We start from the raw sequence: 115,103 nt of genomic DNA, 5'->3' as shown, positions 1-115,103 counted from the left end.
GGGCAACGGTGAGATCCGTTTCGCATTCGACGGCGCATCGACCTACGTGCTCGACCTCGTGCCGCTGGCCGAGGGACTGTTCGCGCCGCCGGGTACGGCAGATGCGCAGCTGTGCGGCATCAACGGACGGCTCGCGCTCGTGTCGTTCCGTGGCGACGGCGATCGCCCCGACGGCGTCCACACGCGCCTGCGTTATCTGCGCCGCGAGGACTGAGCGGCGCGGGCACGCGTTTTTCGACGTCATTCACGTGCCCGGCTGGTTCCGGTCGCGTGCCAGTTGCTTCGCCATACTGACTTTTATGAAAGCTGCCGGGCAACAGCCCTGACCGGCTGTACCCGGCACGCCCGCGAGCGTGCGGCGCAGCCGCGTCTTTCGATACTTCAACGCCATTCAGGAACGATCATGCGAATCTTCGTCGCCGCGCTTGCGCACGAAACCAATACGTTTTCTCCGATCCCGACCAGCCTGCATTCGTTCGAGGAACGCGCGCTGTACCGGCCGGCGAACGGCAAACCCGACGGGAAGGCGGACGATCTCGTCGGCTACGGCACCTTCGTGCGCGAAGCCCGGGCGCGCGGCCACGAAGTGCGCGCGTCGATTTTCGCGTTCGCCGAGCCCGGCGCGCCGTGCGCGCAGCGCGACTACGAGACGTTGCGCGACGAGATTCTCGGCGACCTGCGGGCCGCGCAGCCGGTCGACATGGTGCTCTATCTGCTGCATGGCGCGCAGATGGCGCAGGGCTATGACGACTGCGAGGGCGACCTGCTCGCGAAGACGCGCGCGCTCGTCGGGCCCGAGGTCGTGATCGGCGCCGAGCTCGACCTGCATGCGAACGTTACGACGGCGATGCTCGACAACTGCGACATCCTGCTCGCCTGCAAGCACTATCCGCACATCGATTTCGACGAGCGTGCGGTCGACCTGATCGATCTTGCCGAACGTACCGTGCGCGGCGAAATCAGGCCGACGATGTACTTCGAACGCGTGCCGATGCTCGGCATGTTCTTCACGACCGAGCCGCGCATGGCGCGCCTCAACCAGGATGCGATGGACCGCGAAGGACGCAACGGCATCCTGTCGGTGTCGCTGATCCACGGTTTTCCGTGGTCCGATTTTCCTGATACCGGCGCGGGCGTGCTGGTGGTGAGCGACGGCGATCACGGCGCCGCGCGTGCGAATGCGCGCGAGCTTGCGCGCGGTTTCGTGGCCGTGCGCGACGAGACGATCGCGCTGCGCCGGCCGATCGAGCGCATCCTCGACGAGATCGCGGTAGCGCCGGTCGAGGCGGCCGGGCGTCCGTTCGTGATTGCGGACACGGCTGACAACCCCGGCGGCGGGGCCGGCTCCGATTCGACGTTCATCCTCGACGCGATCCTGAAGCGCGGGCTGTGCGGCGTGGCGCTCGGCATGATCTGGGACCCCGTCGCTGCGACGTTCGCGCGCGACGCGGGGGTGGGCGCAACGATCCGCGTGCGTCTGGGCGGCAAGACGGGCACGCGGGCCGGCCGCCCGCTCGATGTGGTCGCGACGGTGCTGGCCGTCGACGCCGGGCTTGCGCAGCACGACGATGCGTTCAAGTTTCCGGGCCCCGGCCTCGGGCTCACCGCGCTGCTGGAGATCGACGGCGTGCGTGTGGTGGTCAACTCGGCCCGCCAGCAGACCTACAGCCCGAGCTGCTTCACCGACCTCGGCATCGACCTGCCGCGTTGCAACATCGTTGTCGTGAAGTCGACGCAGCATTTTCAGGCGCTGTTCGGCCCGCTTGCGCGCGCGATCTATTACTGCGACACGCCCGGGTCGCTGAGCCTCGATTTCAACGCGGCCGACTACGCGCACCTGACGCGCCCGATGTGGCCGTTCGACGAAATCGCAGTCTGACTTGCGCACGCCGGCGTGCGGATGCATGGACGATCCCGAAACTTTCCCGGCCGTCCGCGAAAGTCTTGCCGGCGCCGGGCGGCTACCCTCGACAGGCTGGCTGCACGGGCCGGCCACGGAGGTTTTCAATGAAGGAGACGCAGCGTGGGTAGCGGAATAACCGGTCGGTCCCCGTCGTTGTCGCGCGCGTGGTTCGCGCTCGTCGTGCTCGCGCTGGCCGCGATACTCGGCATCACCGACCGTCAGATGCTGACGCTCGCGATCGAGCCGCTCAAGCGCGACCTCCACCTCGACGATACGGGCCTCGGCGTGATCGTCGGCTTTGGCCCGATCCTGTTCAGCGCGCTGGCGTCGCCGCTGCTCGGCTGGCTCGCGGATCGGGTCGACCGGCGCTGGCTGCTCGTCGTCTGCGTGCTGGTGTGGAGCGGGGGAACGGCGCTGTGCGGCCTCGTCACGCACGGCTGGATGCTGTTTCTCTGTACGTTGACGCTCGCGGTGGGCGAGGCGGGCCTCGGGCCGGTCGTCTACAGTTTGCTGCCCGACCTGTTTCCGCCCAGGCTGCGCACGGCCGCGAACACGTTGTTCTTCGCGGTCGCGCTGTTCGGCGCGGGGCTCGGAATCGCGGGCGCCGGCGCGATCTTCCATCTCGCCGCGCCGCTCGCGCAGTCGCTGGCGGTCGCGCCGTGGCGGCTGGCGTTCGTGCTCGTCGCGCTGCCGGGCCTGGCCGTCGCGGGCCTGCTCGCGTGCGTCGGCCATCCGTCGCGCGGCGGCACGCAGGGCGGGCACGCGCACGAAGCGTCGCGCGAAACGCTCGCGCACTACTGGCGGCGCTCGGGCGCGATGCTCACGTGCCTGATCCTCGGCTATGCGATGGCTGCGTTCTACGTGGGCGCGATCCTGGGCTGGGCACCGGTTGCGCTGATTCGCGACTTTCATGTCGATCTCGCGAAATCGGGGCTCTACAGCGGCATCGCGGTGGGCGGCGGCTCGGCGCTCGGCTTGCTGGCGAGCATGCTCATGGTGCGATGCTTGCGCGTGCGCAGCGGGGCGGGATTGCCCGTCGCGGTCGGCAGCGCGATGGCGTTCGTCGCGGCGATCCTGTTGCTCGGGCTGTCGTTTGCGACCAGCGCGACGATGCTGCTCGTTTGCATGACCGGCATCATCGCCGCCTATATCGCGGGCGCGTCGCTGACGCCGACGCTGTTGCAGGACATCGCGCCGCCGCATCTGCGCGGGCGCGTGATCGGCACGTCGTCACTCGTCACTTATATGTTTCAGGCGGTGTCGGTGCCGGCCGTCGGCGCGATATCCGACGCGTTGCACGGCACGCCCGGCGCGCTGCTCAAGGGGATTGCGTGGCTCGGCATGCCGGCGGCGATGTTGAGCATGATCCTGCTTGGTGTCGTGCTGCGCATGTTTCGCGGGCGGTTCGAGCCGCACGGCAACGTGAGCGCACAGGTGCTCTGATTTTCCGATATGTGCGTAGCCTGACCGGCCGCCGCTTTTATCGCACTTCGCGATTCGTGGGCGTTGTGAATCGTGCTTCGAATCGTGTTGCGACTTGAGCACGCAGGTACTCGACTCGTCGATGCGCGCGTAGCCCGGCTGGCTGCAGCGCATTTATCGCGCGTAGCGAGTGCTTTGAATCGCGTTGCGACCTGAACGTGCAGATGCCCCGACTCATCGCTACGCACGCAGCCTGACCGGCTGCCGCGCCTGCCTGGCGCATCGCGCCAGCCCGCCGTTTCTTCCGCGTTCCCGCCATTTCCCGTCCTCGCCGCCGCATGTCGCGACGCGCGTCGGCGCGCGTGCTGAACCGCGTTACGTGGCCCGCCGGTCGCGCACCGGCACGCAGGACGGCAGCCAATGTTTTTCGGCGTTTCGCAAAAGCGCCGGCCAATTTGGATGCTTACCTTGAGCGCATTCGGACGGACGGTTCGCATGCGGGACCGCTTCAGAAGACGAACACGTCGATCGACGTTCAGACAGGGGGAGTCAAAGATGGGAAGCAACAAGGACGGATTCGCAGCAGTGCCGACGCTGTTCAGACGCACGCTGGTTGCCGTATCCGTCATGCGGATGTTCGTCGCGGCGGCCGGCGCTCACGCGCAGGACTTGCCCGCGCAAACTGGCGCGCAGCTGCCTGCGGCGGTTGCCGTGCCGCAGGCAGCTGCGCCCGAAGCAGTGCGCGACAAGGCTGCCGGTGTAACAGGCGCGAAGGGCGGGGCGGCGGTGATGCTCAATTCCGTCGAGGTGACGGCGAACCGGCGCCGCGAACCCGCGCGCGAGGTGCCGATGAAGGTCGAGACGCTGTCGAGCGACGCGCTGCAGAAGTCGGGCGCCACGAAGCTGAGCGACTACCTGTCGACGCAACCGGGTGTCGGCTTCGACAGCGGCGGCGGCCCCGGCCAGGAAACGATCTCGATGCGCGGCGTGACGGCGGGCAAGGATGTCGGACCGACCGTCGGCGTGTATGTCGACGATACGCCGATCGGCTCGAACACCGTCTCGGGCGGCGGCGCGGGGCTGGCGCTGGACATGGGCCTGCTCGACCTGAATCACATCGAGATCCTGTTCGGGCCGCAGGGGACGCTGTACGGCGCGGGCGCGATGGGCGGCCTGTTGAAGTACGTGACCAACCAGCCCGACACCGAGAGCTTTTTCGGCAGCGCGGCCACGACGTTTTCGACGACCTGGCACGGCGGGCTCAACAATACGACCAACGTCGTGCTGAACCTGCCGCTGAAGCAGGACGTCGCCGCCTTGCGCATCGCCGCGTTCAACAATCGCGACGGCGGCTACATCGATGCGAAGGGTGCGGCCGCCGGCACGCGCATCAACGCGAACGACACCACCGGCGTGCGCGCATCGCTGCTCGTGACGCCTACGCGCAAGCTCACGTTCCGCTTCACCGCCACGCTGCAGAACATCAACAGCGACGGGCAGAACTACGTCGACTACGGGATGAACGGGCAGCCGGCCTACGGCGCGCTCACCAAGCTTCAGGACGCGCAGGAGCCTTATCACCAGAGCAACCAGTTCTATACCGCGAATGCGGAATACGACTTCGGCTGGGCGCGCCTCAATGCGATTTCCGCGTACCAGTCGCTGCGCACCACGACGACGCTCGACTTCACGCCGTTTTATGCGCCGATCCTCGCGGCGGGCGGGCTCGACTTCGGCACGCTCACGCCGAACTCCAATGTCGGTACCAACAAGGTGACACAGGAATTGCGGCTCACCTCGCCGGGTAACCGGACGCTGGAGTGGGTCGCCGGCCTTTACTACGATCACGAGCACAGCAATACCGTGCAGACCTATCGCGCGACCGGTGCGGGCGGTGCGTCGCTCGGCGATCTGGAAAAACTCGCTTACGGGGGCAGCTACAAGGAGTTCGCCGCGTACGGCGACATCACGTACAACCTCACGTCGCGTATCGCGCTGACGGCCGGCATGCGCATCGCGCACAACAGCCAGGACTACCGGCAGGAGACGTCGGGCCTGCTCGTGCCGGCGCCGCTTTCCGCGCCGGGCGCGTCGTCGGATACGAGCAAGACGTACATGTTCACGGTCAGCTACAAGCTCACGCCGACCAGCAACGTCTACGCGCGCGCCGCGAGCGGCTATCGTCCGGGCGGCCCCAACAGCATGGCGGTCAGCGCGGTGACCGGGCAGCTCATCTCGGGCAATCCGGTCTACAAGCCCGATACGTTGTGGAACTACGAGATCGGCTACAAGGCGGACCTGCTCGACAACCGCCTGTCGGTGGCGCTGTCCGCCTACGACATCGAATGGCACGACATCCAGCAATACGGCGCGGTCGACGGCGTGGCGCAGCTCATCAATGCGGGCAATGCGCGGATCCGCGGCTTCGAAGCGTCCGGCGTGGTGCGGCCGACGTCGGCGCTGTCGTTCAACGCGTCGCTGTCGGCGATCGACGCGTACCTGACCGAAGGCGCGCCGAGCGTCGGCTCGCATGCGGGCGACCGGCTGCCGAACACGGCGAAGTTCGCGGCGTCGCTGGGAGCCGCGTGGCGGTTCCAGCTCGGCCCGTGGCCGGCCGTCGCGAGTGCCAACGAGCGCTTCGTGGGCGAGCGGCACTCGAGTTTCGCGGGCTCGGCGGGTTCGCCCGATTTCGTCCTGCCGGCCTATGCCGTGACCGACCTGCAGTTCGGCGTGGACCTGCGCCGCGCGAACCTGTCGTTCTTCGTCAGGAACCTGTTCAATCGCGCGGGTCTGCTGTCCGCCAACACGAGCTATGTGCCGCTCGGCGGCAACGTGTGGGCGTCGGTAATCCAGCCGCGCACGATCGGCGTGCAGCTGAGCGCGCCGTTCTGACGCGCGGACGATTCGAGGAGCTTCCATGCTTGCCCGCCCATTACCGGAACACCGACCTGCCGGCCGCCCGCGCGAGTTCCGGCAGACCACCCACCGTCCCGCGCGCCGCGTGGGCGGCATCGCGGCCGTGCTCGTGCTGCATGCCGTGCTGATTTACGCGTTGCTGAACGGCCTCGCGAATCGGGTGGTGGAGATCATCCAGCATCCCGTCAGCGTGAGGATCATCGAACCCGTCAAACCGCCGCCGCCACCCGTGCCGCCGAAGCCGGTCGTGAAAGCGGCGCCACCGAAGAGCGCGCCGCCGCCGCCCGTCTTCGTGCCGCCGCCCGAGGTGCCGGTGCAGGCGCCGCCGCAAGCGACGCTGACGCATACGGCCACACCAGTCGTTTCCGCGCCCGCGGTGCCTGCGCCGTCGGCCCCGACGACGGTCAAGGCGCCGAGTCACGAAGTGGGCGTCGTATGCCCGAACTCGGACCAGGTGCGAGCGTCGTTGCGCTATCCACGCGAGGCGCTGGAAAACAACATCACCGGCAACGTGCTGGTGGAGTTCGTCGTCGACGCGGACGGCCGCGTGTCGGACGAGCACGTCGCGCGGTCGGCCGACCCGATCCTCGACCGCGCGGCGCTCGCGGCGGTGCGGCGATTCAGTTGCCTGTCGCAGGGGCAGTCGGTGCGCGTGCAGGTGCCGTTCTCGTTCAACCTGAACTGACCGGCGCGTGTCACGACATCGTGCAGCGCACGCATTGAACACATATTCAGATCGACCCATGGAGCAGACATGAAAAAGCCTTTCCTCGCCGCGTTCGCGGCCAGCATGATCGTTGCCGCCGGCACGGCGGGCCTGTTCGTCGCGCCGCGCGTTGCGCTGGCGCAGGCAAGCGCCGTACCTGCGCCGGCATCGGCATCGGCATCGACCTCGACCGTCGTCGCATCGCAGCCGGCCGCTGCCGCACATCCCGCGCCACTGCCCGCGCCGGCCACGTCGGCAACCGTCGAGAATCCTTACGGATTGGGTGCGTTGTGGCACGGCGGCGATTTCGTCGCACGGTTCGTGCTGATCCTGCTCGTCGTGATGTCGATGGGGAGCTGGTACATCATGGTCACCAAGTTCTTCGAGCAGACCCGCGCGAACCGTCGCGCGAAACGCGCCGATGTGCAGCTCTGGAGCGCGCCGTCGCTCGAGCAGGGCGCGCAGTTGCTCGACGCGTCGTCGCCGTTCCGCTTCATCGCGGAGACGGCGATCGAGGCCGGCGAGCATCACGACGACGTGCTGCTCGAAGCTGTCGACCGCAATACCTGGATCGACGTGTCGGTCGAGCGGGCCGTCACCAACGTGTCGAACCGGCTGCAGGACGGGCTCGCGTTCCTCGGCACGGTGGGCTCGACCGCGCCGTTCGTGGGCCTGTTCGGCACGGTATGGGGCATCTATCACGCGTTGACCGCGATCGGCGTGGCCGGCCAGGCGTCGATCGACAAGGTCGCGGGGCCGGTGGGCGAGGCGCTGATCATGACCGCGATCGGTCTCGCCGTGGCGGTGCCCGCCGTGCTCGGCTACAACTTCCTCGTGCGTCGCAACAAGGCCGTGATGGAACGGGTGCGCGCGTTCGCCGCGCAACTGCATGCCGTGGTGCTGGCGGGCGGCAAACGTCCGGTGCGCAACGAGACGCGCGCCGCGTCGTTCGTCGACTGAACGGAGCGAGCCATGGCCATGAGCGTCAGGCAGGACGATGACGACGAAGTCATCGCGCAGATCAACACGACACCGCTCGTCGACGTGATGCTGGTGCTGCTCATCATTTTCCTGATCACGATTCCGGTGGTGACGCATACGATTCCGCTGGATCTGCCGAAGGAAACAGTGAAGCCGTTGCAGAGCCAGCCGAAAAGCATCGAGATCGCGGTGAACCGCGAAGGCGACGTCTTCTGGAACGAGTCGCAGGTGGATGCGGCCGCGCTGCTCGTGCGGTTGAAAAGCGTGGCAGTGCAGACGCCGCAGCCGGACGTGCACGTGCGCGGCGATGAGAGCACGCGCTACGAATTCATCGGTCGCGTGATGACCGCGTGCGAGCGGGCAGGCATCGGGAAGGTGTCGTTCATTACAGAGCCGCCCGCGCGCGGCGGTTAGGAGGCAGTCATGGGGATGAATGTTTCGTCGTCGGGAAGCGAGCCGGAGGTGATGGTGGACATCAACACCACGCCGCTCATCGACGTGATGCTGGTGTTGCTGATCATGTTGATCATCACGATTCCGATCCAGATGCACGCGGTCAGGATGAACCTGCCGGTCGGCACGCCGCCGCCGCCGGCCGTGGAGCCCGAAATCGTGCAGATCGACGTCGCCGCGAACGGCGTCACGTCATGGAACGGTGTGCCGGTGCCCGATCGTGCGGTGCTCGAGGCGAAGCTTGCGCGGGTGGCCGCCGCGCCGGTGCAGGCCGAGATCCGGCTGCGGCCGGACCGGCAGGCGCCTTATCGTGATGTGGCCGCGGTGCTGGCGTCGGCGCAGCGCGTGGGCGCGACGAAGATCGGGCTGACGGGTAACGAGCAGTATGTGCAGTAGGTGAGCGAGGGGGGCTGCGCGTGGCGGCGCTCACGATAGGGTTGAAACGGAGCGGGCCGGCTCATGCAGTGAAGCGGAGGATGGGCCGGCGTCGTGATCGACACGCGGCCAGTCTGATGCGTCACGTGCTTGAAGCTCGCGACGAATGACCGGATCGCGCGGGGTGTTCACTGCGCCCATTACGTCTGCTACACCCATTACGCCCGTGCCAGCCGACGCGCCGCCAGCAGCCCGAGCGCGAGCAGTACCGCGACGTAAGCGGCGACGCCCGTCCACGCGCCGTGTTGCCAGAACGTGCCGCCGATCGACCCGAGCACGCTCGACCCGAGATAGTACGCAAGCAGGTACAGCGACGCGGCGTGCCCCTTCGCGGCCCCCGCGAGGTAGCCCACCCAGCCGCTCGCGACCGAGTGGGCAATGAAGAAGCCGATCGTCACGAGCACGATGCCGACGACGATCGCGACGAGCGAATGCGACAGCGTCAGCGCGAGGCCCGCCGCGAACACGAGCACGCCGCTGACGAGCACCGGTGCGCGGCCGAGTCGGTCGGCGAGCGCGCCTGCGCTCGATGACGACACCATCCCGAACAGGTAGGCGCCGAAGATCAGCCCGCACGCGGTCGCACTCAGGTTGAACGGGGCCGCGGTGAGCCGGAACCCCGCGTAGTTGTAGATCGTCACGAACGCGCCCATCACGAGGAAGCCGATCGCGAACACGAACGGGAGCCGCGCGTGACGCAGTTGCTCGCTCCACAGCCGGAAGTGATGGCGCAGCGTCAGGTCGGTGCGCTTCACGAAGCGTCGCGACGGCGGCAGCAGCATCACGAACGCGGCCGCCGCGACGAGATCGACGACACCGATCGTCAGCATCGCCGTGCGCCACGAGAAGTGCTCTTCCAGCATGCTCATGCCGATCCGTCCGACCATGCCGCCGAACGCGGTCCCGCCGACATAGAGCCCCATCGAGAAACCGAGCCCTTCCGACGCGATTTCCTCGGCGAGATACGCCATCGCGACTGCCGGGACGCCGCCCAGCGCGAAACCTTCCAGCGCGCGCCAGACCAGCAGCAGGTTCCAGTCGGGCGACAGCGCGGCGAGCACGTTGAACAGCGCGGCGAGCGTCATCGACGCGAACATCAGCCCGCGCCGCCCGACGCGTTCGGACAGCGCGCCGGCGCACAGAATGGAGATCGCCAGCATCCCGGTCGACAGCGACAGCGAGAGCGAACTCGAGGCCGCGCCGAGGCCGAACTCGCGTGCGAACGCGGGAAGCAGCGGCTGGACGCAGTACAGCAGCGAGAACGTGGAAAAACCGGCGAGGAAGAGCGCGAGAGCGATGCGCTTGTAGGCGGCCGAGCGCGGGGAAACGCCGGCGGGCATCGCATCGGGCGTGGCCTGTTGCGTGCCGGGCAGGGCACGGGAAAGCGAAGGGGAGGACATGACTGCGCTCGATGTGCGAAGGAATGCCTGAATTCTTGCGCACGGTCATGTATATGTCCAATATATGAAAGTAACCGCAGCGATATGTTTAACCACTGGTTGGTGAATCAACCCGGCACACCGTGAGAGCACGTACGAATGGAACTCCGGCATCTCCGTTATTTTCTGGCCGTGGCGGCCGCGTCGAATTTCACCAAGGCTGCCGAGGCGCTCGGCATCGGGCAGCCGCCGTTGAGCCAGCAGATCAAGGCGCTCGAAAGCGAGCTCGATGTGGAACTGTTCAGGCGGACCGCGCGCGGCGCCGAGCTGACGCTGGCGGGCGAGGTCTTCGCGCAGGAAGCGCGCCGCGTGCTCGATGCCGCCGAGCGTGCGGTGCGCGCGGCAAGGCGGGCCGCGCGCGGGGAAACCGGGCATCTGCGCGTGGGTTTCACCGGGACGGCGGCGTTCAATTCGAAAGTGTCGGACCTGATCCGGCGCTTTCGGGAAGCGTTTCCGGATGCCGAGCTGACGTTGCAGGAGGCCGCGTCGCGGATGCTGCTGGAGGCGCTGGAGGCCGGGCACCTCGACGTCGCGATCGTGCGGCCGGCACGCCGGGCCGCCGCGACGTTGCGGTTACTCGACTGGGACGACGAACCGATGTTCGTCGCGCTGCCCGTTGCGCACCGGCTGGCGCAGCGGCGGCGGATCGATCTGGTGGAACTGGCCGACGAGTCGTTCGTGCAGGTGCCGAGGGAGGCCGGCGGCGCGCTGTTCGACCATATCGTCGCCGCATGCAATGCCGCCGGGTTCGAGCCGCGCATGGCGCAGCCTGCGCCGCAAATGGCGTCCGCGGTGACGCTGGTCGCGGCCGGGCTCGGCGTGTCGGTCGTGCCGAAGGCGATTACGCAGGTGCAGGTTGCCGGAGTCGTTTATCGGCCGCTGGCGGGGGATGCGTTGCGGGCACGGCTCGCCATTGCGTCACGATGCGATGAGTCGTCGGCGGTGGTCCGGAATTTCCTGTTGCTGGCGGGGGAGGATGGGGCGGTGTGAGGGCGGCAGAAACAAAAACCGCGTAGCGATGTGGCGTCGTGTTTTTCGAGCATGCTGGAAGCGCGATGATGTCGTATTCGACGGGCTGTTGGTCTTCGCATTTGAATGACTTCAATATCGATGAAGACGTATTTTTGCTAATTGTTGCGCGCTGCCGTCTGCAATCTGTCGATGTTGATCGCGAGATGAAATTGACGTTGATTTCAATTTCACCAGCACGCAGGTCGATGGAGTGGCTCGAATTTCCTTGTCGTTCGCCACGATCACGGCCTGGCAGGAGCCGGTTGGATGGTGGGAAGCCGATCGATGTCATCAGGAAACACTTCAACGGTTCGTCCGAACTGCAGCGACGGCCATGCTGGCATCGATGCCAGCGACGACAACCTGATCAAGCGCCAAGCATTACGAATTTGTTTTTATTTCATGAAAATTGAAAAGAAATAGAAAGGCCGTCGTTTGGTAATTTGAATGATCCTGTCATCAAAATGAGAAACTCGGTTCTTTAATACTTCGTGTATCAATTTTTACATGGTCTTTTTGTTGTTTTCGCGAGCCGGGTACATTCTCACGACTCGTTGCTGCCGCTAGAATTGCGGCGGCATGACGGGAAGCCGTTCCCGTGAGAGTGCGGGCCGCTGCGGGCTCGCAAAGAACAAGAAGACGGATAACGAATGAACATGAACGAAGTGGCTCAGGCGATTCGTGGCGGCCTGATCCAGCAGGATCGCCTGCTCAAGACAAGCATCCCGGCGTTGCCGGAAAATGCGCTGGTGCCACGACGAGCCGTGACGTGTTCCGAACTTGGCCGTGACTACAGCGTCACGCTCGATATGGTATCCACGGCAGGCGACATCGAGCTGAAAACGCTGATTGCCCAGCCGATGACGCTCTGGATTCAGCAAGCGAACAAGTCCTATCGACCGCTCAACGGTTACATTCATACGGCTCGCAGACTGGGTGCCGACGGCAGCCTTTCGAGCTATCAATTGACATTCGCTTCGTGGATGCATTTCCTCAGGTTCCGCAGCGATATGCGGTACTGGCAGGACAAGAGCGTCGACACCATCATCACGGACGTATTCAATGCGCATCCGCAAGCCCAGGGGCAATTCGAATTTGCTTTATTGAAGCCGCTGCCTCCGCGTTCGTATTGCCGCCAGAGCGAGACTGACTGGAATTTTGTCCATCGGCTGCTGGAGGAGGAGGGGCTGTTCGGTTTCTGGCGGCAGGATCAAGACGGGAAGTCGCATCGACTCGTCGTGACCGACGATGTCTACTCGCTCGATGAGATGTCTCCCAATTCAGTCGGTTTCTCCCGATCGGGTACGGGTGGAGAAACGGATGCTTTTACGCAGTGGGCGGGTTCGCGGACATTGCAAAGCGCAGTGCACACGACACGCACGTTCGACTACAAGGCGCCTTCGTCCTTCGCCAATCCCAAAGGCACGACGTTGCCGACGATGTCGGGCCAGGGGAGTTTGCCGGAGCAGGCCGAAGTTTACGAATACACCGGCGCTTATACGTATCTGGATCGCAATCGCGGTGAGCATCTTTCGAAGATGCACCTGGAGGAATGGGAGTCCCGGGCGAAGCGATTTTTCGGTGTGGGCGGCGTGCGGGGGATCGATGCCGGCTGCCGTTTCGTTCTGACCGGGCATCCGGAGCATGACCGCGATTCGGCAGCTCAGCGTGAATTCGCCGCAATCAAGGTGCATCGGTATATCGAGAACAACCTGCCGCTGTCGAGTCATGAATCGAGCTTTCCGTACAGCCTGCAGGGCGAACTCGCCCAGGCCAAGCTCGCGCAGGAGGGTGCAGTCGTTGCACACGCTGACGGTTCAGTCGGCTTTTATCGGGTGGAGGTCGAGGCGCAGCGTGTGACGGTCCCGTATCGGAGCCCGTTCGAGCACAAGAAGCCGGCGATGGAACTGGAAACGGCAATCGTCGTCGGGCCGCAGGGCGAAGAGGTCTATACGGACGCGCTGAATCGAGTCAAGGTCATGTTCATCTGGGACCGGCAAAACTCGGGAGATGCGAGCGCTTCGTGCTGGGTGAGAGTCGCCCAGTCGGACACGGGGGGCGGTTACGGGAGCGTTCACGTTCCACGTGTCGGCGAGGAAGTGCTGGTCGGTTACGTCGGTGGAGACTGTGACCGGCCCATCGTACTGCATCGTGTATACAACGGGAACGTTCAGCCGCAGTGGCACAGCAACGGCATCCTTTCGGGTTACCGGTCGAAGGAGTATTCAGGGGCCGGCTATAACGAAATGGTTCTGGACGATGCGACGGGACAGAATCGCGCAAGACTGTTCAGCAGCAATGGCAACAGTTTGCTGCATTTGGGATACCTGATCGATCAGAGCGGCAACGCGCGCGGCTCGTATCTGGGCTCGGGATTCGACCTGAAAACCGATGCGTATGGTGCCGTGCGAGCCGCACGGGGGTTGTACGTCACGACCCATGCGAAAGAGGCGAACAGTCAGCAACTCGACGTGCGTGAAGCCCAGCAGCAACTCGTCGGCGCCGAAAGCACGATCGAAGCAATGTCGCGGGTCAGCCTGGCGCATCAGGCAGAAGGTCTCGCCGAAGCGCACGAATCGCTGAAGGCGTTTACCGATGCAACGCAAGGCAGCGCGCAGGGCGTGCAGTCGGGCGGCAGAACGGCGGGCGGGGGCGCCGGCAACGCCAACGCCAACGTTTTCCGGACCCCCGTCATGCTGCTTGCCAGTCCGTCCGGCGTTGCGTTGTCCACGCAGCAATCGGTCCATGTTACGAGCGATCAGCAGACCAATCTCGTCAGCGGGCAAGGCATGTTCATCGCCAGCGGAAAGTCGCTCGTCGCGAGCGTCGCGGAGAAGATCAGTCTGTTCGTGCAGAACGCAGGAATGAAATTGTTCGCGGCGAAAGGCAAGGTCGAGATTCAGGCGCAGGGCGACCAGATGGCGCTTGCCGCGTTGAAGGATCTTACGATCACCAGCACCGATGGAAAGGTGGTGATCTCGGCGGCAAAGGAAGTCTGGATCGGCGCGGGCGGATCATACATCCAGATCAATGGCGACGGGATCGTCAATGGTTCGCCGGGAACGATTCTGGAGCGGGCCGCGAGCTGGGATGTGCCTGGACCGGATTCGGCGCGCATGCCTTTGCCACCGATGCCCATACCCCAGAGCGCGGGCCCGTACAGCTTGCGATTCGATCTGTCGGGGGCGCTCGCAGATGGAGAAATACTCGGCAATGCACCGTACATGATCAAGGTCGGCGAGGATTCTCACTATTACGGAACGCTTGATGAGGATGGCATGACCGGCAGAATCTTCACGGAGTCGGAAGAGACGGTACAGGTCAGCGTGAGGAACGGCGATTGGACTCATCATTTGGACACGGTTCACGATGACCTGTTTTCTAGCGGAGATGGAGTGCAGGAATGACGCAGGAACACACTGAAAAAGTACGATTGAAGGGACTCTTCGAAGTCCGTTCGTATCAGGCTCGATTCAGATTTCTCTGGATGGTTTTGTTTTGTTCGGCTGCATTCGGTTGCAAGGCTCAGAGCCAGGTTTCCGTGGCGGAAAATGTCACGCCGGCAAGCTCGGAATATAAAACCGAGATCTTCAATCTCGTGGATCCGGATGGACGTCAGGCCGACACCCCGGCCGGCCGGACGCTGTCGAGCGCGTTCGACCACTTTCTGAATACGTCCGGCCTGGATGTGCAGATGCTTCGAAAACGCCTGCTGAGTGGCCCTGCGACACAAGGATCGCTCTGGCGGGTGGGCGATTCACGCGAGTGGCTCTACCATATTTGCCAGGCCAATCAGTGCAACGTTACGAACGTCACGATGCTTTATGACGAACAGTCTCATCGCACCGCGGGACGCTTGCTGTATCGCTGCGCGCCGCAATGGCTGGGAAGTCCGAGCGCGGCTGAAAAGACGTTGATCGAGACGCAATATCCGATCAGGATCGATGCGGACGACGCTCGAATTTTTTGCAAGAAGAAGTGAACCATGAGCAAGGGCGGAATCAAGGAATTCCTGAGCGCACTCTTTCAGAGCGAGGGTGGCGGGAACTATCAGGTCATCAACAAGTACGGATACGTCGGTAAATATCAGTTTGGCGAGTCCGCGTTGAGCGACCTGGGTTATTACGTGTCGGACGGTACGTCTCCCATCATCAAGTTGCCGAACCACCATACGAAGTTCCAGTATCAATGGAAAGGAACCTGGACCGGAAAGGATGGAATCCACAGTCTGGAGGATTTCAGGAACTCTCCCGATGAACAGGACGTGGCGGCCGTATCGTGGGTCCGGTTGCTTTGTTCGAGAGCTCGTCAGCAAGGTGCGGATCAATATGAGGGCAAGGTCATTGCCGGAATAACGATCACGCACTCCGGTATCGTCGGTGCGGCTCACCTCAAGGGTTTCGGAACAGCCACGCATCCCGGCGTGATGAAATTCCTTGAATCGAATGGAGCCGACGATCCTTCGGACGCGAACGGTACTACGGTTTCAGACTATATCGACAAGTTCGGCGACTACGATCTCGGCTGCTGCTCGGGGGCACTGGGCGTTCAGTTCGTCAACAAGAAAAAACAGCCTGTTTCCGGCGTGCACTACCAGGTGAAGTCCGGAGGGAAGGTGCTGCAGGAAGGCCATAGCGACGCGTCCGGAAAAATCAGTCAGCCCGTCAAGAACATTCCGTTCACACAGACGCTGGAGGTCTGGGTGAGGGAGGTGGAGACGAATCTCGAGCGGGCATGGACGGGTTCGCTTTCCGGCTCGTTTGCCACGTTGACGCTGACGAGTCCGCACAGCAAAGTCGAGGCCCGGACAAATTCGCATCCCGGGGCGCCGGGGGATCACCGGCGGAATAGCAAGCTGGGCGCGTATACGGTCAAGAGCGGCGATTCGCTATGGAAAATTGCGCACCAGCACGGGACGAGCGTTGCCGAGCTCCGGCGAGTCAATCCAGGGCTGGACGGCAATTTGATTAAGCCGGGGCAGCAAATCAAGCTGCCGTCGAATGGTGCGTCATCGGGAGCCGCGCGCTCTCCAGCGGCGGCATCTTCGACGCCGGTGTCGCCGGCGGCAGCGCCCTCTCCAACGGCGACATCGTCGGCACCCGTGCCGCCGGGGGCAACGTCCGCTCCAGCGGCGGCATCTTCAGCGCCGGCGTCGTCGGCCGAGCAGGCGGATGCGCCTTCTCCGGACACGCATCAAGCGAAAGTGACCCGCAACGACAATGGTCATCCTGTTGCCGTGGCGCACGCGTCCGACGATCCGCCGCCGGACGGCGACCCCAAGCAGAAGATGTTCGAGATTTTGCGCAGGGACGCCAAGTACGGCAAGCGAAAGGCCAATTTCAGCGGGCCTGCCGCGGTCAAGAAGGCGAAGCTGGGGCAGCCGATCTACAGTGTCGCCAAAGCGCCCGGTGTGTCGACGATGGAGTGCTGGAAGTATGTGAAAATCGCGCTCATGGCTTCCGGCATGGTCGATTCGTACCCACCGCAGGTCGAAGCCAAGGATGCCGGAATCGATCTTGAAAAGGCTGGATTCAAAAACATTCTGTCCGATCCGTCCTATCGCATCGCCAGCCCCTATGATGCCCCCGAGGGTGCCGTGATCGTCTACGGTACGACCGATGGATCGACTCATGGTCACGCCGAGGTCGTACTGCCCGGACCGCTTTTCGCGAGTGATTACATCAGTCCGAATAGCAGGGTGATGCGCAAGGGCGAGAAACCCACGTTGATCGGAAAGGGTAGAAAGGTAACGGGAGTCTGGATCAAATGAAATGGAATGCCTGGCTTTTGATTTCTGGCGCAGTGCTTTCTTGCTGGGGGGCGACAGTTCTGGCCGATCAAGGCAACGCCGATCCGTTCGTCGCGTTTCAGCAGCGCTTCGGCGGCAATCAGGAGTTCGTTTGCACGGCAAAGGGAGGGAAGAAACTTTCCGTCAATGTTGGCGTGCCTCAGGCGGATGCCGATCAGATGAAGGTGGTGCCCCGCCAGGAGTGGGGCAATACCCTGTCGGTCTACCTGTCCGCTGGCGAGGGGAAGCCGATTGATTCGTCATGGGGAACGCCGACATTCGATCAATCGATGAAATTCATGTCGATACGGTTGCGGAACGGCAAGACGCTCGTTTTCGAGCGATTTCGAAATATCCCCGATCCCGATGCGGACGAAAAGCATCTCGATCGCAAACCGTACTTCAATCTGACGATCGATAGCGGAGCAAAGCTGCCTTGCAGTCAGGTCTTCAACTTGCCCTGACGCGTGAATATCTCGTTGATCCCGTTGCGGCAGTCGACAGGTTGCCGAATGAGGGAAACTCCATGATTGATCTGATTCGACTCGGCGACACCACTGACCACGGGGGCGAGGTCATTACCGCCTCGGAGACCATGCGCTACGGCGGACGGCGTGTGGCGCGCAAGGGCGACCTCGTGAAGTGTCCCCTGCATCCTGACGTGAATCCGAACGTGATTCTGGAAGGCGATGCCAAAATAACCGATCGCGGCATATGGGTCGCCCGACAGGGGCACCACGCTACGTGCGGGTGCGCGCTGATTTCGAGCATCCGGTAAGGTTGCTGTCCCTGCGGCGCAGCCAAAAGTCGCGCGCATGATCGAACGGCCAAAAACGGCTGTTTGCGCACTGAACGTCGGGGTCGTATCGACCGGCGTGGCCTGTGCCCGTGATCCGGGCGCAAGGGAATGCCGCATTGAAGTCGACCGGACCTCGGTCATTTGCTTCTCTCAGATCGCGGAGTTTGGCCGGGCCGTCAGTAAAGCGTGACGCGCAGCATTCCCGACAGTGTCCGATCGAATGGACTTCAAGCTGGAAAGGGGAGCGTGCGGTTATCGATGTGGGCCAAGCTCCGACAGGTCTTGTCGGCCGGCAATTGGCACATGCCGCGCCAGGCGGGCGATGAGGAAGGAATCACGACGAAAACCTCGTTGCGAGGCGGCTGGATCGTCTGAACCTCGACGCAAGGCGTGGACTGCTGAACTCGAAACGCGGTTAAACCGCATCTGGTGCCGACGGCGAGACTCGAACTCGCACAGCTTTCGCCACTACCCCCTCAAGATAGCGTGTCTACCAATTTCACCACGTCGGCACTGCATTGCACTGCAAGGGGCGCAATTGTAGCGTCACATTTCGCGTTTGTGAAGAGGGTGTGACACGATGGGCGGATGCGCGAAAGCGATCCCGGTAGAATTCCGGCGATCGACCCGATGGCCGCCGCAACCGCAACCCGTTTTCTCCGCGTGACACATACCCTCGAACAACTGCAGGCCGGGCAACTGGCCGGCGCACGGCAACTCAAGCTCGCATGCGGGTTGACGGCATTCCCGCGCGAGATTTTCGATCTCGCCGACACGCTCGAAGTGCTCGACCTGACCGGCAATGCGCTCACCGCGCTGCCGGACGACCTGCCGCGCCTGCATCGCCTGCGCATCCTGTTCGCGTCCGGCAACCGCTTCACCGCGTTCCCCAGCGTGCTCGGCGCGTGCGAACGGCTCGACATGATCGGCTTCAAGGCGAACCGGATTCAAACGGTGCCGCGCGGATCGCTGCCGCGCGCATTGCGCTGGCTGATCCTCACCGACAACGCAATCGACGAGTTGCCCGCCGATATCGGCGATTGTTCGCGCTTGCAGAAGCTGATGCTCGCCGGCAACCGGCTGCGTACGCTGCCGGCCGGGCTGGCCGCCTGCCGCGCGCTCGAACTGGTGCGCCTGTCGGCGAATCGCCTGGACGAACTGCCGGACTGGCTGCTGCGGATGCCGCGGCTCGCGTGGCTTGCTGCCGCCGGCAATCCGTTCGGCGCGGCACCGGAAGCCGCGGCGTCGGCGGAGCCGGACATCGCTGACGTCGATTGGGCATCGCTCGCATGCGAGCAGAAGCTCGGTGAAGGCGCATCGGGCGTGATTTACCGCGCGCAATGGGCGGCGGAAAACCGTGCGCCGCGCGCGGTCGCCGTCAAGCTGTTCAAGGGCGCGGTGACGAGCGACGGCCTGCCCGATTGCGAAATGGCCGCATGCCTGCATGCCGGCCGCCACCCGAACATGATCCCGGTGATCGGCAAGGTGCGCGGGCATCCGGACGGCACGCACGGCCTCGTGATGGAACTCGTCGATCCCGCGCTGACGAATCTCGCGGGGCCGCCGAGCTTCGCGACCTGCACGCGTGACGTGTACGCCGACGGCACGGAATTCGAGCCTGCCGCGGCGCTGCGGATCGCACACGGCATCGCGTCGGTCGCGGGCCATCTGCACGAACGCGGCATCATGCACGGCGACCTGTATGCGCACAACATCCTGCACGACGGCGCCGGTGGCGCGTTGCTCGGCGATTTCGGCGCGGCATCGCTCTACGACGTGAACGACCGCATGCGCGGTGCGCGGTTCGAACGGCTCGAGGTGCGCGCGTTCGGTTACCTGCTCGGCGAGTTGCTCGATCGATGCGGGCAGCAGGCGTGGGCCGGCCGGCGCGCGCTCGACGCACTGGCGGCCGCCTGTTTGAACGAGGATGTCGACGCGCGGCCGTCGTTCGTGGAGATCACCGCCGCGCTGGCTGCGCAAACACGCTGACGGGACGGCGCGGCAGGTTCGGTCTCGACAATACGGGCGCTTACGCCTGCCGCGCAGTCAGCAGCTTGATCCCGAGCCCGACGAACAGCAGCCCGCTGACGCGCTTGAGCGCACGCACCGCGCGGCTCATGCCGAAGCCGCGATGGAACCGGCGCACGCCGGCCGAATAGACGCTGTGAACGACCACGACGGTGCACGCGATCGTCGCGTACATCACGACGAACTGCAGCGCGAGCGGGCGGTCGTGCACGATGAACTGCGGCATGAACGCCGACAGGAAGATCATCGTCTTCGGGTTGCTGCCCGACACGAACAGCGCTTCGCGGAACAGCTTCCCGCGGTCGGGCGCTTCGACCTCCGCCGCGCCGGTCGACGCGCCGGCCTTGCGCTCGCCGCGCAGTTGCCTGACACCCAGGACCATCAGGTACGCGGCGCCGGCCACCTTCATCGCGACGAACAGCGGCGGCATCGCGGCGAGCACCGCGCCGACGCCGAGTGCGACGAGCACCACGACCACGCCCTGCGCGACGAGATTGCCCGCGATCGTCGCGGCCGTGCCGTGCGTGCCGTAGCGCACCGTGTTGCGGATGACGAGCAGCACGTTGGGCCCCGGCGACAGCGTCGTGGCGAGATAGGCTGCGGCAAACAGCATCCAGGTCTGAAGGGACATGCGGCGCTCCGAGAGGCGGTTCCGGCGGGCGGGATGACGCGATGATGCCACGCCAATATATGGCCCGGGCTTGCCCGGAACCGTGCCGTCGCGGCGCGTCAGCGCGCGTCGCGCATGCAGTACGCGGGGATCGACGGCGGCGTATCGATCGCGGCGGGCCGCGTCATCCACGCGATCCATCCGGCCCATATCCCGCAGACGATCAGCACGGCGACGTTCAGCGGCGTCCGGTAGCGGACGATCAGGTCGGCCAGCGGCAGGCGGTGTTTCATGTGCGTCTCCTTCGATCGGGGGCGGGCGGCGTTACTGGCCGGCGTAGGTCGGCGCCTTGGCGTCGCAGGTCACGGATACCGTCGAGCCGTCCGCGAAACGCAGCCGGAACGGCACCTTCGCGCCGGGCGCGACGGCCTGGCGCGGCTGCTCCAGCATCACGTGATAGCTCTTCGGCTTGAAGGTCACCGTGCCGTGCGCGGGCACTTCGACGGCGTCGACGTGAACCATCTTCGCGGTGCTGCCGTTCGTTTGCGTTTCATGCAGCATCGCCATTCCGTATGCGGGCGTGTCGAGGCCCGTCAGCGTGACGGGCGCGTCGCCGTCGTTCTTCAGCGTGAAGTAGCCGGACGACGGCACGGTCGCCGGCATCGCACGGATCCAGCAGTTTTCTGCCTGTACGGCCGGCGCGGCGAACGTGGCGGGAGCCTGCAGCGCGAGCAGTGCGAACAGCAGGCCGGTCGGAATCGGGTGTTTCATGGTTGGTTCTCCTGATGGGTGGATGCGGCGGGTATCGGCGGCGACGCGATCGGCACGAAACGCCGATGCGCTCGCGAACGTCATTTCAGCGTGAACGCGTAGTGGCCTTGCGTGCGATGACCATCGCTGGCCACCGCGATCCACGTGACCGTGTACGTGCCGGCGGTCAGGCTGGCCAGCGCGACGTGCATGCGTTTCCGGTTGCCGGCGTCGACGGACGATTTCCCGTCGGCGACCGACTGCCCGCGGCTGTCGGTCACGGCGATCGAGCTGAAGGCGGGCTCGAGCGCCTCGCTGAAACCGATCGAGACCGCATGCGGCGCGGTTGAGAGCGTGGCGCCGGCGGCCGGTTCCTGCGTCTTCGGTAGTGCGTGCGCGTGGGCGGCCTGGATGACGACGAAGCCGAGTGCGGCGAGCGTGCCGCGAATGAAAGTGGCGGTTTTCATGGTTGAGTGTGCGAGTGGCGAATCGGATGAAGCAACACGGATTCGACGGACGGATGCACGCGCACCATCGCAGCAGCACCGATGGCGGCCGACGCGGGCGCGAACGTGCGCGGCCGGGCGCTTGCCCGCGGGCGAATGCGGGCGCGACGGTACGCACCGGCAGCAAGCGGCCGCACGCACGGTACGACGCCGCGCGCAACACGGTGAGTCATGATCGTCCTTCGAAACGTGACACGTCGCGCGTGCCGGCGGCATGCGCGAGCCACGCGATGCGCTACGGCATCACGGGCGTTGACGACGAATCAGGACGTGAACGGAGGGGCGCGCGGTTGCGCGGCCGTGAGCGGCAGCGCGCGGCGCAGGCTTTCGAAGCGGGTCGCTTCGCGATGCTGAATGATGTGCACGTTGGCCGCGAACGTCAGTTCGGGCGCGGGCAGTGCGGGCGTATGGGCGAGCAGGCTGCAGTAGCCGCATGCCTGGAGGTGGGCCTGCAGGCTCTTCCGCGACGCATCGGCGGCGCGCTCGCCGGTGGCCGGCGCGGCCGTGCAGTAGCCGGCCAGCAGCGTATCGACGCGCTGCTGCGTCGTCAGGGCCTGCGAGATCGTCGGCGCGAGCGCCGTCATCAGGATGGCGAGCATCCCGATCAGACTGCCGATCTTCCGGAGACGACGACTCAGCATGCGATGCGCGGCGGCGTAGGGGCGACGATGGAGCGGATTATGCCACGCACGTCGAGTCGCATGTCGACACGGCGGTGCGGCGTTGCGGCGCGCTACGCGTGCCTGGCCAGGTATTTCGCGATCAGCGTCATCTGCGCGGCCCAGCCCTGATCGTTCATCTCGCGCGCCTTCGCGCGGCGCGTTTCGAGCAACTGATCGAAGCCCGTTTCGGTGACCGTGAGCAGCGTGCCGCCGGCCTGCGCCGCGAGCGCGAACGTGACGAGCGTCATCGGCTCGGAGGTGTAATCGACATTCGGGTCGATCGCGAACGGATGCCAGCGAAAGGAGAACAGTTGCTTCGGCTCGACGCGATCGACGACGATTTCGAACACAGTGCCCGCATAGGGTTCTTGCGCCTTGGCGACGTCGTCGTCGACGCGGGTCGGCGTGATGCGGCCGAACAGCGGCTGGCCGGCCGCGAACGGCCCGTCGAACGAGACGCCGAACCACTGGCCGAATTCGCCGGAATTGCTGACGGCTTCCCACACGCGGTCGGGCGATGCGTTGAGCAGGGCCTGTTTTTCGATGCGATCGGTTTGCTGGGTCATGACGTTCTCCACACAGGATCAACCTTTGCCGGACGGCACGCGCGACCGCGTGCCGCGTCTAGTCGAGCATGACCGCGTCGGGCACGTCGAGGACGAGGTCCGACGTCGCGACGGCCACGCACGGCAGCGTATAGCCGTCGGCTTTTTCCTCGCGGCTCAGCCCCGGCCATTCGATCGTGTAGCGTACGCTGCCGCTGACGATCCGGCAAAGGCAGCTTCGGCATGTGCCGTTGCGGCACGAACGCGGCAGCGACACGCGCGCGAACGCGGCGGCTTCGAGCAGCGTGAGCGAATCGGGTGCATCGAAGGTCGCGCCGAGCGGCTCGATGCGCACGAGGGGAGGGTGTTCCGGATGGGTCATGGCGAAGGCGGGCGGCGATTCGGCGGCAACGCGCCAAGCATACCCGAACGGGCTGGCGGCCGGCGTCGGCCGGCCGCCGGCGTCAATGCCGGCGCAGGTGCCGGTACACGGTATTGCGGGCGAGGCCGAGCTCGCGCGCGGCCGCCGACACGTTGCCGCCATGCCGTGCCAGCACGGCATCGATCACCGCGGCCTGATGGTGTTGCAGCGTCGTGCCTTCGTGCGAGCCGGCCGATGCGGCCGGTGCCGCGGATGACGGCGCCGCCGGTGCGTCGTCGCAGTCGAGCCAGAAATCGTCGGGCAAATGGGTGAGCGTGATCTCGTCTTCGTCCTCGGCCAGCATGCCGGCCGTGCGCAGCACGTTGGTCATCTGGCGCAGGTTGCCGGGCCAGCGGTGGCGCGTGAACGCGTCGAGCACGTCGGCCGCGATGCGGCGCGGCATCGGTTCGCTGCGCGCGAGCCGCGCGAGAATCCGCTCGACGAGCGCGGGCAGGTCGGTGCGTGCGGCGAGCGCCGGCAGCGTGACCGCGAGCCCGTTGATCCGGTAGAACAGGTCTTCGCGGAACGTGCCTTCCGCGATCATCGCGCGCAGGTCGCGATGGGTCGCGCAGACCACGCGCACGTCGACCGGCACCGCGCGCGCGCCGCCGAGCGGCATCACCGCGCGCTCCTGCAGCACGCGCATCAGCCGGACCTGCTGCGCGAGCGGCATGTCGCCGATTTCGTCGAGAAACAGCGTGCCGCCATCGGCCTGCACGATCTTGCCGGGGCTGCCGCGCTTGCGCGCGCCGGTGAACGCGCCGTCTTCGTAGCCGAACAGCTCGGCCTCGATCAGCGAATCGGGCAGCGCCGCGCAGTTGACCGCAACGAACGGGCCGTCCGCGCGAGGCGATGCCTGGTGCAGTGCGCGGGCGAGCCATTCCTTGCCGGTGCCGGTCTGGCCGAGGATCAACAGCGGCAGGTCGCGCCCGCGGATCTTCGCGACGCGTTCGAGCACGGCGGCCATGCGTGCGTCGCCCGTGTCGAGCGTCGCGAACGTGATCGCATCGGGGTCCGGTGTGCGCACGCGTGCGGCGGGCGCGGGCGGCGTGACGGCGACGGCGGTCTTGTGCGCTTCCGCGAATTCGCAGCGCGCCAGCACGCGTACCCCGGTCGACAGCGTGAGGCGGAACATCGCACCGGGTGCGCGTGCCGCCTGCTGCGCGAGCTGGCTGAAGCGCATGCCGAACAGCGCGTCGCTGGCCTGATGTTGCAGTGCGTCGAACGACGCGCCGAGCTGGAATTGTGCGCTGCGGTTCGCGGCGATCAGCCCGCCGTCGGGGCCGAAGGCGACGAGCCCGGCGAACAGTGAATCGACGCATTCCTCGTGCGCATGAAAGCGCAGCCGCAGGGCTTCCGCGCACTGGTTCGCGAACAGGTGGTTCTCGATCAGTTGCGCGGACATCCGCACGAGCGCGAGCGTGTGCGGGCTCGAGCCGCGCGGATCGCCGCTGACGTCGAGCGTGCCGAGCGTGCGGCCGAACGGGTCGAAGATCGGCGCGCAGGAGCAGGTGAGGATGTGGTTGGCGCGCAGGAAGTGTTCGTCGCCGTGCACGGCGACGGCCTGGCCCGATGCGAGTGCGGTGCCGATCGCGTTGGTGCCGCGTGCGCCTTCCGCCCACGAAACGCCCGTGCACAGCGCGACGCGGTTGGCTTTTTCGATGAAGTCCGCGTCGCCGATGCTGTGCAGGATGACGCCGTCCGCGTCGGTCAGCAGCACGAGGCTTTGCGTGTCGGCGATTTGCGCGTGGAGGTTCTCCATTACCGGGCGGGCGTGCGAGAACAGCGCGTGATTCGTGTCGAGCAGTTCGCGCAGCGCGAGGCGCGACAGCGGCGAGAAATCGGGACGTTCGTGCGCGCGCAGGCCGACCGCGGTCGAACGCGCATGCGCCTGCGCGAGCAGGTCGGTGCGACCCGCGGTGGCGGGCAGCACGAAAGGTTGCGGCATGACTTGTCTCCTGTCGACCAGAGTTGGCGCTTTAGCGCTTACTCGGGTCCCATGCTTCGCGGTCGACCAGAGTTGGCGCTTTAGCGCTTGCTCGGGTCCCATGCTTCGCGGTCGGCCCGAGCTGGCGCTTTAGCGCCACCCAAGCCCCACGCTCCTCGAATCCGGCCGATCCGGCACACACGTGCTCGCCGGATTTCTCTACCGGTTCCCGCCTGCGCGTGCGGCGCACCATCGACGCGCGAACGCCGGCCATCCGGGCACACAACATCATACAAGCGCCGCGTGCGATGCGCGACCGCGTACAAAATCCACTTGCTTTTAAATGCCCGCCTGCAATGATGGAAACGGAGCACGCACGCGCCGTGTTCCGCATTGCAACATGCATGCGACGCGACATGCATCCGTTCGGGAGACGCATCATGGTTCGGACGGAACTGAGAGTCGTGCTGGCGGCCATCGCCACATTCATCATGCTGGGCGGCATTGCCGTGGCGATCCACGGGCTGCTGTTCGATCTGACCGATGCGGTGCGATACGGGGCGGCCGCGATTGCGGTCGGCGCCACGACGGCCGCAATCGCGCTCAACGTATGGCCCAACGATCCTCACTGACGCCGGTCTCCGAAACGGTGCCGGATGCCGCGCTGATCAGATGAAATGCGCGTCGGAACGACGCACGCCGTAAATTTTGTCTCCCGCGCGAAACCGTCTAAAGTGGAAAGCAACCGGCATGCATTACCCGCGCCATTACCCGCGGGCCGTGCCCCCGCCGGCGAGCCCGCGTACATTTCGTCCGGCCGGTGGCGGACGACGGACGCGGTCATTCGTTTTCTACCGGTCGAGGCGGGTCCCATGCAAATCCATTTCACGAACGAGAAGCCCGAGTATTCGGGGCGCGACCTGATGCTTGCGTTCACGGCGTTGGTGAATGGCGAGCGCGTTCAATGTCAGATCACCGCCGAGGCACTGGAAGACCACTTCGGTGCGGCTTCGCCGCGCTTCGAGGACATGGTCGGTGCATTCGACCAGCACCGCGACCGTATCGAGGCGGCTGCACGGCGCCTGCTGTCGGAGACGCGCGCGCAATGCGTGACGCTGCGCAGCGGCTACGTCCGCTTCTACGAGGCCAACTGGCGCTGACGACACGACGCCCGTCTTGCTGCGCGCGTCGCTGAACGCCGCGCACGCGAAGACGTTGCCTTTCATGCGATGCCGTTCGGCGTGCCCGGGCGGCATTTTCGTATGCGGGGCGCACCGAATTGCTGCCGCGCCCGGCCGGCTGCTGGTGTGCCGGCACGACCCGGCGTATCGATTCGTCAGGATCGCAGAGAAAATCATTCGAATCAGGCGTTGAAACTCGATCCGGCGAACCGGCTGGCGCTCGAGGCAACGGGCATCGCGGCGATCCGCGGCAACCGGCCCGATGCGGCGGTCGGGATCTTCGAGGGCATGAACCGCGCGTATCCCGACGACGCACACGTGATCGCCAACCTGGCGGTCGCCTATTGCCGCACCGGGCGGATCGATGACGCGATGCAGTTGTACCGCCGCGTCAAGACGCTGGATCCGCCGCTGGCGCAGCGGCTGTACGATGAGGAACTCAAGGGCGTCGCGACGCCGTGATGCGCACGACCCGCCCAACGAAAACGCCACCCGAAGGTGGCGTTCGTTCGTCGAGCATCGCGCCGAAGCGCGACCGTCACTCGCTGCCGAGATAGAAGAAGCGGAACAGGAACACGGCCGCGATGATCCACACGATCGGCTTGACCGAGCGGGCCTGGCCCGTCAGCAGCTTGAGGCCGCCGTAAGCGATGAAACCGAACGCGACGCCGTTCGCGATCGAGTACGTGAACGGCATCAGCAGCGCGGTGAGCGCGGCCGGCACGGCTTCCGTTGCATCGTCCCACGGCACCTCGACCATCTCGCGCAGCATCAGGCACGACACGTACAGCAGTGCCGGTGCCGTCGCATATGCCGGCACGACGCCGGCGAGCGGCGCGATGAACAGGCACGCGAGGAACAGCACCGCGACGGTGATGGCCGTCACGCCCGTGCGGCCGCCGGCCTGCACGCCCGATGCGCTTTCGATATACGCGGTGGTCGACGACGTGCCGAGCACCGAGCCCGCGACGATCGCCGTGCTGTCGGCGAGCAGCGCCTTGTTCAGGCGGTTCATCTTGCCTTCGACGAGCAGGCCCGCGCGGTTCGCGACGCCCATCAGCGTGCCGGTCGCATCGAACAGCTCGACGAGGAAGAACACGAGGATCACGTTGATGATGCCGGTCGACAGCGCGGCGCCGATGTCGAGCTTGAACAGCGTCGCATCGATCGACGGCGGCGCGGAGAACACGCCGTGGAACTGGTTGCCGCCGAAGAAGAACGACAGGATCGTCACGCCGATGATGCCGATCAGGATCGCGCCGCGCACGCGCAGGTGGTCGAGCGTGACGATCGTGAAGAAGCCGATGATCGCGAGGATCGTCGTGGGCTTGTGCAGGTCGCCGAGCGTGACGAGCGTGGCCGGGTTGCCGACGATCACGCCCGACGTCTTCAGCGAGATGATGCCGAGGAACAGGCCGATACCCGCGGTGATCGAGATCCGCAGCGATTTCGGAATGCCGTTGACGATCGCCTCGCGCACGCGGAACAGCGTGACCAGCAGGAACAGGCAGCCGGAGATGAACACCGCGCCCAGCGCGGCCTGCCACGTGAAGCCCATCCCCTTGACGACCGTGTACGCGAAATACGCGTTCAGGCCCATGCCGGGCGCGCATGCGATCGGGTAGTTCGCGTACAGCCCCATGATGATCGATGCCAGCGCCGCGACGAGGCAGGTCGCGACGAACACGGATTCCTTCGGCATGCCGGCGTCGCCGAGGATCGCGGGGTTGACGAAGATGATGTAGGCCATCGTCAGGAACGTGGTGACGCCCGCGAGTATTTCGGTGCGGAAGTCGGTGCCGGCTTCAGCGAAGCCGAAATACCGCTTGATGGATTCCATGAAGGCGTTTCTCCGGTCGGGTTGTCGTGTTGCTTGTTGTGCCGAATTGTTGTACAGGCAGCGGCCGGCCTAATGTAACCAGCCACTATTGCCCGGCTATCGGCGGATTGTAATAGCGCGGATAGCTCGGACGATATAGTTGGAGGGCACGATCGCAAGATCGGTCGGCAGCCTGCGCGCGAACGGTCTGGCAGCCCGGCCGCGCGGCGAAGGCGCGCATTTTACCGGTTCGGGTGGAACGAACCGGAAGAAATGGCGGAAACGGGAGCAAGGCAAGGAAGCAAGGCAAGGAAGCAACACCAGCGAACGGAGCCGGCCGATGCGTGCGCAACAACGCGCGCAACAACGAGAGAAGCGAGTACACGCCGGACGTGCAGGTGGACGCTCAAAAGGGCGCGCGGTGTGGTGCGCGTGGCGGGTGCGGGATGACATCCGGCTGAAACGGATCGCCCGCATGCTGCACGAACGCGGGGCAGGCAGCACGTGCGCGGCCGGCGCGGAGGCCTGCAGCGGCGTGCGGCGGCCATTCTTCAGGCCAGGCGGGAGCAGATATCGGGCTATCGTGCGCCGAAGCCGTCCCGCCCGCAACTGTCATTTCGCGATGCGGGGGCGACTGTGGTTTCTGTGTAAAAGATTGCAAGACCCCATCGCATAAACCGGCAAGTCTTTCTAGGATAGATACACCGCGCATGCACACGCCGGCCGGTAATTGCCGACGCGGGGGAGTCGCAGTCCGTGCAGGCCGGGCGGTGAAGTGCGGTCAAGGCCGTTGCGCGTTCGGGCAGGCACGGCCGATTGCGATTGCCCGATGCGGGTTCGTCCGTAATCACGGAGGTCAGCATGTTGAACTGGATCAGCCGTTGGGCGATGCGACACGCCCCCACGCCGGAAAAAACCGCTGCGTCGATGCTCGTGACGGCGCGCATGGAACTGTTCGCTGCCGAACAGCGCGTCATCGACGCGAAATTACAAGCGGATTACTGGCGCACACGTGTGTCATTCCTCGAGGAGGTGCAGAAGCAGGGCATCGATCCGTGGGTGACCTCGCAGGCAGCGCAACGCCCCGACCTCGATTCCACTCCCCGCAGCACGGGCCCGCGTCTCGCCGCCAGCACCTGATGCACCAGCTGCATCGCGGCGCGCGATCGCTCGCGGCACGCACCGGCGTGCCGCGTCATTCGATGCGCACCCGCGGCGCCTCATGCCGCGGGTGCGTCCGTTTCCGGTCGCGGCCGTTCCGCGTCTCGCGTGCCTGACGGCACGTCGCTCATCCGCTCCTTCCCGCTATCCCGAAGAGCAAACGTTGCACTTGCGCGAGCGTGCGCCTGAAGCGCTCGCCGCGACGCACGTATGCGGTCGTGAGTGTCGCTTCGGCCGGCCGGTCGTCGGCAACGGTGCCGAGCCAGATGCGTTCGCCGCGTGCGATGCGCAGCACGTCGCCGGGCTGCACCCAGCAATCGTCGACGCTCGGCGGGCGCGTGACCCACAGCGCCGCGCCATGCGTGCGGAGCTCCGCGTCCCGCGGCGCGCGCCAGGTCATCGTCGTGCGCGGCGCGACCGCGAAACGGATCACGACAGTCGGTAACGCGATCGTGCCGGCGTGGCGCCGATCGGGACGGTCAAACAGCGGGCTTGCCTGGTCCATCGTCTTCTCCAGTGATTGAGCCGGATGGATGACGCGCACCAGAACAAAAAGGCCTCATCCGTTTCCGGCGAGGCCTTGTGTGACATGCGGTACTGCCCGATTGCTAACGCACAAGCGCCTCCCGTGAACCATTCTTTCGAATGTTCATCGATCGATGAATCGAGGCGGAGACGAGCGTGTACGTAGGCATGCGAACGAGTTTGTCTTCGTGGAACGGCGTTGTCAACGACAATTTTCGAGATAGTGCAGGGGATGCGTCGGAGGCTGCGCGCAAGCGGCCGCGCTCCCGGATCGCATGCGTCGCGACACGTTCGTCATGAGCGACTTCGACATCGTTCGCGCAACAGGCTGCGCATTCGCGCGAGCGCATGCGCCAGCCATGCGCCGCGTCCCGTCGCGTACGCGGTCGTGATCGATGCTTCGGCCGGACGGGTGTCGTCGGTGCTCATCCAGATGCGATCGCCGCGCCGCACGCGCAGCACGTCGCCGGTTCGTATCCAGTAATCGTCGACGCTGCCCAGCCGCGTGACCCACAGCGTCGCGTCGTGCACGCGAATCTCGGCATCGTATTGCGCGCGCCACGCCAGCGTCTTGCGCGGCGCGACCGTGAACTGGATCACGACCCGCGGCAACGCGATCGCATCGGTGCGGCACCGATCGGGGCAGACAACCAGCCGGCTTGCTTGGTCCATCGTCATCTCCTTCCGTTGAGCCGGGCGGGATGACGCGCACCAAAACAAAAAGGCCTCATCCGCTTCCGGCGAGGCCTTGTGACATGCGCAACTGAATCTCGATGCTAACGCACAAGCGCCTCCGGTGCTCGCCACGGATGGGCGTTCACTCGGTTTTCATGCGCGATGGCGGCAGGCTTGAGCATAAGCATGCGAATGAGTGTGTCGTGGCAGCGCATCGATGTCAACGGAAATTTCGAGATACGTGACGGTTACGCGTCGCGTTGCGCGAGGCCGTTCACGAGCAGCTCGGACAGCAGGCCCGTCATCCCTTCCGGGTGCGTGGCCGCGCGCGCTTTCAGCTGTTCGACGAGTTCGGCGTTGAGCTTGCATGCGAACGGCACGAGGCCCTGTTCCTGGTCGAGCTTGCGCTGCGCGCGGCGGTCGAGCTTGGCGACTTCTTCGGCACCCTTGCCGAAACGTGCTGAGCTCGACTGCTTCATCGCGTGCGTCAGCTTGAGCGCCTTGTTCTTTTCGAGATCGGTTTTCTTCATGGCCATCGCGGCACCTCCGGGAAATTGAAGCCGCGATTGTACGCATTTCGGCGGGCGCCGCCCGTGGAGCCGGCAAGAAACCCGGTCAGGCGCCCTTCGCCGTGCCCCAGTTGCCGCCGTGCGCGGCCGCCTGTGCGGCCGGCGAGCGGGCGAGGTAAGCGAGCGCCTGTTCGGTCGAGCCTTCGTGATGCGGCGTATAGCCGGGCTTGAAATAGCGCAGTGCCGCGCCGATCACCTTCCAGAACGACGGCAGGTGGCCGCGCCGCGAGCCTTGCCACCACGCGAGCACGAAACCCGGGTAGCGGCCGGCGTCCGGGTCGCGCCGGTACATGAATTTCGCGCCCGTCGTGATGTAGTAGAGCAGCAGCAGGATCACGAACGTCATGTGCACGCAGCGCTCCGGGTAGGTGCCGCCCATGTGCCGGTAGATGTCGAACGCGACCGTGCGGTGCTCGACCTCCTCCGCGCCGTGCCAGCGCAGCAGGTCGACCATCGTCGGATCGGCTTTCCCCTCGTCGAGCCCGTGCGCGTTGAGCACCCAGTTGCCGAGATAACCGAAGAAATGCTCGAGCGACGCGATCACCGCGAGCTGCTGCCGCAGCCAGAAACGCGTGTGGCCGATCTTCAGCCCGAGCGGCTGTTCGCCGAGTACGCGCGTGAACAGCCGGTTGAGCTTTTGCGTGAACGGCTTCGTGTCGATCCCGTGCCGGTCGTAGTAATGCTTCAGCACGCCGCCGTGCGAACGCGAATGCACGGCCTCCTGCCGCAGGAAGCCTTCGGCCTCGTCGCGCAGGCGCGCGTCGGTGATCAGCGGCAAGGCCTTGTTGTACACGCGGCAGAACCACAGCTCGCCTTCCGGGAACAGCAGGTTCAGCGTGTTGATGATGTGCGTGCTGCCCGGGTCGTTCGGCACCCAGGTGACCGGCGTGTCGCTGAAGTCGAACTTCACGTGCCGGGCCTTGATCTTGTGATAGTCGGCGGTATCGGTCATCTTTGTCTCCCTGTGCGGCGGCGTGCGCCGTCAATGCGATGCCATGCTGACGCGGGCAATCATCCGGCCGAGCCACGGCATGAAGCGGCCGACGAAGCGCATCGCGTGCGCCTCGCCGCCGACGGCGACGACGGGACGGTTGCGCAGCACGCCGTCGACCATCGCCTGCGCGACGGTTTCGGGTTTCAGGCCGCGCATCTGGTACAGCTTCGTCGCGCGCTTGCGCAGCCGCGCTTCGTCCTGGGCATTGGCGCCCGCGTATTGCGTCGACGCCATGATTCCGGTCTCCGCGAAGCCGGGGCACACGGCCGTCACGCCGATGCCTTTTTCCGCGAGCTCCGCGCGCATGCATTCGCTGAGCATCAGCACGGCGGCCTTCGTCGTCGCATACGCGGGCAGGTCGCGCGACGGCCCGAACGCGGCGGCCGACGCGGTGTTGACGATGTGCCCGCCGGTGCCGCGCGCGGCCATCTGCTGCGCGAACAGCCGCGAGCCGTGGATCACGCCCCACAGGTTCACGTGCAGGATGCGCTCCCAGTGCCGCGTGCTCGTGTCGAGGATGCCGCCGGCCATGCCGATGCCGGCGTTGTTGATTACCACGTCCGCGCCGCCGAGTTCGCTGCCGACCCACGTCGCCAGCGCTTCCATTTCGTCGGCGGACCCGACGTCGACGCGTTTCGCATGGGCCTGCGCGCCGGTCAGCCCGATCAGCAGCGCGGTGCGTTCGGCGCTTGCGGGATCGATGTCGCAGGCGACGATCGTCGCGCCTTCGCGCGCGAACGCGAGCGCCGCGCAGCGGCCGATGCCGCTGCCCGCGCCGGTGACGACCGCGACCTTGCCGCTGAAGCGGCCGCTCGTTGCGCGGCGGCGCGCGTTCGCGAGTGCGGGCGGCTCGTTGCCCGATTCGACCGCGTCGATCAGTTGCCCGGCCAGATCCGCGAAGCGCGCCGGATCGGCGAGCGGCAGCCAGTGGCCGGCCGCGACCTCACGGCGGTAGTACTGCGGCACCCAGCGCGACAGGTTCTCGGACAGCGCGGGGCTCACGTACTTGTCGCCGAGCGGCACGATCGTCTGCACCGGTGCATGCGCATGGCGCTCGCGCGGCGCGAACAGGCAGCGGATGAAGTTCGCGCGATAGAGGCGCACGCCGCGCGCGCCGTCGTCGGCTTGCGTCGGACGCGGCGCGACGGGCGTTTTCTCGAGCCGGCGCAGCAGGCGCGGCCACGCGCGGCCGAGCCACAGCCGCCAGCTGAGCTCCGGGATGAACGGCAGGTGGAACAGGTACACGTACCACGAGCGCACGAGCTGGCCGCCGAGCCTGGCGAGCGACGCGGGCGTCGGGTGCAGCACGCGTTCGCGCAGCCAGAAGCCGACATGGTCGAGGCACGGCCCGGAGCACGACGTGTATGACGCGATGCGGCCGGAAAGGCGCGGATCGGTGACGAATTCCCAGCCCTGGATCGAGCCCCAGTCGTGCGCGACCAGATGCACGGCGCGACCGGGGCAGAGCGCGTCGATCACCGCGACGAAATCGTCGGTCAGCTTCGCGAGGTGGTAGTCGGCCGTGCGCTTCGGCGCGCCGGACAGGCCCGCGCCGCGCACGTCGTATGCGATCACGTAGTGCTTGCGCGCGAGCAGCGGCGCGACGTGCTGCCAGACGCTGCTGTCGTCGGGATAACCGTGCACGAGCACGACCGGCGAGCGGGCCGGGTCGCCCCAGGTCCTGACCGCGAGCGTCAGGTCGCCGGAGGCGACCGCCGTTTCGCCATGAACCGATTCGAACAGGGCCAGCGGCGCTTCGTTGGAAAGAGGCTGCATCGTGAGTCCGTCGTTCAGGGAGTCGGGGGGGAAGGCGAGGATGCGTCAGGCGGCGGCCGGCACTGTCGCGACGGCCTGCGCACGCTCGGCCTGGCGGCGCTGCCAGCGGCGCACGTGCGGCAGGTCTTCGTCGAGCCAGTACGCGTCGTCTTCGGTGATCACGAGCAGCTCTTCGAATTTCGCGCCGACGCCGGCGAAGCCGAGATGCGGTTCGACGGCCCACAGGCCCGGCACGGGCGCATGCTCGGAGCGGCGGTCGATCGACCACAGCGGCGACCAGCCTTGCCGTTTCGCCGCGCGCCCCTGGTCGAGCAGCAGGTTGCGCGTCGCGTTCAGCCCGAAGCGCGCGACGAAGCGCGGCTTCGACAGCTTGTGGATCTTCGCGATGCGATGCGCGAGCACCTTGAACGGATAGGCCTTGTGGCGCGGCTCGACGCCCTGGCGGCGGCACAGCGCGTCGACTTCCTGCGCGACCTCGGCCATCGGCCGGCGCGCCTTCACGAGCCGCACGATCAGGTCGCGATGGTCCATCAGGTCGTCCTGCAGCTGCTCGAGGATCGGGTTCTGGCCGAGGCAGTGCGCGTAGCCGACGTCGGCCACGATGCCGTCGAGCACCGGCGCGACGTCGAGGATCACCGGCATGTCGGTTTCGAGCTGGCGGTTGCTCGGGAAGAACGCGAGATTGAAGCCGCCCATGTGCTTGAGGCCCGAGAAGCCTTCGAACGCGGTGCGGTCGCCGAACCACGCGAACGGCTTGTGCAGCCAGTCGTGTACGCCGTTGTCCTGCAGCCATTCGGTCAGGAGGCGTGCGGCTTCCTTTTCGGTGATGCCGGGGTAGAGCATCGCGCCGACGGTCTCGACACAGCGGTAGGCAAGCTGCTGGACCGCGCGGAATTGCGGCAGCTCGTCGAGGTGGACTTCCGGCAGCGAGTGGTCGGCCATGATGCGTCTCCAAGGGGCGCTGATCCGGAATCCGCCCGCCGGCGTCGCCGTCGCGGGTTATTCAGTCAGCATTTAATGTGTCATTGATCAATGTAACGATCATAGACGGTTCCACGTGCCGGGACGTGAGGATTTGTCCTAATGGCAGGGGGAAATGGAGGGGAGCCTCTAGGTTTCCGGGCGATGTCGCGAGCGGGTGCGTCGCCGGCCCGGACGGCCGAGTTCGATCGCTTCGTGATGCCCGGCATGTCGCGCCGGATCAACTCGCCGTCGTGTCGCGGCGTGACGCTGTCAAATTGCCGAAATAATTTCGTCACATCATTCGTCCCCCGATTCGAGGCAGTCCCGGCTTCGCGGTGGCGATGACCCGCCAGTGCGCCGCACGGGGCAGTGACCGGAACCGATTCGACATTTCCACGGAGAGAGACCATGCAACGCCGCCAGTTCATGAACACCCTTGCCGCGGCGACCGCTGCGACGTCGCTGATGCTCAAGGCCGGCACCGCCGACGCAAAGAGCGCAACCGCGCCGGACGCGCTGGACCCGGGCCGCTGGTCGCCGTTCAACGCCGCGCGCCTGCAGGCGGTGCTCGACCAGCATGGCGTCGCGAGCGCGCGCTACGACGAAAAGCGCCGCCCGTACGCGGTGTTCGACTGGGACAACACGTGCATCATGAACGACTGCGAAGAGGCGTTGCTGATGTACCAGATCAACCATCTGCAATACAAGCTGACACCGGACGAATTCGTCGGCGTGATGTGGAAGGACGTGCCGAAGGGCGCGTTCATGAAGGACTACACGACCGTCGACGGCAAGCCGGTGACGATGGAGGATCTCGCCGCCGACGTCGAATCCGACTACCGCTGGCTCTACGCGAACTACAAGGGTTTCGGCGGCAGCAAGAGCCTCGACGAGATTCACGAGACCGACCAGTTCAAGGATTTCCGCGCGAAGCTGTACTTCATGTACGACGCGATCTGCGACACGCACCCGCTCGAAGTCGGCTACAAGTGGATCATCTATTTCTACAAGAACATGACGACCGCCGAGCTGCAGGCGATGGCGGAAGCGTCGGACAACTACGGGATCGGCGACGCGCTGCGCAAGGTTCGCTACGAAAGCCCGAAGACGCTGCCGGGCAAGGCCGGCGTCGTGGCCGATACGCATTTCCACGGCATTCGCATCCATGAGGAAATCCGCGCGGTGATGCACACGCTGCGCGCGAACGGCATCGACGTGTACGTGAGCACCGCGTCGCTCGACGATGTGGTGCGCGTGTTCGCCGGCAATCCGAACTACGGCTACGGCGTGCCGCCTGAAAACGTGATCGGTCTGCGCCTCGACATGCAGGACGGCAAGTACACGAGCACCTATCCGGCCGGCTGGCATTTCAACTGGGGGCCCGGCAAGACGGTGGGTATCCGCAACGTGCTCGAATCGAAGAAGGGCTACGGCCCGCTGCTGGTGTTCGGCGACAGCGACGGCGACGCGTGGATGCTGCGCGACTTCAAGGACACCGCTGCCGGCGTGATCGTCAACCGGATGAAGAAGGGCGAGATCGGCGCGGACAGCAAGCTCGCGGCCGGGCAGATCGGCCAGCCGGATGCGCGTTTCCTGCTGCAGGGCCGCGACGAGCACACGGGCCTGATGATTCCCGACGAGAAGTCGATCAAGTACGGCAAGACCGAGCGCAAGCTGCTGGCCTGACGGGTGCTTGATGCCGGGCCGTGGCGGCCCGGCGTCCGGCATCCGGCGGGATCGACGGCGGCGCGTCGCGCGAGCCGGAACTCGCTCGTCTCGGCCCTCGCGCGGCGTACCCGGCCGATCCAGCAACGCCCCCAGCAGATCGATCGGCAGCGGAAACACGAAAATGAAGGAGAAGCGCAGGACCGGGCGCCGGACGATCGATCGGGTGCGGGAGTGGTACCGAATCCGGGGAGGGAAGCGGATCGAGCTCGCAACGGAGGAGGCGGGCAATAAAAAAGGACGCTTGCGCGTCCTTTTGCCGTCTGAAGTGTTGCGCATCGTCGAGAGGCGTCCCCAGCGTTTTCATCGGCAATCCTAGCGAAGTATCGAACGAATGTCAAAATGCATCGTGTCGAAAACGGATGCATGACGGGCATCCTGCCGCGTGTTCGGTTGTATCCGCCCTGAACTCACCGCCACGCCGGCGTCGAATGCCAATCGGTCGTGAAGCCGAGATGGGCCGCCGCGTCCACGTGCTCACACCCCGTCAACGTCGCTCGCAAGGCTTCGCGCCATTCGCTCCCATGACCGAGTGGGTCGAGCAGGGCCTTCATCATCGTTGCGCGGGCGTAGAACGTCTCCGGCCGGGTCATTTCCGGAGCATACCGGGCGAGCGTTCGCCCGGCCGGCTTGGCGGGAGGCGATACCGTCAGCTTCATTCCCCAAAGCCGGGCGTGGTGCGCACACGCATTGCGCAGGTCGGTGAGCGATTGCAGCCAGCTGGTGAGCACCGTATCAGGGATGTCCGGCCACGCATGGCGTCCGGCGACCTTGCGGTCGCGCATCGAGAGCGCGCTGAAAATTCGGGACAATGCGCCCAGGCTCAGCCGCTCGCAGACCAGCCAGATCGGCGGCAGGTCGGGGTTGGCATAGGTTCGATAGTAGTGAGTCAGTGCCGAGCCCTTCCGGGTTTCACACTCCCGGGCGATCTGATCCAGAACGCGCGCGTAGTGGCGCAGGTCGACGAAACGGTCCCTCTCGACGTACCAGTGGCTGCCGTAGTCGATTGCGAGGGGATTGCTGAGTGCGGCGCGCAGCGCAACCTCGATGCGCTCGACCGCGTCCATCGTGATCGAGCGCAGACGTCGATCGAATGCGTAGAGTTCAACGATGTCTGAGAATCGGGTTCGAGGCCAGAATCGCCTGGTCGTGGGGTTCTGGAACCGCCGCATGTAGACCAGCAACCGGAAATGGCCGATCGACCGGAGCGTTCGCAAGTTCGCCGGGCGATTGTCGATGCGCAGGCCGCGTTGCCACAGCCGATGAAGCGTTTCCTCGGCACTGAGGGCCACCTTGCCATAGGTCCTGGTTGGCGTCGCCGGTGCCGTCTTCCTTGTCCGAGTCTTGCCCATCGTCGATCGGTACTGCCATGCATGAGGATCTCGTTGTATACGCCATTGGACCGTGAGTGGCCACCTTCCATACCATTCGGCAGATGGGGGCGCCGGTCGGTATCGATGCCTGCTGCCTCTCGTCCGGCGAATCCGGTGAGGATCCGAATGTCTGCCTCATTCCTCCCGCTTTCCTCCCAACCGCTCCAGCAACGCCCCCAGCAGATCGATCGGCAGCGGAAACACGATCGTCGAGTTCTTGTCCGCCGCGATCGTCGTCAGTGTCTGCAGGTAGCGCAGCTGCATCGCCTGCGGCTGCAGCGCGAGCCGCTGCGCGGCCTGCAGCAGTTTCTCCGACGCCTGCAGTTCGCCTTCCGCATGAATCACCTTCGCGCGCCGCTCGCGTTCGGCCTCGGCCTGTCGCGCAATCGCGCGGATCATCGTCTCGTTCAGGTCGACATGCTTGATCTCGACGGTCGACACCTTGATCCCCCACGCATCGGTCTGCGCGTCGAGCGTCTTCTGGATGTCGGCGTTCAGCTGCTCGCGCTCGGCCAGCAGCGCATCGAGCTCGTGCTTGCCGAGCACCGAACGCAGCGTCGTCTGCGAGAGCTGGCTCGTCGCGTCGAAGAAGCGCGCGACCTGGATCACGGCCTTCTCCGGATCGACCACGCGGAAATACACGACCGCATTCACCTTCACCGACACGTTGTCGCGCGTGATCACGTCCTGCGGCGGCACGTCGAACACGACGGTGCGCAGGTCGATCCGCACGACCTGCTGAACGATCGGGATGATCAGCACGAGCCCAGGCCCCTTCACCTTCCAGAAGCGGCCGAGCATGAACACCACGCCGCGCTCGTACTCGCGGAAGATGCGGATCGACGACGCGACGAGCACCACGACGAAGACGATCAGGACGCTGCTGAAGCCGAATGTGTAGCCGATCATGTTGGTTCACCTTGGTGTTGTTGTTCCTGCGCCGGCACGTCGTACAGCGGCGCGACGGTGAGCAGCAGCCCCTGGCGGCCGGTGACGCGCACGCGGCAGCCCGCGGCAAGCGGCGCGCTGCTGGCCACGCGCCAGCGTTCGCCATGCACGCGAGCCCAGCCCGCGGCCGATGTAGCCGCGCCGGCCGCGCCGTACGGCTGGTCGGCGCGCAGGCCGTCGTCGAGCACTTCGCCGATGCTGCCGACCATCGCCTCGGCACCCGTCACGACCGGGCGCCGCCGCGCGCGCAGCGCGACGCTCGACACGCCCGCGACGAGCAGCCCGCCGCCGAGCGCCAGGCTCGCGATCACGGGCCACGGAATCCCGTAGCCGGGCACGTCGGTGTCGATCAGCATCAGCGCGCCGATCGTGAACGACACGATCCCGCCGAAACCGAGCACGCCGAAGGTCGGCAGGAACGCCTCGGCGACCAGGCAGCCGAGGCCGAGCAGCACGAGGCCGAGGCCCGCATAGCTGATCGGCAGCAACTGCATCGCGAACAGCCCGACCAGCAGGCAGATCGTGCCGGCGACGCCCGGCAGCACGAAGCCGGGGTTCGCGAACTCGAAGAAGAGGCCGTAGATGCCGATCGTCAGCAGGATCAGCGCGACGTTCGGATCGGCGATGATCGCGAGGAAGCGGCTGCGCCAGTCGGGTTCGACGATGACGAGCGGCGCATGCGTGGTCGCGAGCTTCACCGTGCCGGCGGTGGTCGTCGCGGTATGGCCGTCGAGCTGGCGCGCGAGGTCGGCCGGATCTTGTGCGATCAGGTCGACGACGTGCTGCGCGCGCGCCTCGCTGGCCGACAGGCTGACGGCTTCGCGCACCGCGCGCTCGCCCCATTCGGCATTGCGCCCGCGCAACTGCGCGAGGCCGCGGATGTAGGCGGACGCGTCCTGCATCGCCTTGCGGATCTCGGTCGATTGCGTGTCGGTCGGCAATGCGGCCTGCGTGGCGGCCTCGGACGCACCGGATGCCCCTGACGCGCCCGGGGTTCCGGCCGGCGGGCGTGGTGCAGCGGGGTTCGCACCCGGCGGCGCGGCGCCGCCGATGCCGAGCTGCACCGGCGACGCCGCGCCGAGATTGGTGCCGGGCGCCATCGCCGCGAAGTGGCTGGCATAGACGATGTAGGTGCCCGCGCTGGCGGCCCGCGCGCCGCCCGGCGCGACGAACGCGGCGACCGGCACGGGCGAGCCGAGGATGGCCTTGATGATCTGCCGCATCGACGTGTCGAGGCCGCCGGGCGTGTCGAGCTGCAGGATCGCGAGCGGCGCGTGCTGGCGTGCCGCACGGTCGAGCGAGCGCACGATGAAATCGGCGCTGGCAGGCCCGATCGCGCCGTTGATCGGGATCACGATGACCGGGCGGGCGGCGGCGGGTGCGGCGGGTGTGTCGGGTGTGTCGGGTGTGTCGGCGGACGGCGGCGCGGCGACCGCGGCACACACGACCAGCAGCGCCGCGAACAGCGCGGCGCGCGCGACCCGCGCGGACAGCGGGTGACGAGGGTGGCCGCCGGGCGTGGCAGGCACCGGCGACGGCCCGTGACGGTGAAAGTGCATCGGGGCGTCCGGGCGGCGCGTGGCCGTGCGCCATCCGGCTTGCGGAAAGGGCGTGGGCCCGATGCTTAAAGATTAGGCGGTTTCGGCGGAAAGCGCGAAGCGAGTGCCGTGCCGGCCGGTATCAGCTCGCGCCGCCGCCGCGCGCGAGCACTTCGTCGCGATAGTCGGCCGGGCTGCGTCCGCTCCATTTGCGGAACGCGCGGTAGAACGCGCTCGGTTCCGCGAAACCGGTTGCAGCCGCGACGTCGGCGATCGTGCGCGCGGGGTCGGCCAGCGCCTCGAACGCGAGGTCGCGCCGCAGCGTGTCCTTGATCGACTGGTATGCGTGGCCTTCCTGGTGCAGCTTGCGGCGCAGCGTGGCCTCGGCCACGTGCAGCCGCGCGGCCATCCCGCCCGCGCCCGGCCACGCGGCGGGCGGCATCCCGCGCAGCACCGCGCGCACGCGCTGCGCGAGCGCGTTCGGGTTGCGGTACTTGACGATGAAGCTCGCCGGCGCGTTGCGCAGGAACGTCTTCAGCGTCTTCGCGTTCTGCACGACCGGCAGCGTCGCGAATTCGGGATCGAAATCGACATACGAATCGGGTTCGTTGAAACGCATGTCGTCGCAGAACATCGCCGGGTATTCATGGTCGGCGGGCGGCGTGTCGCAGCGGAAGCTCGCATGCAGCAGCGGGATGCGCCGCCCGATCAGCCAGCAGGTCAGCCCGTAGACGATGATGAAATAGGTCGCATACGTGAACATCGCGGGCGTCGCACCGTTGTTGCGGTGCACGAAGCGCAACCGCACGCGCTGCGGGTTCGCGTCGAGCTCGGCGTGCAGGTCGTCGAGCACGCAGTGCATGAAATTCACCGCGCGCGCCATCGCGTGCAGGCCGTCGCGCGCGGTCAGCGCCGCCTGGCTCATCGCGATGAAACTGCCGCTGCGCATCGGATGGCGATCCTGCCCGAAAAACTCGTCGTCGAGCGTGCGCGCGATCGCGTTCCACAATGCGCCGTATTGTTGCGCGGACACGCGTGCGCGCGGCTGTCCGAGCAGCGCCGGGGCGATGCCGGCCTGCGCGAGCAGCGGTTCGGCCGCGACGCCGCGCCGGGCCGCGAGCGCGACGCTGTAAGCGACGAGGCTGATCGCGACGGTTCCCTTGTCTTCCTGCTTCATCCGTGCCGCCGGTGTGGCAAAAACGCTCAGTGTAAATGAGCGGCGCGAGCATCGAACAGTCGCGCGTGCTTGCCTACACTTGTTGCATCGAAACGCAAGGACGGTCGCGCCCGGCGGCCGCGGGAGACAGCAGCACCATGGACGAGCTTTACACCGAAGACCAGCGGATGATCCGCGACGCCGCACGCGCCTTTGCCACCGAGATGCTGGCGCCGAACGCGGCGCAGTGGGACCACGATGCGCACCTGCCCGACGCCATCGTCGCGCAGCTCGGCGAACTCGGCCTGCTCGGGATGATCGTGCCGCAGGAGCTGGGCGGCTCGTATACGGACTACGTGGCCTACGCGCTGGCGATGGAAGAAGTCGCCGCCGGCGACGCCGCGTGCGCGACGATGATGAGCGTGCACAACTCGGTCGGCTGCGGGCCGATCCTCGGTTTCGGCACGCCCGCACAGAAGGATCGCTGGCTGGCCGACATGGCGGCGGGCCGCGTGATCGGCGCATTCTGCCTGACCGAGCCGCAGGCCGGCTCCGAGGCGAACAACCTGCGCACGCGTGCGGAACTGCGCGACGGCAAATGGGTGCTGAACGGCGCGAAGCAGTTCGTGACCAACGGCCAGCGCGCCGGGGTGGCGATCGTTTTTGCCATGACCGACCCGGAAGCCGGCAAGCGAGGCATCTCCGCGTTCCTGGTGCCGACCGACACGCCGGGCTTCATCGTCGGCAAGCCCGAGAAGAAGATGGGCATCCGTGCATCGGATACGTGCCCGATCACGTTCGAGAACTGCGCGATTCCGGAAGAGAACCTGCTCGGCAACCGCGGCGAAGGGTTGAAGATCGCGCTGTCGAATCTCGAGGGCGGGCGCATCGGCATCGCCGCGCAGGCGCTCGGCATCGCGCGCGCCGCGTTCGACAAGGCGCGTCGTTATGCGGGCGAGCGCGTGCAGTTCGGCAAGCCGATCGCCGAGCATCAGGCGATCCAGCAGAAGCTCGCCGACATGGCCGTGCAGATCAACGCCGCGCGCCTGCTCGTGCATCACGCGGCGAAGCTGCGGACGGCCGGCTTGCCGTGCCTGTCGGAAGCGTCGCAGGCGAAGCTGTTCGCGTCGGAGATGGCCGAGCGCGTATGTTCGGACGCGATCCAGATCCACGGCGGTTACGGCTACCTGGTCGATTACGAAGTCGAGCGCCACTATCGTGACGCGCGCATCACGCAGATTTACGAAGGCACCAGCGAAGTGCAGCGGATGGTGATCGCGCGGCAGCTTTGAGCCGCGACATCCGGGTCGAAAAGAAGCATCGCGCAGGGCACGAGGGCAGTGCGGTGAACGCGGCACGCAACGACGTGACCGTGCACCGCGACAGAGGAGACCGGGCATGCGCTGCAGTCATGCAGCCGGTTCACCGCGAGGCATGGGACGAGAGTAAGTGTTGAAGCGCTGACGCTCGTCGACCGCACGAGGCATGGGACGCGAGCAAGCGCTGAAGCGCTAACTCTCGTCGACCGCGCAAGGCATGGGACGAGAGTAAGCGCTGAAGCGCTAACTCTCGTCGACAGGAGACAAAACGATGACGGTACAGGCATTCCTGAACGCACGCGACTTTCTGCTGCGCCATCGCACCGACTACGAAACCGCGTACCGCGATTTCGAATGGCCGGTGCTCGATGCGTTCAACTGGGCGCTCGACTACTTCGACCCGATGGCGCGCGGCAACGACCAGCCCGCGCTGTGGATCGTCGACGCGGCCACCGGCACGGGCGATCCGTATTCGTTCGCGCAGATGTCCGAGCGTTCGTCGCGGATCGCGAACTGGCTGCGCTCGATCGGCGTCGTGCGCGGCGACCGCATCCTGCTGATGCTGCCGAACCGTGTCGAGCTGTGGGATGCGATGCTCGCCGCGATGAAGCTGGGTGCGATCGTCCTGCCCGCCACCACGCAACTGTCGCCCGACGACGTGCGCGACCGCGTGCAGATCGGCGGCGCTAAATACGCGATCGTCGACGAGAACGAAACCGCGAAATTCGACCAGCCCGACCTCGGCCTCAAGCAGAAGATCGTCGCGGGCGCACCGCGCGCCGGCTGGCTCGCGATGAACGACGGCTACTCGGCGAGCGCCGAATTCGAGCCGGACGCCGTCACGCACGCGAACGATCCGATGCTGCTGTACTTCACGTCGGGCACGACGTCGAAGCCGAAACTCGTCGAGCATACGCATCGCACCTATCCGGTCGGGCACCTGTCGACGATGTACTGGGTCGGCCTGCAGCCGGGCGACATCCACTGGAACATCAGCTCGCCGGGCTGGGCGAAACACGCGTGGAGCTGCTTCTTCGCGCCGTGGAACGCGCAGGCCTGCGTGTTCGCATTCAACTACGCGCGCTTCGAGCCGAAGGTGGTGCTCGATGCGCTCGTCAAATACCAGGTGACGACGCTGTGCGCGCCGCCGACCGTGTGGCGCATGCTCGTGCAGCAGCCGCTCGCGTCGTTCGACGTGAAGCTGCGCGAGATCGTCGGCGCGGGCGAGCCGCTGAATCCCGAGATCATCGAGCGCGTGAAGAAGGCGTGGGGCATCGCGATTCGCGACGGCTACGGCCAGACCGAGACGACCTGCCTGATCGGCAACTCGCCGGGCCAGCCGGTGGTCGCGGGCTCGATGGGCCGGCCGCTGCCCGGCTACCGCATTACGCTGCTCGACCCGGACGGCGCGCCCGTGACCGAAGGCGAGGTTGCGCTCCCGATCGGCGCCGACGTCACGCGTCCGGTGGGCCTGATGAAAGGCTATGCGAACAACCCCGATGCAACCGCCTACGCGATGCGCGACGGCCACTACCGCACGTCGGACATCGCGATGCGCGGCGACGACGGTTATTACGTCTACATCGGCCGCGCGGACGACGTGTTCAAGTCGTCCGACTACCGGCTGAGCCCGTTCGAACTGGAAAGCGTGCTGATCGAGCATCCGGCGATCGCCGAGGCGGCCGTCGTGCCGAGCCCCGACCCCGTGCGGCTGTCGGTGCCGAAGACCTTCATCACGCTGCGGCAGGGCTACGAGGAAAGCCCCGCGCTCGCGCTGGAGATCTTCCGTTTCTCGCGCGAGAAGCTCGCGCCGTACAAGCGCATCCGCCGCCTGCAATTCGCGGAGCTGCCGAAGACGATCTCGGGGAAGATCCGCCGCGTCGAGCTGCGCCGCCGCGAGATCGAGCGCGGCGACGACGCGACCGCGCGCATGCCCGGCGAATACTGGGAAGAAGATTTTGCTGCCGAATTGAAATGACGTGACCGCGGGCCGCGCGCCGCATTCCGCGGCCGCCGCCCGCAGCCGAATTGAACCGGCCGCGCGGCGATATCGCGCTTCGCGGCCCTCTGCAAGGAGAAGGGATCGATGAACGCGAATCCGACGCCCCGGACGGGGCAAGACGTGCCGACGGTCAAGCTGCTGATCGACGGCGCTTTCGTCGAGTCCGCCACGAAAGAGTGGCGTGACATCGTCAACCCGGCGACGCAGCAGGTGCTCGCGCGCGTGCCGTTCGCGACCGTCGAGGAAGTCGACGCGGCCGTGCAGGCCGCGCACGCCGCGTATGCGACGTGGAAGAACACGCCGATCGCCGCGCGCATGCGCATCATGCTGAAGTTCCAGGATCTGGTGCGCACGAACCAGCAGCGCATCGCGAAGACGCTGACGGCCGAGCAGGGCAAGACGATCCCCGATGCCGAAGGCGACATCTTCCGCGGCCTCGAAGTGGTCGAGCACGCGTGCTCGATCGGCTCGCTGCAGCTCGGCGAATTCGCGGAGAACGTCGCGGGCGGCGTCGATACCTACACGCTGCGCCAGCCGCTCGGCGTGTGCGCGGGCATCACGCCGTTCAACTTCCCCGCGATGATTCCGCTGTGGATGTTCCCGATGGCGATCGTGTGCGGCAACACGTTCGTGCTGAAGCCGTCCGAGCAGGACCCGATGTCGACGATGGAGCTCGTCGAGCTCGCGATCGAAGCCGGCGTACCGAAAGGGGTACTGAACGTCGTGCACGGCGGCAAGGAAGTCGTCGACGCGATCTGCACGCATCCGCTCGTGAAGGCGATCTCGTTCGTCGGCTCGACCGCCGTCGGCACGCACGTGTACAACCTCGGCAGTGCACACGGCAAGCGCGTGCAGTCGATGATGGGCGCGAAGAACCATGCGGTCGTGCTGCCCGATGCGAACCGCGAGCAGACGATCAATGCGCTCGTCGGCGCCGGTTTCGGCGCGGCGGGGCAGCGCTGCATGGCGACGTCGGTCGCGGTGCTGGTCGGCGAAGCGCGCGACTGGCTGCCCGATCTCGTCGCGAAGGCGAAGCTGTTGAAGGTGAATGCGGGCGCGGAAGCCGGCACCGACGTCGGCCCGGTGGTGTCGAAGGCCGCGAAGGCGCGCATCCTGTCGCTGATCGAAGCGGGCGTGAGCGAAGGCGCGAAGCTTGAACTCGACGGCCGCGACGTGAAGGTGGCCGGCTACGAAAGCGGTAACTTCATCGGCCCGACGATCTTCTCGGGCGTAAAGACCGACATGTCGATCTACACGCACGAAATCTTCGGCCCGGTGCTCGTCGTGCTCGAAGCCGACACGCTCGACGACGCGATCGCGCTCGTCAACGCGAACCCGTTCGGCAACGGCGTGGGCCTGTTCACGCAAAGCGGCGCGGCCGCGCGCAAGTTCCAGAGCGAGATCGACATCGGCCAGGTCGGCATCAACATCCCGATCCCGGTGCCCGTGCCGTTCTTCAGCTTCACGGGCTCGCGCGGCTCGAAGCTCGGCGATCTCGGCCCGTACGGCAAGCAGGTCGTGCAGTTCTACACGCAGACCAAGACGGTCACCGCACGCTGGTTCGACGACGACACGACGGCCGGCCCGGTGAATACGACGATCCGGCTGCACTGAGCCGTGGAGGACAACATGAAAATCGGTTTTATCGGCCTCGGCCACATGGGCGCGCCGATGGCGCTGAACCTGCTGAAAGCCGGCCACGAAGTGCACGCGTTCGACCTGAGCGCCGACGCCTTGCGCGCACTGCAGGATGCCGGCGCACAGGTGGCCGCGTCGCCGCGCGATGCCGCATCGGGCGCGACGTTCGTCATCACGATGCTGCCGGCCGCGCCGCACGTGCGCTCGGTGCTGTCCGGCGAGAACGGCGTGCTCGCCGGCCTCGGCGCGGGTGCGACCGTGATCGATTCGAGCACGATCGACCCGGCGAGCGCACAGGCGTTCGGCGCGCTGGTGCGCGAGCACGGCGGCGCGTTCGTCGATGCACCCGTGTCGGGCGGCACCGGCGGAGCGGCGGCCGGCACGCTGACCTTCATGGTCGGCGGCAGCGACGCGGATTTCGAGCGCGTGAAGCCCGTGCTCGCGGGCATGGGCAAGAACATCGTCCACTGCGGCGCGACGGGCATGGGGCAGGTCGCGAAGGTCTGCAACAACCTCGTGCTCGGCATCTCGATGGCGGCGGTGTCGGAGGCGATGTCGCTCGGTGTCGCGCTCGGCATCGACCCGAAGGTGCTGGCCGGCATCGTCAACACGTCGACGGGCCGCTGCTGGAGCTCGGACACCTACAACCCGTATCCGGGCGTGATCGAGACCGCGCCGTCGTCGCGCGGCTACTCGGGCGGCTTCGGCACCGACCTGATGCTGAAGGATCTCGGTCTCGCGAACGACGCCGCGAAGCAGGCGCGCCAGCCCGTCTATCTCGGCGCGCTCGCGCAGCAGCTGTACCAGACGATGAGCAGCCGTGGCGACGGCCAGCTCGATTTCTCGGCGGTGATCCGCCTGTACCAACCGGCCAGCAAGAAGGACGCGTCATGATCGAACTGGACTACGTCGACGACGGCGCGATCGCGTGCGCGACGCTCAAGCGTCCGCCCGCGAACGCCTTTACCGCCGACGGGCTGCGGCAACTGCAGGACACCGTCGCCGAACTGAATGCGAACCCGCGCGTGCGCGCGCTGGTGATCACGGGCGACGGCCCGAAATTCTTCAGCGCGGGTGCCGACCTCAACACCTTTGCCGAAGGCGACCGCGCGGTCGCGCGCGCGATGGCGTCGCGTTTCGGCGCGGCGTTCGAGGCGCTGCACGACGCGCGTGTCGTGACGATCGCGGCGATCAACGGCTACGCGATGGGCGGCGGCCTGGAATGCGCGCTCGCGTGCGACCTGCGGATCGCCGAGACCCATGCGCAGATGGCGCTGCCCGAGCCGTCGGTCGGCCTGCTGCCGTGCGGGCTCGGCACGCAGACGCTGCCCTGGCTCGTCGGTGAAGGCTGGGCGAAGAAGATCATCCTGACCGGCGCGCGTGTCGACGCGGCCACCGCGCTGCGCATCGGCCTCGTCGAGGATGTCGTGGAGTCGGGCGCGTCGCGCGATGCGGCGCTGGCGCTGGCGCGCAACGTCGCGCGGCAGAGCCCGCACGCGGTCGCGTACAGCAAGGAGCTGATCGGTCTCGCGCGCCGCGGCGTGCCGCGCGGTGCGGCGCTGGCGGTCGAGCGCGAACGCTTCGTCGACCTGTTCGATACCAGCGATCCGCGCGAAGGCGTGGCCGCGTTCCTCGGCAAGCGCGCGCCGCAGTGGCACACCGACGGGGAGGGGCAACGATGAGCACGCCGGTCACGAATCACGACGCGTTCGCGGAGCATGCCCCCGAGGTGCTGTTCCGCGTGGTGAATCGCGTGGCGCTGATCACGCTGAACCGGCCGGCCGCGCTCAACGCGCTGTCGTACGCGATGATCGGCGAGCTGGCCGCGCTGCTCGAACGCTGCCGCCACGACGACCAGATCGTCGCGGTCGTGCTGCGCGGGGCGGGCGAGAAGGGCTTCTGCGCGGGCGGCGACGTGCGCGCGCTATACAGGATGGTCGCGCAGCGCGAGACCTGGCTGCCGTTCTTCGTCGACGAATACCGGCTCGACTACGCGATCCATACGTTCCCGAAGCCGGTGGTCGCGCTGATGGACGGCGTGACGATGGGCGGCGGGATGGGCCTTGCGCAGGGTGCCGCGTTGCGCGTCGCGACCGAGCGCAGCAAGATCGCGATGCCGGAAACGCGCATCGGCCTCGTACCCGATGTCGGCGCGACGCATTTCCTGTCGCGCATGCCGGCCGAACTCGAGCTGTACGTCGGGCTGACCGGCGCGATGCTGTCGGGTGCCGACGCGCTGACCGCGAAGCTCGCGGATCTGTGCGTGCCGTCCGCGTGGCTCGACACGTTCGAGACGCGCATCGAAAGCGTCAAGTGGGAAGGCGATGCGCTGCCGCTGCTGCGCAAGGTGTTCGAGCCGCCGTGCAACGTCGTGCCGCATGCGGCGCTCGACGGGCAGATGCCGTGGATCGTGCGTCACTTCGACAAGCGCTCGACCGTCGAGCGGATCGTCGCGACGCTGACGCAGGATCTCGCGCGCGAGGAACTGTCGCGCGAGCACCGTCAATGGCTGCAGGCGACGCTCGATGCGCTCACGGGCCATTCGCCGACGATGCTGTACGTGACGCGCGAGGCGCTGCTGCGCGGTCGCCAGATGACGCTCGCCGAATCGTTCCGGATGGAGCTCGGCATCGTCGCGCGCGCGATCGAGGAAGGCGACTTCTGCGAAGGCGTGCGCGCGCATCTCGTCGACAAGGATCGCAAGCCGCGCTGGGCGCCCGCGTCGCTCGTCGAACTGCGCGCCGAACGCGTGCGGCATTTCCTCACGTCGCCGTGGAAGCTGTTCGCGCATCCGCTCGCCGATCTCGGCGCGGCGTGAGCGCGTAGCCGGCGCGCCGCGCGGGCACACGCTGCCGCGCGGCGCGCGTTGCATCTCACCGCTCGATCATCGGCGGAATCGCCTGCGCGAACGCGTCGATCACGCAGCGCGTCTTGCGCGGCAGGTAGCGCGTCTTCGGCCAGATCGCGTGGATGTCGCCTTCGCAGACGAAGCAGCGGTCGAGCACGACCGTCATCTCGCCGCGCTTCACGTAGTGATCGAGCAGCCAGCTCGGCAGCCAGGCGATCCCGAACCCCGATGCGCCGGCTGCCGCGATCGCCTGCACGTCGTCGAAACTGAGCTGGTGCGGCATGTCGATACGAACCGTCGTGCCGTCCGGCGCGCGCAAGTCCCACGGTTGAACCACGCCCGAGCGTGAATACGCGATCGTCCGGTGATGCTTCAGGTCGTCGAGCGTCTTCGGCATCCCGTGGCGCGCAAGATACGACGGCGCCGCGCCGAGGCTCCCGTATTGCGTGCCGAGCCGCCGCACCGCGAGGCTCGTGCTGTCCGCGAGCGTGCCGATCCGCACCGCGAGGTCGATGCCTTCCTCGACGAGATCGACGAAACGGTCGGTGATCGACACGTCGATCCGCAGATCCGGGTAGGTGCGTGCGAGATCGAGCACGACGGGCGTCACGCAGTGGTGCCCGAACGCGAGCGGCACGCTCAGGCGCAGCTTGCCGCGCGGCTCGTTGCGGCCGCAGTCGAGGTCGGCCTCCGCCGCTTCCAGTTCCGCCAGCGCGCGCACGCAGCGGTCGTAGTACGCCTGGCCGTCGTCGGTCAGGCTCTGGCTGCGCGTCGTGCGCTGCAGCAGCCGCGCACCGAGCCGCTTCTCGAGCCGCGCGACCGCCTTGCCGACGGCAGAGCGCGTCATGTCGAGCCGCTCTGCCGCCAGCGCGAAGCTGCCCGATTCCACTACCTGGACGAAGGTCGTCACGCCGTCGAGTCTGTCGGTCATCGGAGGGAGGGGTGATTGAGTCCTGTGGTTCCCCAGTCTGGAGAAATGCCTGCGTCAATGGGGATGGAAATTCTCACTATAGTACCGATTCCGGTTCAGCGTGCGTTGCCGGCCGCGCGCGACCCATCCTTCTCATCTGGAGGCGCGCGGCCCGTTGCCGGGCCGCCGCGCAATACGCATGACGCTATCCGACTCCCGCAGGAATGCGGTCGCGCTCGCGGCCGTCTGTCTCACGTCGCTGATGTTCGGCCTCGAAATCTCGAGCGTGCCGGTGATCCTGCCGACGCTCGAACACGTGCTGCATGGCGATTTCAACGGCATGCAGTGGATCATGAACGCGTACACGATCGCGTGTACGACCGTGCTGATGGCGGCCGGCACGCTCGCCGACCGGTTCGGCCGCAAGCGCGTGTACGTGACCGGCACCGTGCTGTTCGGCGCGACGTCGCTGCTGTGCGGGCTCGCGCCGAACGTGCCGGTGCTCGTCGCGGGCCGGCTGCTGCAGGGCGCCAGCGGCGGCGCGATGCTGATCTGCCAGATTGCGGTGCTGTCGCATCAGTTCCGCGAAGGCCGCGAGCGCGGCCGCGCATTCGGGATCTGGGGGATCGTGTTCGGCATCGGGCTCGGTTTCGGGCCGATCGTCGGCGGCGCGATCGTCGCGCTGGCGAACTGGCCGTGGGTGTTCCTCGTTCATGCACCGCTCGCGGCCGTCGCGCTCGCGCTGATCGGCGGCGCGGTGCAGGAGTCGCGCGATCCGCACGCGGGCAGCCTCGACGTGGCGGGCATCGTCACGCTGTCGCTCGCGGTGCTCGGCCTGGCCTTCTACATCACGCAAAGCGCGGAACTCGGGCTGACGAGCGCCGCCGGCCTCGGCGTGCTCGGCGCGACCGTGCTGGCGGTGGCCGGCTTCTTCCTCGCGGAACGCGCGAGCGCGCGGCCGATGTTCGACTTCTCGGTGTTCCGGATCCGCGCGTTCACCGGCGCGATCTTCGGCTCGATGGGGATGAACTTCAGCTTCTGGCCGTTCATGATCTACCTGCCGATCTGGTTTCAGGTCGCGCTCGGCTACGACAGCGTGACGGCCGGCCTCGCGTTGCTCACGTACACGCTGCCGACGCTGGTCGCGCCGCCGTTCGGCGAACGGCTCGCGCTGCGCTACGGGCCGGGCGTCGTGATCCCGGGCGGCTTGTTCACGATCGCCGCCGGTTTTGTGCTGATGCGGATCGGCAGCGCGGCCGACCACGCGAGCTGGTTGACGATGCTGCCCGGCTGCGTGATCGCCGGCATCGGGCTCGGGCTCACGAACACGCCGGTGACCAACACGACGACGGGCGCGGTGCCGAGCGCGCGGGCGGGGATGGCGTCGGGCATCGACATGAGCGCGCGGATGATCTCGCTCGCACTGAATATCGCGGCCATGGGCTTCGTGCTGGTCGCGGGCATCGTCGCGAGCCTGAAGGGCGGTGTCGCGGGCACGATCGGCGATGGGGCGCTGCGCCGGCTCGCGCAGGAGATTGCTTCCGGGCGAACCGACGGGCTGCACGAGATCGCACCGGCGCTCGCACAGGCCGACCCGACCGGCGCGGCGTTGCATGCGGCGCTCGTGCACGGGTTCGGCTGGGTGATGGTGTACGGCGCGGCCGGCGTGGCCGTGCTCGCGACGGCGAGCGCGGTGGCGTTCGCGCCGGCGCGGCGCGGGGCGGCCGTGTGCGAATGACGCCGCGCATGGCCGGCGGGGCAGGGGCGGCCGGCCCGGTGCGCGGGCCGGTCAGGACATCCCGCCGCCGAGCGCGCGGTACAGCGTCATCTGGTTGTTGAGCCGGTCCAGCCGCGTCTGTTCGTCGGCGCTTTGCGCATCGCGCAGCCGCTGCTGCTGGTCGAGCCACGGTTGCACGGCGGTCGCACCGGCCGCGAACTGCGCGGCGGCGAGCCGCTCGGCACGCTGCGCCTGTTCGAGCGACAGCGCGCGCTGTTCGGCCTCGCGTTCGAGCTGGACGCGCGCCGACAGCGCGTTCTCGACTTCCGCGAGTGCCGTGTAGAGCTTCTGCCGGAACCCGACGACGGCCTCCTCGTACTGCGTCTTCGACACCTTGATCTGCAACTGCATCGTGTTCCACTGGATGAACGGCAGGGCCAGGCCGAGCCCGAGCGTGCCGACCGGATTCGCGAGCACGCGCTCGAGGCTCGTGCTCGACGTGCCGGCCGCGCCGGTCAGCGTGAAGGTCGGGTAGAAACTGGTACGTGTCGCGTCGACCTGCGCGAGCGATTCGCGCAGCCTGAATTCCGCCGCGCGCAAGTCGGGGCGCCGGCCGAGCAGGCTGGCCGGCAGGCCGGCCGCCACTTCCGGCGGCGGCGCGTCGGGCAGCGCCGGCGGTTCGGCCGCGCGCTGTTGTGGCGGCCGGTCGAACAGGATCGCGAGGGCGTGACGGTTCTCGGTACGCTGCTGGATCATGCGTGTCTGCGCGGCCCGTTGCGTGGCGAGGCTTTGCTCGGCCTGCGCAAGGTCGAGCCCCGACACGGCGCCGGCCGTGTGTCGTGACCGGACGACCGCGAGCGTGCGGACCGCATACGCGATGTTCGCGTCGCCGAGCGCGATCTGCCGGTTCAGGAAGCCGATCCGCCAGTACAGCGACGCGGTCGTGCCGATCAGCGACAGCCGCGCGGCTTCGAGATCGGCGGCCGTCGCGTCGGCTTCCCAGCGCGCGGCGTCGCGCAGCGCGGCCAGCCGGCCCCACAGGTCGATTTCATAGCTGAGCGAAACGTTCGCGTTGCTCGACCGGCTCATCTGGTGCGTATCGAGCGTGCGCGACACGGCACCGTTCGCGCCGAGCGTCACGTTGGGCGTCAGGTTCGTATTCGCGAGCCCGGCCTGCAGTTGCGCGCGGTACACGCGGATCGCCGCGATCGCGAGGTCGTTGTTGGCGCGCAGCGCGTCGTCGATCAGCGCGTCGAGTTGCGGATCGCCGAAGCTGCGCCACCAGTCGCGCGTCGTGGCCGGTGCGTCGGCGGAAACCGGCGCCGACCAGTTCGCGGGCATCGCGACGGCGGGCAGCGGATCATGGCGCGCGCCCGCGCAACCGGCGAGCAGCGCGGCCGCGCATGCGAATGCGCCGAGGCGCTGGAGCGGTGAGGAATGCGTCATGGCGGGCCTTGCGTCAGTCGCGCGCGAGCGCATCGATCGGATCGAGCCGCGATGCGTTGCGCGCGGGCATGAAGCCGAATATCACACCGGTGAGCGTCGAGCAGACGAACGCGGTCACGATCGCGCCGGCCGAGAACACCATCTTCCACTGCGCGACGAACATCGAGAACAGCGCGCCGAGCCCGAATGACAGCACGATGCCGATCGTGCCGCCGAGCAGGCAGACCAGCACGGCCTCGACGAGAAACTGCTGCAGGATGTCGGACTGGCGCGCGCCGACCGCCATCCGGATGCCGATTTCGCGCGTGCGCTCGGTAACCGACACCAGCATGATGTTCATCACGCCGATTCCGCCGACGACGAGCGAGATCACGGCGATCAACGACAGCAGCAGCGTCAGCGACTGGCCGGTCTTCTCGACGGTCTTCACGACGCTGTCCATGTTGTACGTGAAGAAGTCCTTGCGGCCGTGGCGCTGCTTCATCAGCGTTTCGAGGCTTTTTTCGGCGGCGGCGCTCGGCTGCCCGTCGCGCACGCGCACGGTGATGCTGTCGAGATAACGCTGCCCGAAGAGACGCCCGCTCGCGGTCGTGTACGGCACCCACACGTTCAGGCTTTTCACGCTGCCGAACGCGCTCTTCTTGTCCGCCGTCACGCCGATCACCACGCACGGCACGTTGTCGACCAGGATCACTTCGCCGATCGGGTTGCGCGTCGCGCCGAACAGCTTGCGGCGCGTGTTCTGGTCGATCACGGCCACCTGCACCTGGCGGCGCACTGCATCCTCATCGAATGCGACACCGAGCGCCAAACGCATCCCGCGCGCCTGGAAGAAGCGGTCGCCGACGCCGCTCACGAGCGCGTTCACGTCGACGTTGCGGTAGCGCAGCAGCAGCGTGCGCGACGTTTCGGGCGTCGCGCTGTCGACATACGGCTGCTCGGCGAGCGCGGCGACATCGGCGGGCACGAGCGTCTGGATCGCATCGGCGCGGCTGTCGCCCCAGTCGGTGCCCGGGTAGATGTTGATCGTGTTCGTGCCGATGCTGCCGATCTCGTCGAGCATGTAGCGCTTCGCGCCTTCGCCGATCGCGACGATCGACACGACCGACGTGATGCCGATGATGATGCCGAGCATCGTCAGCAGCGTGCGCAGCCGGTGCGACACGAGTGCGATCCACGCCATCCGGCAGGCCTCGGCGAAGCGTCCGGAGCCGGCCGCGAAGCGGCGCACGCGCGGGGCGGCATCGGCCTGCGGGTCGGGGGCGACTGCCGCGGGCGGCAACGGCATGTCGCGACGATCGCGGGTGGATGGTGTGCCGGTTTCCGCTTCGCTCGCTTCCGCTGCATCTGCGCCCGCGGCTGCTTCCGCGAGGGCTTCCGCATGGTGGCGGTTCGGCCGGTCGGCGACGATCTCGCCGTCGCTGATTTCGATGATGCGCCGCGCATGGCGCGCGACGGCCTTGTCGTGCGTGACGATGACGATCGTGTGGCCGAGCGCGTTCAGCTCGTGCAGGATGCGGATCACGTCCTGGCCGCTTTTCGTGTCGAGCGCGCCGGTCGGTTCGTCGGCGAGGATCACGTGGCCGCCGTTCATCAGCGCGCGCGCGATGCTCACGCGCTGCTGCTGGCCGCCGGACAGTTGCCCGGGGCGATGGTGCGCACGATCCGCGAGCCCGAGGCGCGCGAGCAGCTCGCGTGCGCGCGCGTGCCGCTCCGCGCGCGGCGTGCCGGCATAGATCGCGGGCATTTCGAGGTTCGCGACGGCATCGACGTGCGGCAGCAGGTGATAGCGCTGGAACACGAAGCCGAAGTGCTCGCGGCGCAGTTGCGCGAGCTCGTCGCTGTCGAGCATGTGCGTGTCGCGGCCGCCGACCGTGTAGGTGCCTTCGCTCGGGTGGTCGAGGCAGCCGAGGATGTTCATCAGCGTCGACTTCCCGGAACCCGACGCGCCGACGATCGCGACGATCTCGCCCGCGTGGATCGACAGGTTGACGTTGTTCAGCACGACGACGTCCTTGTCGCCGGCCGGAAAGCGTCGTGTGACGGCGGAGAGTTTCAGCAGGGGCTGGCTCATCGTCACACCACGTCCGCCAGCGGCGCGTGGTCGTCCGCGGACGCTTCGCCGATCACCACGCGTTCGCCGTCCTTCAGGCCGGCCAGCACTTCGACGCGCACGTTGTTGTTGATGCCGATGCGGACGTTGCGCGTTTCCGTGCTGCCGTCGGCGCGCAGCACGCGCACCGCGTAGGTGCCGTCCTTGCGTTTCTCGCCCAGCGCGGCGGCCGGAATGCTGAGCGCGTTGCGCGCGTTGCCGAGCACGATGTTGACCTGCGCGGTCATCGAGATGCGCAGCCGGTGCTCGGGATTCGGCACCTCGAACAACGCGTTGTAGAACACCGCCGAATTCGGTTTCGCGCCGCCGCCCGCGCCGCCGCCGAGCGCGCCTTGCGTTTCGGCGTAGTTCTGCGGCGCCGGCTCGATCGCGCGCAGCTTGCCGTAGTGGCGCCTGTCCGGTTCGCCCAGGATCGTGAAATACGCGGTCTGGCCGGCGTTCACGCGGATCACGTCGGCTTCCGACACCTGCGCCTTCACGGTCATCGTGTCGAGATCCGCGAGCTTCAGGATCACCGGCGCCTGCTGTTGCGCGATCACCGTCTGGCCTTCCTGCGTGACGATCGCGACGACCTGGCCGTCGATCGGCGCGACGATGCGCGTGTAGCCGAGGTTGGCCTGCGCGGTCTCGATCTGGATGCGGGCCGAGCGGATCTGCGCGGCGAGCGACGCGAGCGTCGCGCGCTGCACGTCGAGCGTCGCGCGCGCGGCTTCGAACGACTCGCGCGACGTCGCGTCGTCGGGCAGCATGGCCTGCTGGCGCCGGAACGCGAGTTCCGCCTGCGTGAGTTGCGCGGCGGTCGACTGCTGCTGCGCGCGCAGGCTTTCTTCGCTGGCGCGTGCCTGGCGCAGCGCGTTTTCCGAGAGCACGGGGTCGATCTCGGCGAGCCACTGGCCCTTCGTGACCTTGTCGCCGAGCTTGACCTTCAGCGACTTCAACTGCCCCGAGACTTGCGCGCCGACGTCGACCTGCCTGAATGCCTGCAGCGCACCGGTGGCCAGCACCGCGTTTTCGAGGTCGCCGCGCGAGACGGGCGCGGACAGGTATTGCGGATGCTTGTCGGGTGCGCACGCCTTCAGCGTGACACCGGTGGCGATCGCGACGATGGCGAGGGAAGCCAGCACGATGCGCCGGCGGCGATGGGTCTTCTGAGTCATGAGCATGCGGCGAGGATGAAGCGATGCCGGCGTTGCGTGCGGCCGGGCGGGACGATCCGGCCGGCGTCGCATGCAGGGCGTGTGGCCCGCGACGGAATCCGCGTACGCATCGCGCGGGCGTGCCGATTCGAATCAGGCGCTCATGGTAAGCGAGGAATTCACGACAAATCGTGTGGAAATTGTGCTGAATTGTGCGGACGCCACGCCGGAGCGGGGGCCGGGCGGCGTCATTGTTGCGATCTGTCAAGTCTGCGGACGACGGCCCGCGTGCGTACCGCGCTTCGCGTTATCGCCGCGCGGCGACGAGTGCCATCATCGGCCGGTCGCGTTCCTCGTCGAGCGCGGGCAGGGCATCGACCTGTTCCTGCGTCGGCCCCCATTCGTCCAGGTGCGCGAGCGTGAAGCCGCTGCCGATCAGTAGGTTCACGAGCGTGCCGAGCGTGCGGTGCTGCTTGACGACGCCCGGCGCGAGCCAGTCGGTCACGCGTTCGCCTTCGCGCTGATAGCCGTCGAGCGGCCACGAACGGTTGCCCTGCGCGTCGACGACGAAACCGGGCCGGCGCGGCGCCGTATAGACCGGATGCTCGATCGAGAACACGAGCCGCCCGCCCGGCACGAGCGCACGATGGAGCGTGCGGAACAAGGTATCGAGGTCTCCGATGTAATGGAACGCGAGCGAGCTGTACGCGAGATCGAACGCCGCATCCGGCAGCGCGAGCGTTTCGAGGTCGGCGCGGCGGTACGTGATCGCCGGATGCGCGGCGCTCGATGCCGCACGTTCGAGCATGCGCTCGGACACGTCGATGCCGAGCACGCTTGCCGCGCCCTGGCCGGCGGCCCAGCGGCTGAACCATCCGTAGCCGCAGCCGAGGTCGAGCACGCGGCGACCGCGCAGGTCGGGCAGCAACGCGCGCAGCGCGGGCCATTCGGGGGCGCCGTCGAGTCCGTGGATCGAGCGGTTCAGGCGGCTGTAGCCTTCGAAGAAGGCCGGGTCGTCGTAGATGTTCTGCGTCATGCGTAGGGCCTCGTGCGGGCAGGGTGCGCGGTGTCGCGCGCCCGGTTCCGCGAGCTTACGCGTGCTGCCCGCTCGCGTCGATCCGGCGTTGCGTGTCGGCGTCGACGATGTCGCGGATCGCGCTGAACAGCGGTGCGGCGTCGGTATAGCGGCGGCCGTAGCCGAGATTGAACGCGTAGTCGAAGCCGGGCGGATTGCGGCCCTGGGTGTGCTGCAGGATCGTCTCCAGCTTGTCGAACGCTTTTGCCGCGCGCGCTTCCGGCGACGCGGCCGCTTCGTATTCATCCCACAGTGCGACGATCTCGTCGCGCTGCGCCGGATCGAGCGGCGCGGTCAGCGTCAGCAGGTCGTCGCGTTCGTGCGCGCTCTTGTCGGGGTGCGCGGCCTGCTCGATCGCGGGGATGTCGCCGTGCAGCGCCTCGCCGAGATCGTGGACGACACACAGCTTCAGCAGCTTCAGCGTGTCGATGCCGGGCAGCGCATCGGCGAATACGAGTGCCATCAGGCACAGCCGCCAGCTATGCTCGGCGGTGCTTTCCGCGCGCCCGGCCGACGTGTGGCCGCTGCGCAGCACATCCTTCAGGCGTTCGGCTTCGCGCAGGAACGCGAGCCGCGCGTGGATCGTATCGGGGTTCATGGTCGGTGTCCGTGCGATGAGCCGTCAAGCGTAAGGCGGCCACGCACGGTTCGTCCACGCATGAAATATGCGCGGGTCGTACTACAGCGTTTCCACGAGCCGCGCGGCCGACCCGTCCGACAACGTCATCCGTGTCCACCGGCACAGGCTGCCGCGGATCGGCACGACGCGCGACGCATTCGCGCCGGTGTCGAATTCGACGCTCGGCGGCCCGGCGCGATCATGCCAGCCGAGCGTATCGAGCGCGGTTTCCATGCGGACGATTGCCGGCGTCGCATAGCGCCACAGCGACGTGCCGAGCAGCATCGACAGCGGTTGCGAGAATTCGGCTGCACGCGCAGGCGAACAGGCGAGCAGCCGGTGCGTGAGGTCGCACACGAGATGCATGCGGCCCGCGCTGCCCGCGACGAGCCGCGCAAGCGCGTGATCGCCCGCGGAATCGAGGCGTGCGGCGAGCAGCCGTTCGGCCGTCGCGCGTTCGCCGGGCGACATCTGTTGCAGGCCGGCTTCCCAGCGCGAGATCGTCGACTGCGCCACGCCGAACAGTTCCGCCGCGTGGCTCTGTTTCACGCGGTGCAGCGCACGCCAGCGCTTGAGTTGCGGGCCGAGTGGCGGCGTGTGTAGCGGTGAGGCAGACATGGCGATGCTCCGGTTGCGGTCGTCGGGTGCGCTCGCGTGCCGCTGCCTGCCGTCACAGGCGCAACAGCGGCGACGCTTGTGCCATTACATGATCCGGAGGCCGCCGTTTGCCTCGATCGCGATGGCTGCGAACGGCACGAGCACGATGCCGCCCAGCACGAGCAGGCCGTCGGCAGCCACCGTGATCGGCGTGGCGAGGATCCGCAGGCCCATGCCGGCGACGGACGGCGATTCCCGGATGTACACCGAGTACCGCTCGTTGAAAGGTTGCGTGGCGCCTTTATCCTTCGCGGCGAAACCCTCCGTCGAATAGCGCTTGCCTTCGATGTTGCCTTCGAGCGCGAGGCCGGCCGTCCCGGCAGTGAATCCGTCGGCGCTCGCGGCTTGCCGGGCGTCGTCCGGCGCGTCCTTTGGCAACACGATCCGGTAGTGGCCGGTGATGCTGCCGCCGCGCGCATGAAAGTCGGCAAACGTCGTGCGCAGCGATTTCCGGTACCCGGACAACAGCACCGGCCGCAATTGCGCCGGCAGATCGAAGATGTAGTGATAGTTCGTACCGAGGACGACCAGTTTCTTGCCGTCCTGCGTGATCATGAAGCTCGTGACGTATTCGCTGTATGCGTCGTTCTCGTACAGCTTCGGCGTGAAGCAGCCCGACAGCGCGAGGGTGCTCGCGGCCATGGCGGCGGCCAGCAGGCGCCGGCGCGTGATCGATGTTTTCATGGATTATTGTCCCGTCTGATGCGGTTTGGTGGCTTGCGCCCTCGGAAGCCGGATTCTCGCGTATCCGCTGCGCGTTGTCGAACGGGAAATCTGCCTGGGCAGCGCTCGCAATCCGGCCCTGTCCAGAGGCATGCTGCGCTCTCCCGACCCGCCGCCAACGTTTTCGTCGCGCTTTCAACCGCCTCCGCCATATCTTATTATTCGGCCAGTGCGGAGGCGTACCGGCCGCCAACGGTCATGTCGAGGCATGACGCGCCGGCATGAATGACCGCTTTTCGGCCGGTGCGTCGCTCGACGCGCGGTCGAAACGACAGGACCCGCGTGGCCAGCGCGTGTCCCAAAAAAATCACGAGAGGGCGCGATGGTACGACTGGTCTTGCTGCTGCTGGGCATCGAATACTTGCGCACCCGCTGGCGCGGGCTGACCGCACTTGGCTGGGTGTGGGTCGTTGCGGGTGTGGTGATCTTCGTCGACGCGCTCGACGGCGCGCTGCATTTTCCGATCCAGATCTTCGCGTGGCTGTTCCTGATCGAGGGGCTCGCGACGCTCGCGGTGGCCGGCAGCGGCGTCGGCGGGCAGCGCGTCCTGCGCTACGTGAAGGGGATCGCGGTCGTGGTGGCCGCCGGGCTCGTGTTCGCGGGGCATCATCATGGCCATTTCCTGCTGTCGATGATCTTCGGCACGTTGTTCCTCGTCGACGGGCTGCTGCAGTGCACCGCCGCGTGGATGGTGCGCTATCGCCGCTGGAACGTCGCCTTCGCGTGGGGCGTCGTCGAAATCCTGCTGGCGATCTTCTTCTACCAGCCGTACCCGACCCACTACGTGGGCACCGTGCCGTACTGCCTCGGCCTGCTGCTGATATTCGGCGGGATGCACATGCTGAGCCTCGCCGCACGCGTGCGGCGACTGACGCGCAATCCGGCGTTCGCGACCTCGCCGGCGCCGGCACTCGCACCGGACCTCGACGATGCGCGCGACCTGCCGCATTTTTCCCAATCCGAATGGGACGGCCCGCCGGCCGACGGCGAGCATGCGCTCACCGTGCACGTGTGGACGCCGACCGGCACGTCGAAAGCCGAAGCGCAACGCTACCCGGTGATCGACCGTTATATCGCGGCGGTGGACGTCAACGGCGTGATCTCGACCGGGCACGCGGCGCTGGAATCGCCGGAGGGCATCTATATCAGCCTGTATCCGGGCGTCGAAATCGATCGTTCTCCGGACGAATTCACGCGCATCCTGCGTGCAACCCGCGAAAACGACGTGCCGGGCCTGTTCCAGCCCGACTACGCGACCGAGTCGAAGGCATGGTGCCCGTCGACCGTGCGCGTGCGGATCCGCAACTACGATCCGGCGAAGCTGGACGCGTTCTGGTCGTCGTACCGGCAGAACGTGACGTACAACCTCACGCACCGCAACTGCTCGAGCACCGTGTCGAACGCACTCGAAGCCGCGCTCGACGGCGCGGTGTGGCGGCTGAAGGGGGCGCGCGCCGGATGGGGCGCGTTCGTGCGCTTGCTGCTCACGCCCGAGCTGTGGGTTGCCGCGCAGATCCGCAAGCGCGCGGTGACGATGGCATGGACGCCCGGGCTCACGCTCGACTATGCGCGCGCGCTCAGCATGCTTGCCGACCCGCGGCCGTTCGCGTGGTGGAAGGTCGCGCGCTCGGCCGTGAAGGCGATCATGGAGTCGCGCCGCACGTGGCGCGAGCAGGACAACGCGGCGCTGTCGCCGGGCGGATCGGAGGCCGCGTCGTTGAAGTGACCGCGTGCCGCCGGACGAGGGCCCGGCGTCACTGAGGCCGCCACCGCGCGGCCCGGCGATGTTGCCCGCCACAAGAACCCACAGATACGAACAACAATGAACAAGACGAGCGCATTCCGCATCCTGATTCCCGCCGTGCTGGCGCTGACGAGCGCCGGTTTCGCGCAGGCGAGCGCGGACGAAGTGCCGCACATGAGCGACGACGTGTACCGCACCTCGGTGTCGTTCTGCTCGAACGTCGCGGCCGCGGAGAAGATCGCGTGCCAGGGCGACATGATTGCCGCGGGCAGCCGGATCGTCGCGGCGATCGGCGGCCTGCCGCCGGCATCCGCCGTGTCGATCGACGAAGGCGCGCGCAACAAGCTGCCGGCGGCGGAGCGCAGGGGGCTCGCGCCTGTCGAGCCGCGCGCGATCGACAAGGACGACGACGTTGCCGGTCTCGCCGGCATGGTGCGCCTATGCGACGTGTACGAATCCGAACCGGCATCGCGTGCGCGGCATCACGCGGCGTTGAAGCAGCAGGCGCCGGATGCGGCGCCGCGCGTCGAGGCGTTGCTGGCCGATGCGTCGACGGCGGCGCGCCAGCGCGTCAGCATCGGCGTGTGGCAGATCCTCGCGCTCGAAGGCCCCGAAGCGTCCGCCCGCGCGTGCACACGGCTCGGCACCGGGTCGTGAGTGCCTGTTCGCCACGGATGCCTGTCGTGTGGCCATCGACGTGCGGCCGTCGACCGTGCCGAGTCCGGCGCGCCGTGACGGTCAGCCGCTCGCGATCGTGGCCGGCCTGACCCGTATCGGCTTGCCGAGCGTCCGGGCGACCGGAGAAGCCCGCACCGCGTCGCGCACAAGTGTCTGCTGCGCGTGCGACAGCGGCGCCGCGAAGCGCAGTGCGATGTCGAAGCCCGTTTCGTGGTCGAGGCGATCGACGGTGACGTCCGCCGTGCACGCGGGCAGTGTCACGCCCGCGCGTCGTGCGGCCAGGTCGATCGACATGCAGACGCAGGCCGCGAGCGCGCTTTCGAGCAGTTCGTGCGGCCGCATGCCGGCGTCGCCGCACTGGCCGTCCTTGCGCGTGTCCGAGCGCACGACGCTGCGTCCGTTGCCGATCTCGACGCAATGTGGCTTGCCGAGCCGTGTCGCGGTCACCATGGCGATGCTCCGTTGCAGGATGAGGGTGGCGACACGGTACGCCGGCGTCGCGTGCGGCGGAAGGCAACCGCTGGTGCCGGTACCGGTTGTAACCGGCTCGGCGGCGACCCGCACATTATTTCGTCCACCTTCACATTCGTGCCACGTTGCGACGGCAACAATCGCGGCCGGACATTCGACAACCGTGCGGCGCATCCCGCGACCGCATGCCTTTTCCGAGGAAACACGCCATGCTCAAGACGCTCGCCCGCGCCGCTGCCGCACTCGCCGTTGCTTCCGTGTCGCTGCACGCCGCCGCGCAGACCAGCTACGACTACCTGTTGCTCGCCGCATCGTGGGAGCCCGGCTTCTGCGCGTCGCACGACACGCCGGAATGCACGAACCTCGCCGGCTCGTATGCGGCGACGAGCCTGTCGCTGCATGGCCTGTGGCCGAACCGTTATGACGGCAACCAGCCGTTCTACTGCGGCGTGCCGCAGAACGACATCGACCTCGACAACGCGCACCAGTGGTGCAGCATGGACGCCTACCCGATCAGCAGCGCGACCCGCAACACGCTGTCGACGTACATGCCGGGCGTCGCGTCGTGCCTCGACAAGCACGAATGGTTCAAGCACGGCACCTGCTCGAACTCGGCGACGCCCGATGCGTACTGGAACCAGGCGTCCGGCATGATCAGCCGGCTCGGCAATACGTCGTTCAACGCGTACCTGCAGGCGAACGCGGGCAAGACGGTCACGCGCAACCAGTTGCTGTCGGCATTTGAAGGCGCGTTCGGCAGCAACACGCGCAGCGCGGTGTCGCTGAAGTGCACGAAGACGAATGGCGTCAGCTATTTCACCGAAGCGTGGATCGCGGTGAAGACCAATGCGACCGCGCAGTTTCCGAGCGCCGCGTCGCTCGTGACCGACGGCAATACGCAGGGCACGTGCCCGACGTCGGGTGTGTATATCGCGAAGTAACGCGGAAGGGGGGGGCGGCGCGCGCGGCATCGCGCACGCCGTCGCCGGTTACGGGTTCGGCGGGACGCTCGACCACGGCAGCCGGGCCTGGTGGCCGTCACCCTGCAGGTCGACTCGGGTGATGTCGTTGGCCTGTCGCGCTCGCTCGCACGTGTGTGTGTGCGTGCGTTTACGCGAGCAACTGCAACGCGTCCTCGAGCGACAGCACCGTCGTGCGCGATTCGAAGGCGGTGGCGAACAGGTGCTCGTGAACCACCGGGTCCGGGTCGTAGCAACAATCCTTGACCGTAAAGAGGCGGAAGTCCGCGTCGCTCGCGTGGGCGATCGACGACAGCATCACGCCCGTCGACGCGATGCCGACCATGATCAGCGAATCGACGCCTTGCTCGACCAGGCGCGCTTGCAGATCGGTGCCGAAGAACACGCTGGCGCGGTGCGCGACGATCAGCGGTTCGTCGGCCTGCCGACCCAACTCCGGGCATGGGCCGTCGTCGATGAAGTGGCCGAGCTGCTTGATGCCCTGGCCGTTCTTGTTGCGCGGGCTGACTTCCGGGTAGCCGGGGCTGAACCGGAGGTTCGCGAACCAGACGCCGATGCCGCTTGCCCGCGCCGCGTCGCAGAGCCGGCGCGTATTGGCGAGCAGCGCAGGGGCGACCGACGGAAAGAGGCCGAGGATGTCGGTCTGGTAATGCATGACGAGCAGCGCGGTGCTTGACGGCACGATCGCGGGAATCGGCGCGGATGGGGCGTCGCCGGGGTTGGTGCGGGGGGGCGTTGTTGCGATTTCCGGTGCGTTTTGCCGAGTCATGAACGAGGGTCTCCGATAGCTCGCGGGGAATTTCAGCGTCCCCGATTTGTACCGGAAAATCGGGGGGGGTGCCGATGCGATTTTCGTAGGGGCATTTTGTTGCGTCGCGCGGTGGTTTCCGTCACACCGGCGTCAAGTTGCCGCTCGGCCGCAATATACTGGCGTGCGCTTTATCGACCGACAGTCGGTTGCGGTAGGGCGATACCGATGTCGATGGCCAGCTTCTGCTGCTCGCCTTTTCGCATGCGTCGTTGGGTTTGCGCGAGCTGGTCGGCGCAGGTACAGCTGGCCAACATTTGGGTTAGTAAACGCGATGGCAAAACCGTTCTTAACCGTATTAGTGAAGGGTTCATTTCCGGAAGCTTTTGGCTTTGTCGAGACTTTGCTTCAACCTCTTGGATTCCTGCTCGTCAATCCCGATAGCGGACAAATCACGCACTGGAGCGATGACGGGCAGCAGATCGCAGTATCCCGAACCTGGATTATTGACGAAGCACCAACAGGTAAAGCGAAGAACGTACAGTTCTGGCAATCCGGCTGTGACGATCTGTTTGTGTCCTGGATCGATGCGTCGCCGGGATGGGAGTTTTCTTTTCATCTCGATGGCGTCACGCCGGAATTGAAGGTCGCGCTGGCCACCGCACTCTCAAATGCGATTCTGGTCGATTTGAGGCTTCAATACGGAGAAGAGTGTGCGTTGAGGATCGAATTTGACTAAGGTTCCAGTCGAGAGACTGGTATTGATTCCGGTTGCCGGATTCCCCGAACAAGTCGTCAACCATTTCAGCGCCAGTACCATTCCATGTCGTTACGGGCGGCTACGGTACATATATTGCCTTTCGGCAGACAACCAAGGGAACGGGTACTGATGAGCATTCGAGGGAAAGACCGCCAGATCGATAACATCGAATTCAATGTCAGCGATATTGGACGAAGCAAGGCCTTCTATGGCAGCGTTTTCGGCTGGACTTTCACCGATTACGGCCCGACCTACACCGAGTTTCACGACGGCCGGATCGCAGGCGGGTTGACAACGGGTGAGCCTGTCCGGCCAGGCGGCCCGCTAGTCATCCTCTACGCCGATGATCTGGCTGAAATCCAGCGAAGGATCGAGGCGACGGGCGCCACCATCAACCGTCAGACCTTCTCGTTCCCTGGCGGCCGGCGCTTTCACTTTATTGACCCCGATGGTTATGAACTGGCCGTATGGTCAGAAGACGAATCGAGCCAGTAACCAAAACGAGAGTCGCCAAACGATGAGATCCGCCGCCTCAAAGACACCCCAACCCGGGGGCTTTGAGGCGTCAGCAATCGCCAGTTGCGGACCCTTGACGTCTCGTCCAAGATTGTGGGCAATCCAGTCATGACTTCGACCTCACCGCTGATGCATTGCCCCTATTGCGCTGCCGAACTCGTCATGGCTGCGGGAGGAGAGCTTCAATGTGCATCGACGGGCGCACTTTTTAGCCGCTCCGTTCGAACGCAGCTCGAAGCACTCAGGACCGGCGGAATGTCCGGTCAACCATCCCGGTCCTATGTGGGGCGATGGTTTTGTCCATGTTGCGGTGAACAGACCGACGATAGCGTTTGTCTGGGCTGCGGCGTTGTGATTACTGCCAGGTTAGCCCGTGAGCTCATAGAGCTCAATCCACACGTTTCTCCGCAAATGCCGACGTGACTGTCCGCAACCGAGAATGGGGCGGGCCGCTCCGGGTCGATCGCTGCCGAACGACGAATTCGCCATTGAGTGTGCCGGAACTCACCAGCCGCCGTTGCGCCAGATGAGTCTCACTTGACTTTCGCACCTCAAAAAATCGACCTCCCCGAATAAGTCGTCAACCACTCCAACGCCAGCGTCCCCGCCAACGAGTTCCCATTAGCATCGAGCCCCGGCGCCCACACACAAACCGCCATTTCCCCGGGCAGCACCGCCACGATCCCGCCGCCGACACCACTCTTCGCCGGCAACCCGACGCGATACACAAAATCCCCCGCCGCATCGTAAGTGCCGCAGGTCAGCATCAACGCCGACAGCCGCTTGGCGGAACTCGAATCCACAATCCGCTCGCCGGTCACCGGCGCGACCCCGCCATTCGCGAGAAACAGCGCGGCGCTTGCCAGCTCGACACAGTTCATCGTGATCGCGCACTGTCGGCAATACGCATCGATCACCGTGTCGGGCGGCATCTGCATGTTGCCGAAGCTCGCCATGAAGTGCGCCATCGCGCGGTTGCGCTCCGCGTGCTGCAGTTCCGACTGCGCGACGCGCGAATCGTAGTCGATGTCGTTCGCGCCGATCAGCCGCCGCACGAATTCGACGAGCGCCGTCTCGGCCTTCACGAAACGCCGGCACAGCACGTCGGTGACAACCAGCGCCCCCGCATTGATGAACGGGTTGCGCGGCTTGCCGCGCTCGCTCTCGAGCTGGACCAGCGAGTTGAACGCGTTGCCGGACGGCTCGCGGCCGACCCGTTCCCACAGGTCGTCGCCCAGCAGCTGGAACGCGAGCGTGCACGCGAACAGCTTCGAGATGCTCTGGATCGAGAAGCGCTCGTGCGCGTCGCCGACCGTGCAAACGTTTCCATCGAGTGTGACGACGGCCATCCCGAACTTGTCGGCGGGCACTTTCGCGAGCTCGGGAATGTAATCGGCGACCCGTCCCTGGCCAATCCAGGGGGCGAGTTCGGTGTGGATGCGTTCGAGGATCGTTTGGTAATTCATCAAGTCAGGCGGGCAGCGCATGGCCCGGATTCAGGCGAGCCCGTATGGAACCGTCCCGGCGCCGATTCGTCAAGTTCGGCCGATATCGTTCCCTTATTTTCAAGACCGCTAAACAGGCAATCGGCTGTCGCAGTATCATGCGGTACGTTTCGGCCACTGGCCGGCGTCCGGCACCGGCCGGCGCCGCCGCGGCTTTCCCGATGAACCGACCGCTGCCCATGTCTTTTCGTATCCTGCTCGTCGAAGACGACACCCGCCTGTCCACGCTGATCGCCGGCTACCTGCGCAAGAACGACTATGAAGTCGACACTGTGCTGCATGGTGACGCCGCGGTGCCGGCGATCCTGTCCATTCGTCCCGATCTCGTCATTCTCGACGTGAACCTGCCGGGCAAGGACGGCTTCGAAATCTGCCGGGAGGCGCGCAAGCAGTACGACGGCGTGATCATCATGGTGACGGCCCGCGACGAGCCGTTCGACGAACTGCTCGGCCTGGAATTCGGCGCGGACGACTACGTGCACAAGCCGGTCGAGCCGCGCATCCTGCTCGCGCGGATCAAGGCCCAGCTGCGCCGTGCGCCCGCGCGCGCGCCCGAGAGCAGCGCGCCGCAGCCCGAACGCTACGCGTTCGGCAAGTTCTCGATCGACCGCACCGACCGCTCCGTCGTGCTGCCCGACGGCAGCACGCCCGACCTGACGTCGGCCGAATTCGACCTGCTGTGGGCGCTCGTGTGCCATGCGGGCGAAGTCGTCAGCCGCGACGACCTGATGCTGCAGTTGCGTGGCGTCGAGTTCGACGGCCTCGACCGCACGATCGACGGGCGCATCTCGAAGCTGCGCCGCAAGCTGCGCGATGACGCGAGCAACCCGCAGCGGATCAAGACGATCCGCAGCAAGGGTTATCAATTCAGCAAGCACGCGTGGGAATGACGCGGCCTTCGGGCGACGCCGTCACGTTCCGCGCGGGCATTCCCCCTGCCGGCCGGGAGCCGAGATGATCCGACGAACCCGTTCGCACCCCGATGCACCGCCGCTGCCGACGCTGCGCTACGTCAAATGGCGCTGGCTGCATTTCCGCCGCGCGTGGACCGATACGCGCGCCGACCGCATTCCGAGCTGGTCGCGCCTTTACGTGCGCACCTACCTGCATCTGCTCGGCCTCGTGCTGCTGACCGCGCTCGTGCCGGCGCTCGCGCTGTGTGTCGAATTGTCGCCGCAGGTCGTGTGGCATGCGTTCGATTCGCTGCCCGGCGACATCTGGATCGTGCTCGCGTTCGTGTTCGCCGCACCCGCGCTCGCGGCGTACCGGTGGATGCGGCCGGTGTGGTCGGATCTCGTGATGGTGCGCGAGCGCGCGATCGACTTCACGGGCGGCCGCTTCAACACGCGCGCGCGCGAATCGCACAGCGTGATCATCGGCCCGCTCGCACGGACGCTGAATGCGCTCGCGATGCGGATGGAACGCCTGATCGCCGCGCAGCGCGACCTCACGAACGGCATCTCGCACGAGCTGCGCACGCCGCTCGCACGTGTGCGTTTCGCGCTCGAAATGCTGCGCGAGCCAAGTTCCGCGGCCGAATACCAGAGCGCGCTCGAGAGCATCGCGCAGGACGTGACCGAGCTCGAGGAACTGATCGACATGAGCCTGACGTTCGCGCGGCTCGAATACAGTTCGCTGCAGTCGAATCTCGAGATGACGGCCCCCGTCGCGTGGTTCGAACACCAGGTCAACGATGCGCAGCTGCTGTATCCGGAACGCGCGATCGAGTCGCGTATCGCGATCGCGTCGGACCTGCGGGTGAAGATGGACCGGCGGCTGATGTCGTACGCGATGCGCAACCTGCTGCGCAACGCGAGCAAGTACGCGAGGTCGCGGATCGTCGTCGGGATCTCGCTCGTGCACGGCAACATCGGGATCTTCGTCGAGGACGACGGCCCCGGCGTGCCGGAGAGCGAGCGCGAGCGGATCTTCGACGCGTTCGTGCGCCTCGACCGCCGCACCGGCGGTTATGGCCTCGGCCTGTCGATCACGCGGCAGGTGCTCCACGCGCACAACGGCCGGATCGCGGTCGTCGACCCGATGGAACTCGGCGGCGCACGCTTCGAGATCAGCTGGCCGGTCTGACGATCCGCAACACGAATCCCGGGGCCCCGGGCCTCGACAGCAACCCCGCACGACCCCACGACCCCACGACAGCCGCGCGCGCCGGATTCGAGCGCGTCGCCGGGTTGTCCCGCCGTTCCTTTCCCGTCCCGATGTCTGCCCGCACCGCCACCGCATGACGATTCGTTTGCCGCACGTGCGCGCTTTGCATTACGATTGCAATTGCAACTGTGTGGGCGGGCCGATCCGTGTCAGTGGAGGCGGGCGGCCCGCGACGCAGCCGTGAAGCCGGGGCAGCCACGGTGGCCGCTCCGTTGTTCATGCATTCCTGTCAGGGTCATACGTCATGCGGCTTTTGAATATCGTGTCTTCTCCCCGCGGCGCGAGGTCGGCGTCGATCGCGGTCGCCAATGCCTTTGTCGATGCGTTCCGGGAAACGGGCGCATCGATCGACGTCGATACGCTGAATGTCTGGGAAGAAGACTTGCCGGACTTCGGCAGCGACGCGATCGGCGCGAAGTACAAAGGCGTCGCCAACGCGCCGATGGACGACGCGGAACAGTCGGTCTGGCGGCGCATCCAGGCGCTCGTGAAGCGCTTTCAGGAAGCGGACCGGATCGTCGTGGGCGTGCCGATGTGGAATTTCGGCTATCCGTACAAGCTCAAGCAGCTGATCGATCTCGTCAGCCAGCGGAACATGCTGTTCACGTTCGACGGCAAGGCCTACGGTCCGCTGCTGGAGATTCCGCGCGCGCTGGTCATCCATGTTCGCGGACAGAGCCGGGAGACGGGCGCCGGTGCCGACAATCCGGGGTTCCGGCATCAGGCCGACTACATCGAATTCTGGTTGAAGTTCATCGGCGTGAGCGAGGTCAGGAGCCTGACCGTCGAACACACGTGGGGGGCGCGGGCGAGCGACAGCATCGAACAGGCGCAGGCCCGGGCGGTCGCGATGGCCGCGGCGTTCTGATCCGGGCGAGTCGCGCGAAGGCGTGGCGGATGCCGCCGAGGCGGCACCCGCGCACGCTCAGTACGTGCGGCCGAGCTGCAGGTAGAAGTTGCGCCGGCCGCCGGGTGCGAGCGCCACGCCGAGGTAGACCGGCCCGAACGCGGTCGACAGGCTCGTGAAGAACGTATAGCTCTGCTTGAGCGCGCCGCCGCCGATCTGCTGCCCGCTCGACCAGACGTTGCCGACTTCCGCGCTGGCGCCCACCGACAGCGCCTTGATCGGCGATGCGTTGAACGTCATCAGCTGGTTCATGTAGGTCACCTGCGCATACGCGAGCTCGTTGCCGTTCAGCTGGTCGGCCGCATACGCGGACAGATGCTGGAAGCCGCCGAGCGTGAAGTTGAACGCGTTGATCAGGTTGGTGCCGCCGATGCTCTTGCCGCCTTCGATCGTCGCGCTGACGCTGTGGCTGCCGAACTGCTGCGCCACCATCGCCTTGCCGTAGATCTCGGTGTAGGGCGCGTTGTTGATGCTGTCGTCGAATTCGCTCGCCGAGCCCCCGTTGCGCGACACCAGCGAGCGCTCGATGCGGAACTCGGTGAAATAGCCCTTGCGCGGGAACAGCGGATCGTCGAGCTGGTCGATGACGAGCCGCGCGCGCGCGATCAGCGCCTGCGACGTGAAGCTCGGCCACAGCAGCGTCTGGCCGCTGCCGTCGTCGAACGGCAGGTTGTAGGTCGGCGAGCCGTGCCCGGTCACGTACCCGACGCCGATCCGGAAATCGCCGAGCCGCGCGATCGGCAGGCCGAAATCGAGCCCGGCGCGCGCGGTCTGCATCAGGTACTGCGTGATCTTCACGTCGCCGGAGTCGTCGTACAGGTTCGCGTAGCGGCGCTGGTATTCCGCGTAGGGCGACAGATAGACGCCGTAGGCCATCGACAGCGGCTGGCGGAACTCGACGCGCGCCGATTGCAGGTCGCTGCCGATCGTCGTGTCCGCGCGGAATTCGAGCCCCGATTCGGTGAGCCACGGGCGCCGGTAGCCGACATGCAGGCGGAAGCCGCCCTCGTCGGTCGAGCTGCTCGACATGCCGAGCCCGAACAGCAGGAAATTCGGACCCCAGTATTTCTCGCGGGCGTCGATCTCGAGCACGTTCTCGTCACCGTGGCTCACGATCTGCTGCGTGACGCTCTCGAAGTTGCCGCCCGTCGTGAGGCCGAGCAGATCCTGGCTGACGGTGTTCGGATCGTAGGTGTCGCCGGGCTTCACGTGCAGCGCGTTGCTGACGACCCGCTTCGGCACGCCGCCGGAGGTCTTGATCTCGATGCGCGTGATCCGGATCGGCGGCGGCAGCGGTTGCGCGTGCGCGGAGCGGTACGCCGCATATTGTTCCGGCGTGAGCGCGAAGCGCTGCAGCCTCGGCAGCGCCGCGGTCGCGGCGGCCGCACCGGCGGCGATCGCCTGCTTCGCGTTCTGGAAATCGGTGAACGCGAGCGAGCCGAGGTCCGGCGTGAGCAGCACGTCCTGCGCGTCGAGCTGCTTGCGCTGGGCGGTCACGTTCTGGCGGATCAGGATGCCGACCATCTGCTGCATCACGTCGGCGGGCGACGCGAGCGCGTCGAGCGGGCGCAGTTGCGAGCCGATGTCGACCGCGATCACGACGTTCGCGCCCATCTGCCGCGCGGTGTCGACGGGCAGGTTGCTGACGAGCCCGCCGTCCACCAGCGCGCGCCCGTTGATCTCGGCCGGCGCGAACAGGCCCGGCATGGCCATGCTCGCGCGGATCGCGAGCGGCAGCGAGCCGTGGTCGAGCACCACCATCTGGCCCGTCTGCAGGTCGGTCGCGACCGCGCGGTACGGGATCGGCAGCCGGTCGAACGGCTGGTTGGTCGGCACGGCGGCCGTCCAGTTCGCGAGCAGCGCCTGCAGCCGGTTGCCCTGCACGAGGCCGACCGGCGCCTTCACGCCTTTCTTGCCGAAACCGAGCGTCAGCCCGTTGATGTACAGGCGTTCGTCCTCCCGGCTGGTTTGCGGCAGATCCGCGCGGTCCGTCACGTCGAACGCGATGTCCGCGAGGTTGACCTCCGAGAGCCGCTTCTGCATCTCGCCGGCGGCCATGCCGCTCGCATACAGCCCGCCGACCACGGCACCCATGCTGGTGCCCGCGATGCAGTCGATCGGGATGCGGTTGTCCTCCAGCACCTTCAGGACCCCGAGGTGTGCGTAGCCGCGCGCGCCGCCGCCGGACAGCACGAGGCCGATCGACGGGCGGCCGGCCGGGCCGCCGTCGGCGTCGCAGGTGTGCCCGGATGCGGCGGGCGTGGCAGCCGGCGCGCTGGCGGCGGTGGCCTGGGCGGCGGCGGATTCGGGGGCCGGCAGCGGTTGCGCGGCGACCGTGCAGCACCAGAAGGCGACGAGCGTCGTGCAAAGCGGGCGCACCCGCGCCCAGCGGAAGGAAACGGTCGCTGTCATGGAGGAAATACCTGGCGTGATCGGGCGTCTGAGGCCTGCCGGGAGCAGGCAAGACCGAGAGATTACCGTGTTTTACAGACGCAATGCGAGAGGCTGTGGCGTAGCCGGATGTGTCCGGAACGGCACATTTGACAATTGCGTCGCGAAAAAATCATCGGAATTGCCTAAAGTATCGGAACGATTTGCCGCTAAGTCCGTGATGGAGCGGCATGGCCGCGCCACGGAAATGCGGCGCGGCTGCCCCGCGTCCGTTCGATTACAAGGGTTTGATATGTCGACACCGCTGTTCGGAAAGTTGTTTGCGCAACCCGTTGCGATCGACCCTGGAACGGCAAGTACGCGGATTTATACGCACGAACGCGGCGTGGTGCTGAACCAGCCGTCGGTCGTCTGCTTCCGCAAGGCCGGCGCGACCGACGCACGGCCGACGCTCGAGGCCGTCGGCGAGCTCGCGAAGGCGCTGCTCGGCCGCGAACCCGGGCATCTCGAAGCCGTGCGGCCGATGCAGCACGGCGTGATCGCCGACGCGCACGCGGCCGAGCAGATGATCCGCAGTTTCATCGACATGTCGCGCACGCGGTCGCGTTTCGGCCGCCGCGTCGAGGTCACGCTGTGCGTGCCGTCCGATGCGACGGCCGTCGAGCGCCGCGCGCTTCGCGAGGCCGCGTTCGCGGCGGGTGTATCGGAGGTCGAACTGATCGAGGAATCGCTGGCGGCCGGGCTCGGCGCGGGCCTGCCGGTGACCGAGCCGGTCGGCTCGATGGTCGTCGACATCGGCGGCGGGACGACGGAAGTCGCGGTGATCGCGCTCGGCGGCATCGTCTACCGCGAGGCGATCCGCGTCGGCGGCAACCAGTTCGACGCGGCGATCGTCAATCATGTCCGCAACCTGTATGGCGTGCTGCTCGGCGAGCAGACGGCCGAGCACGTGAAGCAGTCGATCGGCTCGGCCACCAGCGCGGTGCCGCGCAGGTCGACGCGCGCGGTCGGGCGCAGTGTCGGCGACGGCCTGCCGCGCTCGATCGAGCTGTCCAACCACGACGTGGCGGACGCGCTGGTCGCGCCGCTCAAGCAGGTGATCGGCGCGGTGAAGTCGGTGCTGGAGAACGCGCCGGCCGAGCTCGTGACCGATATCGCGAATCGCGGCGTGGTGCTGACGGGCGGCGGCGCGCTGCTCGCGGATCTCGAGCGCCTGCTGTACGACGAGACGGGCCTCGTCGCCCGGATCGCCGACGAGCCGGCCACCTGCGCGGTGCGCGGCGCCGGCGAGGCGATGGGGCGGCTCGCGATGTGCCCGGTCGACTGATTCGGGCTGGGCCGGGCATCGCGGCACGGTTATTGACGTTCCTTCGATCTCCGTAAATTTCCGGAGACTTTCCCTTTCCAGTTGCCTGCCCGCTTCGCCGGGCACGCTGCTCCGGTCGACTTGCCGGAAGGCCGGCCATCGTCCGGCATCGGTCCGCCGCGTGGACACCCGAACGCGCACCGTGCTAGCGTTACGCGCCCGCGCGGGGCCGGGCACGCCGAAATGCCCGGCGAGCCCGGCGAGCCCGATGACCTGAGAGACCCAAAACCTTGAAAAACCGTAACAAACGGGGCTTCTTCGCCCGAACGGGCCGCCTGCTGGCCATCGTTGCCTGCCTGTGGATCGTCGCAGCCGTTGCGCTCGTCGCGCACGGGCTGCGGATGCCGAGCAAGCCGGCCGACGTTGCCGTGATCTTCGGCAACGCGCTCGACGCGACCGGCGCGCCGAAGCCCGTACTCGCCGCCAGGCTCGATGTCGGCGTGCGCTGCTACCGCACGGGGCAGTGCCCGGCGTTCCTGGTCAGCGGCGCGATCGACGGCCCCGGGCTGAACGAGGCGACCGCGATGCGCGACTATCTGGTGGCGCGCGGCGTGCCGGCCGACCGGATCGCGGTGGACGACCAGGGCGACAACACGCTCGCGACGGCGCAGCACACGCTCGCTTACCTGCAGGCGCACCGTGTGTCGCGCGTGCTGATCGTCAGCCAGTTCTACCACCTCGCGCGGGCGCGGCTCGCGTTCGAGCGTGTCGGCATCGCGCGGGCGAACATCTCCGCCGCGTACCCGGCCCGTTTCCAGTTGCGCGACATCTATTCGAGCTGGCGCGAAGTGCCGGCCTACGCGGTGTATGCGGTGCGGTTGTGGGTCAACCCCGATGCGCGGCCCGTCTCGTTCCGGCCGATGCTTTATCTGATACGGCTGTTTTCGTCACGCGGTGCGGATTTTCCGATCGACGCGTGACGAACATCGACTAACCCTGGACATCCCGGACGTTTCGTCTGACGAATAACGTCGGGCGGATTATCGTGTGTCGATACTTCCCGCGCATGTGGATATTGCGTTGCAAAAAAATTCGACCGTGATAATCGCGTGGATATCCGTGTTTTCACGGATGCGTTATTTTCGATGCTGTAAATAAATATCCGGGAAATTGACAAAAAAGGAATGCCGATTTACCTGTCTGACGCGTCCCGATAAGTAAAAAATGCGTGCCCGCCGGACCTCGATCAAATGGGGAAAAGATCGACTGGAAAAGCCTGTTTTTTTGATATAGCCTTGTCTGACAAAAGCAGGGCGGTAATCAAATCAACCAGAAAATCGCTGCAGAAAAACAGGGGCCATCGACATGTCATTCGACTAGTTTCACGCCTGCCTTCCCGGGCCAATTAAAGATACGTCCATGAATTAACCGACGTCGCATCGCGACAGGCGGCGTGGATGCTTTTGTCCGCGATTTTCTGCTGCCGGCCGTTCGATTTCACGGTAATACCAATTCCAATAACGAGGGAAAGCATGAATCTTGCGCGTTCGAAAAAAGCCGGCGAACCGTTTCCGAGATTGCTGTTGCCGACGGGCGTTTTCCTGGCGTTGTCCGGCGCCGGTATCGTGCCCGCCCAGGCGACCTGCAGCACGGCGGGCACGACGGTGACCTGCTCCGGGGTCGCCAACCCGCTTGCGCCGAGCTATGCGAACAGCGCGAACAACATCCATGCCACCGTCAATCCCGGTGCGAGCGTCGGCGTGCTGCTCGGCGTCGGCGGGTCCGCGATGTCGCTGACCGGCAACAACACCACGCTGACCAACAACGGCACGATCGACCCGTCCGCGCTCGGCTCCGGGCTCGGCGTGCTGTCGAGCGGTGCGGTGATCGGCAATGCATCGGCGAGCATCGGCACCAGCGTCACCAACAACGGCACGATGAACGGCTCGACCGGCGTGGCGATCAGCGGCGTGACGGGCATGGCGCTGTCGGTCCAGAACGGCACGGGCGGTACGTCGACGATCAACAACACCGGCACGATCGGCTCGAACCCGCTGGTCGGCGCGACCCTCGTCGGCGCGGATGCGCCCGTGGTGGCTGCGTACGGCGGCGCCGCGGTCAACATGACGAACAGCGGGACGATCAACGGTCGCGTATCGCTCGGCTCGAACGGCACGCCCGGCCAGGGCAATACGTTTACCAACTCGGGCACGATCAACGGCGGCGTGTCGATGGGCGCGAACAGCACCAACACGTTCAATGCCGTGACGGGTTCGTCGGTCAACACGGCGGGCGGCACCGGCGGCGGATTCAACATCACGATCGGCCCGAACACGATCAACGTGGCGGCGACGGGAACGGTCGACGGCGGCGCGGGCGGCAACAACACGCTCAACCTGCAGCAGGGCACAAGCGCGAACGGCACGATCGCGGTCAACAACTACGTCAACTTCAATCACGTCGACGTCCAGAGCGGCAACTGGACGATCAACGGCGCGTCGACCGCGCAGGACACGACGCTGGCGGGCGGCGTCGCGATCATCGGCGACAACGCGTCGCTCGGCACCGGTAACGTCACGGCCAACGGCGGCGCGCTGCAGGCGGGTGCCGCCGGGCTCAACGTCGCCAACACCGTGACCCTCGGCGCGGGCGGGCTGACGGTGCAGGGCGCGACCGGGCTCACGCTGTCGGGCGCGGTGACGGGCGGCGGCGCGCTGACGAAGAACGACGGCGGCACGCTGACGTTGAACGGCGCGAACAGCTATACGGGCGGCACGAACCTGAACGGCGGCGGCATCGTCGTCGGCAACAACGGGGCGCTCGGCAGCGGTGCGCTGAACGTCAACGCCGCGGCCTCGCTCGACTCGAGTGCGAACACGACGCTCGGCAACAACGTCAATCTCGCCAACAGCAGCACGCTGACGGTCGGCGGCAGCAACAATCTCGGGCTGGCCGGCACCATCAGCGGCAACGGCGGCATCGTGAAGAACGGCGCGGCGACCACGACACTGACGGGCGCGAACACCTACACGGGCGGCACGACGATCAATGCCGGCACGCTCGCGGTGGGCGCGGGCGGCAGCCTGGCGGCGACCGGTGCGGTGAACCTGGCGAACGCGGGTGCGACGCTCGACCTGAGCGCCGCGACGAGCGCTCAGGCGATCGGCGCGCTGGCGGGCTCGGCCGGTACCAGCGTGAACCTCGGCGGCAATTCGCTGACGCTGAACGGCACCACCAATGCGACGTATGCCGGCTCGATCGGCGGCGCGGGCGGCATCACGCTCTCCGGCAGCGGCACGCAGACGCTGACGGGCACGAACGTGTACTCGGGCGGCACGAACCTGAACGGCGGCAACCTCGCGGTCGGCAGCAATACGGCGCTCGGCATCGGCGCGGTGAACGTCAACGGCTCGTCGTCGCTCGACGCGACCGCCAACGTATCGCTCGCGAACAATGTCAACGTCGCCACCGGCACGACGCTGACGCTCGTCGGCAGCGCCGATGTCGGCCTGAACGGCACGGTCTCGGGCGGCGGCGGTCTCGTGAAGAACGGCGCGGCGACCGTGACGCTGTCCGGCGCGAACAACTACGCCGGCGGCACGACGCTGAATGCCGGCGGCCTGGTGCTCGGCAACAACTCGGCACTCGGCACGGGCGCGTTGACCGTCGGCGGCGCGGCGACGCTCGATACGAGCGCGAACCTGTCGGTCAACAACGCCGTCAACCTTGCCACCAGTTCGACGCTGACACTGGGCGGCAGCCATGCGCTCACGCTGAGCGGCGGCATTTCCGGCGCGGGCGCCCTCGTGAAGGACGGCGCGGCGACCACGACGTTGACGGGGACGAACACCTACACCGGCGGCACGACGATCAATGCCGGCACGCTCGCGGTGGGTGCGGGCGGCAGCCTGGCGGCGACCGGCGCGGTGAACCTGGCCAACGCGGGTGCAGCGCTCGACCTGAGCGCCGCGACGAGCGCGCAGACGATCGGCGGGCTGTCGGGAGTGGCCGGGACGAACGTCAACATGGGCGGCAACGGGCTGACGCTGGGCGGGACGGCCAGCGGCACGTTCAGCGGCGCGATCGGCGGCACGGGCAGCCTGACGCTGGCCGGCACCGGCACGCAGACGCTGAACGGCGCGAGCACCTACTCGGGCGGCACGAACCTGAACGGCGGCAGCAGCGTCGTGCTCGGCAACAATGCGGCGCTCGGCACCGGCACGCTGAACGTCGGCGGCGCGGCGACGCTCGACACGAACACGAGCCTGTCGGTCAACAACGCGGTCAATCTTGGCAACGGTTCGACGCTGACGCTCGGCGGCAGCAACGCGCTCACGCTGAGCGGCGGCATTGCCGGCGCGGGCGCTCTCGTGAAGAACGGCGCGGCGACCACGACACTGACGGGCGCGAACACCTATACCGGCGGCACGACGATCAACGCCGGCACGCTCGCGGTGGGCGCGGGCGGCAGCCTGGCGGCAACCGGTGCGGTGAACCTGGCCAACGCGGGTGCAGCGCTCGACCTGAGCGCCGCGACGAGCGCACAGACGATCGGCGGGCTGTCGGGAGTGGCCGGGACGAACGTCAACATGGGCGGCAACGGGCTGACGCTCGGCGGGACGGCCAGCGGCACGTTCAGCGGCGCGATCGGCGGCACGGGCAGCCTGACGCTGGCCGGCACCGGCACGCAGACGTTGAACGGCGCGAGCACCTACTCGGGCGGCACGAACCTGAACGGCGGCAGCAGCGTCGTGCTCGGCAACAACTCGGCACTCGGCACGGGCACGCTGAACGTCGGCGGTGCGGCGACGCTCGACACGAACACGAACCTGTCGGTCGACAACGCGGTCAATCTTGGCAACGGTTCGACGCTGACGCTCGGCGGCAGCAACGCGCTCACGCTGACCGGCGGCATCGCCGGCGCGGGCGGTCTCGTGAAGGACGGCGCGGCGACCACGACGTTGACGGCCGCGAACACCTACACGGGGGGCACGACGATCAACGCCGGCACGCTGGCGCTCGGTGCCGGCGGCAGCCTCGCGGCGACGGGCACGGTGAACGTGGCCGGCGCGGGCGCGGCGCTCGACCTGAGCGCCGCGACGGGTGCGCAGACGATCGGTGCACTGAGCGGCGTGGCCGGCTCGGCCGTGAATCTCGGCACGAACGGGCTGACGCTGAGCGGGACCGCCAGCGGCAACTTCGGCGGCACGATCGGCGGCACCGGCGGCCTGACCGTGGCCGGCACGGGCACGCAAACGCTGTCCGGCACGAACACCTACACGGGCGGCACGACGATCAACGGCGGCAGCACGCTGGCGCTCGGCGCGGGCGGCAGCCTCGCGGCGACCGGTACGGTGGACCTCGCCGGTGCGGGCGCGACGTTCAACCTCAGCGGCGCGTCGGGTTCGCAAACGATCGGCGCGCTGACCGGTGCGGCGAATACGAACGTGAACCTCGGCGCGAACGGGCTGACGTTGAGCGGCAACGGCAACCACGCGTTCGGCGGGACGATCGGCGGCACGGGCAGCGTGACGTTCGCGGGTGCCGGTACGCAAACGCTGACGGGTGCGAATACCTACACGGGCGGTACGACGATCAACGGCGGCAGCACGCTTGCGCTCGGCGCGAACGGCAGCCTGGCGTCGAGCGGTGCCGTGAACCTTGCCGGCGCAGGCGCGACGTTCAACCTGAGCGGCGCATCGGGCCCGCAAACGATCGGCGCGTTGAACGGCGCGGCAAATACGAACGTGGATCTTGGCGCGAACGGGCTGACGCTGAGCGGGACGGCCAGCGGCACGTTCGGCGGCGTGATCGGCGGCACGGGCAGCGTGACGTACGCGGGTACCGGCACGCAAACGCTGACCGGCGCGAATACGTACACGGGCGGCACGACGATCAACGCCGGCAGCACGCTGGCGCTCGGCGCGAACGGCAGCCTGGCGTCGGGCGGTGCCGTGAACCTTGCCGGCGCAGGCGCGACGTTCAACCTGAGCGGCGCGTCGGGTGCGCAAACGATCGGTGCATTGAACGGCGCGGCCAATACGAACGTGGATCTTGGCGCGAACGGGCTGACGCTGAGCGGCACGGCCAGCGGCACCTTCGGCGGCGTGATCGGCGGCACGGGCGGCGTGACGTTCGCGGGCACGGGTACGCAAACGCTGACGGGTGCGAACACCTACTCGGGCGGCACGACGATCAACGGCGGCAGCACGCTGGCGCTTGGCGCGAACGGCAGCCTGGCGTCGGGCGGTGCCGTGAACCTTGCCGGCGCAGGCGCGACGTTCAACCTGAGCGGCGCGTCGAGCCCGCAAACGATCGGCGCGTTGAACGGCGCGGCGAATACGAGCGTGGATCTTGGCGCGAACGGGCTGACGCTGAGCGGCACGGCCAGCGGCACGTTCGGCGGGACGATCGGCGGCACGGGCAGCGTGACGTACGCGGGTACCGGCACGCAAACGCTGACCGGCGCGAACACCTACACCGGCGGCACGACGATCAACGCCGGCAGCACGCTTGCGCTGGGCGCGAATGGCAGCCTGGCGTCGGGCGGTGCCGTGAACCTTGCCGGCGCAGGCGCGACGTTCAACCTGAGCGGCGCATCGGGTTCGCAAACGATCGGCGCGTTGAACGGCGCGGCGAATACGAACGTGGATCTTGGCGCGAACGGGCTGACGCTGAGCGGCACGGCCAGCGGTACGTTCGGCGGGACGATCGGCGGCACGGGCGGCGTGACGTACGCGGGCACCGGTACGCAGACGCTGACCGGCGCGAACACCTACACCGGCGGCACGACGATCAACGGCGGCAGCACGCTGGCGCTCGGCGCGAACGGCAGCCTCGCGTCGGGCAGCGCGGTGAGTCTCGCCGGCACGGGCGCGACGCTCAACCTCGGTGGCGCATCCGGCGCGCAGACGCTCGGCGTGCTGACCGGCGGTACCGGCACGAACGTGAATCTCGGTGCGAATACGCTGACGCTGAACGGCAGCGGCAACAACACGTTCGGCGGCGCGATCGGCGGCACGGGCAGCGTGACGTTCGCGGGCGCCGGCACGCAAACGCTGACGGGCGCGAATACGTACACCGGCGGCACGACGATCAACGGCGGCAGCACACTCGCGCTCGGCGCGGGCGGCAGCCTGGCTTCGGGCAGCGCGGTGAATCTCGCCGGCACGGGTGCGACGTTCGACGTGAGCGGCGCGTCGGGCGCACAGACGTTTGGTGCGCTGAGCGGCGCGGTCGGCACGAACGTGAACCTCGGCGGCAACGCACTGACGTTGAACGGAAGCGGCGGGACATTCGGCGGGACGATCGGCGGCACGGGCAGCGTGACGTTCGCGGGTGCCGGCACGCAAACGCTGACGGGCGCGAACACTTACACCGGCGGCACGACGATCAACGGCGGCAGCACGCTGGCGCTGGGGGCGGGCGGCAGCCTCGCGTCGGCGGGCGCGGTGAATCTCGCGGGCACGGGTGCGACGTTCGACGTAAGCGCCGCGACGGGCGCACAGACGATCGGTGCGCTGACCGGCACGGGCGGCACGAACGTGAACCTCGGCGCGAACGCGCTGACGCTGAACGGCAGCGGCAACAACACGTTCGGCGGGACGATCGGCGGCACGGGCGGCGTGACGGTTGCCGGTAGCGGCACGCAAACGCTGACGGGCGCGAACACGTACACCGGCGGCACGACGATCAACGGCGGCAGCACGCTCGCGCTGGGCGCGGGCGGCAGCCTCGCGTCGGCGGGCGCGGTGAATCTCGCGGGCACGGGTGCGACGCTCGACGTAAGCGCCGCGACGGGCGCGCAGACGATCGGCACGTTGAACGGTGCGACCGGCGCGACGATCAATCTCGGCGCCAACGCGCTGACATTGAACGGCAGCGGCAACGGCACGTTCGGCGGGACGATTGGCGGTGCGGGCGGCGTGACGATCGCCGGCACCGGTGTTCAGACGCTGACGGGCGCGAACACGTACACGGGCGGCACCACGATCGCGGCCGGCGGCGCGCTGCAACTCGGCAACGGCGGCACGTCGGGCAGCATCGCCGGCAATGTCGTCGACAACGGCGCGCTGATCGTCAATCAATCCGGCAACGTGACGATTGCAAGCGTGCTGTCCGGCGCGGGCTCGCTGACGCAGGCCGGCAGCGGGCAACTGACGTTGACGGGCACCAGCACCTTGAGCGGGCCGACCACGGTCAGCGCGGGCACGCTCGCCGTCAACGGGTCGCTCGGCCAGTCGACCGTCACCGTGCAGAACGGCGCGACGGTCACGGGCACCGGCACGATCGGCGGCCTCGTGGTGCAGGGCGGCGCGACGGCGGCCGCGTCGCAGCCGGGCGCGGCGCTGAACGTCGGCGGCAACGTCACGTTCCAGCCGGGCTCGACGTTCCAGGTCGCGGCGTCGCCGCAGCAAAGCGGCAGCCTCGCGGCAGGCGGCACGGCGACGCTGAACGGCGGCACCGTGCAGGTGCTCGCGAACCAGAGCGGCTACCAGCCGAGCACGACCTACACGATCGTGACCGCGGCGTCGGGCGTGCAGGGCGCGTTCAGCCAGGTGAATGCGAACTATGCGTTCCTGATGCCGACGCTCAGCTACGACCCGAATCACGTGTACCTGCGACTGGTCCAGAACGGCACGTCGCTGCCCGACGTCGCGACGACGCCCAACCAGCGCGCGGTCGCGGCCGCGCTCGGCGGGCTCGGCGCCGGCAATCCGCTGTACGACGCAGTCCTGACGACCGACGTGCCGACCGCACGCCGCGCATACGGGCTGCTCGACGGCGAACTGCAGGCGAGCCTGAAGAGCATGCTGCTGCTCGACAGCCGCTACGTGCGCGACGCGGTGACCGATCGCGTCCGCCAGGGCCTCGCGCCCGGATCGGGCCCGCTCGCTGCGCTGTCGTCGGGCGGTGCCGCGCTGTGCGGCGACAACACGGCCGGCGCGGTCGACCCGACGCTGTCGCCGGAACGCCGGATCGGTTCGCGCGAGGGCTGCTACGGCGGCACGCCTTATCAACCGGTGGTCTGGGGGCAGGCGTTCGGCGGCCGCAGCCGGCTCACCGGCGACGGCAACGCGTCGACGATCAACCGCAGCATGACGGGCTTCATCGCCGGTGCCGACATGGCGCTCAACGACAAGTGGCGTGCGGGCCTGGCCGCGGGCGTCACGCACAGCTCGCTCGACAACGCCCAGAGTTCGTCGGCGTCGGTGAACAGCTACTACCTGTCGCTGTACGGCGGCGCGCAGTACGGTGCGCTCGGCGTGCGCGGCGGCGCGTCGTACACGTGGTACCGGATCAACAGCGACCGCAATCCGGGCTTCGCGGGCTTCTCCGATCACGATTCGGCCGGTTACGACGCGAATTCGGCGCAGGTGTTCGGCGAAGTCGGCTACGCGCTGCCGGTCGGGCCCGTGGCGATCGAGCCGTTCGCGGGCCTCGCGTATGTGAACCTGCATACCGACGGTTATACGGAAACGGGCGGCGCGGCCGCACTGCGTGCCGGCGGCGAGACGACCCACGTCGGCTTCTCGACGCTCGGCTTGCGCGCGGCGTCGCAGCTCGGCTCGATCGGGAGCGGCACGTTCACCGCGCGCGGGACGGTCGGCTGGCGGCATGCGTTCGGCAACGTGCGGCCGTCGTCGGCGTTCACGTTCGCGAACGGCGGCACGTCGTTCCAGGTGTCAGGCGTGCCGATTGCTCGCGACAGCGCCGTGCTCGAGGCCGGCATCGACGCGAACATCACGAAGCGCCTGACGCTCGGCCTCACGTACAGTGGCCAGTATGGCAGCGGCGTGCGCGACAACGCCATCCTCGGCAACATCCTGTGGAAATTCTGATCCGCACTTGATGTGCCTGCAAGCGACGCCAGGCGGCGACGGCAACGTCGCATGGCGTCGCGCTCTTTTCGTCGCTGCGCACGTTCCCCGTTCTGTCCTATCCTGTGCGAACCACGCGGCGCGCGACGCGCGTCGCGCTCGACACAGGAGCATCGATGCCGAATCACGCCGAAGCCACGACGACCCAGGCGCCGCAGGTTGCGCCAACTGCCCCGACCCACGCGTCGGGCCCCGCCTTCATCGCGCCCGAAGCCGATCCGCAGGCACTGGCGCGCAACAACCAGTACGTGCTGAAATCCGGCAACGCGTTCGTGGTCAGCGACGCGCTCGGCGACATCGGCGGTCATGACGACGGCCTGTTCGTCGACGACATGCGCGTGCTGTCGAAGTGGCGCCTGACGTTCGGCGGCCGCGCGCCGTCGCTGCTGTCGGGCGCGACGAGCGCCGACAACGCGTCGTTCACCGCCCACCTGACGAACCGCCCGCTGCCGCCGCTCGGCGGCCACGAAACGCCCGAGGGCGTGATCCACATCGAACGGATGCGCGTGCTCGCGGGCGACGTGCTTTACGAAGCGCTGACGCTGACGAACTACGGCTCGAGCGAGGCCGAGGTGCCGCTGTCGCTGTCGTTCGCGGCCGATTTCAAGGACATGTTCGAGGTGCGCGGCACCCAGCGCCCGAAGCGCGGCACCGTGGTGGCGCCGCGCGTCGACGCGGGCGCGGTGCGCCTGCGCTATGACGGCCTCGACAGCGTCGAGCGCAACGTGACCGTGCATTTCTCGCCGGCGCCCGACGCGCTGTCGGTCGATCGTGCCGATTACACGCTGACGATTGCCGCGCAGGCATGCGTGTCGATCTACCTGACCGTCGATGCGACGCTCGGCCCGGTGCATGAGGAAGGGCCGGGATGCGGCCGCGTCGCGCTGCGCACCGCGCTCGTCGGCGTGCACCGCGAAATGCGCGCGCGGCGCGAATCGATGGCGCGCGTGAACACCGGCAATCCGCTGTTCGATGCGTGGCTCGACCGTTCGCTCGCGGATCTCGGGCTGCTCACGACGCAGCTCGACACGGGGCCGTACCCGTATGCGGGCATTCCGTGGTTCTCGACGCCGTTCGGCCGCGACGCGGTCATCACGTCGTTGCAGATGCTCTGGCTGCAGCCGTCGCTCGCGCGCGGCGTGCTGCGGTTCCTGGCCGAGCACCAGGCGCGCGAGACTTCCGCGTTCCGCGATGCGGAGCCCGGCAAGATCATGCACGAGTTCCGCCGCAGCGAGATGGCCGCGACGGGCGAGGTGCCGTTCGCGCTGTACTACGGCGGTGTCGATACGACGCCGCTGTTCATCGTGCTCGCGGGCGCGTATGTCGAACGCACCGGCGACGATGCGCTGATCGACGAACTGTGGCCCGCGCTCGAGCGCGCCGCGCAATGGGTGATCGACAAGTGCGACCGCAATCCTTATGGATTGCTCGATTACCAGCGCACGTCGGAGCGCGGCCTCGCGAACCAGGGCTGGAAGGACAGCCACGATTCGGTGTTCCATGCGGACGGCCGCTTTCCGGACGGGCCGATCGCGCTCGTCGAAGTGCAGGCGTATGCGTGCGCGGCGCTCGATGCGATGTCGATGTGCTCGTACCGGCGCGGCCACGCGGCCGACGCCACGCGTTATGCGTTGCGCGCGAAGGCGCTGCGCGAGCAGGTCGACGCGCTGTTCTGGATGCCGGAAGGCGATTTCTACGGCATCGCACTCGACGGTCATGGCGACCTGTGCCGCGTGTTCGCATCGAACGCGGGCCACCTGCTCGCGTTCGGGCTGCCCGACGCCGAGCGCGGCGCGGCGGTTGCCGGCGTGCTCGGCTCGGCGCTGTTCCAGACCGGCTGGGGCATCCGCACGCTGGCCGCCGGCCAGCCGCGCTTCAACCCGATGGCGTATCACAACGGCTCGGTGTGGCCGCACGACAATGCGCTGATCGCGCGCGGCCTCGCGCGCTACGGCGACAAGACGGCCGCGGTGAACCTGCTGCGCGCGCTGTTCGAGGCGGCGGTGAGTTTCGAGATGCGCTTGCCCGAGCTGTTCTGCGGGTTTCCGCGCCGGCGCGGCGAACCGCCGACCGCGTATCCGGTGGCCTGCCTGCCGCAAGCATGGGCGGCGGGCGCGCCGTTCATGATGCTGCAGGCCTGCCTCGGCGTGAGCATCGACGCGTCGCGTCACGAGGTGCGCGTCGAGCGTCCGACGCTGCCGGAAGGCGTCGACTGGCTGCGGATCGACGCGTTGCGCGTCGGTGAAGAAACCGTGTCGCTCACGTTCCGCCGCGTCGACGGCCAGGTCGTCGCGTCGGCGGAGCAGCCGGGCCGCGTGAAGGTGGTCGCGGTGCTGTAGCGGTGCCGCGCGAACGTTGCGCGATGTCGCGCCACGTTCGCACGACGCGGCATAGAATCGTGACATGACCCTTGAACGATGGCGGAGGTAAACGATGACGACCGACAACCGGCCCGACGACGGCGAGCACAAGCTCGAGAATCTGGAAGCGGCGGTCGACCACCTGCACAAGTCGATCGAATCGCAGAGCATCGCGGTCGGCGCGGCGAAAGGCATTCTGTTCAGCCTGATCGAAACGCTCGGCGCGCTGATCGGCGATCCCGACCTGCCCGAACACGCGCGCTCGGGTTACGAGGCGCTGCGCGACAAGGCGAGCGAACTGCGCGGCGGGCTTGACCGGCATTGATGCGCGGCTGGCGCCGGCGTTGGCCGAAAGGGTTGCGCCGGCGCTGCCCGATTCCGCAGACGAAGCACAAAACCCCGTGCGCTCAATGAGTTAGGTGGCCGATGCGCAGGATATCCACAAGCTTGCCAACACAATCTGTGGAGAACCGTCCGGCCCCGGGCCGGAGATGCGGCGCGTGCCGCGCGAAAGCGTGTGCGGTGCCACACGGTTGACCGCGCAAGGTCCTGGTATCGAATCCCCTTTTGTATCAGCGTGTTACGCGCCGCATCGGCGGGATATCCACAGGCTTGCCAACATATTCTGTGGATAACTCGCAATCGATTGCGTCGCGACAGTTGAGGATCGGGCCGCCGAGGGGCCCGCTCGAGAAGTCCGGTGCACACGGGCTGCCCGATGTCTGCGTCCGCACGCTAATTCGTGCGCGATCAACGGCTTAGGCCCCGGGTACCCAGGATATCCACATCCTTGCCAACACTTTCCGTGGACAAGCGGGGCCGTGTCATTCGGCCTGCGCCGCGGCGGCTGCTTCGGCCACGATCCAGTCGCGAAAGAGCGTCATTGCCGGCGTGAGCGGCTTCGACTTCAGCGAGGTGAGCCAGTAGCCGCCGGCGCGCACGTCGATGTCGAACGGCCGTGCGAGCAGGCCGAGCTGAAGTTCGCGTACGAACATGCATGCCGGCGCGAGCGCGACGCCCGCGCCCTGCATCGCGGCCTCGACCATCAGCCGCGACGAATCGAACACGGGCCCGTTGACCGCCCATGGCGCGAGCTGCGCGGCGTCGAACCAGCCGAGCCATTCGTCGGTGCGGTACGAGCGCAGCAGCGTTTCGTTCGCGAGATCGGCCGGTTGCGCGAGGCGTCGCGCGATGTCCGGCGCGCACAGCGCGGTGAGCGGCGCGTCGAGCAGGTGCTCGTTGCGCGTCGCCGGCCAGCTGCCTTCCCCGAAGCGGATCGCGAAGTCGAGGCCCTCGGCGGCGAGATCGACGACGTTGTTGTTGGTCCGCAGCCGCAGCTCGACGAACGGATGCGTATCGCCGAACTGCTTCAACCGTGGCATTAGCCAGCCTATGGCAAAGGTGCCGACGACGCCGAGCGACAGCACCTCGTGGAAGCGCCCGCCGTCGAACTGCTTGAGCACCGTCTCGATGCGGCTGAACGCGTCGCTCAGCACGGGCAGCAGCGCGCGCCCCTCGTCGGTGAGCCCGAGGCCGCGCGGCAGCCGCGTGAACAGCGTGCAGCCGAGCCGCTCCTCGAGCGAGCGCACCTGCTGGCTGACCGCGGCCTGGGTCACGCTCAGCTCGAGGCCGGCGCGCGTGAAGTTCAGGTGGCGCGCCGACGATTCGAACGCGCGCAGGGCATTGAGCGGAAGATGAGGGCGGAGCTTGGTCATAAGATTTTCTTTTGTCAGCGCTCAATTATCGTTGCTTGTCAGGCAACCGTAAAGTCACGATAGTGCTGTCTCGGCGGCCGGCCGTTTTCACTATCGATTCGCCTCCATTCCATCACGAGACAACCGACATGACCTACTCATCGAAACGTCGAACCCTGTTGCTGGCCGCCGCGACGGCGCCGCTCGTTCTCACCGTCACCGCGTGCGCGTCGCGGCAGGCCGCCGCGCCCGACGAGGCAAGCGCCGCCGCCGCGGCCGCTGCGGCGGCCGTGGCGCCTGCCGCCGCCGGGCAGATGCTGGCCGAGCTTGAAAGCAGCGTGGGCGGCCGCCTCGGCGTGTGCGCGATCGACGCGGCGAGCGGCCGCGTCATCGCGCATCGCGCGGACGAACGCTTCCCGTTCTGCAGCACGTTCAAGGCGATGCTGAGTGCGGCGGTGCTGGCGCAGAGCGTCGAGCGTCCGGCGTTGCTGCAACAGCGCGTGACGTATACCCGGGCCGATCTCGTCAACTATTCGCCGGTGTCGGAGAAGCATGTCGGCGAGGGCATGACGGTCGCCGCGCTGTGCGAGGCTGCGATCCAGTACAGCGACAACTCGGCCGCGAACCTGCTGATGAAGCTGCTCGGCGGCCCGTCGGCGGTGACGGCCTACGCGCGCTCGATCGGCGACGACACGTTCAGGCTCGATCGATGGGAGACCGAACTGAATACCGCGCTGCCGGGCGACCTGCGCGACACGACGACGCCGGCCGCGATGGCCGCGAGCATGCGCGTGCTGATGGTCGGCGATGCGCTGCCGGCCGCGCAGCGTGCGCAGCTCGTTGCGTGGATGCGTGGCAACAAGGTGGGCGACAAGCGGCTCCGCGCGGGCGTGCCGGCCGGGTGGACGGTCGGCGACAAGACGGGCACCGGCGACTACGGGACGACCAACGACGCGGGTGTCGTGTGGTCGCCGTCGCGTGCGCCGATCGCGGTGGCCGTGTACTACACGCAGGCGCGTGCCGATGCGCGCGCGAAGGACGACGTGATCGCGTCGGTCGCGCGCATCGTGGTTCAGGCCTTCGGTTGACGCGGGCGGTCGGTGCGCGTGTGTGATGCGATGCGCAGGCGGGCCGTGCCGCAGCCGTGACCCGCGCGATCAAACGTTGTGCGATCAACGACTTAGGTCACGCATGCTCAGGATATCCACATGCTTGCCAACAAAAATTGTGGACAAGCCCGCGCGCGGCCGCGCCCGGCGTGGCGCGGGCCGGCGTGCCACATTTGAGGCGGCGCGGACAAAGCCTTTCGGATCAAGCGCTTGGTCGCGGTATGCGCAGGCTATCCACACGCTTGCCAACACAATCTGTGGACAAGCCGGTTCGCCCGCGCGGAAGGCAGCCCGTCACGTGGCGCGACGACGTGCGAGCGGCACTTTGCCTGCCGCGTGCCGCATTTGAGGCGGCGCGGACAAAGTCTTTCGGATCAAGCGCTTGATCGCGGTATGCGCAGGCTATCCACATGCTTGCCAACAAAAATTGTGGACAAGCCCGGCAGCCGCGCTGGCGACGATCAGGGCTGCCGATCGTCGACCGTGGGCCAGCGCACGAACGCGAACACCCACAACATGACGAAGTTCAGGACCGGGACGAACATCGTCAGGATCCACCAGCCCGAATGCCCGGTGCGCCGGACGATGCGGACGTACGGATAAACGACGACGGCGACGAGCACGAGTGAGACGACCAGCTGCCACGCGGTGAAGTGTTCCATGGCCTTCCTCGGAGTGATGTGTCGGGCGGAACGTCCGGCCCGTTGAGCCGTCGCGCGAAGCCGGCGATGCACGGCCGCGTGCGGCTCGCGTGATCTTGACGCGCGGCAGGCGCGAGCGTCAAGGCGAGGGCGCTGCACGGCGGCGGCGCGTCTGTCGCGCGGGATCGTCCGCATTCGCGCATGTCCGGGCCGCACGCTGCCGCAACCGTGACGCGGCGCATGAACCGTAAGCCGATCAACGGGTTAGCGCACGCGTGCGCAGGATATCCACAAGCTTGCCAACAAAATCTGTGGGTAAGTCGCGCAGCGCATGGCCGGCACGTGTGCGCCGGCTGCGGCGTGCCTCGTCGTGGCGTCGTGATGCGAAGTGCGGCGAAGCGGTGGACGCGGCGGCCGTCACCGGGGCCTCGTCTGCATCACGCGTGCCAAAGTCCATCGGATCAAGGGTTTAGCGTTGCGGTGCGCAGGATATCCACAAGCTTGCCAACATTTTCTGTGGAGAAGTCGGGGTGCGTGCGCGACGCGCAGGACACCCGCGGATGCCACGTGTTGCCGCGATGCGTGCGGGCACTCACGCAGTGCAGATGCCGGCCACGCCGACTTTCTGGAACAGGTGCGGGCTCGCGACGGCGGACGATGGATAGGCCGACAGCTTGGCCACGAACCCGGGGTGCGTGAAGGCCGCGCGAAATGCTTCGGTCGATTCCCAGATCGCGTAGTTCAGGTAAGTCGGACTGTTGCCGAGCGCGCGATGAAGCTGGGTCGAGATGAATCCCGGTTGCTGCTTCATGAATTCGGCATCGTCCTTCCACACGGAGAGAAAGTCCGCTTCGTCGGCGGGGGCCAACGTGAACAGGTTGACGAGAACGACCGGCTCGGCGTCGATGCCGATCTGTTGCTGGATCGGAAAGGCCGGATCCATCGGCTTGAATTGAGGCATGGGAACTCCTTCGGGTGAGGGGGGCGGGCGCGATTGAGCGCTCACGTCGGTGCATCGGCGCCATGTGCGCTAGACATCGCTGACAGCACGCGGATCGCTGCGTCCAGGTCAGCCGAACTGAAGTCGCCGGCGATGTCGCGGACATGCTGTTGCCACTCCCCGACCACGGCCTGATAGGCCGCATCACCACGCGGCGTCAGCGCATACAGAGGCGAGCGCTTGTGCGCCGGATTGGGTAGCGACTGGACGAGCCCTTCGTCGGTCAGCACGTTGACCTGTTTCAGCACGGCCTGCCGCGTGATGCCCATTGCTTCGGCGATCTGCGGGATGTTCGGGGCAACCGGTGCCATCGCGATGGCACCCAGCACCTGCCAGCGCGCACTGGTCAGCCCGTGCGGGCCGGCAAAGGTGTTGCCCCATTCGATCAGCAGGCCGTTCAACCGGAATACGGACAGCGCGACGGTGGTCAACTTCGCGGATTTCGTCATGTTCGATACGCGTGATGAATTGACAACTACTTTACGTAATGGACAACTGGTTGTCAAATTGGCGAATGAGCGTCACTGAGCGTAGTCAGGCCGGTAAACTGGCAACGCGATCCGGCACCGGTAACATTTGCCGCGACGGATGGCGGGCCAACAACAAAGAACCTGGAGAGAATCAGTGAGAACCATCCGGAAAACGGTCGCCGTGCCGCTGCTGGCGATCGCATGCGGAACGCCTGCACACGCGTGCCTGCCGGCCCGATACGAGACCGCGTATTTCGGCACGGCCGAATACATGGGCGACGCACTACGCGACAAGGTAGTCGACGACATCCGCGCCAATCACTACACGATCATCGAGCCGAAAATCGGCTTGCTGTTCTACGCGATCGTCCGGAAGGGGGACGGGATCTATCTGGGCGCTGACCGGATCGCCACGGGGAGCGATTCGTTCTGGTACCTCGGGCACGGCTATTACCAACTGAACGGTCAGCTCTATTTCATGGGTGAACACGTCGGCGCGCATCCGTTCGACGGTACCGTGGTCGTCCACACCGAGGATCGCACCCGGCAAAGGCCGGACGACTATCCCAAGGGCCGCCTGTTTTGCGTCGTGAAGAAATACGCCAGCATTCTCGAAACCTCGACCGGCCTGCGGATCGAGCGGATCGTCTTCGACAACTGAGCGGGGAGCATGAGTGACCCGGGCGGCGCATTTCCGACGCAGCCCTGACAAACCCTTTCCGATCAATGGCTTGGTGCCGTTAATGAAAGGTTGTCCACAAGCTTGCCAACACAATCTGTGGAAAAGCTGCGTGTCGTGTGTCGCGCGGCGTCAGGCCGGTAGCGGAAAGCGCACCGTGACGGTCAACCCGCGCCCGCCGCGTGTCGTGCCGAGTGCGACCGTCGCGCGATGCTGTTCGGCGATCCGCTTGACGATCGACAGCCCGAGCCCGCTGCCCGACGACGTGACGGCCTGCGCGCCTTCGCCGCGATAGAAACGCTCCCACACGTCGGTGCGTTCGGCTTCCGGGATACCGGGGCCGTCGTCGGCGACTTCGAGCACGGGCGTCGTGCCGTCGAGCCGCGCGGACACGTCGACACGCGCGCCGTCGCCCGCATAACGGATCGCGTTGTCGACGAGGTTGTTCAGCAGCACGCGCAGCGTGTCGGCATTGCCCGACGTCATCACGGGCGTCGATACGATCGCGCCGAGATCGATCCGGTGCGCGTCGGCGACGCGCGTGCGGTCCGATACCACCGACCGGCACAGCGCGGCGAGATCGACGGGCGCCGACGCGGAGGCGGCCGCCTGCGCATCGGGTTCGAGGCGCGCGAGCGTCAGCAGCTGTTCGGCGAGGTGGCCGAGCCGCGTCGTGCCGGCATGGATCTGCGCGAGGATGTGCTCGCGTTCCTCGGCGGTCGACGCGCGCCGCAGCAGCTGCGACTGGATCGACAAGCCCATGATCGGCGTGCGCAATTCGTGCGCGGCATCGGCGATGAAGTGCCGTTGCAGCGTGAACGAACGGTCCAGGCGCGCGAGCAGGTCGTTGATCGCTTCGGCGAGCGGACGGACTTCGTTCGGCATCGCGCCGACGTCGACCGGCTCGAGATTGTTCGCATTCCTGCGTTTGAGGCCGGATGCGATCGTGCGCAGCGGCCGCAACCCCGCGCCGATGCCGAACCACAGGCCGATCGCGAGCAGCGGCAGCATCGAGAACACGGGCCACAGCAGGTGCACGGCGATACCCGCGATCGCTTCCCAGCGCGCATGGCGTGCCTGCGCGAGCCGGATCGTCGTGCCGCCGCGTTCGGTCACGTAGGTGCGCCACGGCTGGCCGCCGACGTCGACGCTCGCGATGCCTTTCTGCTCGGGCGGCGGCAGGGTCGAATCGCGGTCGGTCGAATACACGAGCTTGCCGTTGCGCCAGACCTGCAGCAGCACGGCGTCGGGATCGCTCGCCTCGAAACCGTGCTTGCCGCTGGCGCGGTTGCTGAACGACAGCTCGCCGTTCGGGCCGACGACGATCTGCTTCGACATGCTGCGCATCTGGTCGTCGAGCAGGTCGTCGAGCTCGCGCAGCGCGCCCCAGTAGGTGCCGGCGCTCGCGACGAGGCCGATCACGCACGCGGCCGGGAGCAGCCACATCAGCAGGCGCCGCCGCAGCGACGCGTTGCGCCAGCGCGCGATCGCGTGTTGCATGCGCGTCATGCGCCGTCACCGATCCGGTAGCCGACGCCGCGCACCGTGCGGATCATGTCGTGGCCGAGCTTCTTGCGCAGGTTGTGGATGTGCACCTGCACGGCGTTGCTCTCGATTTCCTCGCCCCAGCTGTACAGCCGCTCCTCGAACTGCTCGCGCGAAATCACCGCGCCCGGGTCGCGCATCAGCTCGTGCAGCAGCACGAACTCCTTCGGCGACAGCGTGACTTCGTCGTCGCCGAGCCAGACGAGGTGCTTGACGGGGTCGAGCCGCAGCGGGCCGATCGCGAGGGTCGTCTGCGCGCGGCCCGCGTGGCGGCGGTTGACCGCGCGGATGCGGGCGAGCAGTTCGTCGAGTTCGAACGGCTTGACGAGATAGTCGTCCGCGCCGCTGTCGAGGCCCGCGATGCGGTCGGGCACGCCGTCGCGCGCGGTGATGATGATCGCGGGCAGGTTTTCGTCGCGGCGGCGCAGCGCGGCGAGCACCGACAGGCCGTCGCGGTTCGGCAGCCCGAGATCGAGCAGCAGCAGGCCGTAGCCGGTCGCGCGCAACGCGAGCGACGCGGCGTCGCCGTCCTTCACCCAGTCGACCGCGAAGCCTTCCTGTTTGAGGCCCTGTTCGAGCCCGCTGCCGATCAGCGGATCGTCCTCGACGAGCAGTACGCGCATGGATTCGTGTCTCTTCAACGGGGCGCCATGGCGCCCGGGGTTCCCATGATAAGCGCGCGTGCCTTAGCGGGAGCTTAAACACGGGCGCGCGGCCGGCTTTCGCGCGTGCCCGGTGCGGCACCGTGCCGCTGCGGCGCGACCTTCAGGTTTGCTTAATCTTACGGTCCGTAATCTGGGGCCGTCGCGTTCAACGGAGCGCGGCGTCACATCGAAGAAGAGGACCGAGATCATGAAACACCTGACGAGAATCCTGGCGGTTGCGCTCGCCGTGCTGCCCGCCGCCGTTTACGCGGAATATACCGGGCCGTCCACGCTGACCACGACGACCGTGAAGGAGCTGCTCGCGAACGGCAAGGACGACCAGCACGTGCAGTTGCAGGGGCGCATCGTCAAGCATGTCGGCGGCGAGGATTACGAATTCGCCGATGCGACGGGCACGATCCGCGTCGAGATCGACCACAAGCTGTGGGCGGCCGGCCAGCCCGTCAGCGACCGGAACGAAGTGAAGGTGACCGGCGAATTCGAGCGCAAATGGTCGGGCAGCGTGAAGGTCGACGCCGATCACGTCGAAGTGCTGCGCTGACCGGTGCACCGGTGCATACGGGGCCGGTGATACCATGGTCGACCGGTTCCCGTTCACACCAAGATGGCCGCCAATTTCGACGAACTCGCGTCCCGGATCCGGGCGCAATTTTCCGAGCTGAGCCCGCAATTCCAGGCGGGCGCGGCCTTCCTGCTCGATCATCCCGACGAAGTCGCCACGTCGTCGATGCGCAAGGTCGCACAGCGCGCGCAGGTGCAGCCCGCGTCGCTCGTGCGGCTCGCGCAGCAATTCGGCTTCCCCGGCTGGAACGAGCTGCGCGACCTGTGCGTCGCGCGCGTGCGCACGCGCCCCGAGCCGCTCACGCAGCGGGCGCGCTCGCTCGTGCGGCCCGATGCGAAGGCGTCGCTCGCGCACGACCTGCTCGCCGCGCAACAACACAACCTGTCGGCCACCGCCGCGCAGAACGAGCACGCGCTCGCCGAAGCCGCGAAACTGATCCGCAAGGCGTCGCACGTGCATGTCGCGGGGTTTCGCTCGTGCTACCCGGTTGCGTTCGGCTTCGTGTACGGCTACCGGCTGTTCCGCCCGACCGTGTCGCTGCTCAACGGCGTCGCCGGGTCGCTCGAAATGGAGCTGCGGACGATTGCGAAGCAGAGCGTGACCGTCATCGTCAGCTTCGCGCCGTATTCGGCGGAAGCGACGCGCGTCGCGCAGGCCGCGAAGGCGCAGGGCAGCCGGATCGTCGCGATCACCGACAGCGCGGTGTCGCCGATCGCGCTGCACGCGGACGCACAACTGATCTTCACGCACGACAGCCCGTCGTTCTTCCCGTCGCTGGTGGCCGCGCACGCGATGGCCGAAGCGCTGGTCGCGCAGTTGCTGGCGCTCGAAGGCAGCGATGCGATCGCCGCGCTCGAGCGCACGGAAGCGGAGCTGCATGCGAAGGGCGCTTACGTGGTCTGACGCGGTGCGTGCGGGTTCAACCTTCCTCATTTCCGATTCAACCAGGCTCGACCGATGACGTTCACATACGAGGTGACCGACGCGGGCGACGTGAACGTTCGCAAGCAGATCGTCGCGCCGCTCGTCCGATTCAACGAAAGCCAGGCGGGCCCGAACGACTTCCGTGCGCTGGCCGTGGTCGTGACCGACGCCGAAGGCGCGGTGGTCGGCGGCTTGTGGGGCAGCACGGCCTACGGCTGGCTGCATGTCGACCTGCTCGTGGTGCCCGAAGCCGCGCGCGGCCAGGGTGCGGGCACGCGCATCATGGATCTGGCCGAGGCGGAAGCCGTCGCGCGCGGATGCCACGGCGCGTGGCTCGATACGTTCGACTTCCAGGCGCGGCCGTTCTACGAGAAACGCGGTTATGTCCGCTTCGGCGAGCTGCCGGATTATCCGGCCGGGCACACGCGCATTTTCCTGACGAAGCAGCTTGCAGGCTGAGCATCGCCGCATGGAGCGGCCCGGTTGACGAGGTCGCCGGCGGTCGCCTAGGATAGCGGCCAGCGATGCAGGTCGCTTCCGGGTCCGCGGAAAGGGTTCAACCCACCTGTCGCAGCAAATCCTGTCTTCCTCCTGTCCTTTGTGCTGGCGGTATTGCGGACCTTCGGCCATGACTGCACGAGGATTCGCATGAAAAAGCTGCCTCCCGGGGCCAATCCCGAGCATCTGAAAAAGCAGGCCAAGGCATTGTTGCGCCTGTACCGGCAGGGTGACGCCGACGCCGTCGCGCGTTTTGTCCGCTTTCTCCCCGCCGCCGCCAACCGCACGCACGACGAAGCGCTCGCGCTCGGGCTCCGGCTGCACGATGCGCAGTCGTGCATTGCGCGCGAGTACGGTTTCGCGTCATGGGCCGATCTCGGCGCGTTCGTCGAAACGCACGCGCTTGCCGGGCAACAGCGGTCGGCGTTGATCCGGCGCTGGCTCGACCTGGCGTACGGCGGCGACGTGACGGGCGGTTTCGACGCGGCCCGGCCGCGTGTCGCCGCGCAACTGCTGCTCGACCGGCCCGATCTCGTGGCGAGCGATCCGACCGTCGCATGCGCGGCCGGCGACCTCGATGCCGTGAAGGCGGCGCTGGCCGCCGATCCCGGGTGGATCGCGCGCGCCGGCGGCGTGCTGAAGCTGCCGCCGCTGGTTGCCGTCACGCATTCGCGGCTCGGGCAGATTCCCGGGTTCGCCGTCCGGCTGCGCGCCTGCGCGCGTCATCTGCTCGATGCCGGCGCCGATCCGAACCAGCGGATCGGCAACCGGTTTCCGCCGGCGTCGCTCGCGGCGCCCGACGAAGCGGGGCCGCTGTCGGCGCTGTACGGTGCCGCGGGCGTCAATCGCGATCCGGTTCTGACCGCGATGCTGCTGGAAGCCGGCGCCGACCCGAACGACGGCGAATCGCTCTATCACTCGGTCGAAAATCCGGCCTGTACGCGCCTGCTGCTCGAACACGGCGCGCGGGTGGGCGGGACGAATGCGTTGCGTCGCGCATTCGACATGCGCGAGGCGGACGCGCTCGAACTGCTGCTCGCGCATGGCGGCGACCCGAACGAGCCGCCCGGCGAGGGGCTGGCGCAGACCTGGGGCGCACCGTTGTTGCGGGCGATCGGCGTGCGCTGCTCGGCGCGCCACGTCGCCGCGCTGCTGGCGGCCGGCGCCGATCCCCGCGCGCGGACCCCGGCGGGCGTTAGTGCGTACCGGCTGGCGATGCAGACCGGGCTGTCCGAGGTCGCCGCGTTGTTGCGCGCGGCGGGCGCGGAAGAGACGCTCGACGCCGAGGACGCGTTCGTGGCGGCCTGCGCGCGCGCCGACGCCGACGATGCGCGACGCATCCAGGCACGGCATCCCGAACTGCCGGGCGCGCTGCCCGGCGAGCGGCTGCGGCTGCTGCCGGATGCCGCCGCGTGGGGCTCGGGCGACGCGGTGAAGGTCATGGTCGAACTGGGCTGGCCGATCGCGGCGCGGGGCGGCGACTGGGACGCGAGCGCGCTGAATCACGCGGTGTTTCGCGGCGATGCGGGCTTGCTGGCGTTCCTCCTCGAGCACGGCGCGAGCTGGCGTGACAGGCACGGGTTCGACAGCGATGCGCTCGGCACATTGTCCTGGGCATCCGTCAACGAACCGGAGCATGTCGGCGCCGCCGACTGGGAGGCTTGCGCGCGGGTGCTGCTCGCGCACGGTGTGCCGCAGGCCGCGCGGGACCCGTCGAATCCGGACGGCGTACTGATCGACGGTCGCGCGATGCGTTTCTCCGAAGCCGTCACCGACGTGTTGCTCGGCATCGACGGCGGGCCACCGGCGGCAAGGTAAGTGGCTATCGGCTGGCAACGGGCGGGCGGCGGTGTCGGCCCCGCTCGTTGCCGGTTGCTTGTTACCAGCTTATGGTTACCGGCAACCGGCAACCGGCAACCGGCAACCGGCTTACGGCTTACGGCTTACGGCTTACGGCTTACGGCTTACGGCTACCGGCTACCGGCTACCGGCTACCGGCTACCGGCTACCGGCGCGCAGTCGGCGCATCGGTTTTTCCCTGTCGCGCGACGACATTTCGGTGAACGCTGAAACGTCGCGTGCACGATCGGCGTAAGCTCGGCCGTCAACATCCTCCTGGAGCCCGCGATGACCCGTTCCGATCTTCAAGCCCGCCAAGCCGAAGCCTTCCGCGCACTGCATGCACGCGCCGGCGCCTTCATCATCCCGAACCCGTGGGATGCCGGTACCGCGCGCCTGCTCGCGATGGCCGGCTTCGAGGCGCTCGCGACCACGAGCGCCGGCTATGCCTTTTCGAAAGGCCGGCCCGACTATGCGATCGACCGCGGCGAGATGCTCGATCACATCGCCGAGATCGCCGCCGCGGGCGGCCTGCCCGTGAGCGCCGACCTCGAGAACGGCTTCGGCGATGCGCCCGACACGGTGGCCGAGACGATCCGGCTCGCGGCCGAGGCCGGCGCGGTCGGCGGATCGATCGAGGATGCGACGGGCCGCGCCGACGCGCCGATCTATGCGCACGAAGCGGCGGTCGAGCGCATCGCGGCGGCCGTCGACGCGGCGCGTGCGCTGCCGTTTCCGTTCACGCTGACCGCGCGCTGCGAAAACTACCTGCACGGCCGCCACGACCTCGCCGACACGATCGCGCGGCTCGTCGCCTATCGCGACGCGGGCGCCGACATGCTGTATGCGCCGGGCATCACCGATGCGGACGACATCGCGGCGGTGACGCGGGCGGTCGGCGCACCCGTGAACGTCGTGATGGGGCTGCAGGGCGGATTGCTGAGCGTCGACGCACTGGCGGCGCTCGGCGTGAAGCGCGTGAGTGTCGGCGGCGCACTGGCGCGGGCCGCGCTCGGCGCGTTCCTGCGCGCCGCGAAGGAGATGGCGCAGGACGGCACGTTTACGTTCACGCAAGCGGCCGTTCCCGGGCGCGATATCAACCGCTGGTTTGCGTCGCCGGATAATTCACCGGTTTTGTTCGATGAATGAGTGTAAATAAATCGTGGGATCGTTCCCAATCGAAAAGTTGATTGACAATAATCAATCGATTTCACGTCGGAATTAAACGTCGGTGACGACGTAAAATACATCGTCTATTCTCCGCATTTCGCCCGTTCGACCGGGTCCGGCGCGCAAGCCGCGCCGGGTCGGCGGCCGGGCACCCGCCGGGCGCGTCGATGGCGCGCATTGTTGCATTTTCCCGATCATGACATTTTTGAAAAGGGGAGTTGCCGGCAGGTTTTTTGATTGATAATCTGCGGCACGTTCGAATGAACCGCTGGTGAGCTGCCGGGAATATCGATATATAAAAATGCTGAGAGAGCGATGACGATCCGAGAAAATCAACGCGTCAGGTTTCGCGTCGGCGATGTCGTGACGCTGAAAACGGGCGGGCCGCGCATGACCGTGACCTATGCCGGGCCGGTCGTATTCGACGACGGTGACTGGCTGATCTGCCAGTGGTTCGACGAACACGGCGAATTCCGGCAGGAAATGTTCCCTCACGACACCGTGGTGCCGGAGCCGCGCGCGATTTCGGCCGGCCGTGTCCGCATGCGCATGCAGTCGTATCGCTACCGGTCGGCGGCCTGACAATCACCTGACATCGCGATGCGGCGGCACGCGGCGCCCGCGCCGCGACATTTCACGCCGGCCTGAAACATGCGGCGGTGCACGCCGCCGATACTGTCTGCATGAACCCGACCGATCCCATCGCAGCGGTTACGCACCGCGATCCCTATCCCTACTATGCGGCGCTCGTCGACGGGCCGCCGCTCGCGTTCGACGCCACGCTCGGCCTGTGGGTCGCGAGCCGCGCGGCCGCCGTGACGGCCGTGCTCGGCCATCCGGCCTGCCGCGTACGCCCGCTGGACGCGCCCGTGCCGCCCGCGTTGCGCGGCACGACGGCCGGCGCGCTGTTCGGCGAGCTGGTGCGCATGAACGACGGCGCGTTGCGGCACGACGTGCCGAAGCAGGCGCTGCGCGCGGCGTTCGCGCCGATCGACACGGCTGCGCTGCGCGACCGTGCGATGCAGCTCGCCGCGCGGCGCCTGCCGCCGCCGGGCGATGCCGGCGCGCTGAACACGTGGTGCATGACGATGCCCGTCTGCGCGGTCGCCGATCTGCTGGGCTTCGACGAGACGCAGCTCGACGCGATCGCGGCGCAGGTGGTCGACTTCGTCGCGGCGCTGTCGCCGCTGTCCGATGCCGACGCGCTGGCCCGCGCGAGCGCCGCCGCGCGACAGTTGCTCGACCGGATGACGGTGCGCGTCGCGCAGACGCATGCGCACGACGGCACGCTCGTCGCCGCCGTGCAGCAGGCGGCCCGTGCGGCGGGCTGGCAGGCAAGCGGCGCGCTGGTCGCGAACCTCGTCGGGCTGCTGTCGCAGACGTGCGAGGCGACTGCCGCCTGGCTCGGCAATGTGCTGGCGGCGTGGAACGGGGGCGCGGAAGCGGGCTTGGAAGCGAACTTGGAAGCGGGCTTAAAAGCGGGCGCAAGCGCCGCGCTTGTCGTGCCGGACGATGCCGCGCTCGACGCGTTCGTTGCCGAAGTCGGGCGTTTCGATTCCCCGGTGCAGAACACGCGCCGCTTCGTCGCATCGCGCACGACGATCGAGGGCGTGACCGTCGAAGCCGGCGACGCGATCCTCGTCGTGCTCGCCGCGGCGAACCGCGACCCGGCCGTGCATCGCGATCCGCACCGGCTGATGCCCGGCCGCGCGGCCGGGCCGAATTTCGGCTTCGGCACGGGGCCGCATGGCTGCCCGGGCGAGCGGATCGCACGGGCGGTGACAGCGGGGGCGTTCGGGGCGTGGCTGCGTGCGGGCGGCGGGCCGCGGCACGACGGGCTGGCGTGGCATTACCGCGCGTCGACCAACGTCAGGATGCCGAAGTTCGATGCGGCAGGGTGATCGGGAAAGAGGGACTTAACGGCAGCCTTGCTTTTCCGCCCATTGCTCCTGGGCGGCGACACGGCGCTGCACGCGCTCGACGAGACCGGTTGAAAAGGTCCGCATGCTGATGCCGCGACGCTTGGCGAGGATCGTCTGCGCGACATCGGTGCGCGGGTTCGGCTGGCAGGCCCAGTACAGCGTCATCAGCCAGCCGATGCCGGTCCACCCGAACAGCGCGTTGAACATCGCGACCGTCAGCTTGTCGTGCCGGCCACGCCGGTCGGCAATGACCGCCGGCAGAAAATAGATCGCGATCGCGGCCACCGAACCGGCCACTTGAATCAGGACTGCGTTCTGCATGTTGCTGCTCCATCCGAACTGCAATGGAGCCGATTGTCGCGCTTTTTCCGTTCGCGTGCAGGCCGCGCGCAGACAATTGATTGTTGCGGTTTTAATGATGATCAGCCGGCTTCGGTGTCCGCCGGCTGCATTTCGTTGCTCAGCGCGAAACCTTCGTCACGCCAGCCCGTCACGCCGCCGATCATCAGCTTGACCGGCCGGCCCAGGCGTGCGAGCTGGATCGCCGCGCGCGCGGCGCCATTGCAGTGCGGGCCCGCGCAGTAGACGACGAACAGCGTGCCGGCCGGATAGCCGGCGAGCTTGCTCTCGATGATCTTGCGGCGCGGCAGGTTGCGCGCGCCGGGCACGTGGCCGGCGGCGAACTGGTCGGGGCCGCGCACGTCGAGCAGTACGAAATCGGGCGCACCCGATGCGAGCGCGTCGTGCACGTCCCAGCAATCGGTCTCGAAGCGCAAGGACGCCTCGAAATGCGCGAGGGCGGCGGGGCTGTCGGCAGCGGGGACGTCGGTGACGTAGGACATGGTCAAGTTCTCCTGAAGGTTGCACGGAACGCAGTGGAATGAACGGCAGTATCGCGGTTCAGCGACCGTCGCGGCAGTGGCGCGATCGACAAGTTCCGGTAACATCGCGCCATGCACAATCATCTCGTCGTCGCGCTCGCCTACGATCGCCTCTGCACCTTCGAATTCGGCTGCGTGGTCGAACTGTTCGCGCTCGAACGCCCCGAGCTCGGGGTCGACTGGTATCGCTTCGCGGTCTGCGCGAGCGAGCCGGGGCCCGTGCGCGCGGCGGGCGGCATCACGGTCGCCGCGCCGTATCGGCTCGCGACGCTCGATCGCGCCGATACCATCGTGATTCCCGGCTGGCGCGATCCGGACGAACCGCCGCCGGAGCCGTTGCTGAAGAAGCTGCGGGCCGCGCATCGCCGTGGCGCGCGGCTTTGCTCGATCTGCTCGGGCGTGTTCGTGCTGGCCGCGGCCGGCGTGCTCGACGGCCTCACGGTGACGACCCACTGGCGCTATGCGGAGAAACTGCAGGCGCGTTATCCCGCGCTGCGCGTGAATCCCGATGCGCTTTACGTCGACGAAGGGCAGGTCGTCACGTCGGCCGGATCGGCGGCGGGGCTCGACATGCTGCTGCATCTCGTGCGCCGCGATCACGGCGGCGCGATCGCGAACCGGGTCGCGCAGCGCCTCGTGCTGCCGCCGCATCGCGACGGCGGCCAGGCGCAGTTCGTGCCGCGCCCGGTCGCGCCGGGCGGCACCGACCGGCTCGCGAAGCTGATCGACTGGATGCGCGCGCACGCGGCCGAGCCGCACACGCTCGCGTCGCTCGCCGCGCAGGCCGCGATGAGCACGCGCACGCTGCAGCGGCAGTTCGCGGACGCGACGGGGATGTCGCCGCTCGCATGGCTGATCCGCGAACGCGTGAACGTGGCGAAGGACATGCTCGAAGCGCATCCCGCGCTGTCGCTCGCGCAGGTGGCGGCGCGTGCAGGGTTCGGGTCGGAGGAGTCGCTGCGGCGGCATTTCCGGCGCGTCGCGGCGACGAGCCCGGCCGCGTACCGGCGCGGGATGAATCGCGGCGAACACGCGCGGGACGTTTGAGCGCGGTGCCGGTTCCTGTCGACGTTTTCCGCGGGTGACAACCGCAGTCGCGCAAGATCGTCCAGCACCGGGAGCAGCCGGCCGCCCGAGCGGCCGACGCCGGCTGCAAGTGGCGACGCCGACACGCGCCGGCCGGCGCGTGACGGCATCGCGTCGCGCACTCAGCGCGTGCTGGTATCGCGCGCCTTCTGCTTGATGCACGCGATCCGGTACACGCCATCCTCGACTTCGACACCGTGCGTGTCGTGCGTGAAGCCCGGGAAGCGCAGGTCGTACTGCTCGAGCGCCTTCAGGTAACCGAGCAGCGGGCCGTCGGCCGGCCCCGCGTTCTCGCCGGGCATCAGCAGCGGAATGCCGGGCGGATAGGGCACGACGCCCGTCGCGACGGTGCGGCCTTCCATCTCCGACAACTCCAGCATCTCGATGTCGTTGTGCACGAGATGCTCGAACGCCTCGGCCGGGCTGTAATCGGGCTTCGGCAGCGTCGAGAAGCCGCGCGACATCATCTCGGTCGTCTTCAGGTCGCTCATCGCGCTGAACATCAGGTCGCACAGGTCGCGCAGGCCGAGCTTGCCGTAGCGTTCCGGATAGTGCGCGACGAGTTCGGGCAGCGCCTGTTCGAGCGGCGCGTTCGCATCGTAGTCGCGCTTGAAATCGAGCAGCGTGTTGACGAGCGTGCCCCACTTGCCCTTCGTCACGCCGAGCGAGAACAGGAACAGGATCGTGAAGTCGGTCGTTTTCTCGACGACGATCCCGTGCCGGTCGAGATACGCGGTGACGACCGATGCCGGAATGCCGACCGGCATCAGGCCGCCGTGCGATGCGACGCCCGGCGTGACGATCGACACCTTGATCGGGTCGAGCATGCAGTAGTCGTCCTCGATATCGCCGAAGCCGTGCCACGTGTCGCCCGGATGCAGTACCCAGCACGACGGGTCGGTGGCGAGCAGCGTCTCGTCCGCTTCGTGGAAGCGCACGCGGCGGCCCGTCTTGCGATCGACGACGTTGTCGGGCTGCCAGCCGTTGAAGAACCAGTCGTTGTTCTCCGCGCATTCCGCATGCAGGCGCGCAAGCATCTGGCGGAACGCGACGGCCTCGCGGATCGCGTCGGTCGTCAGCGCCTCGCCGCCGGGGCCGTCCATCATCGCGGCGCTCACGTCGTTCGACGCGATGATCGCGTAGTTCGGCGACGTCGACGCATGCATCATGTACGCCTCGTTGAAGCGCGCATGCTCGATCGGGTTGCGGCCGTTGCGGACGTGGATGAACGACGCCTGCGACAGCGCCGCGAGCAGCTTGTGCGTCGATTGCGTCGCGAACACCGTCGGCTTGCTCGCGTCGTGCTGCGACGGATCGCCGTGCATCGCGTGACGGTCGCGGTAGATCGGGTTGAAGCGCGCGTAGCCGTACCACGCCTCGTCGAAATGCAGTCGGTCGACGCTCTGCCCGAGCAGTTCCTCGACGCGCGCGACGTTGTAGCAGAGGCCGTCGTACGTCGAGTTCGTGATCAGCGCATGCACGGGCGTCGGGTCGATGCCGTCGCGGCCGCGCACGAGCGGGTTCGCGTCGATCGCGAGCCGCACGGCGGCGGCCGTCAGCCGTTCCGGCATGATCGGCCCGATGATCCCGTAATGGTTGCGCGACGGAATCAGGTAGGTCGGAATCGCGCCGGACATCGTCATCGCGTGCTCGGCCGATTTGTGGCAATTGCGGTCGCACAGCGCGACCTGGTTGCGCGTGACGCTCGCCATCAGGATCACGCGGTTCGACATCGATGAGCCGTTCGTCACGTGATACGTGCGGTGCGCGCCGAACACGCGCGCCGCGTAGCGTTCGCTTTCGCCGATCGGGCCGGAGTGGTCGAGCAGCGAGCCGAGTTCGCCGACCGAGATCGACAGGTCCGAGCGGAACAGCGCCTCGCCGAAGAATTCGAAGTACGCGCGGCCGACCGGCGATTTCAGGAACGCGGTGCCGCCGGTGTGACCGGGTGTGTGCCACGAGTATTCGTACACGCGCGAGAATTTCGCGAGCGCGCGGAACATCGGCGGCAGCACGGTCTCGCGGTAGCGTTCGATCGCGGCGACGATCCGCCCGCCGATGAACGCGGTGGTGTCCTCCAGCATCCAGATGAAGTCGTCGGCCTTGCGCATCGCGTCGACGGGAATCGCGGAGGCGCTCGCACGGCTCGCGAGCAGGAACACGGGCACGGTCGCGTTGCGCGCGCGCATTGCGTCGAGCACGGCTTGCGCGGGCGCGTGGCCGGCGTCGTTGCCGAGTTCCCAGTTGAGCAGCAGGCACTGGATCGCCGGATCGGCGGCGACGACCGCGCAGGCGTCGTCGGCGGACGTCGCGATCACGACGTCGACGAGCCGGGTGCGCAGCTCCTCGGCAAGCGCCGTCGCGGCGCGCCCGGTGGCCGTGCGTTCGTCGATGTCGTGCTGCACGAGCAGCGCCTTCATGCCGAGGCGGCGGAAGGCCGGTTGGGTCAAGGATGCGGTCATGTCATTCCCCCGTTTGCTGGGTTGCCTGGACGCTCGCGGCAACGGCCGGCGAGCGCGCGTGAAGGGTGTCGGCTTGGTGACGGCCCACGGAAATCCAGAAGGTCGCGGCGAGCGCGGCGATGGTCACGCCGAGCGCGAGATAGCGCACCCAGCGCGGCGAGCGGCCGCCCGGATGGACATGGGTTTCCTCGATCTCGCGCTGGCGGTTGATCGACAGCTCGTAGAAGACGATCGTCGCGATGACGAAGATCAGCGACCAGCGCGTCTGCTGGCCGTCGGAGCCGACCATCGCCCACAGCGCGTAGACGGCGCCGATCAGGCCGACGATCGTGTAGAACGTGAACTGGTGCGACGGCATCTTGCCGTAGCCGAGCACCTTGATCGCGATGCACGAATAGATGTACGGCAGCAGCGTCATGATCACGGCGATCGACGCGATCTTGCCGAACTGCTCGCTGGCGCTCGGCGACATCGTCGCGAGCACCTGCACCGACATGATCAGCGCGACGATCGCGAGGCCGGCCGACGGCACGTTCTTCGAGTTGACGCGCGCGAACACGCTGGCGAACAGGCCGTCGTCGGCCGCGGCCTTCGCGGTCTGGCCGACCAGCAGCGTCCAGCCCGCGAGCGAGCCGAGGCAGCCGAGCGCCGCGCACAGCGCGACCGCGTTCGCGGCCGTATTGCCGAGCGCGAGGCGCGCGGCATCCGCGAACGGCGCGCTCGATGCGAGCAGCGCCTTGTTCGGGATCATCCCCATGATCACGGTCGAGCTGAGCACGTAGCAGACGGCCGCGAGCACCACGCCGCCGACGGTCGCGATCGGCACGTTGCGCGACGGATTCTCGACGACGCCGGCCGATACCGACGCGCTTTCCACGCCGATGAACGCCCACAGCGTGAAGTTCAGCGTCGCGCCGATCGCGCTGAAGCTGTTGGTGCCCGACACGTTCCAGCCGGCGAAATACACGTCCTTGCTGAACCAGAACCAGCCGAACACGGCCATCCCGAGGATCGGCACGAGCGCGAGGACCGTCGTGACCGACTGCACGCGGCCCACGACGTTCGGCCCGAGGATGTTCGCGTACGTGAACAGCCAGATCACGAAGATCTGCGCGAGCGCGAACACGAGCGGATCCTTCAGTACCGGGAAGAAATGCGTGAGATAGCCGAGGCCGGCGACCGCGAGGCCGACGTTGCCTAGCACGTTCGCGAGCCAGTAGATCAGGTTGGTCTGGTAGCCCATGTACGGGCCGAACGACTTGCGTGCATACGCGTACGGGCCGCCGGCGGCCGGGTCGATCGCGGCGAGCTTCGCGAACACGAGCGCGAGCGACACGGCGCCGACGACGGTGATCAGCCAGCCGAAGATCGCGATGCCGCCGGTCGCGGCGAGGTTCGCGGGCAGCATGAAGACGCCGGAGCCCATCATGTTGCCCGCGACCATCAGCGTGGCGGGAATGACGCCGATTTTCGGCGCGGAAGCCGCGGCCGGCGTGGCGGCGGCGCGGGAGGAGGACGAGCTGGCATCGGACATGCGACGCTCCTTGAGAAGACGTGTTTCGGTTGAGGTGACGCGGTGTGGCGCCGGTCGACGATTCCGGTGCGGTTCGTCGTTTTAATTGACGCGTTCATGTTATCGCTCGGGGTGATTATTAATAAGGGTAAACGCCGGCATTTAATAACTTGAATATTGATGAATGTCATTGAAGCCGGTGAAACGGTGTTTGAGTTCCGGGTGGGGTGGCCCGGACCGCAAGGCTGGAGGGCATTTTTGCCGTCTCGATCCGGGCAGGCGAGATTGCGCTGCCGAAGCTTCGATGAATAATCGTTTTTTACGAACTGGTTAAATCATTTCTCGATCAAAATGGCACCGTAATCGGGGTTTGTCTTTGTCGGTTATTATCGGGCGCATTAAATGCGCGCCGCCGGCGCGCGCGACCACCGCTGCTTCCCCGAGGATGATTCCGATGACGACGCTGCCTTCCCGTTTGCCGCTGATCCAGGCCCCGATGGTCGGTTCACTGAGCCCGCTCGCGATCGCCGTGTGCGAAGCCGGCGGGCTCGGCTCGCTCGCCTGCGCGGCACTGGGCCCGCAGCAATTGCGCGACGAGATCGCGGCGATCCGGGCGCGCACGAGCGCACCGTTCAACGTGAACTTCTTCTGCCATACGCCGCCGGCGCCCGATGCCGCGGTCGACGCGCGCTGGCGCGCGGCGCTCGCGGGCTACTACGCGGAAGCCGGGCTCGATCCGGCCGACGTGAAGGGCGGCCCCGGACGCGCGCCGTTCGACGATGCGATGTGCGCGGTCGTCGAGGAGTCGCGGCCGGCCGTCGTGAGCTTTCACTTCGGGCTCCCGGACGATCCGCTGCTCGATCGCGTGCGGCGCACGGGCGCGCAGGTCGTCTCGTCCGCGACGACCGTCGAGGAAGCGCGCTGGCTGGATGCGCGCGGCGTCGACGCGATCGTCGCGCAGGGCGCGGAGGCCGGCGGCCATCGCGGCATGTTCCTGACTGACGACATCCACGCGCAGCCGGGCCTGTTCGCGTTGCTGCCGCAGATCGTCGACGCGGTGCGTGCGCCGGTGATCGCCGCCGGCGCGATCGCCGACGGGCGCGGCATCGCGGCCGCGTTCGCGCTCGGCGCACGCGCGGTGCAGATCGGCACCGGTTACCTGCTGACGCCGCAGGCCGGCCGCTCGGCGCAGCATCGCGCGGCGCTGCGCGCCGCGCGCGACGACGGCACGCGCCTGACCAACCTGTACACGGGCCGCCCCGCGCGTGGGCTGCTGACGCGCTTCATGCGCGAACAGGGGCCGATGAGCGCGCTCGCGCCGGCGTTTCCGCTCGCGACGGCCATGGTCGATCCGCTGCGCGGCGCGTTCGAGCGGCAGGGCCGCGACGACTTCTCGGTGCTGTGGTCGGGCGAGGCCGCGGCGCTCGCGCGTGAAGAGGACGCGGGCGAGCTGACGCAGCGCCTGTGGCGCGATGCGCTGGCATGTGCGGCGGGGCTGCGCGACGCGTTTCCGCAGGCGCGCTGAGCGGCCGGGAAGGGGGCGCCGGCGCGGGAGCATCGGCGTATCATCTGGGTTTTCGTCAGCCCGATCCAGGCACCCCCACCATGACCTCCGTCGACACTACCCCCGTCCTCGACCATGACAAGCTCGTTACCTTCATCGAGCGCAAGTGGAACGATGAAATCCTCCACGCACTGACCGACTACATCGCGATCCCCGCGAAGAGCCCGGCGTTCGACCCCGACTGGGCGAAACGCGGTTATCTCGAGCGCGTCGTCACCGATGCCGCGCAGTGGGCCGAGCGACAGCCCGTGAAAGGCCTGAAGCTCGAGATCGTGCGCCTGCCGGGCCGCACGCCGGTGATCTTCTTCGAATCGCCCGCCACGCGCTCGGGCAGTACCGACACGATCCTGCTGTACGGCCACCTCGACAAGCAGCCCGAGTTCGACGGCTGGCGCGCGGACCTCGGCCCGTGGACGCCGAAGTACGAGAACGGCAAGCTGTACGGCCGCGGCGGCGCGGACGACGGTTATGCGATCTACGCGAGCCTCGCCGCGCTCGGCGCGCTCGACGAGCAGGGCATCGAGCGGCCGCGTTGCGTCGGCCTGATCGAGACCTGCGAGGAGTCGGGCAGCTACGACCTGCTGCCGTACGTCGACGCGCTGCGCGACCGGCTCGGCCAGGTGTCGCTCGTCGTGTGCCTCGATTCGGGCGCCGGCAACTATGACCAGATGTGGCTCACCACGTCGCTGCGCGGGCTGGTGTCCGGCGACCTGCAGGTCGAGGTGCTCGAGGAAGGCGTGCATTCGGGCGTGTTCGGCGGTATCGCGCCGTCGAGCTTCCGCGTGATGCGCCAGCTGTTCGAGCGCCTCGAAGATGCGAAGAACGGCAACCTGCTGCCGGGCGTGTTCCATTGCGAGATTCCCGACAGCCGCGTGCGCGAAGCCGACGCAGCCGCCGCGATCCTCGGCGACGCCGTGTGGAAGGGGCTGCCGTGGGCCTGCGGCGCGGACGGCAAGCCGGTGCTGCCGACCACGACCGATCCGCGCGAGGCGCTGCTGAATTCGACGTGGCGCCCGTCGCTGTCGGTGACCGGCGCGGCCGGCATGCCGGCGCTCGCGGATGCGGGCAACGTGCTGCGTCCGCGCACCGCGTTCAAGCTGTCGCTGCGCCTGCCGCCGCTCGTCGACGCCGCGCAGGCCGTGCAGCAACTGAAGGAACTGCTCGAACTCGATCCGCCGTATAACGCGAAGGTCACGTTCAAGCCGGACGCGGGTGCCGCGACGGGCTGGAGCGCTCCGGATCTCGCGCCGTGGCTCGCGTCGTCGCTCGATGCCGCGTCGCGCCGCCACTTCGGCGCCGATTGCGCGTACATGGGCCTCGGCGGCACGATCCCGCTGATGAACGTGCTGCAGGAAGGTTTCCCGTCCGCCCAGTTCATGGTGTGCGGCGTGCTCGGGCCGAAGTCGAACGCGCACGGCCCGAACGAGTTCCTGCACGTGCCGTATGCGAAGAAGCTGACGGCGGCGGTCGCGGACGTGATCGCGACCGCGCGCTGAGCGCCCCGACTGCCCGCCCCGACCTGACGGAACCTTGCCGATGACCGCCTTGCCGACGCCCGATACCGAACCGTTGCGCATGCGCGCCGAACCGCTGCATGCATTCGTCGCGGCACTCTGGGAACGGGCCGGCAGCAACGAGCGGGAGGCACGGCTCGTCGCCGATCACCTGGTCGGCGCGAATCTCGCGGGCCACGATTCGCACGGGATCGGGATGATCCCGAACTACGTCGCGTCGTGGCGGGAAGGGCAGTTGCAGCTGAACGGGCACGCGTCGATCGTCCGCGACGGCGGCGCGGTGCTGACGATCGACGGCGGGCGCGGCTTCGGCCAGGTGATCGCGTTCGAGGCGATGGTCGAAGGGATCGAGCGTGCGCGGCGCATGGGCATCTGCGCGATCGGGCTGCGCGACGTGCATCATCTCGGCCGCATCGGGCACTGGGCCGAGCAGTGCGCGCGCGCGGGGCTCGTGTCGTTCCATTTCGTCAACGTGCCGGGCGACCTGCTGGTCGCGCCGCTGCACGGCGCCGATCCGCGCTTCGGCACGAACCCGTTCTGCACCGCGTATCCGCGTGCGGGCAGGCCGCCGCTGCTGCTCGATTTCGCGACGAGTGCGATCGCGTACGGCAAGACGCGCGTCGCGTACAACCAGGGCAAGCGCGTGCCGGCCGGGTCGCTGATCGACCATCGCGGCCAGCCGACCGACGATCCGGCCGTGATGCACGAGCAGCCGTTCGGCGCGCTGCTGCCGTTCGGGCTGCACAAGGGGTACGCGCTGGCGGCGATGTGCGAGATTTTCGGCGGTGCGCTCGTCGGCGGGCATACGACCTACGGCGACACGCTGCAGAAGACGAGCGCGATCGTCAACGGGATGCTGTCGGTGCTGATCGACCCGAAGGCATTCGATGCGGCCGATGCGGAGCGTGAAGCCGATGCGTTCGTCGCATGGGCCAAGGCGTCGCCGCAGGCCGGTGACGCACCGGTACAGGTGCCGGGCGAGCCGGAAGAAGCGAGCCGCGCGGCGCGCGGGGCCGGCGGCATTCCGGTCGACCGCGCGACGTGGCGGCAGATTCGCGAAAGCGCGGCGGCGGTCGGCTTCGACGACGCGGCGCTCGACGCGTGGACGCAGCGTTGCATGGAGCGTGCATGAGCTGGCAGTCGGAGAAGGCACACGGCGAGGAGATCGCGTATCAGCTCGCGCCGCTCGGCAAGGTCGAGGTCGCGCGGTTCTTCAGCGGGGCGGCGATGCGGCTCGATGGCGTGATGTTCGGCTTCATGTCGCGCGGGTCGCTGTTCCTGCGTGTCGACGACGTGAACCGTCCGGCGTTCGTCGCGGCGGGGATGGGGCCGTTCTCGTATGCGAGGCCCACGCGTACCGTCTCGCTCGAGGGCTACTACGAAACACCGGCCGACGTGCTCGAAGATGCGGGTGCGCTGTTCGACTGGTGCCGCAGCGCATATCGCGCGGCGCTGCTGGCAGGGCCGCCGAAGCGAAAGGTGAGGGCGGCGGCGAAGCCGGTGCCGGAGGCGGAACCGGTGGTGAAGCGGGTGGCGAAAGCGACGGCGAAGCCTGCGGAGAAGTCTGCGGCAAAGCCGGCAGTGAAGCGGGCAACGAAACCGGCGGCCAAGCCAGCGGCAAAGGCGGCAGCGGAACCGACAGCGAAACCAGCAGCGAAACCGACAGCGAAACCGGCAGCGAAACCGATAGCGAAACCGATAGCGAAACCGACAGCGAAACCGACAGCGAAACCGACAGCGAAACCGATAGCGAAACCGGCAGCAAAACCAGCAGCAAAACCAGCAACTGAACCACCGGCGAAGCGCAAGCAAACCTGATACCGGTCGAGCGAAGCGACACTTTCGCGAATTTCGCTTTCCTTTCTTTCGATCTCGAACGTGTCGGGTCGATTCGCGATTCGCGCGACGCATCACAGGTGCCAGGCAATGCGCCCACGCAGGTGCGTAAAGTCATGCGGCTTGCCGCACCGCACATCCCCCGTGCTTCACAACGGCGGCCCCGGCGTTTATGATCGGCGCGGGTTGCACCCGTGACTGGCGCGACCCGCGCCGGCCTCGCCGCCGGCTCCAACGAACGGCGCATCGTATGCCGCGCGGGACGCTTCCCCACCCATCATTCCAGACGGAGACAACCGATGCTCGTCCTGATTCTCGGTTTAGCGATCTTCCTCGGTGTGCACTCGATCCGGATCGTCGCGGACGGCTGGCGATCGGCGACGATCGAGCGAATCGGCGAGAAAGGCTGGAAGGGCCCCTATGCGATCGCATCGATCATCGGCTTCGTGCTGATCGTCTGGGGTTACGGCATCGCGCGCCAGGGCGCGACGCTGCTGTGGGTGTCACCGGTCGGTGTGCGCCACCTCACCGGCATGCTGACCGCGATCGCATTCGTGCTGATCGCCGCCTCCTACGTGCCCGGCAACCGTATCAAGACGCTCGTCGGCCATCCGATGGTGGCCGGCGTGGCGGTCTGGGCGATCGCGCACCTGCTCGCGAACGGCACGCTGCACGCCGTCGTGCTGTTCGGCGCCTTCTTCGTCTGGTCGCTCGTCGATTTCGTCGTGTGGCGCGCGCGCGACCGCCGCGAAGGCGTTCGTTATCCGGCGGGCAGGCTGTCGGGCGACGTCGTGGCGATCGTGGCCGGGCTCGTCGTCTGGGCCGTCTTCGTGCTGTTCCTGCACGGCTGGCTGATCGGCGTGCGGCCGTTCGGCTAGGCCGCCAGGCACTTGCACGGCCGAGCGGCCGAGAAGCCAGGCGGTTGAGCAACGGATTGGCCGAGCGGCGCCGGCCAGCGCGCCGCCCGCCGAGGGCAACGGTCAGCGCAGTTTCGCGCCGGCCGTTTCGCCGAGTTGGGCCGGCTTGCGGCGCAGGAAATACGCCGCGACGATCGCGAGCGCCGTCGATACCGTGAACCAGAACTGGAAGCGCGAATCCGGGTTGAATGCCTGCGAGCCGAGCACGGCGACGAGCGCCAGCAGCGCGACCCAGTTCGATACCGGATAGAACCACGCGCGGAACGCCGTCGGGTCGCGTCGCTCGTGCTTCGTCTGCCGGCGCATCGCGAAGTGCGCGACGATGATGAAGATCCACACGATCATCACGAACGCGCCGCTGCTTTTCGCGAGCATCAGGAACAGGTCGCCGCCGCTCACGAAGTGAACGCCGAGGATCGACACGCAGATCGCGAGGCACAGCACGAGCGCGTTCATCGGCACGCCTTTCGCGTTGGTACGGCCGAACATCGCGGGCGCGTGACCGCGCTGGCTGAGCGAGAACAGCATGCGCGAGTTCGAGAACAGGAACGAGTTCATCACCGACATGAACGACACGAACAGCACGATCTTCATCGCGACGGCCGCGCCCGTGAAGCCCGCCATGCCGAACAGCGACACGTACGGCGATTTCAGGTTGGCCTTGTCCGTCCACGGCATGCACAGGATCAGGATCGACACCGAGCCGACGTAGAACACCATCACGCGCACGATCACGCTCTTGATCGCGCGGATCACGTTCTTGCCCGGGTTCTCCGATTCGCCCGCGGCGACGGCCGCGATTTCGCTGCCGCCGAGCGAGAAGATCACGACCATCACGCCGGCAAGCACGGGCGAAATGCCGTTCGGCATGAAGCCGCCGTGATCCGTGAGGTTCACGAGCCCGGGCGCCGGAATGCGCGGCTGGAAGCCGAGCAGGATCGATGCGCCGAGGGCCATGAACACGATGATCGTCGCGACCTTCGCGAACGACAGCCAGTATTCCGCTTCGCCGAACGAGCGCACCGAGTACGCGTTGCTCGCGATCAGCGTCACGAGCATGAACAGCGCGCCGGCCCACACGGGCAACCACGGCAGGAAATCGTTGAGGATCGCGCCGAGCAGGATCGCCTCGACGGTGATCGTCATCATCGACTTGAACCAGTACAGCCAGCCGACCGCGAAGCCGGCCCATTCGCCGAGATAGCTGCTCGCGTAGGTGGAGAACGAGCCGCTGTCGGGATTGCGGGACGCCATTTCGCCGAGCATGAACATGACGAGCGTGACGATCACGCCGCCGATCAGGTACGACAGGATCGCCGCGGGGCCGGCGGTCGCGATGATCGCGCCGGAGCCGACGAACAGGCCTGCGCCGATCACGCCGCCAAGCGCGATCATCGTGATGTGCCGTTGCTTGAGGCTTTGCCTCAAAGAATTGTCCTGCATCTCCTACCTCTAGTTATTGTTGGCCGGGAACGCATCGGGCAGCGGCGACAACGTTCTGCCGCCGGGGGTGCCGATGTCAGGGGAGCGTGTGTGACGCGATGTGCCGGGCCGCCGGCGGTGAGTCGGAATGGCGGCCGCGAAGTGCCGGTCGGTGCCCGCGAGAGGGCGATGACGACGGCAACCCGGATTGTGGGCGGACACCGCCGTCACCGCAAACGAGATATGAGAAAGACGTCTTGCGGTTTGCTCATCAATTGCCGTGGCGGCGACAAGCGTGTGCGTGTGTCAGATCGGCTTGACGAACAACCCGATCGTCAGCAATGCGCCGATGCAGACGATCCCGATCCGCAGCACGCGTTCGTTCACGCGGTGCAGCGCCCACGTGCCGAGCAGCCCGCCGACGATCGCGCCGCCGCCGAGCGCGAGCGCCTTGCCCCAGTGCAGGTGCGGCGACGTCAGGAACAGCACGACGGCCGATGCGTTCATCACGCCCGCGAGCGCATTCTTCGTCGACATCGCGTGACGCGGCGACAGGCCGGCCATCGTCAGCACGGCCATCATCAGGAAGCCGAGCCCGCCGCCGAAGTAGCCGCCGTAGATCGCGATCATGAATTGCGAGAACGCGGCGGGGACGGTGCCGAGGTGGGCCGTGCCTTCACCCGGCTTGCGGAAGAAGCTGCCCCACGCGAATACGATCGTCGCGAACAGCACGAGCCACGGCACGAGGCGCGAGAAGATCGACGAAGGCGTCTTCAGCAACAGCAGCCCGCCGAGCGCGCCGCCGACCACGCTGATCGCGAACATCGCCCGAAACGACAGCTTGCCGACGCCGCGCACCATGTTGCGGC

Annotated in this window: 99 protein-coding genes and 1 tRNA gene (2 of these 100 only partly in view); 55 read left to right on the top strand and 45 right to left on the bottom strand. The window is 67.3% G+C overall.

Translation table 11 applies throughout. The features are described 5' to 3' along the window. The 8 genes from DPV79_RS10395 to DPV79_RS10360 all read left to right on the top strand — a co-directional run. On the top strand, positions 1-214 hold the end of the coding sequence (locus tag DPV79_RS10395; RefSeq protein ID WP_113045354.1) for a serine hydrolase domain-containing protein. The gene continues 1,232 nt to the left of window position 1, outside the view; only the last 214 of its 1,446 coding nucleotides appear in the window; its start codon lies off the left edge, out of view; its stop codon occupies positions 212-214. A 189-nt stretch (positions 215-403) separates the two neighbouring features. Beyond that, the gene (locus DPV79_RS10390; RefSeq protein ID WP_113045353.1) at positions 404-1,879 is read left to right on the top strand and encodes a M81 family metallopeptidase; all 1,476 of its coding nucleotides are present in this window, start codon (positions 404-406) and stop codon (positions 1,877-1,879) included. 144 nt (positions 1,880-2,023) lie between these two features. After that, a complete protein-coding gene (locus DPV79_RS10385) occupies positions 2,024-3,346 on the top strand; it encodes an MFS transporter (protein ID WP_133295633.1) in 1,323 nt (440 codons plus the stop codon). 534 nt (positions 3,347-3,880) lie between these two features. Beyond that, entirely contained in the window at positions 3,881-6,217 is a 2,337-nt protein-coding gene (locus DPV79_RS10380) for a TonB-dependent receptor (RefSeq protein WP_113045351.1), read from the top strand. Between the two features lie 25 nt (positions 6,218-6,242). After that, complete coding sequence (locus tag DPV79_RS10375; RefSeq protein ID WP_113045350.1) at positions 6,243-6,926, top strand: energy transducer TonB; 684 nt, start codon at positions 6,243-6,245, stop codon at positions 6,924-6,926. 69 nt (positions 6,927-6,995) lie between these two features. Then, positions 6,996-7,907 carry a MotA/TolQ/ExbB proton channel family protein gene (locus DPV79_RS10370; RefSeq protein WP_113045349.1) on the top strand — a complete coding sequence of 304 codons (912 nt, stop codon included), beginning with the start codon at positions 6,996-6,998 and terminating at the stop codon, positions 7,905-7,907. A 12-nt stretch (positions 7,908-7,919) separates the two neighbouring features. Then, the gene (locus tag DPV79_RS10365) at positions 7,920-8,342 is read left to right on the top strand and encodes an ExbD/TolR family protein (protein WP_113045348.1); all 423 of its coding nucleotides are present in this window, start codon (positions 7,920-7,922) and stop codon (positions 8,340-8,342) included. 9 nt (positions 8,343-8,351) lie between these two features. Further along, positions 8,352-8,777: an ExbD/TolR family protein gene (locus DPV79_RS10360; RefSeq protein ID WP_113045347.1), complete on the top strand. Its 426-nt coding sequence runs from the start codon at positions 8,352-8,354 to the stop codon at positions 8,775-8,777. 197 nt (positions 8,778-8,974) lie between these two features. On the opposite strand, the gene DPV79_RS10355 is transcribed toward DPV79_RS10360, so the two are convergent. Further along, positions 8,975-10,216, bottom strand: a complete 1,242-nt coding sequence (locus DPV79_RS10355; protein WP_113045346.1) for an MFS transporter — start codon at positions 10,214-10,216, stop codon at positions 8,975-8,977. 138 nt (positions 10,217-10,354) lie between these two features. Here DPV79_RS10355 and DPV79_RS10350 point away from each other — a divergent pair, with 138 nt between their 5' ends. From DPV79_RS10350 to DPV79_RS10325, 6 genes are all read left to right on the top strand, one after another. Then, positions 10,355-11,245, top strand: a complete 891-nt coding sequence (locus tag DPV79_RS10350) for a LysR family transcriptional regulator (protein ID WP_048024765.1) — start codon at positions 10,355-10,357, stop codon at positions 11,243-11,245. A 671-nt stretch (positions 11,246-11,916) separates the two neighbouring features. Beyond that, entirely contained in the window at positions 11,917-14,673 is a 2,757-nt protein-coding gene (locus DPV79_RS10345; protein WP_113045345.1) for a type VI secretion system Vgr family protein, read from the top strand. Beyond that, positions 14,670-15,248, top strand: coding sequence for a hypothetical protein (locus DPV79_RS10340; protein ID WP_133295632.1), 579 nt, complete (start codon positions 14,670-14,672; stop codon positions 15,246-15,248). Before DPV79_RS10345 ends, DPV79_RS10340 begins: the two co-directional genes overlap by 4 nt. A gap of 3 nt (positions 15,249-15,251) precedes the next feature. Further along, positions 15,252-17,036, top strand: a complete 1,785-nt coding sequence (locus tag DPV79_RS10335; protein WP_113045343.1) for a LysM peptidoglycan-binding domain-containing protein — start codon at positions 15,252-15,254, stop codon at positions 17,034-17,036. Next, positions 17,033-17,518 carry a hypothetical protein gene (locus tag DPV79_RS10330; RefSeq protein WP_113045342.1) on the top strand — a complete coding sequence of 162 codons (486 nt, stop codon included), beginning with the start codon at positions 17,033-17,035 and terminating at the stop codon, positions 17,516-17,518. The genes DPV79_RS10335 and DPV79_RS10330 overlap by 4 nt, the downstream gene beginning before the upstream one ends. Positions 17,519-17,580: 62 nt before the next feature. Further along, a complete protein-coding gene (locus tag DPV79_RS10325; protein ID WP_042977768.1) occupies positions 17,581-17,832 on the top strand; it encodes a PAAR domain-containing protein in 252 nt (83 codons plus the stop codon). A 448-nt stretch (positions 17,833-18,280) separates the two neighbouring features. Here DPV79_RS10325 and DPV79_RS10320 read toward each other — a convergent pair. After that, positions 18,281-18,365, bottom strand: a tRNA-Leu gene (locus DPV79_RS10320). Positions 18,366-18,516: 151 nt separating this feature from the next. On the opposite strand from DPV79_RS10320, the gene DPV79_RS10315 reads away from it, so the two are divergent. Further along, a complete protein-coding gene (locus tag DPV79_RS10315) occupies positions 18,517-19,842 on the top strand; it encodes a leucine-rich repeat-containing protein kinase family protein (RefSeq protein ID WP_113045381.1) in 1,326 nt (441 codons plus the stop codon). A 40-nt stretch (positions 19,843-19,882) separates the two neighbouring features. On the opposite strand, the gene DPV79_RS10310 is transcribed toward DPV79_RS10315, so the two are convergent. The 8 genes from DPV79_RS10310 to DPV79_RS10280 form a co-directional block, all read right to left on the bottom strand. Then, positions 19,883-20,512, bottom strand: a complete 630-nt coding sequence (locus tag DPV79_RS10310; RefSeq protein ID WP_113045341.1) for a LysE family translocator — start codon at positions 20,510-20,512, stop codon at positions 19,883-19,885. A gap of 98 nt (positions 20,513-20,610) precedes the next feature. Beyond that, complete coding sequence (locus DPV79_RS42565; RefSeq protein WP_021163271.1) at positions 20,611-20,784, bottom strand: hypothetical protein; 174 nt, start codon at positions 20,782-20,784, stop codon at positions 20,611-20,613. A 31-nt stretch (positions 20,785-20,815) separates the two neighbouring features. Next, positions 20,816-21,262, bottom strand: a complete 447-nt coding sequence (locus DPV79_RS10305; protein ID WP_021163272.1) for a copper chaperone PCu(A)C — start codon at positions 21,260-21,262, stop codon at positions 20,816-20,818. An 80-nt stretch (positions 21,263-21,342) separates the two neighbouring features. Then, positions 21,343-21,708, bottom strand: coding sequence for a copper resistance CopC family protein (locus DPV79_RS10300; protein WP_113045340.1), 366 nt, complete (start codon positions 21,706-21,708; stop codon positions 21,343-21,345). Between the two features lie 302 nt (positions 21,709-22,010). Next, a complete protein-coding gene (locus DPV79_RS10295) occupies positions 22,011-22,388 on the bottom strand; it encodes a DUF2946 domain-containing protein (RefSeq protein WP_048024760.1) in 378 nt (125 codons plus the stop codon). Positions 22,389-22,480: 92 nt separating this feature from the next. Then, the gene (locus DPV79_RS10290) at positions 22,481-22,975 is read right to left on the bottom strand and encodes an SRPBCC family protein (RefSeq protein WP_060066784.1); all 495 of its coding nucleotides are present in this window, start codon (positions 22,973-22,975) and stop codon (positions 22,481-22,483) included. A 58-nt stretch (positions 22,976-23,033) separates the two neighbouring features. After that, on the bottom strand, positions 23,034-23,336 hold the full coding sequence (locus DPV79_RS10285) for a 2Fe-2S iron-sulfur cluster-binding protein (protein WP_027789629.1): 303 nt from the start codon (positions 23,334-23,336) through the stop codon (positions 23,034-23,036). 82 nt (positions 23,337-23,418) lie between these two features. Beyond that, positions 23,419-25,323 (bottom strand): sigma-54-dependent Fis family transcriptional regulator, encoded by a 1,905-nt coding sequence (locus DPV79_RS10280; RefSeq protein WP_048024757.1) that lies wholly within the window; start codon positions 25,321-25,323, stop codon positions 23,419-23,421. A 335-nt stretch (positions 25,324-25,658) separates the two neighbouring features. Between DPV79_RS10280 and DPV79_RS43295 the strand changes: the two genes are divergently transcribed. The 3 genes from DPV79_RS43295 (at position 25,659) to DPV79_RS10265 (ending at position 26,945) form a co-directional block, all read left to right on the top strand. Then, the gene (locus tag DPV79_RS43295; RefSeq protein ID WP_021163278.1) at positions 25,659-25,934 is read left to right on the top strand and encodes a DUF2964 family protein; all 276 of its coding nucleotides are present in this window, start codon (positions 25,659-25,661) and stop codon (positions 25,932-25,934) included. Positions 25,935-26,174: 240 nt separating this feature from the next. Continuing rightward, positions 26,175-26,462, top strand: a complete 288-nt coding sequence (locus tag DPV79_RS10270; protein WP_011354308.1) for a DUF1488 family protein — start codon at positions 26,175-26,177, stop codon at positions 26,460-26,462. A gap of 69 nt (positions 26,463-26,531) precedes the next feature. After that, the gene (locus tag DPV79_RS10265; protein WP_244321728.1) at positions 26,532-26,945 is read left to right on the top strand and encodes a tetratricopeptide repeat protein; all 414 of its coding nucleotides are present in this window, start codon (positions 26,532-26,534) and stop codon (positions 26,943-26,945) included. 76 nt (positions 26,946-27,021) lie between these two features. Here DPV79_RS10265 and DPV79_RS10260 read toward each other — a convergent pair whose 3' ends face one another. Then, positions 27,022-28,323, bottom strand: coding sequence for an NCS2 family permease (locus DPV79_RS10260; protein WP_021163282.1), 1,302 nt, complete (start codon positions 28,321-28,323; stop codon positions 27,022-27,024). 840 nt (positions 28,324-29,163) lie between these two features. On the opposite strand from DPV79_RS10260, the gene DPV79_RS10255 reads away from it, so the two are divergent. Beyond that, positions 29,164-29,442 (top strand): hypothetical protein, encoded by a 279-nt coding sequence (locus DPV79_RS10255; protein WP_006480752.1) that lies wholly within the window; start codon positions 29,164-29,166, stop codon positions 29,440-29,442. 148 nt (positions 29,443-29,590) lie between these two features. Here DPV79_RS10255 and DPV79_RS10250 read toward each other — a convergent pair whose 3' ends face one another. From DPV79_RS10250 to DPV79_RS10225, 6 genes are all read right to left on the bottom strand, one after another. Beyond that, on the bottom strand, positions 29,591-29,968 hold the full coding sequence (locus DPV79_RS10250; RefSeq protein WP_021163284.1) for a DUF2917 domain-containing protein: 378 nt from the start codon (positions 29,966-29,968) through the stop codon (positions 29,591-29,593). Between the two features lie 314 nt (positions 29,969-30,282). Further along, the gene (locus DPV79_RS10245; protein WP_113045380.1) at positions 30,283-30,660 is read right to left on the bottom strand and encodes a DUF2917 domain-containing protein; all 378 of its coding nucleotides are present in this window, start codon (positions 30,658-30,660) and stop codon (positions 30,283-30,285) included. 251 nt (positions 30,661-30,911) lie between these two features. Next, positions 30,912-31,199 (bottom strand): hypothetical protein, encoded by a 288-nt coding sequence (locus tag DPV79_RS10240; protein WP_021163286.1) that lies wholly within the window; start codon positions 31,197-31,199, stop codon positions 30,912-30,914. A 79-nt stretch (positions 31,200-31,278) separates the two neighbouring features. Then, on the bottom strand, positions 31,279-32,184 hold the full coding sequence (locus DPV79_RS10235) for a metal-dependent hydrolase (protein ID WP_113045339.1): 906 nt from the start codon (positions 32,182-32,184) through the stop codon (positions 31,279-31,281). Between the two features lie 30 nt (positions 32,185-32,214). Further along, positions 32,215-34,002, bottom strand: coding sequence for an SDR family oxidoreductase (locus DPV79_RS10230; RefSeq protein ID WP_113045338.1), 1,788 nt, complete (start codon positions 34,000-34,002; stop codon positions 32,215-32,217). 45 nt (positions 34,003-34,047) lie between these two features. Beyond that, entirely contained in the window at positions 34,048-34,944 is an 897-nt protein-coding gene (locus DPV79_RS10225; RefSeq protein ID WP_113045337.1) for a M24 family metallopeptidase, read from the bottom strand. A 429-nt stretch (positions 34,945-35,373) separates the two neighbouring features. On the opposite strand from DPV79_RS10225, the gene DPV79_RS10220 reads away from it, so the two are divergent. Continuing rightward, positions 35,374-36,651 carry an HAD family hydrolase gene (locus tag DPV79_RS10220; protein WP_059649442.1) on the top strand — a complete coding sequence of 426 codons (1,278 nt, stop codon included), beginning with the start codon at positions 35,374-35,376 and terminating at the stop codon, positions 36,649-36,651. Between the two features lie 449 nt (positions 36,652-37,100). Here DPV79_RS10220 and DPV79_RS10210 read toward each other — a convergent pair whose 3' ends face one another. The 4 genes from DPV79_RS10210 to DPV79_RS10195 form a co-directional block, all read right to left on the bottom strand. Continuing rightward, positions 37,101-38,042: an Abi family protein gene (locus DPV79_RS10210; protein WP_113045336.1), complete on the bottom strand. Its 942-nt coding sequence runs from the start codon at positions 38,040-38,042 to the stop codon at positions 37,101-37,103. 156 nt (positions 38,043-38,198) lie between these two features. Further along, on the bottom strand, positions 38,199-38,972 hold the full coding sequence (locus DPV79_RS10205) for a slipin family protein (protein ID WP_111939334.1): 774 nt from the start codon (positions 38,970-38,972) through the stop codon (positions 38,199-38,201). Further along, complete coding sequence (locus DPV79_RS10200; protein ID WP_113045335.1) at positions 38,969-40,570, bottom strand: NfeD family protein; 1,602 nt, start codon at positions 40,568-40,570, stop codon at positions 38,969-38,971. The genes DPV79_RS10205 and DPV79_RS10200 overlap by 4 nt, the downstream gene beginning before the upstream one ends. A 121-nt stretch (positions 40,571-40,691) precedes the next feature. Beyond that, a complete protein-coding gene (locus DPV79_RS10195) occupies positions 40,692-41,726 on the bottom strand; it encodes an AraC family transcriptional regulator (RefSeq protein WP_113045334.1) in 1,035 nt (344 codons plus the stop codon). A 137-nt stretch (positions 41,727-41,863) separates the two neighbouring features. Here DPV79_RS10195 and DPV79_RS10190 point away from each other — a divergent pair, with 137 nt between their 5' ends. The 6 genes from DPV79_RS10190 to DPV79_RS10165 all read left to right on the top strand — a co-directional run bounded on the left by DPV79_RS10190 (position 41,864) and on the right by DPV79_RS10165 (position 49,482). Continuing rightward, positions 41,864-42,997, top strand: a complete 1,134-nt coding sequence (locus DPV79_RS10190) for an acyl-CoA dehydrogenase family protein (RefSeq protein ID WP_027789617.1) — start codon at positions 41,864-41,866, stop codon at positions 42,995-42,997. Between the two features lie 298 nt (positions 42,998-43,295). Further along, positions 43,296-45,002: an AMP-binding protein gene (locus DPV79_RS10185; RefSeq protein ID WP_113045333.1), complete on the top strand. Its 1,707-nt coding sequence runs from the start codon at positions 43,296-43,298 to the stop codon at positions 45,000-45,002. A 108-nt stretch (positions 45,003-45,110) separates the two neighbouring features. Next, on the top strand, positions 45,111-46,640 hold the full coding sequence (locus DPV79_RS10180) for a CoA-acylating methylmalonate-semialdehyde dehydrogenase (protein ID WP_059485176.1): 1,530 nt from the start codon (positions 45,111-45,113) through the stop codon (positions 46,638-46,640). Between the two features lie 15 nt (positions 46,641-46,655). Then, complete coding sequence (gene mmsB / locus DPV79_RS10175; protein WP_027789614.1) at positions 46,656-47,558, top strand: 3-hydroxyisobutyrate dehydrogenase; 903 nt, start codon at positions 46,656-46,658, stop codon at positions 47,556-47,558. Next, on the top strand, positions 47,555-48,346 hold the full coding sequence (locus tag DPV79_RS10170; RefSeq protein WP_059485175.1) for an enoyl-CoA hydratase: 792 nt from the start codon (positions 47,555-47,557) through the stop codon (positions 48,344-48,346). Before mmsB ends, DPV79_RS10170 begins: the two co-directional genes overlap by 4 nt. Continuing rightward, positions 48,343-49,482 carry an enoyl-CoA hydratase/isomerase family protein gene (locus tag DPV79_RS10165; protein ID WP_042976715.1) on the top strand — a complete coding sequence of 380 codons (1,140 nt, stop codon included), beginning with the start codon at positions 48,343-48,345 and terminating at the stop codon, positions 49,480-49,482. Before DPV79_RS10170 ends, DPV79_RS10165 begins: the two co-directional genes overlap by 4 nt. Positions 49,483-49,537: 55 nt before the next feature. Here DPV79_RS10165 and DPV79_RS10160 read toward each other — a convergent pair whose 3' ends face one another. Next, positions 49,538-50,443, bottom strand: coding sequence for a LysR family transcriptional regulator (locus DPV79_RS10160; RefSeq protein WP_059485170.1), 906 nt, complete (start codon positions 50,441-50,443; stop codon positions 49,538-49,540). A 178-nt stretch (positions 50,444-50,621) separates the two neighbouring features. Between DPV79_RS10160 and DPV79_RS10155 the strand changes: the two genes are divergently transcribed. Beyond that, positions 50,622-52,160 (top strand): MFS transporter, encoded by a 1,539-nt coding sequence (locus DPV79_RS10155; protein ID WP_113045332.1) that lies wholly within the window; start codon positions 50,622-50,624, stop codon positions 52,158-52,160. A gap of 51 nt (positions 52,161-52,211) precedes the next feature. Here DPV79_RS10155 and DPV79_RS10150 read toward each other — a convergent pair whose 3' ends face one another. From DPV79_RS10150 to DPV79_RS10120, 7 genes are all read right to left on the bottom strand, one after another. Further along, complete coding sequence (locus DPV79_RS10150) at positions 52,212-53,585, bottom strand: efflux transporter outer membrane subunit (RefSeq protein WP_113045331.1); 1,374 nt, start codon at positions 53,583-53,585, stop codon at positions 52,212-52,214. Positions 53,586-53,598: 13 nt separating this feature from the next. Then, positions 53,599-55,659, bottom strand: a complete 2,061-nt coding sequence (locus DPV79_RS10145; RefSeq protein ID WP_113045330.1) for a MacB family efflux pump subunit — start codon at positions 55,657-55,659, stop codon at positions 53,599-53,601. A 2-nt stretch (positions 55,660-55,661) separates the two neighbouring features. Next, positions 55,662-56,855, bottom strand: a complete 1,194-nt coding sequence (gene macA, locus DPV79_RS10140; RefSeq protein ID WP_059485166.1) for a macrolide transporter subunit MacA — start codon at positions 56,853-56,855, stop codon at positions 55,662-55,664. A gap of 286 nt (positions 56,856-57,141) precedes the next feature. Further along, positions 57,142-57,870 (bottom strand): class I SAM-dependent methyltransferase, encoded by a 729-nt coding sequence (locus DPV79_RS10135; RefSeq protein WP_113045329.1) that lies wholly within the window; start codon positions 57,868-57,870, stop codon positions 57,142-57,144. 55 nt (positions 57,871-57,925) lie between these two features. After that, positions 57,926-58,507, bottom strand: coding sequence for an HD domain-containing protein (locus DPV79_RS10130; RefSeq protein WP_021162781.1), 582 nt, complete (start codon positions 58,505-58,507; stop codon positions 57,926-57,928). An 81-nt stretch (positions 58,508-58,588) separates the two neighbouring features. After that, the gene (locus DPV79_RS10125; RefSeq protein WP_059709465.1) at positions 58,589-59,146 is read right to left on the bottom strand and encodes a helix-turn-helix domain-containing protein; all 558 of its coding nucleotides are present in this window, start codon (positions 59,144-59,146) and stop codon (positions 58,589-58,591) included. A gap of 84 nt (positions 59,147-59,230) precedes the next feature. Next, complete coding sequence (locus DPV79_RS10120) at positions 59,231-59,869, bottom strand: hypothetical protein (RefSeq protein ID WP_060050342.1); 639 nt, start codon at positions 59,867-59,869, stop codon at positions 59,231-59,233. A 361-nt stretch (positions 59,870-60,230) separates the two neighbouring features. On the opposite strand from DPV79_RS10120, the gene DPV79_RS10115 reads away from it, so the two are divergent. Both DPV79_RS10115 and DPV79_RS10110 read left to right on the top strand, forming a co-directional pair. Then, a complete protein-coding gene (locus DPV79_RS10115; protein ID WP_059484040.1) occupies positions 60,231-61,634 on the top strand; it encodes an HdeD family acid-resistance protein in 1,404 nt (467 codons plus the stop codon). Positions 61,635-61,730: 96 nt separating this feature from the next. Beyond that, entirely contained in the window at positions 61,731-62,309 is a 579-nt protein-coding gene (locus DPV79_RS10110) for a hypothetical protein (protein ID WP_113045328.1), read from the top strand. 81 nt (positions 62,310-62,390) lie between these two features. On the opposite strand, the gene DPV79_RS10105 is transcribed toward DPV79_RS10110, so the two are convergent. Next, entirely contained in the window at positions 62,391-62,780 is a 390-nt protein-coding gene (locus DPV79_RS10105; RefSeq protein WP_113045327.1) for an OsmC family protein, read from the bottom strand. 230 nt (positions 62,781-63,010) lie between these two features. Between DPV79_RS10105 and DPV79_RS10100 the strand changes: the two genes are divergently transcribed. Continuing rightward, a complete protein-coding gene (locus DPV79_RS10100; RefSeq protein ID WP_111939346.1) occupies positions 63,011-63,742 on the top strand; it encodes a ribonuclease T2 in 732 nt (243 codons plus the stop codon). 169 nt (positions 63,743-63,911) lie between these two features. Here DPV79_RS10100 and DPV79_RS10095 read toward each other — a convergent pair whose 3' ends face one another. After that, positions 63,912-64,550 carry a cysteine hydrolase family protein gene (locus DPV79_RS10095; RefSeq protein ID WP_113045326.1) on the bottom strand — a complete coding sequence of 213 codons (639 nt, stop codon included), beginning with the start codon at positions 64,548-64,550 and terminating at the stop codon, positions 63,912-63,914. 313 nt (positions 64,551-64,863) lie between these two features. Here DPV79_RS10095 and DPV79_RS10090 point away from each other — a divergent pair, with 313 nt between their 5' ends. Together DPV79_RS10090 and DPV79_RS10085 are read left to right on the top strand one after the other, a co-directional pair. Beyond that, a complete protein-coding gene (locus tag DPV79_RS10090) occupies positions 64,864-65,268 on the top strand; it encodes a hypothetical protein (RefSeq protein ID WP_060050352.1) in 405 nt (134 codons plus the stop codon). A gap of 150 nt (positions 65,269-65,418) precedes the next feature. Continuing rightward, positions 65,419-65,784 carry a VOC family protein gene (locus DPV79_RS10085; protein ID WP_113045325.1) on the top strand — a complete coding sequence of 122 codons (366 nt, stop codon included), beginning with the start codon at positions 65,419-65,421 and terminating at the stop codon, positions 65,782-65,784. 572 nt (positions 65,785-66,356) lie between these two features. Here the strand turns inward: DPV79_RS10085 and DPV79_RS10080 are convergent. Beyond that, positions 66,357-67,271 carry a glutaminase gene (locus tag DPV79_RS10080; protein WP_027789597.1) on the bottom strand — a complete coding sequence of 305 codons (915 nt, stop codon included), beginning with the start codon at positions 67,269-67,271 and terminating at the stop codon, positions 66,357-66,359. Between the two features lie 218 nt (positions 67,272-67,489). Between DPV79_RS10080 and DPV79_RS10075 the strand changes: the two genes are divergently transcribed. The 3 genes from DPV79_RS10075 (at position 67,490) to DPV79_RS10065 (ending at position 70,344) form a co-directional block, all read left to right on the top strand. Beyond that, a complete protein-coding gene (locus DPV79_RS10075; RefSeq protein WP_027789596.1) occupies positions 67,490-68,200 on the top strand; it encodes a response regulator in 711 nt (236 codons plus the stop codon). A 64-nt stretch (positions 68,201-68,264) separates the two neighbouring features. Next, complete coding sequence (locus DPV79_RS10070) at positions 68,265-69,395, top strand: ATP-binding protein (RefSeq protein ID WP_021162771.1); 1,131 nt, start codon at positions 68,265-68,267, stop codon at positions 69,393-69,395. Positions 69,396-69,720: 325 nt separating this feature from the next. Beyond that, positions 69,721-70,344, top strand: coding sequence for an FMN-dependent NADH-azoreductase (locus tag DPV79_RS10065; RefSeq protein ID WP_021162770.1), 624 nt, complete (start codon positions 69,721-69,723; stop codon positions 70,342-70,344). Positions 70,345-70,401: 57 nt separating this feature from the next. Here DPV79_RS10065 and DPV79_RS10060 read toward each other — a convergent pair whose 3' ends face one another. Next, on the bottom strand, positions 70,402-72,795 hold the full coding sequence (locus tag DPV79_RS10060) for a patatin-like phospholipase family protein (protein ID WP_113045324.1): 2,394 nt from the start codon (positions 72,793-72,795) through the stop codon (positions 70,402-70,404). Between the two features lie 271 nt (positions 72,796-73,066). Here DPV79_RS10060 and mreB point away from each other — a divergent pair, with 271 nt between their 5' ends. From mreB to DPV79_RS10035, 5 genes are all read left to right on the top strand, one after another. Further along, complete coding sequence (mreB, locus tag DPV79_RS10055) at positions 73,067-74,101, top strand: rod shape-determining protein (RefSeq protein WP_113045323.1); 1,035 nt, start codon at positions 73,067-73,069, stop codon at positions 74,099-74,101. A 269-nt stretch (positions 74,102-74,370) separates the two neighbouring features. After that, positions 74,371-75,060 carry a YdcF family protein gene (locus DPV79_RS10050; protein WP_113045322.1) on the top strand — a complete coding sequence of 230 codons (690 nt, stop codon included), beginning with the start codon at positions 74,371-74,373 and terminating at the stop codon, positions 75,058-75,060. A gap of 552 nt (positions 75,061-75,612) precedes the next feature. Next, complete coding sequence (locus tag DPV79_RS10045; protein WP_113045321.1) at positions 75,613-83,922, top strand: autotransporter-associated beta strand repeat-containing protein; 8,310 nt, start codon at positions 75,613-75,615, stop codon at positions 83,920-83,922. Positions 83,923-84,077: 155 nt separating this feature from the next. Then, positions 84,078-86,300 carry an amylo-alpha-1,6-glucosidase gene (locus DPV79_RS10040; RefSeq protein ID WP_059492158.1) on the top strand — a complete coding sequence of 741 codons (2,223 nt, stop codon included), beginning with the start codon at positions 84,078-84,080 and terminating at the stop codon, positions 86,298-86,300. Between the two features lie 94 nt (positions 86,301-86,394). Further along, entirely contained in the window at positions 86,395-86,646 is a 252-nt protein-coding gene (locus DPV79_RS10035) for a hypothetical protein (protein ID WP_006482135.1), read from the top strand. 499 nt (positions 86,647-87,145) lie between these two features. On the opposite strand, the gene penR is transcribed toward DPV79_RS10035, so the two are convergent. Continuing rightward, entirely contained in the window at positions 87,146-88,036 is an 891-nt protein-coding gene (gene penR, locus DPV79_RS10030; protein ID WP_059488332.1) for a beta-lactamase transcriptional regulator PenR, read from the bottom strand. 128 nt (positions 88,037-88,164) lie between these two features. Here penR and blaPEN-bcc point away from each other — a divergent pair, with 128 nt between their 5' ends. Then, positions 88,165-89,103, top strand: a complete 939-nt coding sequence (gene blaPEN-bcc / locus DPV79_RS10025; RefSeq protein WP_059619347.1) for a PEN family class A beta-lactamase, Bcc-type — start codon at positions 88,165-88,167, stop codon at positions 89,101-89,103. 482 nt (positions 89,104-89,585) lie between these two features. Here the strand turns inward: blaPEN-bcc and DPV79_RS10020 are convergent, their stop codons facing one another. The 3 genes from DPV79_RS10020 to DPV79_RS10010 all read right to left on the bottom strand — a co-directional run bounded on the left by DPV79_RS10020 (position 89,586) and on the right by DPV79_RS10010 (position 91,214). Next, positions 89,586-89,786, bottom strand: a complete 201-nt coding sequence (locus tag DPV79_RS10020; RefSeq protein ID WP_021159889.1) for a DUF805 domain-containing protein — start codon at positions 89,784-89,786, stop codon at positions 89,586-89,588. Between the two features lie 571 nt (positions 89,787-90,357). Continuing rightward, complete coding sequence (locus DPV79_RS10015; RefSeq protein ID WP_113045320.1) at positions 90,358-90,726, bottom strand: antibiotic biosynthesis monooxygenase family protein; 369 nt, start codon at positions 90,724-90,726, stop codon at positions 90,358-90,360. Between the two features lie 41 nt (positions 90,727-90,767). Further along, entirely contained in the window at positions 90,768-91,214 is a 447-nt protein-coding gene (locus tag DPV79_RS10010) for a MarR family winged helix-turn-helix transcriptional regulator (RefSeq protein WP_059488328.1), read from the bottom strand. 175 nt (positions 91,215-91,389) lie between these two features. On the opposite strand from DPV79_RS10010, the gene DPV79_RS10005 reads away from it, so the two are divergent. Then, complete coding sequence (locus DPV79_RS10005) at positions 91,390-91,896, top strand: hypothetical protein (protein WP_133295631.1); 507 nt, start codon at positions 91,390-91,392, stop codon at positions 91,894-91,896. Between the two features lie 150 nt (positions 91,897-92,046). Here the strand turns inward: DPV79_RS10005 and DPV79_RS10000 are convergent, their stop codons facing one another. Beyond that, a complete protein-coding gene (locus DPV79_RS10000; RefSeq protein WP_059857549.1) occupies positions 92,047-93,423 on the bottom strand; it encodes an ATP-binding protein in 1,377 nt (458 codons plus the stop codon). After that, a complete protein-coding gene (locus tag DPV79_RS09995) occupies positions 93,420-94,082 on the bottom strand; it encodes a response regulator (protein ID WP_021159887.1) in 663 nt (220 codons plus the stop codon). Before DPV79_RS09995 ends, DPV79_RS10000 begins: the two co-directional genes overlap by 4 nt. 229 nt (positions 94,083-94,311) lie before the next feature. Here DPV79_RS09995 and DPV79_RS09990 point away from each other — a divergent pair, with 229 nt between their 5' ends. From DPV79_RS09990 to DPV79_RS09955, 7 genes are all read left to right on the top strand, one after another. Continuing rightward, the gene (locus tag DPV79_RS09990; RefSeq protein ID WP_021159886.1) at positions 94,312-94,665 is read left to right on the top strand and encodes a YgiW/YdeI family stress tolerance OB fold protein; all 354 of its coding nucleotides are present in this window, start codon (positions 94,312-94,314) and stop codon (positions 94,663-94,665) included. 63 nt (positions 94,666-94,728) lie between these two features. Beyond that, on the top strand, positions 94,729-95,589 hold the full coding sequence (locus tag DPV79_RS09985) for a MurR/RpiR family transcriptional regulator (RefSeq protein WP_021159885.1): 861 nt from the start codon (positions 94,729-94,731) through the stop codon (positions 95,587-95,589). Between the two features lie 54 nt (positions 95,590-95,643). Next, positions 95,644-96,069 (top strand): GNAT family N-acetyltransferase, encoded by a 426-nt coding sequence (locus DPV79_RS09980; RefSeq protein WP_113045319.1) that lies wholly within the window; start codon positions 95,644-95,646, stop codon positions 96,067-96,069. A gap of 189 nt (positions 96,070-96,258) precedes the next feature. Next, positions 96,259-97,926, top strand: coding sequence for an ankyrin repeat domain-containing protein (locus tag DPV79_RS09975; RefSeq protein WP_113045318.1), 1,668 nt, complete (start codon positions 96,259-96,261; stop codon positions 97,924-97,926). A gap of 309 nt (positions 97,927-98,235) precedes the next feature. Then, entirely contained in the window at positions 98,236-99,096 is an 861-nt protein-coding gene (locus tag DPV79_RS09965) for an isocitrate lyase/PEP mutase family protein (RefSeq protein WP_113045317.1), read from the top strand. A gap of 336 nt (positions 99,097-99,432) precedes the next feature. Next, the gene (locus tag DPV79_RS09960; RefSeq protein WP_048023317.1) at positions 99,433-99,699 is read left to right on the top strand and encodes a YodC family protein; all 267 of its coding nucleotides are present in this window, start codon (positions 99,433-99,435) and stop codon (positions 99,697-99,699) included. A gap of 101 nt (positions 99,700-99,800) precedes the next feature. Beyond that, a complete protein-coding gene (locus DPV79_RS09955) occupies positions 99,801-101,018 on the top strand; it encodes a cytochrome P450 (RefSeq protein ID WP_113045378.1) in 1,218 nt (405 codons plus the stop codon). 15 nt (positions 101,019-101,033) lie between these two features. On the opposite strand, the gene DPV79_RS09950 is transcribed toward DPV79_RS09955, so the two are convergent. Both DPV79_RS09950 and DPV79_RS09945 read right to left on the bottom strand, forming a co-directional pair. Beyond that, positions 101,034-101,360 carry a superinfection immunity protein gene (locus DPV79_RS09950; RefSeq protein ID WP_011354384.1) on the bottom strand — a complete coding sequence of 109 codons (327 nt, stop codon included), beginning with the start codon at positions 101,358-101,360 and terminating at the stop codon, positions 101,034-101,036. A 101-nt stretch (positions 101,361-101,461) separates the two neighbouring features. Beyond that, positions 101,462-101,881, bottom strand: a complete 420-nt coding sequence (locus DPV79_RS09945; RefSeq protein ID WP_021163779.1) for a rhodanese-like domain-containing protein — start codon at positions 101,879-101,881, stop codon at positions 101,462-101,464. Between the two features lie 111 nt (positions 101,882-101,992). On the opposite strand from DPV79_RS09945, the gene ftrA reads away from it, so the two are divergent. Next, on the top strand, positions 101,993-102,967 hold the full coding sequence (ftrA, locus tag DPV79_RS09940; protein WP_111939356.1) for a transcriptional regulator FtrA: 975 nt from the start codon (positions 101,993-101,995) through the stop codon (positions 102,965-102,967). 161 nt (positions 102,968-103,128) lie between these two features. On the opposite strand, the gene DPV79_RS09935 is transcribed toward ftrA, so the two are convergent. Next, a complete protein-coding gene (locus DPV79_RS09935) occupies positions 103,129-105,468 on the bottom strand; it encodes an Orn/Lys/Arg family decarboxylase (RefSeq protein WP_059686773.1) in 2,340 nt (779 codons plus the stop codon). 1 nt (position 105,469) lies between these two features. Next, positions 105,470-107,002 carry an arginine/agmatine antiporter gene (gene adiC, locus DPV79_RS09930; protein ID WP_060066669.1) on the bottom strand — a complete coding sequence of 511 codons (1,533 nt, stop codon included), beginning with the start codon at positions 107,000-107,002 and terminating at the stop codon, positions 105,470-105,472. Positions 107,003-107,435: 433 nt separating this feature from the next. On the opposite strand from adiC, the gene DPV79_RS09925 reads away from it, so the two are divergent. The 5 genes from DPV79_RS09925 (at position 107,436) to DPV79_RS09905 (ending at position 112,773) form a co-directional block, all read left to right on the top strand. Continuing rightward, a complete protein-coding gene (locus DPV79_RS09925) occupies positions 107,436-108,506 on the top strand; it encodes an NAD(P)H-dependent flavin oxidoreductase (RefSeq protein ID WP_113045377.1) in 1,071 nt (356 codons plus the stop codon). 80 nt (positions 108,507-108,586) lie between these two features. Beyond that, entirely contained in the window at positions 108,587-110,041 is a 1,455-nt protein-coding gene (locus tag DPV79_RS09920; RefSeq protein ID WP_060066666.1) for a M20 family metallopeptidase, read from the top strand. Positions 110,042-110,081: 40 nt separating this feature from the next. Continuing rightward, positions 110,082-111,191, top strand: a complete 1,110-nt coding sequence (locus tag DPV79_RS09915) for a malate/lactate/ureidoglycolate dehydrogenase (RefSeq protein ID WP_113045316.1) — start codon at positions 110,082-110,084, stop codon at positions 111,189-111,191. Continuing rightward, positions 111,188-111,877 (top strand): TfoX/Sxy family protein, encoded by a 690-nt coding sequence (locus DPV79_RS09910; RefSeq protein WP_113045315.1) that lies wholly within the window; start codon positions 111,188-111,190, stop codon positions 111,875-111,877. Before DPV79_RS09915 ends, DPV79_RS09910 begins: the two co-directional genes overlap by 4 nt. Before the next feature lie 317 nt (positions 111,878-112,194). Then, positions 112,195-112,773 (top strand): NnrU family protein, encoded by a 579-nt coding sequence (locus tag DPV79_RS09905; RefSeq protein WP_021163685.1) that lies wholly within the window; start codon positions 112,195-112,197, stop codon positions 112,771-112,773. Positions 112,774-112,875: 102 nt separating this feature from the next. Here the strand turns inward: DPV79_RS09905 and DPV79_RS09900 are convergent, their stop codons facing one another. Then, a complete protein-coding gene (locus DPV79_RS09900; protein ID WP_048023304.1) occupies positions 112,876-114,255 on the bottom strand; it encodes an amino acid permease in 1,380 nt (459 codons plus the stop codon). 285 nt (positions 114,256-114,540) lie between these two features. After that, positions 114,541-115,103, bottom strand: partial view of a sulfite exporter TauE/SafE family protein gene (locus DPV79_RS09890; protein WP_021163683.1) — the 3' portion only. The gene runs 175 nt beyond the window's last position; the window shows 563 of its 738 coding nt (coding positions 176-738); its start codon lies off the right edge, out of view — the gene reads right to left on this strand; its stop codon occupies positions 114,541-114,543.

The organism is Burkholderia reimsis, assembly GCF_003294055.1.
In the GTDB taxonomy this organism is placed as follows: Bacteria; Pseudomonadota; Gammaproteobacteria; order Burkholderiales; family Burkholderiaceae; genus Burkholderia; species Burkholderia cepacia.
This window is presented reverse-complemented; position numbering and strand designations above follow the sequence as displayed.

Bases quoted from the DNA above. Each gene is read 5' to 3' on its own strand.
- DPV79_RS10390 (WP_113045353.1), top strand. From the start codon at position 404: ATGCGAATCTTCGTCGCCGCGCTTGCGCACGAAACCAATACGTTTTCT.
- DPV79_RS10380 (WP_113045351.1), top strand. From the start codon at position 3,881: ATGGGAAGCAACAAGGACGGATTCGCAGCAGTGCCGACGCTGTTCAGA.
- DPV79_RS10375 (WP_113045350.1), top strand. From the start codon at position 6,243: ATGCTTGCCCGCCCATTACCGGAACACCGACCTGCCGGCCGCCCGCGC.
- DPV79_RS10370 (WP_113045349.1), top strand. From the start codon at position 6,996: ATGAAAAAGCCTTTCCTCGCCGCGTTCGCGGCCAGCATGATCGTTGCC.
- DPV79_RS10365 (WP_113045348.1), top strand. From the start codon at position 7,920: ATGGCCATGAGCGTCAGGCAGGACGATGACGACGAAGTCATCGCGCAG.
- DPV79_RS10360 (WP_113045347.1), top strand. From the start codon at position 8,352: ATGGGGATGAATGTTTCGTCGTCGGGAAGCGAGCCGGAGGTGATGGTG.
- DPV79_RS10355 (WP_113045346.1), bottom strand. From the start codon at position 10,216: ATGTCCTCCCCTTCGCTTTCCCGTGCCCTGCCCGGCACGCAACAGGCC.
- DPV79_RS10350 (WP_048024765.1), top strand. From the start codon at position 10,355: ATGGAACTCCGGCATCTCCGTTATTTTCTGGCCGTGGCGGCCGCGTCG.
- DPV79_RS10345 (WP_113045345.1), top strand. From the start codon at position 11,917: ATGAACATGAACGAAGTGGCTCAGGCGATTCGTGGCGGCCTGATCCAG.
- DPV79_RS10340 (WP_133295632.1), top strand. From the start codon at position 14,670: ATGACGCAGGAACACACTGAAAAAGTACGATTGAAGGGACTCTTCGAA.
- DPV79_RS10335 (WP_113045343.1), top strand. From the start codon at position 15,252: ATGAGCAAGGGCGGAATCAAGGAATTCCTGAGCGCACTCTTTCAGAGC.
- DPV79_RS10330 (WP_113045342.1), top strand. From the start codon at position 17,033: ATGAAATGGAATGCCTGGCTTTTGATTTCTGGCGCAGTGCTTTCTTGC.
- DPV79_RS10325 (WP_042977768.1), top strand. From the start codon at position 17,581: ATGATTGATCTGATTCGACTCGGCGACACCACTGACCACGGGGGCGAG.
- DPV79_RS10310 (WP_113045341.1), bottom strand. From the start codon at position 20,512: ATGTCCCTTCAGACCTGGATGCTGTTTGCCGCAGCCTATCTCGCCACG.
- DPV79_RS42565 (WP_021163271.1), bottom strand. From the start codon at position 20,784: ATGAAACACCGCCTGCCGCTGGCCGACCTGATCGTCCGCTACCGGACG.
- DPV79_RS10305 (WP_021163272.1), bottom strand. From the start codon at position 21,262: ATGAAACACCCGATTCCGACCGGCCTGCTGTTCGCACTGCTCGCGCTG.
- DPV79_RS10300 (WP_113045340.1), bottom strand. From the start codon at position 21,708: ATGAAAACCGCCACTTTCATTCGCGGCACGCTCGCCGCACTCGGCTTC.
- DPV79_RS10295 (WP_048024760.1), bottom strand. From the start codon at position 22,388: ATGCTGAGTCGTCGTCTCCGGAAGATCGGCAGTCTGATCGGGATGCTC.
- DPV79_RS10290 (WP_060066784.1), bottom strand. From the start codon at position 22,975: ATGACCCAGCAAACCGATCGCATCGAAAAACAGGCCCTGCTCAACGCA.
- DPV79_RS10285 (WP_027789629.1), bottom strand. From the start codon at position 23,336: ATGACCCATCCGGAACACCCTCCCCTCGTGCGCATCGAGCCGCTCGGC.
- DPV79_RS10280 (WP_048024757.1), bottom strand. From the start codon at position 25,323: ATGCCGCAACCTTTCGTGCTGCCCGCCACCGCGGGTCGCACCGACCTG.
- DPV79_RS43295 (WP_021163278.1), top strand. From the start codon at position 25,659: ATGATGGAAACGGAGCACGCACGCGCCGTGTTCCGCATTGCAACATGC.
- DPV79_RS10270 (WP_011354308.1), top strand. From the start codon at position 26,175: ATGCAAATCCATTTCACGAACGAGAAGCCCGAGTATTCGGGGCGCGAC.
- DPV79_RS10265 (WP_244321728.1), top strand. From the start codon at position 26,532: ATGCCGTTCGGCGTGCCCGGGCGGCATTTTCGTATGCGGGGCGCACCG.
- DPV79_RS10260 (WP_021163282.1), bottom strand. From the start codon at position 28,323: ATGGAATCCATCAAGCGGTATTTCGGCTTCGCTGAAGCCGGCACCGAC.
- DPV79_RS10255 (WP_006480752.1), top strand. From the start codon at position 29,164: ATGTTGAACTGGATCAGCCGTTGGGCGATGCGACACGCCCCCACGCCG.
- DPV79_RS10250 (WP_021163284.1), bottom strand. From the start codon at position 29,968: ATGGACCAGGCAAGCCCGCTGTTTGACCGTCCCGATCGGCGCCACGCC.
- DPV79_RS10245 (WP_113045380.1), bottom strand. From the start codon at position 30,660: ATGGACCAAGCAAGCCGGCTGGTTGTCTGCCCCGATCGGTGCCGCACC.
- DPV79_RS10240 (WP_021163286.1), bottom strand. From the start codon at position 31,199: ATGGCCATGAAGAAAACCGATCTCGAAAAGAACAAGGCGCTCAAGCTG.
- DPV79_RS10235 (WP_113045339.1), bottom strand. From the start codon at position 32,184: ATGACCGATACCGCCGACTATCACAAGATCAAGGCCCGGCACGTGAAG.
- DPV79_RS10230 (WP_113045338.1), bottom strand. From the start codon at position 34,002: ATGCAGCCTCTTTCCAACGAAGCGCCGCTGGCCCTGTTCGAATCGGTT.
- DPV79_RS10225 (WP_113045337.1), bottom strand. From the start codon at position 34,944: ATGGCCGACCACTCGCTGCCGGAAGTCCACCTCGACGAGCTGCCGCAA.
- DPV79_RS10220 (WP_059649442.1), top strand. From the start codon at position 35,374: ATGCAACGCCGCCAGTTCATGAACACCCTTGCCGCGGCGACCGCTGCG.
- DPV79_RS10210 (WP_113045336.1), bottom strand. From the start codon at position 38,042: ATGGGCAAGACTCGGACAAGGAAGACGGCACCGGCGACGCCAACCAGG.
- DPV79_RS10205 (WP_111939334.1), bottom strand. From the start codon at position 38,972: ATGATCGGCTACACATTCGGCTTCAGCAGCGTCCTGATCGTCTTCGTC.
- DPV79_RS10200 (WP_113045335.1), bottom strand. From the start codon at position 40,570: ATGCACTTTCACCGTCACGGGCCGTCGCCGGTGCCTGCCACGCCCGGC.
- DPV79_RS10195 (WP_113045334.1), bottom strand. From the start codon at position 41,726: ATGAAGCAGGAAGACAAGGGAACCGTCGCGATCAGCCTCGTCGCTTAC.
- DPV79_RS10190 (WP_027789617.1), top strand. From the start codon at position 41,864: ATGGACGAGCTTTACACCGAAGACCAGCGGATGATCCGCGACGCCGCA.
- DPV79_RS10185 (WP_113045333.1), top strand. From the start codon at position 43,296: ATGACGGTACAGGCATTCCTGAACGCACGCGACTTTCTGCTGCGCCAT.
- DPV79_RS10180 (WP_059485176.1), top strand. From the start codon at position 45,111: ATGAACGCGAATCCGACGCCCCGGACGGGGCAAGACGTGCCGACGGTC.
- mmsB (WP_027789614.1), top strand. From the start codon at position 46,656: ATGAAAATCGGTTTTATCGGCCTCGGCCACATGGGCGCGCCGATGGCG.
- DPV79_RS10170 (WP_059485175.1), top strand. From the start codon at position 47,555: ATGATCGAACTGGACTACGTCGACGACGGCGCGATCGCGTGCGCGACG.
- DPV79_RS10165 (WP_042976715.1), top strand. From the start codon at position 48,343: ATGAGCACGCCGGTCACGAATCACGACGCGTTCGCGGAGCATGCCCCC.
- DPV79_RS10160 (WP_059485170.1), bottom strand. From the start codon at position 50,443: ATGACCGACAGACTCGACGGCGTGACGACCTTCGTCCAGGTAGTGGAA.
- DPV79_RS10155 (WP_113045332.1), top strand. From the start codon at position 50,622: ATGACGCTATCCGACTCCCGCAGGAATGCGGTCGCGCTCGCGGCCGTC.
- DPV79_RS10150 (WP_113045331.1), bottom strand. From the start codon at position 53,585: ATGACGCATTCCTCACCGCTCCAGCGCCTCGGCGCATTCGCATGCGCG.
- DPV79_RS10145 (WP_113045330.1), bottom strand. From the start codon at position 55,659: ATGAGCCAGCCCCTGCTGAAACTCTCCGCCGTCACACGACGCTTTCCG.
- macA (WP_059485166.1), bottom strand. From the start codon at position 56,855: ATGACTCAGAAGACCCATCGCCGCCGGCGCATCGTGCTGGCTTCCCTC.
- DPV79_RS10135 (WP_113045329.1), bottom strand. From the start codon at position 57,870: ATGACGCAGAACATCTACGACGACCCGGCCTTCTTCGAAGGCTACAGC.
- DPV79_RS10130 (WP_021162781.1), bottom strand. From the start codon at position 58,507: ATGAACCCCGATACGATCCACGCGCGGCTCGCGTTCCTGCGCGAAGCC.
- DPV79_RS10125 (WP_059709465.1), bottom strand. From the start codon at position 59,146: ATGTCTGCCTCACCGCTACACACGCCGCCACTCGGCCCGCAACTCAAG.
- DPV79_RS10120 (WP_060050342.1), bottom strand. From the start codon at position 59,869: ATGAAAACATCGATCACGCGCCGGCGCCTGCTGGCCGCCGCCATGGCC.
- DPV79_RS10115 (WP_059484040.1), top strand. From the start codon at position 60,231: ATGGTACGACTGGTCTTGCTGCTGCTGGGCATCGAATACTTGCGCACC.
- DPV79_RS10110 (WP_113045328.1), top strand. From the start codon at position 61,731: ATGAACAAGACGAGCGCATTCCGCATCCTGATTCCCGCCGTGCTGGCG.
- DPV79_RS10105 (WP_113045327.1), bottom strand. From the start codon at position 62,780: ATGGTGACCGCGACACGGCTCGGCAAGCCACATTGCGTCGAGATCGGC.
- DPV79_RS10100 (WP_111939346.1), top strand. From the start codon at position 63,011: ATGCTCAAGACGCTCGCCCGCGCCGCTGCCGCACTCGCCGTTGCTTCC.
- DPV79_RS10095 (WP_113045326.1), bottom strand. From the start codon at position 64,550: ATGACTCGGCAAAACGCACCGGAAATCGCAACAACGCCCCCCCGCACC.
- DPV79_RS10090 (WP_060050352.1), top strand. From the start codon at position 64,864: ATGGCAAAACCGTTCTTAACCGTATTAGTGAAGGGTTCATTTCCGGAA.
- DPV79_RS10085 (WP_113045325.1), top strand. From the start codon at position 65,419: ATGAGCATTCGAGGGAAAGACCGCCAGATCGATAACATCGAATTCAAT.
- DPV79_RS10080 (WP_027789597.1), bottom strand. From the start codon at position 67,271: ATGAATTACCAAACGATCCTCGAACGCATCCACACCGAACTCGCCCCC.
- DPV79_RS10075 (WP_027789596.1), top strand. From the start codon at position 67,490: ATGTCTTTTCGTATCCTGCTCGTCGAAGACGACACCCGCCTGTCCACG.
- DPV79_RS10070 (WP_021162771.1), top strand. From the start codon at position 68,265: ATGATCCGACGAACCCGTTCGCACCCCGATGCACCGCCGCTGCCGACG.
- DPV79_RS10065 (WP_021162770.1), top strand. From the start codon at position 69,721: ATGCGGCTTTTGAATATCGTGTCTTCTCCCCGCGGCGCGAGGTCGGCG.
- DPV79_RS10060 (WP_113045324.1), bottom strand. From the start codon at position 72,795: ATGACAGCGACCGTTTCCTTCCGCTGGGCGCGGGTGCGCCCGCTTTGC.
- mreB (WP_113045323.1), top strand. From the start codon at position 73,067: ATGTCGACACCGCTGTTCGGAAAGTTGTTTGCGCAACCCGTTGCGATC.
- DPV79_RS10045 (WP_113045321.1), top strand. From the start codon at position 75,613: ATGAATCTTGCGCGTTCGAAAAAAGCCGGCGAACCGTTTCCGAGATTG.
- DPV79_RS10040 (WP_059492158.1), top strand. From the start codon at position 84,078: ATGCCGAATCACGCCGAAGCCACGACGACCCAGGCGCCGCAGGTTGCG.
- DPV79_RS10035 (WP_006482135.1), top strand. From the start codon at position 86,395: ATGACGACCGACAACCGGCCCGACGACGGCGAGCACAAGCTCGAGAAT.
- penR (WP_059488332.1), bottom strand. From the start codon at position 88,036: ATGACCAAGCTCCGCCCTCATCTTCCGCTCAATGCCCTGCGCGCGTTC.
- blaPEN-bcc (WP_059619347.1), top strand. From the start codon at position 88,165: ATGACCTACTCATCGAAACGTCGAACCCTGTTGCTGGCCGCCGCGACG.
- DPV79_RS10020 (WP_021159889.1), bottom strand. From the start codon at position 89,786: ATGGAACACTTCACCGCGTGGCAGCTGGTCGTCTCACTCGTGCTCGTC.
- DPV79_RS10015 (WP_113045320.1), bottom strand. From the start codon at position 90,726: ATGCCTCAATTCAAGCCGATGGATCCGGCCTTTCCGATCCAGCAACAG.
- DPV79_RS10010 (WP_059488328.1), bottom strand. From the start codon at position 91,214: ATGACGAAATCCGCGAAGTTGACCACCGTCGCGCTGTCCGTATTCCGG.
- DPV79_RS10000 (WP_059857549.1), bottom strand. From the start codon at position 93,423: ATGACGCGCATGCAACACGCGATCGCGCGCTGGCGCAACGCGTCGCTG.
- DPV79_RS09995 (WP_021159887.1), bottom strand. From the start codon at position 94,082: ATGCGCGTACTGCTCGTCGAGGACGATCCGCTGATCGGCAGCGGGCTC.
- DPV79_RS09990 (WP_021159886.1), top strand. From the start codon at position 94,312: ATGAAACACCTGACGAGAATCCTGGCGGTTGCGCTCGCCGTGCTGCCC.
- DPV79_RS09985 (WP_021159885.1), top strand. From the start codon at position 94,729: ATGGCCGCCAATTTCGACGAACTCGCGTCCCGGATCCGGGCGCAATTT.
- DPV79_RS09980 (WP_113045319.1), top strand. From the start codon at position 95,644: ATGACGTTCACATACGAGGTGACCGACGCGGGCGACGTGAACGTTCGC.
- DPV79_RS09975 (WP_113045318.1), top strand. From the start codon at position 96,259: ATGAAAAAGCTGCCTCCCGGGGCCAATCCCGAGCATCTGAAAAAGCAG.
- DPV79_RS09965 (WP_113045317.1), top strand. From the start codon at position 98,236: ATGACCCGTTCCGATCTTCAAGCCCGCCAAGCCGAAGCCTTCCGCGCA.
- DPV79_RS09960 (WP_048023317.1), top strand. From the start codon at position 99,433: ATGACGATCCGAGAAAATCAACGCGTCAGGTTTCGCGTCGGCGATGTC.
- DPV79_RS09955 (WP_113045378.1), top strand. From the start codon at position 99,801: ATGAACCCGACCGATCCCATCGCAGCGGTTACGCACCGCGATCCCTAT.
- DPV79_RS09950 (WP_011354384.1), bottom strand. From the start codon at position 101,360: ATGCAGAACGCAGTCCTGATTCAAGTGGCCGGTTCGGTGGCCGCGATC.
- DPV79_RS09945 (WP_021163779.1), bottom strand. From the start codon at position 101,881: ATGTCCTACGTCACCGACGTCCCCGCTGCCGACAGCCCCGCCGCCCTC.
- ftrA (WP_111939356.1), top strand. From the start codon at position 101,993: ATGCACAATCATCTCGTCGTCGCGCTCGCCTACGATCGCCTCTGCACC.
- DPV79_RS09935 (WP_059686773.1), bottom strand. From the start codon at position 105,468: ATGACCGCATCCTTGACCCAACCGGCCTTCCGCCGCCTCGGCATGAAG.
- adiC (WP_060066669.1), bottom strand. From the start codon at position 107,002: ATGTCCGATGCCAGCTCGTCCTCCTCCCGCGCCGCCGCCACGCCGGCC.
- DPV79_RS09925 (WP_113045377.1), top strand. From the start codon at position 107,436: ATGACGACGCTGCCTTCCCGTTTGCCGCTGATCCAGGCCCCGATGGTC.
- DPV79_RS09920 (WP_060066666.1), top strand. From the start codon at position 108,587: ATGACCTCCGTCGACACTACCCCCGTCCTCGACCATGACAAGCTCGTT.
- DPV79_RS09915 (WP_113045316.1), top strand. From the start codon at position 110,082: ATGACCGCCTTGCCGACGCCCGATACCGAACCGTTGCGCATGCGCGCC.
- DPV79_RS09910 (WP_113045315.1), top strand. From the start codon at position 111,188: ATGAGCTGGCAGTCGGAGAAGGCACACGGCGAGGAGATCGCGTATCAG.
- DPV79_RS09905 (WP_021163685.1), top strand. From the start codon at position 112,195: ATGCTCGTCCTGATTCTCGGTTTAGCGATCTTCCTCGGTGTGCACTCG.
- DPV79_RS09900 (WP_048023304.1), bottom strand. From the start codon at position 114,255: ATGCAGGACAATTCTTTGAGGCAAAGCCTCAAGCAACGGCACATCACG.